Source organism: Chryseobacterium urinae (assembly GCF_030518295.1).
Taxonomy (GTDB): domain Bacteria; phylum Bacteroidota; class Bacteroidia; order Flavobacteriales; family Weeksellaceae; genus Chryseobacterium; species Chryseobacterium mucoviscidosis.
Genome location: NZ_JAULSJ010000007.1, coordinates 1 through 115,343 on the forward strand (window position 1 = coordinate 1; position 115,343 = coordinate 115,343).

General features: G+C 36.4%; 99 protein-coding genes and 1 tRNA gene (1 of these 100 running past the window's edge). 47 read left to right on the top strand and 53 right to left on the bottom strand.

Annotated features, from left to right (window positions below; all coding sequences use genetic code 11):
• Window positions 1–233: 233 nt before the first annotated feature.
• The 8 genes from QWT87_RS05725 to QWT87_RS05760 all read left to right on the top strand — a co-directional run bounded on the left by QWT87_RS05725 (window position 234) and on the right by QWT87_RS05760 (window position 7,448).
• Complete coding sequence (locus QWT87_RS05725) at window positions 234–2,189, top strand: leucine-rich repeat domain-containing protein (RefSeq protein WP_302714648.1); 1,956 nt, start codon at window positions 234–236, stop codon at window positions 2,187–2,189.
• 266 nt (window positions 2,190–2,455) lie between these two features.
• Window positions 2,456–2,974: a hypothetical protein gene (locus tag QWT87_RS05730; protein ID WP_302714650.1), complete on the top strand. Its 519-nt coding sequence runs from the start codon at window positions 2,456–2,458 to the stop codon at window positions 2,972–2,974.
• Between the two features lie 5 nt (window positions 2,975–2,979).
• Complete coding sequence (locus QWT87_RS05735) at window positions 2,980–4,476, top strand: hypothetical protein (protein WP_302714652.1); 1,497 nt, start codon at window positions 2,980–2,982, stop codon at window positions 4,474–4,476.
• Between the two features lie 77 nt (window positions 4,477–4,553).
• The gene (locus tag QWT87_RS05740; RefSeq protein WP_302714654.1) at window positions 4,554–5,159 is read left to right on the top strand and encodes a hypothetical protein; all 606 of its coding nucleotides are present in this window, start codon (window positions 4,554–4,556) and stop codon (window positions 5,157–5,159) included.
• Window positions 5,160–5,316: 157 nt separating this feature from the next.
• Entirely contained in the window at window positions 5,317–5,958 is a 642-nt protein-coding gene (locus tag QWT87_RS05745; RefSeq protein WP_185205671.1) for an immunity protein Tsi6 family protein, read from the top strand.
• 45 nt (window positions 5,959–6,003) lie between these two features.
• Window positions 6,004–6,642 (top strand): hypothetical protein, encoded by a 639-nt coding sequence (locus QWT87_RS05750; protein ID WP_302714658.1) that lies wholly within the window; start codon window positions 6,004–6,006, stop codon window positions 6,640–6,642.
• Between the two features lie 60 nt (window positions 6,643–6,702).
• Entirely contained in the window at window positions 6,703–6,933 is a 231-nt protein-coding gene (locus QWT87_RS05755) for a hypothetical protein (protein WP_087709710.1), read from the top strand.
• 104 nt (window positions 6,934–7,037) lie between these two features.
• Entirely contained in the window at window positions 7,038–7,448 is a 411-nt protein-coding gene (locus QWT87_RS05760) for a 5-fold beta-flower protein (protein ID WP_087709721.1), read from the top strand.
• A 135-nt stretch (window positions 7,449–7,583) separates the two neighbouring features.
• Here the strand turns inward: QWT87_RS05760 and QWT87_RS05765 are convergent, their stop codons facing one another.
• The 16 genes from QWT87_RS05765 to QWT87_RS05840 form a co-directional block, all read right to left on the bottom strand.
• The gene (locus QWT87_RS05765) at window positions 7,584–8,651 is read right to left on the bottom strand and encodes a glycosyltransferase family 4 protein (RefSeq protein ID WP_302714662.1); all 1,068 of its coding nucleotides are present in this window, start codon (window positions 8,649–8,651) and stop codon (window positions 7,584–7,586) included.
• A gap of 19 nt (window positions 8,652–8,670) precedes the next feature.
• The gene (locus QWT87_RS05770) at window positions 8,671–9,882 is read right to left on the bottom strand and encodes a DUF1972 domain-containing protein (protein ID WP_302714664.1); all 1,212 of its coding nucleotides are present in this window, start codon (window positions 9,880–9,882) and stop codon (window positions 8,671–8,673) included.
• A 127-nt stretch (window positions 9,883–10,009) separates the two neighbouring features.
• A complete protein-coding gene (locus QWT87_RS05775; protein ID WP_302714666.1) occupies window positions 10,010–11,086 on the bottom strand; it encodes a glycosyltransferase family 4 protein in 1,077 nt (358 codons plus the stop codon).
• Between the two features lie 2 nt (window positions 11,087–11,088).
• Window positions 11,089–12,321 carry a glycosyltransferase gene (locus QWT87_RS05780; RefSeq protein WP_302714668.1) on the bottom strand — a complete coding sequence of 411 codons (1,233 nt, stop codon included), beginning with the start codon at window positions 12,319–12,321 and terminating at the stop codon, window positions 11,089–11,091.
• Window positions 12,269–13,009, bottom strand: a complete 741-nt coding sequence (locus tag QWT87_RS05785; protein ID WP_302714670.1) for an acyltransferase — start codon at window positions 13,007–13,009, stop codon at window positions 12,269–12,271. The genes QWT87_RS05780 and QWT87_RS05785 overlap by 53 nt, the downstream gene beginning before the upstream one ends.
• Window positions 13,006–15,315 (bottom strand): nucleoside/nucleotide kinase family protein, encoded by a 2,310-nt coding sequence (locus tag QWT87_RS05790; protein ID WP_302714672.1) that lies wholly within the window; start codon window positions 15,313–15,315, stop codon window positions 13,006–13,008. The genes QWT87_RS05785 and QWT87_RS05790 overlap by 4 nt, the downstream gene beginning before the upstream one ends.
• 132 nt (window positions 15,316–15,447) lie before the next feature.
• On the bottom strand, window positions 15,448–16,740 hold the full coding sequence (locus QWT87_RS05795; protein ID WP_302714674.1) for an O-antigen ligase family protein: 1,293 nt from the start codon (window positions 16,738–16,740) through the stop codon (window positions 15,448–15,450).
• A 1-nt stretch (window position 16,741) separates the two neighbouring features.
• Window positions 16,742–17,857 carry a glycosyltransferase family 4 protein gene (locus tag QWT87_RS05800; RefSeq protein ID WP_302714676.1) on the bottom strand — a complete coding sequence of 372 codons (1,116 nt, stop codon included), beginning with the start codon at window positions 17,855–17,857 and terminating at the stop codon, window positions 16,742–16,744.
• Window positions 17,848–19,074, bottom strand: a complete 1,227-nt coding sequence (locus QWT87_RS05805; protein ID WP_302714679.1) for a lipopolysaccharide biosynthesis protein — start codon at window positions 19,072–19,074, stop codon at window positions 17,848–17,850. Before QWT87_RS05805 ends, QWT87_RS05800 begins: the two co-directional genes overlap by 10 nt.
• Window positions 19,071–21,215 (bottom strand): GumC family protein, encoded by a 2,145-nt coding sequence (locus tag QWT87_RS05810; RefSeq protein ID WP_302714681.1) that lies wholly within the window; start codon window positions 21,213–21,215, stop codon window positions 19,071–19,073. The genes QWT87_RS05805 and QWT87_RS05810 overlap by 4 nt, the downstream gene beginning before the upstream one ends.
• A gap of 12 nt (window positions 21,216–21,227) precedes the next feature.
• Window positions 21,228–21,959 (bottom strand): polysaccharide biosynthesis/export family protein, encoded by a 732-nt coding sequence (locus QWT87_RS05815; RefSeq protein ID WP_087709742.1) that lies wholly within the window; start codon window positions 21,957–21,959, stop codon window positions 21,228–21,230.
• 5 nt (window positions 21,960–21,964) lie between these two features.
• A complete protein-coding gene (locus QWT87_RS05820) occupies window positions 21,965–22,405 on the bottom strand; it encodes a response regulator (RefSeq protein WP_087709744.1) in 441 nt (146 codons plus the stop codon).
• A 119-nt stretch (window positions 22,406–22,524) separates the two neighbouring features.
• A complete protein-coding gene (locus QWT87_RS05825; protein ID WP_302714684.1) occupies window positions 22,525–24,783 on the bottom strand; it encodes a PAS domain-containing hybrid sensor histidine kinase/response regulator in 2,259 nt (752 codons plus the stop codon).
• A 2-nt stretch (window positions 24,784–24,785) separates the two neighbouring features.
• Window positions 24,786–25,925, bottom strand: a complete 1,140-nt coding sequence (locus QWT87_RS05830; protein ID WP_302714686.1) for an FIST signal transduction protein — start codon at window positions 25,923–25,925, stop codon at window positions 24,786–24,788.
• A gap of 3 nt (window positions 25,926–25,928) precedes the next feature.
• Window positions 25,929–27,281, bottom strand: coding sequence for a sigma-54-dependent transcriptional regulator (locus tag QWT87_RS05835; protein ID WP_185205643.1), 1,353 nt, complete (start codon window positions 27,279–27,281; stop codon window positions 25,929–25,931).
• 317 nt (window positions 27,282–27,598) lie between these two features.
• Window positions 27,599–29,020: a sugar MFS transporter gene (locus QWT87_RS05840; RefSeq protein ID WP_302714690.1), complete on the bottom strand. Its 1,422-nt coding sequence runs from the start codon at window positions 29,018–29,020 to the stop codon at window positions 27,599–27,601.
• A gap of 257 nt (window positions 29,021–29,277) precedes the next feature.
• Between QWT87_RS05840 and QWT87_RS05845 the strand changes: the two genes are divergently transcribed.
• Both QWT87_RS05845 and QWT87_RS05850 read left to right on the top strand, forming a co-directional pair.
• A complete protein-coding gene (locus QWT87_RS05845) occupies window positions 29,278–29,493 on the top strand; it encodes a hypothetical protein (RefSeq protein WP_076390494.1) in 216 nt (71 codons plus the stop codon).
• A gap of 385 nt (window positions 29,494–29,878) precedes the next feature.
• Window positions 29,879–30,877: an SDR family oxidoreductase gene (locus tag QWT87_RS05850; RefSeq protein WP_302714695.1), complete on the top strand. Its 999-nt coding sequence runs from the start codon at window positions 29,879–29,881 to the stop codon at window positions 30,875–30,877.
• A gap of 39 nt (window positions 30,878–30,916) precedes the next feature.
• Here the strand turns inward: QWT87_RS05850 and QWT87_RS05855 are convergent.
• A tRNA-Ser gene (locus QWT87_RS05855) sits at window positions 30,917–31,001 on the bottom strand.
• A 240-nt stretch (window positions 31,002–31,241) separates the two neighbouring features.
• Entirely contained in the window at window positions 31,242–31,838 is a 597-nt protein-coding gene (locus tag QWT87_RS05860; protein ID WP_302714697.1) for a hypothetical protein, read from the bottom strand.
• A 160-nt stretch (window positions 31,839–31,998) separates the two neighbouring features.
• Here QWT87_RS05860 and QWT87_RS05865 point away from each other — a divergent pair, with 160 nt between their 5' ends.
• The gene (locus QWT87_RS05865) at window positions 31,999–32,871 is read left to right on the top strand and encodes an AraC family transcriptional regulator (RefSeq protein WP_302714700.1); all 873 of its coding nucleotides are present in this window, start codon (window positions 31,999–32,001) and stop codon (window positions 32,869–32,871) included.
• A 98-nt stretch (window positions 32,872–32,969) separates the two neighbouring features.
• On the opposite strand, the gene QWT87_RS05870 is transcribed toward QWT87_RS05865, so the two are convergent.
• Complete coding sequence (locus QWT87_RS05870) at window positions 32,970–33,401, bottom strand: hypothetical protein (protein ID WP_302714702.1); 432 nt, start codon at window positions 33,399–33,401, stop codon at window positions 32,970–32,972.
• Between the two features lie 574 nt (window positions 33,402–33,975).
• On the opposite strand from QWT87_RS05870, the gene QWT87_RS05875 reads away from it, so the two are divergent.
• Genes QWT87_RS05875 through QWT87_RS05900 form a run of 6 tightly spaced genes read left to right on the top strand, consistent with a single transcriptional unit; the run spans window position 33,976 to window position 41,254 of the window.
• The gene (locus QWT87_RS05875) at window positions 33,976–35,448 is read left to right on the top strand and encodes a hybrid sensor histidine kinase/response regulator (protein WP_302714704.1); all 1,473 of its coding nucleotides are present in this window, start codon (window positions 33,976–33,978) and stop codon (window positions 35,446–35,448) included.
• A gap of 6 nt (window positions 35,449–35,454) precedes the next feature.
• Complete coding sequence (locus QWT87_RS05880; RefSeq protein WP_302714706.1) at window positions 35,455–39,066, top strand: response regulator; 3,612 nt, start codon at window positions 35,455–35,457, stop codon at window positions 39,064–39,066.
• Between the two features lie 15 nt (window positions 39,067–39,081).
• Entirely contained in the window at window positions 39,082–39,447 is a 366-nt protein-coding gene (locus QWT87_RS05885; RefSeq protein ID WP_185205636.1) for a response regulator, read from the top strand.
• Entirely contained in the window at window positions 39,448–40,278 is an 831-nt protein-coding gene (locus QWT87_RS05890; RefSeq protein ID WP_302714710.1) for a CheR family methyltransferase, read from the top strand. It abuts the gene before it with no gap.
• A gap of 12 nt (window positions 40,279–40,290) precedes the next feature.
• Window positions 40,291–40,860 carry a chemotaxis protein CheB gene (locus QWT87_RS05895; protein ID WP_302714713.1) on the top strand — a complete coding sequence of 190 codons (570 nt, stop codon included), beginning with the start codon at window positions 40,291–40,293 and terminating at the stop codon, window positions 40,858–40,860.
• Window positions 40,861–40,891: 31 nt separating this feature from the next.
• Window positions 40,892–41,254, top strand: coding sequence for a response regulator (locus tag QWT87_RS05900; protein ID WP_185205633.1), 363 nt, complete (start codon window positions 40,892–40,894; stop codon window positions 41,252–41,254).
• Between the two features lie 73 nt (window positions 41,255–41,327).
• Here the strand turns inward: QWT87_RS05900 and QWT87_RS05905 are convergent, their stop codons facing one another.
• Window positions 41,328–41,630, bottom strand: a complete 303-nt coding sequence (locus QWT87_RS05905; RefSeq protein ID WP_302714718.1) for a hypothetical protein — start codon at window positions 41,628–41,630, stop codon at window positions 41,328–41,330.
• 213 nt (window positions 41,631–41,843) lie between these two features.
• Between QWT87_RS05905 and QWT87_RS05910 the strand changes: the two genes are divergently transcribed.
• Window positions 41,844–43,073 (top strand): PQQ-dependent sugar dehydrogenase, encoded by a 1,230-nt coding sequence (locus QWT87_RS05910; RefSeq protein ID WP_302714721.1) that lies wholly within the window; start codon window positions 41,844–41,846, stop codon window positions 43,071–43,073.
• Between the two features lie 1,072 nt (window positions 43,074–44,145).
• Here QWT87_RS05910 and QWT87_RS05915 read toward each other — a convergent pair.
• The 3 genes from QWT87_RS05915 to QWT87_RS05925 all read right to left on the bottom strand — a co-directional run bounded on the left by QWT87_RS05915 (window position 44,146) and on the right by QWT87_RS05925 (window position 49,640).
• Window positions 44,146–46,329 carry an outer membrane beta-barrel protein gene (locus QWT87_RS05915; RefSeq protein WP_302714723.1) on the bottom strand — a complete coding sequence of 728 codons (2,184 nt, stop codon included), beginning with the start codon at window positions 46,327–46,329 and terminating at the stop codon, window positions 44,146–44,148.
• Between the two features lie 158 nt (window positions 46,330–46,487).
• Window positions 46,488–47,294: a DUF4249 domain-containing protein gene (locus tag QWT87_RS05920; RefSeq protein ID WP_302714725.1), complete on the bottom strand. Its 807-nt coding sequence runs from the start codon at window positions 47,292–47,294 to the stop codon at window positions 46,488–46,490.
• 3 nt (window positions 47,295–47,297) lie between these two features.
• Window positions 47,298–49,640 carry a TonB-dependent receptor gene (locus QWT87_RS05925; protein ID WP_302714727.1) on the bottom strand — a complete coding sequence of 781 codons (2,343 nt, stop codon included), beginning with the start codon at window positions 49,638–49,640 and terminating at the stop codon, window positions 47,298–47,300.
• Window positions 49,641–50,244: 604 nt separating this feature from the next.
• On the opposite strand from QWT87_RS05925, the gene QWT87_RS05930 reads away from it, so the two are divergent.
• Both QWT87_RS05930 and QWT87_RS05935 read left to right on the top strand, forming a co-directional pair.
• A complete protein-coding gene (locus tag QWT87_RS05930) occupies window positions 50,245–51,348 on the top strand; it encodes a cytochrome-c peroxidase (RefSeq protein WP_337250571.1) in 1,104 nt (367 codons plus the stop codon).
• A 209-nt stretch (window positions 51,349–51,557) separates the two neighbouring features.
• Window positions 51,558–51,776, top strand: a complete 219-nt coding sequence (locus tag QWT87_RS05935) for a hypothetical protein (protein WP_139326077.1) — start codon at window positions 51,558–51,560, stop codon at window positions 51,774–51,776.
• Between the two features lie 398 nt (window positions 51,777–52,174).
• On the opposite strand, the gene QWT87_RS05940 is transcribed toward QWT87_RS05935, so the two are convergent.
• The gene (locus QWT87_RS05940) at window positions 52,175–54,760 is read right to left on the bottom strand and encodes a fibronectin type III domain-containing protein (RefSeq protein WP_302714732.1); all 2,586 of its coding nucleotides are present in this window, start codon (window positions 54,758–54,760) and stop codon (window positions 52,175–52,177) included.
• A gap of 38 nt (window positions 54,761–54,798) precedes the next feature.
• Entirely contained in the window at window positions 54,799–56,784 is a 1,986-nt protein-coding gene (locus QWT87_RS05945; RefSeq protein ID WP_302714734.1) for a T9SS type B sorting domain-containing protein, read from the bottom strand.
• A gap of 759 nt (window positions 56,785–57,543) precedes the next feature.
• On the opposite strand from QWT87_RS05945, the gene QWT87_RS05950 reads away from it, so the two are divergent.
• Window positions 57,544–58,005, top strand: a complete 462-nt coding sequence (locus QWT87_RS05950; RefSeq protein ID WP_087709790.1) for an Lrp/AsnC family transcriptional regulator — start codon at window positions 57,544–57,546, stop codon at window positions 58,003–58,005.
• A 72-nt stretch (window positions 58,006–58,077) separates the two neighbouring features.
• Here QWT87_RS05950 and QWT87_RS05955 read toward each other — a convergent pair whose 3' ends face one another.
• The 5 genes from QWT87_RS05955 to QWT87_RS05975 form a co-directional block, all read right to left on the bottom strand.
• Window positions 58,078–59,115: a heme-binding protein gene (locus QWT87_RS05955; RefSeq protein ID WP_302714736.1), complete on the bottom strand. Its 1,038-nt coding sequence runs from the start codon at window positions 59,113–59,115 to the stop codon at window positions 58,078–58,080.
• A 37-nt stretch (window positions 59,116–59,152) separates the two neighbouring features.
• Window positions 59,153–59,959: a hypothetical protein gene (locus QWT87_RS05960; RefSeq protein ID WP_302714738.1), complete on the bottom strand. Its 807-nt coding sequence runs from the start codon at window positions 59,957–59,959 to the stop codon at window positions 59,153–59,155.
• Window positions 59,960–60,028: 69 nt separating this feature from the next.
• Entirely contained in the window at window positions 60,029–61,519 is a 1,491-nt protein-coding gene (locus QWT87_RS05965; RefSeq protein ID WP_302714741.1) for a ferritin-like domain-containing protein, read from the bottom strand.
• Window positions 61,520–61,524: 5 nt separating this feature from the next.
• Window positions 61,525–63,588 (bottom strand): GMC oxidoreductase, encoded by a 2,064-nt coding sequence (locus QWT87_RS05970; protein WP_302714744.1) that lies wholly within the window; start codon window positions 63,586–63,588, stop codon window positions 61,525–61,527.
• Window positions 63,585–64,028 carry a hypothetical protein gene (locus QWT87_RS05975; RefSeq protein WP_302714746.1) on the bottom strand — a complete coding sequence of 148 codons (444 nt, stop codon included), beginning with the start codon at window positions 64,026–64,028 and terminating at the stop codon, window positions 63,585–63,587. Before QWT87_RS05975 ends, QWT87_RS05970 begins: the two co-directional genes overlap by 4 nt.
• A gap of 297 nt (window positions 64,029–64,325) precedes the next feature.
• Here QWT87_RS05975 and QWT87_RS05980 point away from each other — a divergent pair, with 297 nt between their 5' ends.
• The 5 genes from QWT87_RS05980 (at window position 64,326) to QWT87_RS06000 (ending at window position 69,800) form a co-directional block, all read left to right on the top strand.
• Window positions 64,326–65,126: a Cof-type HAD-IIB family hydrolase gene (locus QWT87_RS05980; RefSeq protein WP_302714749.1), complete on the top strand. Its 801-nt coding sequence runs from the start codon at window positions 64,326–64,328 to the stop codon at window positions 65,124–65,126.
• 285 nt (window positions 65,127–65,411) lie between these two features.
• Entirely contained in the window at window positions 65,412–67,454 is a 2,043-nt protein-coding gene (lodA, locus tag QWT87_RS05985) for a CTQ-dependent lysine 6-oxidase LodA (protein ID WP_302714751.1), read from the top strand.
• A gap of 1 nt (window position 67,455) precedes the next feature.
• The gene (gene lodB, locus QWT87_RS05990; protein WP_302714753.1) at window positions 67,456–68,559 is read left to right on the top strand and encodes a lysine-epsilon-oxidase maturase LodB; all 1,104 of its coding nucleotides are present in this window, start codon (window positions 67,456–67,458) and stop codon (window positions 68,557–68,559) included.
• Between the two features lie 101 nt (window positions 68,560–68,660).
• Complete coding sequence (locus tag QWT87_RS05995) at window positions 68,661–69,371, top strand: glycohydrolase toxin TNT-related protein (RefSeq protein ID WP_185204376.1); 711 nt, start codon at window positions 68,661–68,663, stop codon at window positions 69,369–69,371.
• A 12-nt stretch (window positions 69,372–69,383) separates the two neighbouring features.
• Window positions 69,384–69,800, top strand: coding sequence for a hypothetical protein (locus QWT87_RS06000; RefSeq protein ID WP_302714757.1), 417 nt, complete (start codon window positions 69,384–69,386; stop codon window positions 69,798–69,800).
• A 129-nt stretch (window positions 69,801–69,929) separates the two neighbouring features.
• Here QWT87_RS06000 and QWT87_RS06005 read toward each other — a convergent pair whose 3' ends face one another.
• Complete coding sequence (locus QWT87_RS06005) at window positions 69,930–70,346, bottom strand: hypothetical protein (RefSeq protein ID WP_076390434.1); 417 nt, start codon at window positions 70,344–70,346, stop codon at window positions 69,930–69,932.
• Between the two features lie 242 nt (window positions 70,347–70,588).
• Window positions 70,589–71,782, bottom strand: a complete 1,194-nt coding sequence (locus QWT87_RS06010; RefSeq protein ID WP_302714761.1) for an MFS transporter — start codon at window positions 71,780–71,782, stop codon at window positions 70,589–70,591.
• 197 nt (window positions 71,783–71,979) lie between these two features.
• Between QWT87_RS06010 and QWT87_RS06015 the strand changes: the two genes are divergently transcribed.
• A complete protein-coding gene (locus tag QWT87_RS06015; RefSeq protein WP_302714763.1) occupies window positions 71,980–73,563 on the top strand; it encodes a Na+/H+ antiporter in 1,584 nt (527 codons plus the stop codon).
• On the opposite strand, the gene QWT87_RS06020 is transcribed toward QWT87_RS06015, so the two are convergent.
• Window positions 73,549–73,881 (bottom strand): hypothetical protein, encoded by a 333-nt coding sequence (locus QWT87_RS06020; RefSeq protein WP_302714766.1) that lies wholly within the window; start codon window positions 73,879–73,881, stop codon window positions 73,549–73,551. The two genes, QWT87_RS06015 and QWT87_RS06020, sit on opposite strands and share 15 nt — an antisense overlap.
• An 842-nt stretch (window positions 73,882–74,723) precedes the next feature.
• Here QWT87_RS06020 and QWT87_RS06025 point away from each other — a divergent pair.
• The 3 genes from QWT87_RS06025 (at window position 74,724) to dnaX (ending at window position 77,804) form a co-directional block, all read left to right on the top strand.
• On the top strand, window positions 74,724–75,983 hold the full coding sequence (locus tag QWT87_RS06025) for an aminotransferase class I/II-fold pyridoxal phosphate-dependent enzyme (RefSeq protein ID WP_087709819.1): 1,260 nt from the start codon (window positions 74,724–74,726) through the stop codon (window positions 75,981–75,983).
• Between the two features lie 7 nt (window positions 75,984–75,990).
• Window positions 75,991–76,620, top strand: a complete 630-nt coding sequence (locus QWT87_RS06030; RefSeq protein ID WP_087709820.1) for a TetR/AcrR family transcriptional regulator — start codon at window positions 75,991–75,993, stop codon at window positions 76,618–76,620.
• A 98-nt stretch (window positions 76,621–76,718) separates the two neighbouring features.
• Window positions 76,719–77,804 carry a DNA polymerase III subunit gamma/tau gene (gene dnaX, locus QWT87_RS06035; RefSeq protein ID WP_087709822.1) on the top strand — a complete coding sequence of 362 codons (1,086 nt, stop codon included), beginning with the start codon at window positions 76,719–76,721 and terminating at the stop codon, window positions 77,802–77,804.
• A 61-nt stretch (window positions 77,805–77,865) separates the two neighbouring features.
• Here dnaX and QWT87_RS06040 read toward each other — a convergent pair whose 3' ends face one another.
• Window positions 77,866–78,042, bottom strand: coding sequence for a hypothetical protein (locus QWT87_RS06040; protein WP_302714771.1), 177 nt, complete (start codon window positions 78,040–78,042; stop codon window positions 77,866–77,868).
• Between the two features lie 121 nt (window positions 78,043–78,163).
• Here QWT87_RS06040 and QWT87_RS06045 point away from each other — a divergent pair, with 121 nt between their 5' ends.
• The 4 genes from QWT87_RS06045 (at window position 78,164) to QWT87_RS06060 (ending at window position 81,912) form a co-directional block, all read left to right on the top strand.
• Window positions 78,164–78,424 carry a hypothetical protein gene (locus QWT87_RS06045; protein ID WP_087709824.1) on the top strand — a complete coding sequence of 87 codons (261 nt, stop codon included), beginning with the start codon at window positions 78,164–78,166 and terminating at the stop codon, window positions 78,422–78,424.
• A gap of 488 nt (window positions 78,425–78,912) precedes the next feature.
• The gene (locus tag QWT87_RS06050; RefSeq protein WP_076390562.1) at window positions 78,913–79,992 is read left to right on the top strand and encodes a chorismate mutase; all 1,080 of its coding nucleotides are present in this window, start codon (window positions 78,913–78,915) and stop codon (window positions 79,990–79,992) included.
• 149 nt (window positions 79,993–80,141) lie between these two features.
• Window positions 80,142–81,068 carry a ribosome small subunit-dependent GTPase A gene (rsgA, locus tag QWT87_RS06055; protein WP_087709826.1) on the top strand — a complete coding sequence of 309 codons (927 nt, stop codon included), beginning with the start codon at window positions 80,142–80,144 and terminating at the stop codon, window positions 81,066–81,068.
• Window positions 81,069–81,495: 427 nt separating this feature from the next.
• Window positions 81,496–81,912, top strand: a complete 417-nt coding sequence (locus QWT87_RS06060) for a nucleoside-diphosphate kinase (RefSeq protein WP_271161156.1) — start codon at window positions 81,496–81,498, stop codon at window positions 81,910–81,912.
• 55 nt (window positions 81,913–81,967) lie between these two features.
• Here the strand turns inward: QWT87_RS06060 and QWT87_RS06065 are convergent, their stop codons facing one another.
• The 3 genes from QWT87_RS06065 to chrP form a co-directional block, all read right to left on the bottom strand.
• Window positions 81,968–83,809 carry an alpha-L-fucosidase gene (locus tag QWT87_RS06065; protein ID WP_302714776.1) on the bottom strand — a complete coding sequence of 614 codons (1,842 nt, stop codon included), beginning with the start codon at window positions 83,807–83,809 and terminating at the stop codon, window positions 81,968–81,970.
• A 293-nt stretch (window positions 83,810–84,102) separates the two neighbouring features.
• Entirely contained in the window at window positions 84,103–84,753 is a 651-nt protein-coding gene (gene rpe, locus QWT87_RS06070) for a ribulose-phosphate 3-epimerase (protein ID WP_076390423.1), read from the bottom strand.
• Window positions 84,754–84,792: 39 nt separating this feature from the next.
• Window positions 84,793–85,866 carry a chryseobasin maturation metalloprotease ChrP gene (gene chrP, locus QWT87_RS06075; protein ID WP_302714779.1) on the bottom strand — a complete coding sequence of 358 codons (1,074 nt, stop codon included), beginning with the start codon at window positions 85,864–85,866 and terminating at the stop codon, window positions 84,793–84,795.
• Between the two features lie 51 nt (window positions 85,867–85,917).
• On the opposite strand from chrP, the gene QWT87_RS06080 reads away from it, so the two are divergent.
• Window positions 85,918–86,622 carry a DUF4294 domain-containing protein gene (locus QWT87_RS06080; RefSeq protein WP_302714781.1) on the top strand — a complete coding sequence of 235 codons (705 nt, stop codon included), beginning with the start codon at window positions 85,918–85,920 and terminating at the stop codon, window positions 86,620–86,622.
• A 30-nt stretch (window positions 86,623–86,652) separates the two neighbouring features.
• On the opposite strand, the gene QWT87_RS06085 is transcribed toward QWT87_RS06080, so the two are convergent.
• Both QWT87_RS06085 and mnmD read right to left on the bottom strand, forming a co-directional pair.
• Window positions 86,653–87,069, bottom strand: coding sequence for an NUDIX domain-containing protein (locus QWT87_RS06085; protein WP_087709834.1), 417 nt, complete (start codon window positions 87,067–87,069; stop codon window positions 86,653–86,655).
• A 712-nt stretch (window positions 87,070–87,781) separates the two neighbouring features.
• Window positions 87,782–88,456, bottom strand: coding sequence for a tRNA (5-methylaminomethyl-2-thiouridine)(34)-methyltransferase MnmD (gene mnmD, locus QWT87_RS06090; RefSeq protein WP_302714784.1), 675 nt, complete (start codon window positions 88,454–88,456; stop codon window positions 87,782–87,784).
• Window positions 88,457–88,540: 84 nt separating this feature from the next.
• Here mnmD and QWT87_RS06095 point away from each other — a divergent pair, with 84 nt between their 5' ends.
• The 5 genes from QWT87_RS06095 (at window position 88,541) to QWT87_RS06115 (ending at window position 94,347) form a co-directional block, all read left to right on the top strand.
• Complete coding sequence (locus tag QWT87_RS06095) at window positions 88,541–89,611, top strand: branched-chain amino acid aminotransferase (RefSeq protein WP_302714787.1); 1,071 nt, start codon at window positions 88,541–88,543, stop codon at window positions 89,609–89,611.
• 1,222 nt (window positions 89,612–90,833) lie between these two features.
• Window positions 90,834–91,343: an FKBP-type peptidyl-prolyl cis-trans isomerase gene (locus QWT87_RS06100; protein WP_302714789.1), complete on the top strand. Its 510-nt coding sequence runs from the start codon at window positions 90,834–90,836 to the stop codon at window positions 91,341–91,343.
• 81 nt (window positions 91,344–91,424) lie between these two features.
• A complete protein-coding gene (locus tag QWT87_RS06105) occupies window positions 91,425–92,462 on the top strand; it encodes a peptidylprolyl isomerase (protein WP_228423085.1) in 1,038 nt (345 codons plus the stop codon).
• A 153-nt stretch (window positions 92,463–92,615) separates the two neighbouring features.
• Window positions 92,616–93,191, top strand: a complete 576-nt coding sequence (locus QWT87_RS06110; protein ID WP_302714791.1) for a hypothetical protein — start codon at window positions 92,616–92,618, stop codon at window positions 93,189–93,191.
• 145 nt (window positions 93,192–93,336) lie between these two features.
• A complete protein-coding gene (locus QWT87_RS06115) occupies window positions 93,337–94,347 on the top strand; it encodes a beta family protein (RefSeq protein WP_302714793.1) in 1,011 nt (336 codons plus the stop codon).
• 1 nt (window position 94,348) lies between these two features.
• Here the strand turns inward: QWT87_RS06115 and QWT87_RS06120 are convergent, their stop codons facing one another.
• Window positions 94,349–94,897 (bottom strand): sce7726 family protein, encoded by a 549-nt coding sequence (locus tag QWT87_RS06120; protein ID WP_273079228.1) that lies wholly within the window; start codon window positions 94,895–94,897, stop codon window positions 94,349–94,351.
• Between the two features lie 186 nt (window positions 94,898–95,083).
• On the opposite strand from QWT87_RS06120, the gene QWT87_RS06125 reads away from it, so the two are divergent.
• The gene (locus tag QWT87_RS06125; RefSeq protein WP_302714796.1) at window positions 95,084–95,650 is read left to right on the top strand and encodes a hypothetical protein; all 567 of its coding nucleotides are present in this window, start codon (window positions 95,084–95,086) and stop codon (window positions 95,648–95,650) included.
• A gap of 781 nt (window positions 95,651–96,431) precedes the next feature.
• On the top strand, window positions 96,432–97,325 hold the full coding sequence (locus QWT87_RS06130) for a hypothetical protein (protein ID WP_185204392.1): 894 nt from the start codon (window positions 96,432–96,434) through the stop codon (window positions 97,323–97,325).
• Between the two features lie 97 nt (window positions 97,326–97,422).
• On the opposite strand, the gene QWT87_RS06135 is transcribed toward QWT87_RS06130, so the two are convergent.
• The 9 genes from QWT87_RS06135 to QWT87_RS06175 all read right to left on the bottom strand — a co-directional run bounded on the left by QWT87_RS06135 (window position 97,423) and on the right by QWT87_RS06175 (window position 108,078).
• Window positions 97,423–97,797, bottom strand: coding sequence for a hypothetical protein (locus QWT87_RS06135; RefSeq protein ID WP_123956621.1), 375 nt, complete (start codon window positions 97,795–97,797; stop codon window positions 97,423–97,425).
• A gap of 675 nt (window positions 97,798–98,472) precedes the next feature.
• Entirely contained in the window at window positions 98,473–99,213 is a 741-nt protein-coding gene (locus QWT87_RS06140) for a DUF6261 family protein (RefSeq protein ID WP_185204394.1), read from the bottom strand.
• 1,189 nt (window positions 99,214–100,402) lie between these two features.
• A complete protein-coding gene (locus QWT87_RS06145) occupies window positions 100,403–101,758 on the bottom strand; it encodes a M28 family peptidase (protein ID WP_302714801.1) in 1,356 nt (451 codons plus the stop codon).
• 45 nt (window positions 101,759–101,803) lie between these two features.
• Window positions 101,804–102,739: a hypothetical protein gene (locus QWT87_RS06150; RefSeq protein ID WP_302714803.1), complete on the bottom strand. Its 936-nt coding sequence runs from the start codon at window positions 102,737–102,739 to the stop codon at window positions 101,804–101,806.
• Between the two features lie 13 nt (window positions 102,740–102,752).
• Entirely contained in the window at window positions 102,753–104,159 is a 1,407-nt protein-coding gene (locus QWT87_RS06155) for a M20/M25/M40 family metallo-hydrolase (protein WP_302714805.1), read from the bottom strand.
• A 54-nt stretch (window positions 104,160–104,213) separates the two neighbouring features.
• Window positions 104,214–105,458, bottom strand: a complete 1,245-nt coding sequence (locus tag QWT87_RS06160) for a DUF1015 domain-containing protein (protein WP_271161170.1) — start codon at window positions 105,456–105,458, stop codon at window positions 104,214–104,216.
• Window positions 105,459–105,461: 3 nt separating this feature from the next.
• A complete protein-coding gene (locus QWT87_RS06165) occupies window positions 105,462–106,424 on the bottom strand; it encodes a D-2-hydroxyacid dehydrogenase (RefSeq protein ID WP_302714809.1) in 963 nt (320 codons plus the stop codon).
• Window positions 106,425–106,538: 114 nt separating this feature from the next.
• Window positions 106,539–107,603 (bottom strand): 3-phosphoserine/phosphohydroxythreonine transaminase, encoded by a 1,065-nt coding sequence (serC, locus tag QWT87_RS06170; protein ID WP_302714812.1) that lies wholly within the window; start codon window positions 107,601–107,603, stop codon window positions 106,539–106,541.
• A gap of 124 nt (window positions 107,604–107,727) precedes the next feature.
• Entirely contained in the window at window positions 107,728–108,078 is a 351-nt protein-coding gene (locus QWT87_RS06175; RefSeq protein ID WP_034682968.1) for a 4Fe-4S binding protein, read from the bottom strand.
• Window positions 108,079–108,137: 59 nt separating this feature from the next.
• On the opposite strand from QWT87_RS06175, the gene QWT87_RS06180 reads away from it, so the two are divergent.
• From QWT87_RS06180 to QWT87_RS06200, 5 genes are all read left to right on the top strand, one after another.
• Window positions 108,138–109,172 (top strand): acyl-CoA reductase, encoded by a 1,035-nt coding sequence (locus QWT87_RS06180; RefSeq protein ID WP_302714825.1) that lies wholly within the window; start codon window positions 108,138–108,140, stop codon window positions 109,170–109,172.
• A gap of 35 nt (window positions 109,173–109,207) precedes the next feature.
• Entirely contained in the window at window positions 109,208–109,654 is a 447-nt protein-coding gene (locus QWT87_RS06185; protein ID WP_302714828.1) for a peptidylprolyl isomerase, read from the top strand.
• A gap of 67 nt (window positions 109,655–109,721) precedes the next feature.
• Entirely contained in the window at window positions 109,722–110,198 is a 477-nt protein-coding gene (locus QWT87_RS06190; RefSeq protein ID WP_302714830.1) for a peptidylprolyl isomerase, read from the top strand.
• Window positions 110,199–110,223: 25 nt separating this feature from the next.
• Window positions 110,224–111,171, top strand: coding sequence for a hypothetical protein (locus QWT87_RS06195; protein ID WP_302714832.1), 948 nt, complete (start codon window positions 110,224–110,226; stop codon window positions 111,169–111,171).
• 20 nt (window positions 111,172–111,191) lie between these two features.
• Complete coding sequence (locus QWT87_RS06200; RefSeq protein WP_302714834.1) at window positions 111,192–111,878, top strand: Bax inhibitor-1/YccA family protein; 687 nt, start codon at window positions 111,192–111,194, stop codon at window positions 111,876–111,878.
• Between the two features lie 387 nt (window positions 111,879–112,265).
• On the opposite strand, the gene QWT87_RS06205 is transcribed toward QWT87_RS06200, so the two are convergent.
• From QWT87_RS06205 to QWT87_RS06220, 4 genes are all read right to left on the bottom strand, one after another.
• Window positions 112,266–112,514 carry a DUF6952 family protein gene (locus QWT87_RS06205; protein ID WP_302714837.1) on the bottom strand — a complete coding sequence of 83 codons (249 nt, stop codon included), beginning with the start codon at window positions 112,512–112,514 and terminating at the stop codon, window positions 112,266–112,268.
• Window positions 112,515–112,516: 2 nt separating this feature from the next.
• Window positions 112,517–112,822: a thioredoxin family protein gene (locus tag QWT87_RS06210; protein ID WP_087709873.1), complete on the bottom strand. Its 306-nt coding sequence runs from the start codon at window positions 112,820–112,822 to the stop codon at window positions 112,517–112,519.
• 118 nt (window positions 112,823–112,940) lie between these two features.
• Window positions 112,941–113,573, bottom strand: a complete 633-nt coding sequence (locus tag QWT87_RS06215) for a peroxiredoxin (RefSeq protein ID WP_076390398.1) — start codon at window positions 113,571–113,573, stop codon at window positions 112,941–112,943.
• A 148-nt stretch (window positions 113,574–113,721) separates the two neighbouring features.
• Window positions 113,722–115,343: the 3' portion of a M16 family metallopeptidase gene (locus tag QWT87_RS06220; RefSeq protein WP_302714840.1), read on the bottom strand. It continues 1,318 nt past the right edge of the window; the window shows 1,622 of its 2,940 coding nt (coding positions 1,319–2,940); its start codon lies beyond the right edge, outside the window — the gene reads right to left on this strand; the stop codon is at window positions 113,722–113,724.

Below are 115,343 nucleotides of genomic sequence, written 5' to 3' on the forward strand. Positions count from 1 at the left end.
AATCATAGTTGTTAAATTTTCTTTTTCCGTTTTGTTGGTACTCTCTTTTGTGCTTTATTTGCAGAATTCTATTGAGCTGGAAAGTTGTACATTAAATCCACCGGTGATCTTTTTATTGAAATTTGAGATTAATGTAATTGCTGAAGCAGATGTGTGAGACCATTATTAAAAACTTCTTAACCGCTGAATAGAAAATTTTTCATTTAAATAATAACCATAAAAACATGTAAACGATGAGTATTGAAAATGTAGAAAATCAAATAAATAGATCAACTGTTCTTGATGAAGAAACGCAGAAAATTGAGGAAATTTTAGGAATAAAACCGGAAGATTACTTAAAATATAACTTACTTCAATATTTACATCTCAAAGACATCGATATTGAGGATTTTTCAAAGTTTTTACCATACCTTGTTAAAGTAACAAAAGTAAAACTTACCAATTGTACTATTGCCAATTTTTCCGAATTGTTAAAAATAGAGCGTTGCTCCAGTTTCACTCTGGATAATGTGACTTTCAGAAACAATGAGTGTAATGTAACCAGAGGGTTTCCTTATGAAATCCGATTTTCAAATATGACCTTTGATGCAGGTTGTTTTAACAGTTTTCATATATCGTCATCCGATAAAGGATATAAACATCTTTTTATTAATAATTGTCATATTGATAATATTCAGGAAATCAATAATATAAAAGGGCTTTATTCATTGCATCTCGACAGCATAACTTTTACTTGTAACCTGACTAAAGTAAAAGAAAAATCAATCTACATGATCCATATTTTCAACTCGAAGTTTGAAGATATTTCTTTTATACCATTTAAAAAATCAGTAACAGACATTGAGTTTAAAAACTGTAAAATCGGAAGTTTTAAAGGAATTTCAGAGTTTGAAAAACTTGAAAAAATTAAAGTGAATACCGATACGGTTGTTGAGAACAGAGAAGAATTAGAAAACCCTTTCAATAAAGAAATTATCTGTCATTTCAGTAAGGCGGAAAAACCATTTCGTTTAAAAAATGCAGTCTCACTCAGAAATTATATTAATGAATTAAGCTTTACAGATTTTAAAGTGAAAAAAATAAAGGATATTGAAAAGTTTGAAATGGTGAAATCTCTTTCATTTAATAAATCTGAATTTTATGTCGATGCTTTTCTACCTATTGCCAATCAGATTCAAAAAGTGAAGATGAGAGATTCTGAGATTAAAAAAAATAACTATTTCAGATCTTTCGTTAATTTGAAAAGTTTTGAATCACTCTGTTTCTCAAGAGAGAGTAAAGAGATAAAAAATTTCTCAAAATTACTTCTGTTAAAAGATCAGCTGACGAGTCTGGATTTTTATGAAGACGAAGAAATGGATAAAAAAGCTCCAGATTATCATATCGGACAATTTACTTCACTGGAAACCTTAAAATTGGGTTATGAAATTTCTGCGAAAACGGGAAAATCTATTATGCAGTTGAAAAAATTGAAAAAGCTGGATATTAGCATAGCAAAAACAAAGCATATTTTCGATTTGGGACATCTGAAAAAGCTGGAGTTTTTAATTTTTAATTCGAGGACAAAGTTTATCGGATTTGAAAATTTAAAACGTTTAAAATCTCTCAAGATCATTAATGATAAAAAGTTCGATCTCAGAACACTTCCCAAAATAGAATCTTTAAAAAGGCTGAATTTGTATGGAAATCACTCTAAAATGAAAGGGTTTAGCCGTTTTCCCAATTTGGAATTTCTTAGCCTTCAAGGAGCCGGTAAGGTGAATTTAAAACCTTTGAAAAAGCTAAAGGTTCTGGATTTGTATAACAGTAACATCAAAGACTTTTCTTCCTTTGCAACCATGCCATTTCTGGAAAAATTAGATTTATCGCGTATTCAGAATAATATTGACTTGAAGGAAATGTATAAGTTCCCGAATTTGAAATGGCTAGGATTTTTAGAAAATGAAGAACTGGATGATATTTCCGGTTTGGAGCCTTTAAAAAAGCTGGAGCGTCTGGATTTATATAAAACCAACGTTACAGATGTGAAAGTTCTGAACACTTTACCGAATTTAAAAGAAGTGAATTTAGCAGTAAAAAATTACAAACTAAATCTCAAAGCACAATTGGATCGTCCCGAAATAGCAGCTTATTATGCATTGCCGAGTGTTATGTTTTTTATCTGGAAAGAAGATGAATTTGGGATTTAAAAAAAATAACAATTATTCCTAATTGTTGACTAATATAAAAGTTGTTTAAACTAATTTCAGAATTAACCACAAAAGGCACAAAAGACAATGTTAAAGCAAATTTCATTAATAATCAAAGCACTCAAAACAATAAAAATCAAAGATTTTTAAAAACTATTGTGAACTTTTTCATTGATAATGATCAACTTTAAATAAAAGTTTAGTCATCTTTTGTGACTTTTGTGGTTAAATAAAGTTTAAACAGACTCATATTTTAAAAACTAAAAATGCAAAAAAAATTCGAAAAAGATACCAGTGGTGTTTTGCTTATCTGTTCTAAAAAAGGTCTTAAAAAGTATTTTGCAGACAATATATTCAGTTATAATTATCCCGACGGAATTCTTCCGCTCATCAACAATGGCTCTGTTATCGCTTTAACCACAGAAAGCAGCGAAGATGTGAAGGGTGAAGTGATGGATCTTTCTATGAATGATTTTAAAGGCTACAGACTTTACAGAGAGCAAAACTTTTTTATTGAAGAAGAAGATGAAATCTACGTTCTTTCTCATACGGAATTTACCCAGATTTGCAGTAATCATTCAGGAGATATTGATGCCTTCAGTTTTTGTAACGAAAAAATAATGATCAATAATCTCAGGGCAGGATGGGCAATTGCCTTTACACACTGCAAAATGCGCAGCAACAGTATATATTTAAGAGCCATTATTCAGCTTATTTATACAAAAGACCGTTTTCCTTATCCGGAAATATTATCTATACCAACGTTTAAAAAAACTAATATTTAAGAAACATGAAAAACAACTATTTAAGTTCAGAAGAAGCTCAAAAATTGATTGCCAGACTTTCTGAAGAAATGAACGAATTGCTTATTGAAGGACGTACCTATCATTATGAAGCGTACAGAAATCAATACGGAAGTTCGTCCAATACCGGAATTTATTTTTATGAAAATGGAGTTTTTTACAATGATTTCCATGTAGGAGAATACGATAAGGAAGAGATGAATGAACATCTGGATAAATTTCGAGATTATGATTATTCTGATCTTATTTACTTTTTTCCGGTACATTCTAAGGTGAAATTCACTTTTAAAAAAGGAGAACCCGTTAAAGCTGAAAGATACAGCATCCCAATGTTTTTGGAAGATATTAAAAAGGAAACGGAGGACAGAGCTGGAAAATACAGCGAAAATGATAATGTTTTTCTGAAAGCGGAAGCTTTGATCCATTTTAAAAAAGAAGCGGACGAAATCGGGATGTTTATAGATTCCACATATCATTACAACGATAAAATGAGGTCTTTCGGGCATTTTGGCGGAAGTAAAGAAGTCCTTTCTATTTATCATCAGCTGGAAAATAAAATAGATAGTCTTTTTTTTAGCTGTGAAAACGGTAATCTCAGCGTACAGTCGGATCCTGCAGTTGAAGAATACGGATTTGAACCTTTAAGAGTTTCTCAAATAGAGTTTAGTCCGGAATACGAAAAGCAAAAAAAAGCGACAACAGACAGCATAGAAATGAGGCATGAATTTTTCAGATCTCTAGGGAAATTGGATGAACGGATTATTTATCTGCGAGTGGGCGGTTTTAGAGATCATTCATGGCCTGGAGGAAGCTCTTACCACAATTCATGCAAAATGAGGGTTATTTATGCACCGGAATCTACGATATTGATTACAGACGGGCTTTCAGATCCTTACGAAAACTTTTATTATGGTCAAAATTCTCAGTATAACGGAATCGGAGCCGAATTTTACATGGAATTTCACGGTAATATACCGTACGAAATCATTCATAAGCATTTTGCTGTTGCCCTCGTAAACAGTACTTCTCAAATTGCAATCGGGCATGGTGATTTTAAAGCATTAATGGAGAAATTCGGTGAAACATCTCTGGAATTTACCGAAGACAATATTGAACTCTGGGTAAACAGAGAAAATGAAGCCAATCATAATGCATTAAGCTTTATTACTTCAAAAGATTTTATGAAAAATGAAAGCTTTGGTGTTTTGCTGGGTATGCAGTCAAATACCGTTCCTCAGAAATTAAAGCTGAATTTAGAAGAGATTTTGTTGATTTCCGTAAAACCTTTTGAAAACAAATGGCTGAAAACAACAAAAATAAGAAGTAAAAACAATGAGGTTGCAAAGGCAGCAAGAGAAGAAATCATGCAGACGTGGAAAGAAAGCGGAGAAATGAATCTTGTGCCGCTAACGTATCAGAAAGAATACATCAAAACGTCGCCGGATTCGGAAGGAATGAAGCTGGTTCCTTTGTTTCCTTTTTAAAAAAACAATAAACCATTGTAAGCCCGCTCTGATTTTTTGGACGGGGCTTCCTTGTAATTTCAGATACATAATAAAATATGGCGAATCAAATTAACGAAGAACTTAATAAAAAGATTGATGAGGTTTTAGCTTCGGTAGAAGAACAGGATGAAAGAAAACTGTATGATATTTTTAAATACTTGTGTGATAGTAAGTTTGAAACAAAACTTTCTCCAAAGACCATCGGTCAGGTTATTAATACGGTTCAATATGGTTTGAGGCGTGATTACGGAATGTTCAGACCCTATAGATCCATCTATATTCTGATTGGTGAACTTGCTCCTTTTCATTCTGAAGAAATTGCTTCCATTCAGGATGATATTACAAATTACCTGAATGATGATATTTTTGATTACGAAGACTATACTTCTGTGCTGTACTTTTTCCGTGAAGCTTGGAAAGATTTGGAACCGGTATGGAGTGTAGAAAATAAAGCAGCCATTATTGAAAATCTTATTGATGTTATTGAAGATGAATATGAATCGGATGGTTATTTTGATGCTTTTATTGCCGATAATGTTTTACGTGCTCTAATAGTTATCGGAAAAGATGATCCAAAAGCGCAGAAAACGATAAAATGGGTTGAAAAAGTTTTGGAAGAAGATGATCGATTTGAGGATGAAGACGACGAAGAAAATGAATGAGAAACTTTCCATTTTGGTTCAAAATAATAAACGGAATAAAAGTCAATTGTATTTTATGAAAAGTATACTCTTGATCCCAAAAACCTGAATGCTTTTAGCTAAAGACACATAATTTTAGAAACATCACTCACATCACTGAATTAAAAAAACAAACAAAATGTACATCCGCCTGAACAGTGAAAAAATGAGAAAAGTGTACAGAGATACCCTTAATTTAGCAATACAGAAAACGGAGGAACTAATGAAGTTATTTCCTGAAATTTCCATGTATCATTCCATCTATAATCAATTACTTGATATCGATGAAAAAATAGTAAAGAATGACATTGTTTTTTCTGAAAACGAATTATACAAAAGGTATTCTTTAGGACATTTGGCGGTGAAAAACTTCGATTACGAAAATGATGAATATGCAAAATTGTTAATTGATATCTTCGGAGGAGCATTTGATTATCATGTATCATCCGAAAGTTTCAGGCAACTCCTGTTTGATGGAGATGAAAGAGAATGTGTAAACAAAGTATTTGAGGTTAATCATCAGAAAATCAGGCTTATTGATTTTTATGACCATCCGTTAAAAGAACTGAAAAAAGAAATAGATCATGAAAGTTTTGATCTGATGGTGGAAGAAAACAGCTTTAAACAGATCAATAATATTATTGAAAAATATATTTCTGAAAAAGGATTGGAAATATATTATCTGAAGAAAAATGATCTGATTTATTTATTTTCCTACGGCGAATATCAACCCGGAAGATATATGCTTTTTTTAGAAGACATCAGGATTTGGAACTCTTAAAATTACGGACATTTTAACTGAAGTAAATTATTTAATTAAAAAGAATTGGAAAACGAAATATATGATACGCTGTACTATTACAGCGAATATGGCGAAGAAGGTTATGATCTTACAGAAGTACAGCTCATCGGCAAAACCGACGAAAACCGTGTTGAAAAACTGAAATATTTGCTTCAACATAAAAATCCCTACATTTCTTATCAGGCAATGCTTATTTTGGTTGCTTGGGCAATTCCGGAAGGATTTGTACAGCTTGACCGTTTCATTTCTGAAAAATGGGATGAAAAACACAACTTTGAACCTCACAGAATTTATAATGAAGATAATGTGTATGATGTTATCGTGGATGCATTATACATTTCGACATTTAATGGAAAAGAAGAACAGAAGTTATATCCTTATGTAAAACATTTCTTAAGCATTTACGGGGATAGGTTTTTCGAATCCTGTCTGAAAGATTTTCTGTTGAAAAAAGACTGCAGACCACTGCTGAAAGAAATTGAAGAGGCGACGAAAAGTGCTTTGAAAAATGAAAAATACTATCAGGCAAGTCAGCTTTTTCCGGTTATCGTTCATTACGATAAACACAGGTTTGAGGAATATTTTGAGGTCTTCAGTTCCTTATTAAAAGATGATAAGAGAATTGGATACAATATTGAAGAGGCTGAAAAAATCAGATCATAAATAGTTATAGTTGATAGGAAAACTTGTATTTTAATGTTTTAAGCCCGATAAAAAATAATCATGAAAAACCTTTTAGAAAAAAAAGACTGGTATTATTATATTTATGAAAACGGCGACACCATTGAATTGTCTGTTCCGATTTCTGCTCCGGCACCGGGTTTTGATGCAATCCATACGCTGACTGATCCTGAAAAAAAGGAATATCTTACAAAAGGAATTACAGCTCTCGAAGACCGAATAAAAGACATGGAAATGAATTTTACTAAGTATGTTTTGAATTCTTGGAGGTAATTTTTAGGATTATATAATTTCAGTTTTTCTTCTGAAATTCCTGTGGTATTTCATTTTCAATAAAAACTTCCTATATTTCGAAGAATTTAAAAATTTAAAAAACCATGAAAAAAACACTATTCGTTTGTGCGGTTTTGTTTAACTTATCACTTTTAAGCGCACAAACCATAGAATCGGGAAGCCGCAGTACAGCAGGATACATCAAAAGCAACGGAACCATTGAAAACAGCAGCCATTCCACAGTAGGTTATATTACAAGCAACGGAACCATTGAAAACAGCAGCCATTCTACCATCGGGTATATTAAAAGTGACGGTACCATACAGAACAAAAGCGGTTCTACAGTAGGCTACGTAAAAAAGGACGGAACCGTGGAAAACAGCAGCCACTCAACCATTGGTTATATTAAAGATAATGGAACGGTAGAAAACGGCAGTCATTCCACCATCGGTTATGCAAGCGGAATTAAAAAAGAATGGGCGGCAGTTGCATTTTTCTTTTTCAAACTAAATTAATAAGCACAGTTCAGTTAAACTTTACATCAGTTTAAGCAGATAAAAACAAATACTCCGGACAATTACTGTTCGGAGTATTCTTTTTATTAAGGGTAAATAAGGGCGAAATAATAATTTTTACATCAAAATTTGGTTTTATGAATTTTCCATGTCTTTGATATTCTTTTTCCACGTAAGGAAAAGATTCAGCACTTTAATAATTTTAAAGATGAAAATAAAGACAAAGAATGAAATAAGCGTTGTATAAATAGAGTAGTTCGGGAAAAACACATACTGAACAATAAAGGTTACAATATTCAGTGCTACAAAAGTTAAGGTAATTCTTTTGTGAGACAGTCCCAACTGTAAAAGATGATGATGAATGTGCGATTTATCCGCCTTGAATGGCGATTTTCCCCGCGAAATTCTGTCAGCATACACTCTCACAGAATCAATTACAGGAATCGTGAATACAAAAAGAATAAAGAAAATACCGTAAGGAAACTCTTCCGAACCTCTGTCGAATTTCGTAATGTAAATTCCCAGACAGATCAACAAATATCCCAGAAATAAAGAACCCGAATTTCCCAGAAAAATTTTATTCTTCAAAGAAAAATTATACCGTAAAAAAGCAGCAATACTTCCCACGAAAAGCAGTCCTATTCTTGCCAGTCCGAAATGTCCTTCAATTAAAGCAATAACGAAAAACAAAGCAAAACCTACTCCTGCAACACTTCCTGCCAAACCGTCAATTCCGTCAATCAGATTAAAAGCATTTACAGCCGTTGTAATGATTAGTACCGTAAGAATATACTGAAAATAAACATTCATTTCATGGATTCCGAAAAGTCCGTAAAGAGACGTAATCCGGATGCCTGAAGTAGCAATAATCACGCTCACACAAATCTGGATTCCCAACTTGTAGATCGCTCTGATGTCTGTTTTATCATCCAGCGTTCCCACAAAAAGCATAATGTAGGAAGTAATGATGATCGGAAGAATATCTTTCCAGCTTTTGTCATCAGAAATCCATAAAAGCAAAAAAACAACAAGCCCGATCACAAGACCTCCGATCAGCGGAATAGCAGTCTGGTGCACTTTTCTTGCATTGGGAACATCTACCAGCTTAATTTTCTGGGCAATCATTCTCATGAGCGGAATGACGCACATCGAAAGGATGAATGCAAGAATTCCGTACATAGAAAGTTCTACAAAGTTTTTCATAGCCTCGTTTTTTAGCAGTTTATTTAGAGTTATTGAATAGTTTGATGTGCTTAAGATGCTCTACATTGTACTTTTTCAGAATTGCCTCATCAATTTCAGAGATTCTGGGCATAACATTGGTTTTCTTGCTGATAGTAAAGGTTTCTTCGATAAGCTGACTGTATTTTTTAGCGATTCTTTTCCAGGTATATCTTCTTTCCGCAATTTTCTTCATTGTTCCGGCGCAGACTTCAAGATCTTCTTTGCTTACCTTCTCCAGAATACTTTTAAGTTCATTTTCATCCGAAAAATAAAAAGCCTGATTCTCGGTTGTCGTTCTGTTGTAAGAAACACCGTTGCTGATGATTGGCAGGCCTAAAAACATAGCTTCCACAAGCGAAGGATTGGTTCCTCCCGCAGAATGCCCGTGAATGTAAAGAGAAGCATTTCCGCGGATCAGATCAATGGTTTCCTGTTCATAGATAGGATCAAGAAGAATAATGTTTTTAAATCCTGAATACTCTTCTTTCAGATTTGCTCCGTATTCGCTGTTGTTCCAGTTTCCTACCAAAACCAACTTGCGCTCAGGAAGCGTGCTGAATACTTTTAAAATCGTATGGACATGATTTTCAGGTTCAATTCTGCATACTTTTACCGCATATTCTTCATTTAGGAAAGGATATTTTTCAAGATTTTCGGCAGACGGGACACGGTTTATTTTCGTATGATCCGCTCCGTATTCAATAACGCGGCTTATTGTTTTATAGCGTACAGAAGTATAATCCTGAATAGATTCGTTATCCGAAATATCAATATGAGAAAACTTTACCGCCAGTTTTTCTGCCCACCAAAGATATAATTTTGCAGGAACAGACCATTTATCTCTTTTCCATTCAATTCCGTCGATGGAAATAATAATTCTTTTATTGGTGAATAATTTAACTAATGGTAAAAGCCACGCTCCGGCAACGCCTAAAATCAGAAGAACATCACTTCGGAATAATGCATGAAAAATAGACCATGTATCGTAAGGAATACTCTGGATTCCGTTGGCGTCTAAAGGAAGATACTTCAGTTTTGCCCCTTTCCAGCTTTCGATTCTCTCTTCCTTACTGTATTTTTTTGAAGAGCAATATACCGTAAAATCGTAGGTATCGGAAAGTTCTTCCACAAGATGAGCCGTTAAGGTTTCAAAGCCTCCGTATTTTGCAGGCAGACCTACCGTTCCTATAATTGCTACTTTTGTCTTCATAATTATTTTATTTTAACATATTATGACCATTTATGTTCCAAATTGTGTAAAATAATGTAACGTAATGAAAATGTGTTAATTATAATTTATTAGAAGTGTGCCGGATTTCCATAATCTGGAAAATGGATTATAAATTGGAAATTATATCCAGAGATTTTCTCTCAAAATACGCCTCGGAAAACAGAAGACTTTTCTCGTAAGAAGCCTCACTGAAGGATTTATAGACCGATGGATCCTTCAAAATGTAGTTTAATTTTTCAGAAAGTTCATTTGTGTGTTTAGAATCGATTAAAAAACCGTTTTTATTATCTTCAACCAGTTCTGTAACGCCTCCTACAGGCGCGACGATCGCAGGTAAGCCGTAACGCATTCCTTCCAGAATCGTAAGTCCGAATGTTTCCACCCAAAGATCAGGATGAGACAGATTAAGAATCACGCTGGCTTCCTGATAAAAAGGATGCGTATCCGTTTGGGTAGGATAAATAATAAGCTGTTTCGGAATTTCCTTCCCTTTAAAATATTCCTGAATTTCCTTTTCCGTCGCATTCACCACAAGTTTGAAAGTGTAAGAAGGATTTTTTTTGGCTAATTCCAGAAATTCGTCAACTCCTTTGTAAACTTTTAAAGAACAGATCATTAAAACCACAGGAATTTCTTTTTCCACATTTCGGAAACGGTCTGCTTTTTCGGCAAAATCGCTTTCCAGAACATTGTACAGCAATTCCTGATTGTTAATTAAAGATTCCTGTTTCAGAAGATATTCCGAAACAAAAACAATTTTATCGGCAGTCATTTTTGCTGTTCCGAAAAGAAAATTTTTAAATAGTTTCGGCTTTACCGAAGTTTCGTGAATATGATAAATAATTTTACAGCCTCTCAGTTTTCCTGCAATTGCCGCCCCGAAAGGCAAAACCGTGTTGATGTAAACAAGATCACTTTTTTTCAGGAAAAACAGCAATTTGATCATCAGAAAAAACTGACTCAGAAAGAAATTAACAATTCTTATCAGCGCATTGGATGAAAAGCGATACCAGAACAGATGATTTTTTACCTTGGGAATATCAGATAAAAATCCTTTTCTTCCGCCTGAAGTAAAAAGATGCGCATCCATCCCGTTTTTTGTCCAGGATTTCAGAAGCTGCATCAGAACTTTCGGGCTTCCGCTGTAATCATTCAGAAGATGAACAGAGACAATTCTTTTCATGGCTAAATTTGGTTATAGATTGTATTGAGATGATCGCCTCTTTTTTCCCAGGAAAATCGGTCAAGATAATGCTTTCTGGCTTCAATGCTCATTTTTTGCTGAAGATCTTTGTCTGAAAATAATTTCATCAAAGCATCGCTCAATTCCGTTACCGTTTGATCATATTCCTGCTGTGGAATAGTAAAACCGCATTTTTCGGTAATAAATTCTCCGGGACCTTCATTTTGAAGACAGACAACCGGAAGTCCGAAAGAAAGTGCTTCCGGAACTACCATTCCTGCTCCTTCATGAGACGGAAAAAGAAAAACTGAAGCTTGTTCATACATTTTCATCAGTTCTCTGCGGTCGATCCATTCAATGATTTCAATATAATTTTCAGTATTATTTTGCTGAATTATATCTTTGTAAAACTGCTTTTGTTCGCCGGTTCCCACCAAAATTAACTTGCATTTCGATTTTTCTTCTTCAGAAAGCCGACTGATAAACTGAATGAATGAACGAATCGTGAGATCAAAACCTTTTAACGGAACAAATCTTCCTACGCTGATCACGGCGAAATCCGATTTTACCGCCACTTCATCTTTTTGATAAAAATCTTCCGAAGCAACCGAAGGATAAAGCGAATACTGATCTTTTTTAACTTTAAGTTTATCCGGAACACCGCTGTTCATGCACCAGATGTGATTAGAATGCTTCACGGTTTTTTTCAAGGAAGGCGAAAGTTTCCAGAAAAAGTTTTTTACCATCCAAGTTAAACGGTCTTTAAGGAAATATTTTTGGGAATAATCTTTCAGATATTGTTTAGGAATGAGAGGGTGATGTCCTACAGGTCCCCAAACCAAAGGCTTTTTTAATTTCCATAAAAAACTTGGCGTCCAGTCGTTATGAAAATTCACATTGTGGGCAATGTCAAAATCCACCTTCTGTTTTTTTACAAATGAAACAATGCCTCGTTGCCATAGATAATAATACAGAAGCGCACCGCGACTTCCTTTTTTCCAGAAACGCATCCAGTAAGGAAGATCAAAATAAAGGAAATTCACGTTCTGATACAACGGATCTGGATTTTCCTTCATGTATTTTTCAATATGTGTTTTATTGTTTTCTCTCGTTACTACAAAAACTTTACGGAATCTGGCGATCTGATACACAAAATTCCATCCCATCGCATCTTCCGATCCTTTATACGGATTGATGGCGTAGCACGTTGCGAGTATCGTCTGATTGGTTTTCATGGGTTCTTGTTTTTAAAAGTTTAGCGGGAACTCCGCCGATGATGCTGTTGTCCGGAAAAGATTTCGTAATCACACTTCCTGCAGCCAGAATACATCCGTCTCCGATTTCCACACCGTCCAGAATCGTTACTTTACTTCCGATCCAGCAGTTTTTCCCGATTTTTATTCCTTTTCTGTTAACGCCCTGAAGCCGGATTGACGTTTCAGGATCTTCATAATTATGATTTTCGGGGTGACAGCTCAGATATTGTCCTACAATGCATTCGTCTCCGATTTCCAGACCTCCAGAACCGCCGAGATAAGCAAATTCTCCGATCCCTACATTGTTTCCTATTTTAATTTTTTCTCCGATATTGTTAAAAGAGGTGGAAACAATCACTCTGCTGAAAGCGCCTATCGATACATTGTCTCCAAATTCAATTCCGTGTTTTGCAAGGGCAGAAACATACACATCATTTCCCAGACGCAGAAACTTTCCCCATTTTATTTTAGAAACATTAAAGAAACTTACTCTTTTGCCTAAAAGCATTCCTTTGGGATTTCTGAAAGTGAGAAGCATCCTGAAACCTCTGATGATGCTCCAGAGCTGGATCCAGATAAACTGCAGAACCGCTCCGGAGTTCAGATCATCATCTATAGTAAAGTAGGGACTTCTTAGTTTTATGATTTTTACGACAAGCTTTTTCATCTCTCTGTGATTATTGTGTGCATGATCGTTCCTAATGTCACATCAAGATCATTGTTTTCGATTGCTAAGTACTTCACTCTCTGGTTCTTTCTTTCCAGTTTAGAGAAAAGGGAACTGTACTCTGAAGTAAGGTCGCAAATCGAATGATACGAAAGTTCTTTTTTTCTGCTAAGTATTTTTTCAGGCGCGGCGTACAGGAAGAAGTTGAACTCCGGCTTCATCAGGAAATGATATCCTGTCTCCGTTACGGATTTCGGAAGCTGAATGTTACTTCTTCTTGCATCGGCAATAAAATCGAAATAATACCTGTCGTATAAAACTATTTTTCCCCTCAAAACATATTTTGTGTAAATAACAAACTGTCCTAAAATATAATCTGTATAATAATATCCGAATCGTAATAAGGAAGAAAGGGAGTTTTTGTTGTTTCCCTGTCTGGGTAAAGAATTCACCGCGTCCTCATGTGCTTTTTCCTTTCCTTTGGTCCATACACTCAGGATCGGAAGTAGGGAAGGTCTGTGTCTCAGAACTTTTACAGGTCTTCTGTAACGTTTTTCAATAAGTTCGGAAACTTCCGAGATCACGGTAGATTTTCCGGCTCCGTCTACACCGCTGAATGTGATGATGAATCCTTTTTCTGCAAACGAATCTTTTAAATAATGAACAATATTTTTAAAATAACTGAATCCTCTGTTTTCGTTTTTCATTTTCAGGGTTTTAATGGTAAGTTCTCTGTCGGTTATTTTGTTTGATTTTAAATGTTCTGAAACAAATTTCTCATACGTTTCAGGAATTTCTGCATCGTTCAGGCTGTAAAACAGATCAATAAATCGGGCAGTGTCTTTTTCTGAAACTTTATAAACGCCAAATCTGTTTTTTCTTCTGTTTTCAATGATTTTTGAAACCTCCATGATTTGTATATGCTTCCATTTTACCTGATGAATAAGATCCAGATTAAGAATCTCGTTTTGAAGCGTAACGATTCTTACCGTCTGCATAAAAGATTTCTTCACCGTTGAAACTTTCTGTACGAGACTGTGTCCGGATAAATAATTGACTAATTTCTGCGCGTTTTCAGAGGAAATAATCAGATCAATATCAGAATTCAGTTTCAGCTTTTCCGGTTCTTCATTGTGAAATTTCAAAGCCGCATAATCGGTATGGTAAAGCGCATCAAAAGTATCTAAAATGACCAGTTCTCTTTCGGTAGAGTAGTCTTTAAGAATGACATTTAAAGCTTCATTCCATGTTTGTAACAGCCAGTGAATCTGAAGATGCCATTCTTCCTGTGCTGCATAAATGGTAAGGTAAGACAACGTGTTTGTCAGAAGATAGTATTTCAGATACTTCTGAAGGTCTTCTTTGCTGAACCGGAAGGTAATTTTATTTTTCTCTTCAATTTCTGTATAAATTTCTTTCCAGCTTTTTCTCTGGATTAAAATTCCGTTCTGAATGATAAAATGAAAGAAATCGAACGCTTTCGGTTTTTCTGTGGAAGACAGTTCCCAGTCGTAAACAGCAAGCTTTTCATTCTTTACGTAGCAGTTCCATGAGGTGAAATCTCCGTGTGAAAAGGCAACATCGATGTTTTCGTCTTCGTTGGTGTGTCTCAGGATTGCTTTTATCTTTCGGAGGATGTTTTTCGGAATTCTCTCATCTTCAATGTTTAAAAACTGTTCTTTTACACTTTGAAAATACTTCCATTCCGAGATTTTTACGCTTCTTTCATGGTGTACGGAAATCATTTTCAAAGCTTCCGCATGAATTTTCGTAAAAGAATTTTCACGCGTTCCGCCTTTTGAAATATCAGATAATTTAAGAATGTTTTCGTTAATCATGGAAGCTTCCGGAACCTGCAATACATTGCCTGAAATAATTTTTCTAAGGTTTTTACTTTCTGTGGCAATCAGTTTTTTGGCAGAATCTGTTTCTGCGATCTTGTAAAAACATCCTCCGCTGAACAGAAGTGCCTTATTGTTGGGACCAACAGTTCCTGTAAAAATAGCCCAGTCATTTTCGATATTAAAAACCGGCTCACTGTTTTTTACATAATAAAGAACCTCTTTCTTAAAAACAATTTTCTGTAAACGCAGCGCAAAAACCGTTTTTACCAACACCTCGAAAAGTTTTGCTTTCGGTGTGGCTGCATTGTAAAATTTTAGAAATAAAGGCTTTGAGGAATCTGAGTTCCAAAACCACCTTACTGTTCCGTCAGGATTTTTAATGTACGAAAAAGAGATTTTCTTGCTGTTCTCTTCCTGTTTTGTAAACAATTTGTACCCTGTATTTCTAAATAATGTTTTCATGATGATTATTGATATACCAAAATAGTATAAAAATATCTGCCAAAAAATTAAAATAATGATAACTAATTAGTTATGAATTTTTTAATTAAATTTAAATTCCAAAATATGGAAAAAATACTGTTGTGTGGAAATTTATTCCTGCATCAGCTCCGGTCTTTTTTTCTTAAGAATGATTTTCTGCAACCTTGTAAGATGATTGTTGTTGCGGAATGCAATGGAAAATATAATGATCTGATAGAACATGATTCCGTAGTTACTTTCCCCGAAAATTCCAAATTCTGTAAAGGAATTGATCACGATAGGAATAAGAATCCCGATGAGCATCAGTTTCAGTTCCTTCTGTTCAGACAATATGGATTTTACGGTAAAAAATACCTGAAAAAGCACAATGGTAAACCCGATAAATCCAAGATTCATGAGAACCTGCATAAAAGTATTGTGCGTCATTTTTCCCGGATACGTATGGGCGCTCTGGAAAAACTCTTTGTAATCGATCCTCATAAAGCCAAAGCCTAAAAGCGGTTCTCTGGGTAAACCTTCCGTAATTAAAGCCTGCCAAAACGGAAGTCTTCCCGTAAGACTCATGATTTCTTCCAGCCTTTCCTGATCGCCGCCTTTCAGGATAACGCTGTACACTGCGAAAGGTGCAACCATGGCAACAAGCGCAATAATGGCAAATTTCAGGGTTTTCTTTTTGGTCTGGTTGATGTGGAAGAACACGATCAGCAAAAATCCGATAAGAGAAGATCTCGATCCGGTCATGAATAAAGCATACAAAATGACAAGAATTTTTATGATCGTCCAGACTTTCTTTTTAAAGCGGTACAGATCAAAAATAAGACATGCAGAACCCACTCCGGCAAGCATTCCGAGTTCATTCGGGTTCATCATTGTTCCGCCCAGTCTAGCTTCTTCACCACCGTCTGTAAGCCGGAAAAATACATCGGGATTAATCCACATTCCGATGACAAAAACCAGTTGAAGAACGAAAACAGTGTTTCCCAGAAGATGGTAGAGTCTGATGTTGTGACCTTCGAAATAAACGTCTAAGATTTTCAGACTTTTTACGAAAAAATAAGCAAAAACAAAGCTTTGGAAGGTCATGAACCACTGCAAAGCACTGAATCCCGGATTGGTACTCCAGGAAAATGAGATAAAGCCTAAAATTAAATAGCAGATGTATAAAATCGGCGAAAATATGTTTTTGTATTCTAAGGAATTAATACTTCCGTACCTTATGATTTTAAAATAAATGAGAATAGAGGAGATCATCACGCCCATTCTTCCGACAACTTTGATGGCTCGTGTAATGTTTACATTTTCGCTCCACGTAAAAAAACACGCCACCATAAGCAGCAGAATGATAAATAGCTGATTGTTGAGCTTTTTAAGAAATTGCTGATGATGAAGAGGTAACGTTTCCATTTCAGCAGTTGTAGAGTTTGGTATTCATTTCATCAAGAATGTTGTTCCAGTCAAACGCTTCTTCTACCATTTTTACCGCATTTCCGCAGATCTTTTCATAGTTCTGCCGGTCTTTCCAGATTTTGGAAATGTCGAAAAATGCTTTGGTAAGGAGCGCTGTCTGAGGCGACGGAATATTGATTCCCGCATTGTATTGTTCAACAAGATAGCCAATGTTGGTGTTTTTGGTAACAATACAGGGTTTCCCGAAATTTGCCGCTTCGATTACGGAAACCGGCAATCCTTCGTTTCTTGAGGGATGCACAAAAACGTCCATCTTTTTCAGGAGATCGTTTTTTTCTTCGCCAAATTTGCTTCCGAAAAGTATTGTTTTATTCTCAATTCCCAATGATTTTATCTTTTGTTGCAGCTTCGCTTTCTCGTCGCTGTCGCCCACAATCCACAATTCAGAATAAGGATCCGCTTTAGAAAATTCAGCAAAACTTTCCACAAGCAGATCCAGACCTTTTGTGTACATATCCAGCCGTCCAACAAATCCGAAAATAAGACTTTCCTTTTGGGAACTGAAAGAAAAGTCTTCTTTTACTCTTTCAAAACCGTATGGAATTAAAGTGCCTTTTTGGGTTGGAAAAATCGACTGTAAACCCTCCATTTCGCTTTCGCCAATGCAATGAATTTTTACAGCATTTTTGATGACCGCTTTTTCAAATAACTCGAAGTAAAGCTTTTTGGTAATCATGCTTTTCTGCATTGCGACCGCGTTGTACGCTCCGTGTGGCGTAATAATATAATTGAATTTGTGTTTCCGCAAAAATCTGCTTAAAGACGAAAATACAGGAATCCATCCGCCGTGAAGATGAAAAACCGTAGATCCGCTGCTGTTTATAATTTCTTTCTGAAGATCTTCAGGAATGGAAAAAGGATTTTTTTTCCGTTTAAAAATCTTCGTTTTAAAGTTTCTTTCGGGGTAATTGATCTCCGTGTTTTCAGAGATTCCCCAGACTTCTACATCCTGCCTGTTTTCGGCCTGTTTGGTCGCGATGTTGTACACGACTTTATTCACGCCGTTCATTTTTTCAGGATTTGCTTTTCCCAATATCAAATGTACTATGCCCATACCGAAATCTGTTTTCTGTTAAGTAAAATTTTCCAGTACACGATCATTAGAATCTGGTTGATGACAAGACCAGCAACTGCGCCGTAAAGTGCTCCGTATTTCAGTAAAAAATGAAAACTGAGTAATGAAAACACAAACGAAATGCAGTATCCTGTAAAAAAAGCTTTATTCTGTTCTAAAACTCTGATGGAAAGTCGGGTAGGATAGCTGTACAAAATCACGATGTATAAAACTGAAACCAGTTTAATTACAAAACCATACTGTTGATATTGTTCTCCGCCCAATAACGTAATTAAAGGTTCTGAAAAAATGAAGAAGCCTATGATCAGAATTCCTAAAGCCATCATTCCTTTCGACATACTGAAAAGCAGGGATTTTTTTTCTTCTTTTTTATCCTGATAATGAAGCTGGGCTGTTTTCGGAAGGTAATAATTTTCAACGGTCTGAAGAATGACATTAATAACCCCGAAAAACGACTGAACCAGCCTTAACGCTCCCAAAGCATTAACTCCTAAATAGATTCCCGCAACGAGCGTGAAAAAATTACTGGAAAACCACTGAACCACCGAAGCGCTCAAAAGCCACTTTCCTTCTGTAACATGATAATGAAAAAGGGAAGCATTTTTCAAACTGAATTCTGCATTTTTCACACAATACCAAACTCCGGGAAGTGAAGCAATGGCGTTTACGATAGCAATGATCAGAAGACTTTTTCCTAAATCAAGACTGTTTTCAAACCAGATTAAAGGAAAAACAAGAAGGAAGATGCTGTCGATAAAAAGCACCAATTGTATGCGGTCTATCGTAAGCAGAACCTTTCTCAGGAAATCCTGAAAAACATATGCCGCTGCAAAAGCGATGATCGCCAATAGATTATCTTTAAAAAACGCCAGTGCAGAAACGGGCAGAAATTTAGCCATCAACAGTAAGGCAGAGAAAATCATTATTAAAACTACTGAAGCCTGAAAAACAAAGCCCAGCGATTTTTTAGTGAATTCTTTGGCTGCCAGAATCTGGAAAGGCTGTACCACAATGGCGTTGCAGATGCCTACCAAAAGATACGTCACCAAAAGCACAGACGAGAACAGGCCAAAATCTGAAATGTTTAGTTTTCGGGCAAGCAAAAACGTCAGAAGAAAATTTGTTCCGCTGAAAATCAGCTGGTCTGCGAAAACCAGAGATGTGGGTCTGCGAAATATTTCTGTAAGCTTTTTCACGATCTTTTTCTGTTTATAAAACTTTTAATGGAGGTCATTAAACTCGGGTTATAGCCTTCTTTATTCAGCACAAACCATAGATTGGTCAGTTTGTATTCATCCTTCAGAAGTTCTACGTTCATAATGGTTTTTTCGGCTGTTTTCCGGCTGTCTAAAACAAACAGATTTTCATCTGCCATTTTCAGGAATAATAGAGGAAGTTTGCCTTGTTTTATCGACTGATTGTTGATGATGCAGAGATCATTTCCTGTCATTTTTTCACGGATCAGATTTTCAATATCCGTGGAAGTTAATCTTAAGTTTTTTTCTTCTGAAAAATCGATATAATCGATGTTTTCAATATTTTCTAAATTTCCTGCCACATCAATAACCAATACTTTTCTGGATTGTGCCTGCAAAGCTTTTATGATGTTTTTAGAATGAAACATATGCTGTTTCGATTTATCATAAGACGTGATGCAGATGAGGTTTTTATCTTTAATGATTTCTTTAAGCTCCATTTCCAGCACGTTCTCGAGAAAGTGATGCATTATGTTTTCCCTGTTTTTAATATAAGGCGTTGTAAATGCAACGGGAATTGTGCTGTTTTTTTCGATGGTATATACATCATTCACTTTGGCTTTAGCAAAATGTACGGCGTAGATGAGTGCAATAGAACCGATCATGCTCATAATTGCTGCAACAATAATGATGATGGATCGCATCGGCGAAACCGGCTGTTTCGGAAGTTCTCCTCTTGTAATAATTTTATGAAAAGAAATTTTTGCCGCTTTGGCAATTTCTGCGTCTATTCTTTTTTCGTTCAGGAAGTTATAATTCTTTTCGTAAAGATTGAACTCACGATTCATGATGTTCAGCAGTTTTTCTTTCTCGGGAAGCCCGATAAAAGCCTGTTCTGCAACCTGAATATCGCGGTCGATGTCATTATATTTGATCTGCAGGTTTTTCTGGGTGTTTTTAATGCTTTCGGTTTGGTAATCGGTAAGATCTTTAATTTTAGCATCAATAATTTTTACTTTCTCATGTTCCGGAGTGTAGGTTAAGAGCAGTTCTTTTTTTTCTGCTTGAAGCAGTTTCATATTCTTTACCATTTCGGTTGAAAGGAGATCGTTGAATGCTTCAAAATTGGGCGCAAGTTCAAGATAGTTGTCTTTACCTTCAGAAATATAATTATTGAGATTTTTAATGGCATCCAGATTCATTTTCAGATTGCTTTTCTGAATTTTAAGCTGGGAAATTTTTCTCAGATCTGTTTCTGTTTCCTGCGGAATATTGATGATGTTTTCTTTGTTTCGGTAATTTTCTATACGGTTTTCTGCACCGGAAAGCTTATTGTTTGCCTGTCCGATTTCATTTTTCAGAAAGTCAACCGTTGTATTGGCAGCGCGGTATTTATTTTCAATATAATCCTGAATATAAGTCTCAGCAAGGGTATTTACGAGAAGACTTGCTTTTTCAGGAACATTGCTTTTGTAATTGATTCTGATAACGGGAACATCTTTGTCCACGGAAACAATATCCAGATTTTTATTTACTTTATCCAGAAGCTTTTCTCTGCTCAGGAATTCAACTTCATACTGATCGACAATTTTTGCACCGGGTTTGGACTGAAGGTAGCTGTCGTTTTTGGTGATCAGGATTTTTCCTCCTTTAATGGCTGTAGGAACTCCGAAAGTCCCTTTTATTTCTTTGGCAGAATCTGAATTTATTGTAAAATTCTGATTTGAATTTACATTAATAATAAATTTTTTATCGTAATTTTTTTCATCGTTTAGAATGCTTTCTACTTTTATCGGAGAATCGTTGAACAATTCTACGGAGCGTACTTTTCCTTTTCTGTAAATTTCGGTGGAAAAGGGGAGTTTTTCCAGTGTTTTTTCAATTAAAGATGTAGATTTCAGAACTTCTATTTCTGTGCTTATTTTGTTGGGCGTGGCAAAAACATCAAAATCTTTGAAGAGATTCGCGCTCGGAACGCCTTCCTGTGTATCCGCAAGCTTCAGTTTTGCGGTGCTTTCGTACATCGGCGTTACATAGTTGAGGTATTTTTTTGCTGCCAAAACCGCAATAATCATGGCAAGAACGACGATAGGAAATCCTCGTAACAGCGGTTTCAGAAATCTTACATTCTCGTTGTTCATGGTCATCAAATTTTATAATAATCCTATCAGAATCGCGGCTGCGGAAGTAACGGTTGCAAAAGGAATAATGGTGGAAATTCTCTTATCAAAATCTTTGCTTTTCTTGGAAGGAACAATGATGTAATCTCCCGGATGAAGAAGGATATTCTGGTTCGGGACATCTTTCATTTTGGTAAGATCGATATTGGTAACGCGAACGTTTTCGCCTTCCTGTCTCAGAATTTTAATGGATTTTAAATTGGCATACATTTCAAATCCTCCTGCTTTGGAAACCAGCTCCAGTAAAGTATTCTGGTCTTTATCCACCTGAATTACCGCAGGATTTCTCACTTCGCCCATCACTGCAATTTCTTTATTCAGCACTTTTACATCCACGATAGGATTTACCAGCCATTTTTTAAGCTTTGTTTTTATTTCTTCTTTCAGCTCGGGAAGAGTTTTTCCCACAACGGGAGTCGTTCCCAATTTTGGAATTTCTATATTTCCGTTGATGTCTACCAGAAGCCATTTTCCGTATACTTCATTGGAGTTGTAAATTCCGTACACAGAACCCACACTCAGATCATCCTGTCCCCAAACGGAAAGCGTAATTTTGTCGTCTTTACGGATTCTGTATTCGTAGTTGGGATCATAGCTGAAATCCTGCATATTTCGGCTTGCCTGTTCCTCTTCAAGTACGTTGTAGGTTTTACAGGATACCAGAAGCATCAGGAAAAAGAATGAGAGTATGAGTTTTTTTAACATAAGATTTAAAATAAAACGGAAAAGAATTTTCTAAAACCTTTTCGTTGGTTCTGAGACATTTCTTCTTTAATTTTTACTATTTTTTCTATGGTATCCGTCATTCTTTCGCAAACATTGGCATCTTTTACAATATAGTCGAAAGCTCCGTATTTCAGGGCATTTACCGCAGTATCTATATTTTCCTGTGCAGATACCATGATAACGTAAATGTTCGGATCGTATCTTTTTATCTTTTTTAAAACCTCGAAACCGTTAAGATCTTCCATATTGTGATCGAGGAAAATGATATCGGGTTTCTGGTGTAGTTCATCCAGACATTCTTCTCCGCTGCTGAATGAGATAATATTTTCATAATGATTGTTTTTCAGATACTGTTCATACACGGTGGCGCAAAATCTGTCGTCATCTACAATAAAAAACTTTAAATTTTTGTTATTTGTTTCCATCTTTTTTATTTGAATAGAATAACGCGATTACTGTGCCTTTATTTAATTATTTGAAAATCAATATATTAATTATTTTTTAAATTCCAAAATATGGAAAATCTCTTTATTTTGGAATGTTTTTATTTAATTTCCCTTTCCAGTTGGTTTATAGCGGTGAAGAGTGTTTCTTTTACTTCCAGAAACATAGTGTACAGTTCCGGAAAATCGGTCTGCTGCTCTTTGGATTTTACTTCCAGATCCTTTACGGTTTCTTTGATGGAGTAGATTCCCACACCTTCAATACTTGGTTTTATTCTGTGAATGAGGCGTGCTATTTCGGCATAATTTTTCTCTTCAAAAGCTTTTTCCACCATCGGAATGGTTTCCTGGGTCTGCGTGATGAATATGGAAAGCATTTTTTGAATAAAATCATCATTTCCACGGCTTAATGCCTGAATGTTTCTGAGGTCATAAAGAATTTTTTCTTCTTCTGAGTTGTTGATTTCCAGGTTACTTTGCATTTTAATGTTTTTATAAATAATTTTCAGCAGTTCGTCCTCGTCAAAAGGTTTGGTGATGTAGCTGTTCATTCCTGCAGCAATGCAGTTGTCTATTTCTGTTTTGAATGCATTGGCGGTAAGCGCAATGATAGGAGTGCCGAGTCTGAATTCCTGTCTTAAAATTTTAGTTGCTTCTATTCCGTCCAGTTCAGGCATCTGAATATCCATTAAAATAATATCAAACTGCTGTTTTGAAAGAATGTCTACTGCCATTTTGCCGTTGTCTGCCTTTGTGACTTCGCACCCGAAATGGGTAAGAGAATTTTCTGCAACCAACTGATTGAGCTCATTGTCTTCCACAAGTAAAACACGAGTTCCTTCGATGGAAATGTGCTCTTTAACTTCAATATTTTTGGATTCTGATTTTTCTATGCTTTTGCTCATATCCAGAAAGATACTGATCTCTGTTCCTACATTTTTTTTGCTTTTAATCTTTATTTCACCTTTCATGAGGTGGATCAGTTCGCGTGTAATTGCCATACCAAGACCTGTTCCGCCATATTTCCTTGAAATAGAGCTATCTTCCTGATTGAATTTTTTGAAGATATGCTTTACATATTCTTCGCTCATCCCGATTCCTGTATCGGTAATGCAGATTTCAAGTTTCTGATGATTGGAAAAATCTTTTATGACTTTACATTCTAAACATATTTCGCCAACGTTCGTAAATTTAAGAGAGTTTCCGATGATGTTGTACAAGATCTGTTTTATCTTGAGCGCATCGGCCTTAAATGCAGAGAAAAGATCATCTGAAAATCTGGCTTTCAACAGTATTTTTTTCTGCCTTGCTTTTGGCTGAAGAATACTGATGATGTCGCTGATGCATTCTTTAAGGGAGAAAACAGTGTTATCCAAAGACATTTCGCCGGATTCTATTTTGGAAATATCCAGAATATTATTGATGATTGATAAAAGATGCTGCGCCGCGTTAAAACTATTCTCCACAAACTGATTTTGTGTTGTTGTAAGATCCAGTCTTTTAAGTTCTCTGAGGAAACCTATGATCGCATTCAGCGGTGTTCGTATCTCATGACTCATATTGGCTAAAAAGACTTCTTTTGCTTTAGAGGCTTCAATAGCTTTGGATTTTTCCTGTTTAAGGTCTTCCTCCAGTCTTTTTTGGTCTGTAATATCGAGATGAATTCCTATGGAACCTAAAAGATTTCCGTGATCGTCATAGTTGGGCGCACCGCTGATTGCCCACCATCTCAGTTCGCCTCTTTTATTTTTTATCGGGAGCTGATAAACGCTGGAAATTCCTTTTTCTCTCAGTTTGATCTGTTCCTGGATAAATTCCTGATTGGCTTCTCCCTGTACGAAAAGCTGTGAAGGATTTTTACCAATGATTTCGTCCAGTTCAAAACCTGAAACGTTGCAGAAACTCTGATTGGCGTACCGTACAATCTCGTCATTATCTACCTCAATAAGTCCGAGATTCATATTCGCGATAATGTTACGGTATTTTTCTTCCTGCCGTTTTATATTGTCCTGCGCTCTTTTTCTTTCTTTAAGCTGTTCGGCGAGGTATAAGGAAAGTTCTTTAAGGTCTTTATTTTTTTTGGTATCAAAAGCAGAATCTAATAAACTTAATGATTCATAAAGGCTCGAAATAGATTCCTGCTTGAGTTCATTTTCTTTTTTCAGATCGTTAAACAACTCTTTGTATTCTTTTTCGCTCTGCCTGAAAGCATGATCGGTAAGTTCTTTATCTCTTTCAAAAGATTTGTAGGAATCGTTAACTGCGTTAATGAAATTATTAAATTGCGGATGTTTTTTACAATCTTCCGTAAGATATTTTTTGATCTGTCTGTTAAGGATGTTATGCAGTTCGGTTTCCATAGTTATTCGGTTTCATTTACAGTGGTAATGGTAATGGTTTGGTTATGCAGTGCGCAATCTCCAAAAGATTTGGCGGGCGAAATTTCTCCGTAGGAATAAAAACCGTTGATAAGTGCTTTTTTGCCAAAAATATCTCTTACGATTTCTACTTCTTCGGCAACTCTTTCTCCTAGAACCATTTTTCTTCCTACACAGCTCACAATAATTCCCAGTTTAGGATCGGGGCTCATTTCAAGGCAGGCATTTGCTGCATCATTTGCCGCATCTATAAGGCGGTCCAGGTTAGCTTTCATAAATCTTACATGGCTTCCTTCCGGCAGATCTCCCGCAAAGATCATCATGTTGTTTTTTTCATTAATTGAGAGAATGGTTCTTACTACGGGAGCAGAATCTTCATCAATTTTTAAGGATAGCGGAAAGAGCAGGGCAGAACTGGGAAGTTCTTCTGCGTATTTTCCCAGATAACTTTTGTAAAGATCTAAAGCATTTTTATTGTCTATTTCTACGAGAATATTATTCTGGGATTTGGTAACGGTTCTTTCCAGTCCGAAACTTTCCCATCCTCCGAATGAGGCATGAGCGAGTTCCAGTTTTTCACCATAAAAACCGATGGCAACGATTTTATTGCAGACAGGCGTTTCGTTAAGCCCTACAACTGTTTTCTCAAAACGATCTCCGTCTCCTGCCAATCCGCCGGAAATTAAAACTCCTTCGGGACGTCCTTCATTGAGTCCTTTTACCAGTTGACTTCCATTTACTTTACTTCCGTCCGAAAGTACAAATACCCACCTGAGATTTTCGTGACAAAGATTTTTAAAAAGTGCTTTTCCAGCTTCATAGCTGTTCTGAAAATCATTAATATCAATCTGCTGCGTTTTTATATAGGAAGAAGAGAATTCAATGGCGGTAACTGTTACGGTTTCATCAAAAACTTCATTGCAGAAAATTTCTCCTGATGATGAAGACAGGGCAATTTCCGCGTTGGGGAATTTTGTTTTAATTACCTCAAAAAAATCAGAGTTTTCAAGGATATTCCGGCTGCCATATCCTAAAACAAGCTGAGCTTTATTATAGTCCAGATTTTCATTGTTTCTTTCAGATTTCCATATCCCGTCAGCAAAAAGTAGTTTAGCGACTTTCATGTATTATTTAGTTTTTTTAAGGTCTGTACTGTTGATAAGATTATAGACGGTAGATTTTCCGATGTCTAATATTTTAGCTGTTTTAATGACGTCATTATTGTTCTCTTTCAGGAAGTGAAGGATAATATCTGTCGTGTATTGTTTAAGCGTTTTTTGCTCAGAAAGAAAATTTTCAGATTCTTTTTCAAGGCTGTAAAAGCTAATGTCATCCGCAGTTATTTCGTTGCTTTCTGCCATTACGCAGGCAAGATCGATAACGGATTTCAGCTCTCGTATATTTCCCGGAAAGCTGTATTTCATGAGTTTTTTTCGCGCATCGGAAGCCAAAACCAGAGGTTTTATTTTGTTTTCTTTGGCAAAAAGATCTATAAAATGTTTGGCAAGAATTAAAGTGTCCTGATCTCTTTCTCTGAGCGGAGGTAATTCTATAGGAAGACCGATAACCCTGTAATAGAGATCTTCTCTGAAGTTTCCTTTTTTTACTTCATTTGCCAGATTTTTGTGGGTCGCAATAATGAGTCTTACGTCCAGCTTTATTTTCTGGGTTCCGCCGACTCTTGTAATTTCTCTTTCCTGCAGCGCGCGGAGAAGCTTGCTTTGAAGGTTGAGATCCAGTTCTGCGATCTCATCCAGAAAAATAGTTCCTCCGTTTGCCTGTTCAAATTTCCCGACCGATTTATCTGTTGCTCCTGTAAATGCTCCTTTTTCATGACCAAAAAATTCACTTTCCACCAGATCTTTAGGGATTGCTGCCATGTTTACGGCAATAAAAGGCTTATTTTTTCTGGAAGAATGATAATGTATTGCTCTTGCAACTACTTCTTTCCCAGTTCCTGTTTCGCCGGTTACAGAGACGTTGATGTTGGATTTCAGAGCTTTATTGATTTTTGAGAATATGCTTTTGATGGAATCGCTCTGTCCGATGATTGTTTTCTCAAAACTGTATTTTTTTTCGAGTTCATCTTTCAGTTCTTCAACTTCCTGTTTTAGCGAGATGTTTTCTCTCAGACGGATAATGGAGTTCCACAGAAGTTCTTTGGTGTGTTCGTTTTTTACGATGTAATCTTTTGCGCCCTGCTTCAGAAAATCAATGGCAACGGAAATGTTTTCCTGACCGCTGATTACAATGATCGGCAGATCCGGATAGAGTGTTTTGATCTGTTTAAAAAGATCGTCTCCCTGAATGTCGGGCAAGCCGAAATCGATACAAATGATATCAGGATTCCGGTAAAGTTCAGAAAGGCATTGCTTGCCAGAACTGTAAAGAAAAACTTCATAATCAGGATTAAGCTGAAGATGATATTTAAGCATTTCTCCGATGAAGGGATCATCATCCACAAGGAAAATTCTGACCATTATAATATCTGTTAAAAATTCTGATTAAAAGTAAAATTTTTTCTTTACATAATGAAATATTTTAATTGATATATAATTTATAATGCTTTATTGATGGGTTTTTTTTGATTGTTTTGTGCTGGTTTGTTTGGGGTTATGTATTTTATGGGATAGTATTTAATAGATTATGAATGCTTGATAAATTTTAAATTTCTGATTAATAACAAGGATTGAATATTATTTATGCATTGTCTTTGTGGCTTGTTTATTGTGAAAAGTGATCATTTATAAAAAAAACCTGCTGTAAAAGCAGGTTTCTTTATTTTAAAACTGAAAATTTAATGTCCGGCTTTTGTGTCTTCCTCCTGCTTTACGTGACTCAAATACTTCGTACAATAAGCTCCGAAGATCAGGATGACAATATAACAGAATACAGGAATGATGAAAGAATGCTGAACCCCGAAAATATCGGCTAAATATCCCTGAAAAACAGGAACAATAGCGCCTCCCAGAATTGCCATAACCACCAGAGAAGAACCCTGACTTGTGTATTTTCCCAATCCTGAAATAGCGAGAGTGTAGATATTTGAGAACATGATTGAGTTAAAGATTCCTATTCCCAGAATGCTGTACATTGCAAGTTCGCCATGATTAAACATTGCAGAAATCAATAACAGGACATTAACTCCCGCAAATATAGATAAGGTTCTTGCCGGAGCCGATTTTCCGATAAAAAACGCGATAAAATTTAAGGCAATAAAAACTAAAAAGAAGCTGATCTGAGAAAAACTAAGATCTACAATGCTGAAAATAACCAAAAATACAGCGATAGCCGCTCCCAACATATATAAAGCTTTTTTTGCCTGACTGATTGACTTATTCAGGGAAATTGCGCCTAAAAATCTTCCGATCATCGCGCCTCCCCAATATAGGGAAAGATAATTTTTGCTTACCACTTCAGAAAGATTCATCACCTGTGGCTGCTCCAGAAAACTAATGATGAAACTTCCCACTGCAACTTCGCCTCCTACGTAACAGAACATGGTAAGAACTCCAAATTTCAGATGGTTGTGCTGCAAAGCTCCGAATCCTTTTACAATTTCTTCTCCTTTTACCTGAAAGTCCGGAAGTTTAACTCTTGAAATAAGCAAAGCTACCAAAAGCAGAATTGCTGCAAAAATGAGATAAGGAATTTTAGTTGCAGCTGCACTGAAAGATCCGTCCGGAGCGGAAAACAATTCAAAAATTAAATGTCCGCCTAAAACCGGAGCGATTGTTGTCCCGAAGGCATTGAACGCCTGCGTCATGTTCAGACGGCTGGATGCGGATTCTTCTGGACCCAAAAGCGAAACGTAAGCATTTGCCGTAATCTGTAAAACGGTAAATCCTAACCCTAAAATAAATAAGGCTCCCAAAAATAATCCGTAGGAAGAAAAACTTGCAGCAGGGTAGAAAAGTACACATCCTAAAGCGGCAAGAAAAATCCCGAAAATGATTCCTTTTTTGTAACCCACTTTGTCAATAGGATCTCCTTTTGTGGTGGAGATAAGAAAATAAATCAGTGAACCGATGAAGTAAGCTCCGAAAAAGCAGAACTGTACGAGCATGGATTCAAAGAAAGTAAGCTTAAAAAGCTGTTTCAGATAAGGGATCAGAATGTCGTTCATACAGGTGATGAATCCCCACATAAAAAACAATAGTGTAATGGTAATCAACGGAACAGTGTAGTTTCTGTTGCTTGTTTTAGCATTATTTATCATAAATTCATATATATTAAAGTTTAAAGATAGCAGGTTTATTCAATAAATTATCATTTCGAGACAATAAATTTAACCGTTTAAGCAAAGAATTTTTAATATGATGATTATTTATGACCATCAAAGATTGAATAGTATTTATTGTGAATATAATCACTGTATTGGTGTATTTTTATTTAAATTTTAAAAATTTAACTTTATTGAAGAAAATTGGCAAAGAAATTGTGTATCTCTATTTGAAACTCTTAAAAGACAAAGCTATGATATCTTACTACGATTTTAAAAATTTGCCAAATCAGGCACAGTGCAGTTTCGTGATGAATGAAGGACGTATCATGAGCGAAAGAACTATGGATACAGTAAAATATGTACTTTATGAAGTTTCTTATTTTACTGTTGAGGTTATATACAATACCATTAACAACAAAACAGAAGTCATTAATGTTTTTCAGAACAAAGGAGCTTATGCTATGTAAACATATTTAAAGAGACATATTATTTATTAATGAACAGATCTGTAAAGGTCTGTTTTTTTATTGTTTTTATCTGAAAGTTCCGAAAATAGAAACACAAAAAATCCTCAGAGAGAATCTGAGGATAAAAACTAATAACCATGAAAACTCAAATTAAACATGAGTAATTATTAGTATTAAAAAATTGTGCCAAGAAAGTAGTAAAAAGCCAGTATTTAAGATTAATTAAGAATATTAACGAAAATTTATAGTATAGAAATTTTAAATCATCCTGCATCTAATTTTTTATCTCGGAATTAGATAAATACAGAAAAATTTAAATGATATTTATACTCGCTATGGCATAATAATAGGTTGATTAGTGGTAATTAACCAACACCATCACAAAATGAATTCTAATAATGAACAAAAAAGTATCAGAGGAAAAACCGTAGTAATTACCGGAGGAAGCAGTGGAGTAGGAAGAGCTACTGCGGAAGCATTTGCTTTGGAGGGATGTAATATTGTAGTTGCGGCAAGAGGCAAAGAAGCTTTGGACGAAACGGTAGCTTTATGCAGGGATTTGGGTGTTTCCGCCATGGCTGTTCCTACAGATGTTTCTATTGCGGGTGACGTTCAGAATTTAGCTAATAAAGCATTGCAGTTTAACGGCAGAATAGATATTTGGGTAAATAATGCAGGAGTAATGTCCAGTGGGAAATTTGAAGAAATTCCGATGGATGTAAATGAACAGGTGATTAAAACCAATCTTTTCGGATATATGCATGGAGCTTACAGTGTTTTGCCGGTCTTTAAAAAACAGAATGAAGGAATTTTAATCAATAACGTTTCTATAGGCGGATTTATGCCGGCTCCTTACAGTGCGGTTTACTCTTCCACAAAATTCGGAATCAGGGGAATGATGGAGTGTCTTCATGGAGAAATTTCAGATTTTCCGCAGATCCATATCTGTAATCTTTATCCACAGATTCAGCGTTCTACAGGAAATATGCACTCTGCAAAATATTCAGGGCTGGATTTTAAAGTTCCTCCTTTTGCTGCAGACCCGCGAGATACAGCTGCTAAAATGGTGGAATTGGCAAAACATCCAAAAAAAGATTTATTTCCGGATTTTACTTCAGCATTCCTGAAAAACGTTTACGGGTTATTTCCAAAACCTGTTATTAATACCGCTTCAGCAGTCATGAGACTGATGATGAAAGTGAAAAATGCCCCATCCGATTCCGGAAATATTCTAGAGCCTTCCTCAGAGCCTCACCGAATTTATGGCGAGACGATGCTTCCTGTTCCATCAAGAAAAACAAAAATTGCAGTTTTAGCAGGTTTGGGATTAGGTCTGGCTTATATGTTCCTAAAATTGAAATCCAATTCTTCAGAAAACAGTTAAATAAAAAATCCTTCAAATTGAATTTGAAGGATTTTTTTGCGGAGAGTGAGGGATTCGAACCCCCGGACCTGTTACAGTCAACAGTTTTCAAGACTGCCGCAATCGACCACTCTGCCAACTCTCCAGAAACTCCGATTATATCGTTGTTTTCAGTGGTGCAAATATAGAACTATTTTTATTTTCTGCAAAATAATTTTTAAGGTTTTTGGTGTAAAATTCAAAAACGGCTTTGTATCAGGAAGATAATTTTAAAAAAAATTAAGGCAGCCATTTCTCCGTGATTTAAAAAAGAAAAGCTGCCTTAATAAACTAATTGTACGTAAAATTTTAATTCCGATATAAATACGGGAATGTATAGAATCTCTTATCTCAAAGCGATTGTTCTGTTGAAGGTATTGCCGTTTTCCTCAATACTGATGATATAGTGATCGGCGGTATTAGGATCAAGATCAAAAGTCATATCCAATTCACCATTTTCTGCTTCTTTTGTAGAAGAATAATAAGTAGTCCCAGCATAATCTGCCACGGAAACTCTTACCTTGTTCTTCAGATTTCCAATATGAAGTTTAACAATATGATCTGATACGCTGAATTCCGGTTTGGTGATGACGGCAAAAGGAATTTTTTCAATTTCAGCCTTGTTATCATCGCTAATCTTTATCTTATATTTTTCAATCTTTTGCTCAGATTCTGCAATAAGGTAATAAGTTCCCTCTGTTAAATCCTCCAGATTATAAGTCTTTATCACTGAATCTTCATTTTCAAGCCTTTCGGAATAAAGTTCGCCATAAGAATCATTGTAAATAACCAACGAAATATTTTTTGCGTTGTTCACTTCAAAACGTATCGTTTTAGAAGTAGACGATGCGAAAGAAAGAGAAAAATCTTTGTCTTTAGCCATTACATTTGCAGAAACAAATAAAAAAGCTGCTGTAAAAACGGATTGAAATACTTTTTTCATATTGATAAGATTTTTATTATCAGTTATTTATATTGCAAATTTAGCTGCTCTTTCAAGATTGTACTACCACATGATTTTCATATTTGTGTATTATTTTAACTTTAAATGTGTTTATTGATCTAATATTTGTTAATTTTGTATATGAATTTTATTATTGCTTATGAAACATTCGCATCCCGCCTTTGAAGCTGTAAAACCTAATATAGGAAGCAGTTTTACAAGTCTTAAATTTCTTCGCAACGAAAATATAAAGTCTCATGTATGGCATTATCACCCTGAAATTGAACTGATTTTCGTTTGTGGAGGTTCCGGAAAAAGACAGATCGGAAGTAATATTTCTTACTTTTCCGACGGAGATCTTGTGCTTATGGGAAGTAATCTGCCGCACTGCGGAATGACGAATGAAAATACCAATAACGATTACGAGATGGTAATTCAGTTCAAGCCTGATTTTTTGGGAGAAAATTTCTTTGAACTTCCTGAAATGCAGAAAATTTCTGCTCTGCTGGAAAAATCAAAAGCAGGAATTGTTTTTTCGGAAAACATCAAAAAACAGATAGGACAGAAAATTGTAGCAATGCACGAATCTTCATCTTTAGAAAAACTGGTGAAATTTCTGGAGATTCTGGATGCTTTGGCTTCAACATCAGATTACAGAATTCTGAATGCCGGAAAATATTACCTTCAGACTCAGGTGGAGGATAATGAAAGAATCAATCTTATTTTTAATTATGTGAAAGATCATTTTAGAGAACAGATCACTTTAGAGCAGGTTGCAGATCTTGCCAATATGCGAGTGCCTTCTTTTTGCCGCTACTTTAAAAAAATCACCAATAAAACCTTCACACAGTTTGTCAACGAGTACAGAATTACCCATTCCTTAAAGCTTCTTGCAGAACAACCCTTAAGCATTACGGAAGTCTGTTTTGAATCCGGCTTTAACAATTTCAGTTATTTCAATAAGACTTTCAAAGAATACATTCAGAAAAGTCCGTCACAATACAGAAAAGAATTTAATTTTTTAATTGAATGATGCTGAATCTCTATAAAAACAAAAGAAGTACTTAAGAACATAAGCCTTTAACTTACTGTCTTAAATACTTCTTTAAATATGAAGAGATTAAAATTATTTTAGCGGAATTTTCTGCCGGAATTTCCATACTGTTGAGAAGAACTTACACCGTGAAAATTATTGTAAGTATAATACAGATCCTTAAAATAAATCTCGTTATCCATTTCGCTTTTTTCTGCTGCAAAAGGATTTTTTGGCATACTGAAAACTTCTTTTTGAGCAGATAATGCTTTTTGAACAGGTTTTTTCACGCACTTACAATGTTGATGATCGTTTTTTTCATGATCATGAAGCTCAACAATCTCTATCGCAGTGTTTTCTAAATTTCTGAACTTTTCAAAAGTTTTCAGATCTAGCGTAAATGCAGGTTCTCCGTGATAAAAATAATGATCAATAATATCAGGATGGTTATTATATTTCTGTTCAAGCGGGGCAGCGGAAGTATAGCCTTTGCATTGTGTGCATCGGGCAACTTGTATTTGTATCGACATATCTATGATTTTAAGTGTGTGCGTAGTCTATATCACAAGTTGTGCCATCATCTTTATTTTTTTTAACAAAATAATCACTTTTAAGAATAATATTCAGAAAATAAGCGATTTAAAAAAGTGAAATATCTTGAATAAAATACATAAAAAAAATCCCCGACTTTCGGCGGGGATAAAAACTAATAACCATGAAAACTCAAATTAAACATGAGAAATTCGATGCAAATATAAGAACAATAAAACAAACCCACGCAATAAAACGTGGGTTAATTTTGAAAAATATATTTAAGTGAAAAAGTGTTACTATCTTGTATTCAAACACTGTGCCGTGAATAATTTTTATAAATTAAAATTTTAACTAAAAATGTGGTATGTGGTTAAAATTTTACTCTTAAATCGCTGAATTGAAGAAAGAAAAATTTTCAAAAATTTTTTGTAAAAAATTTTAGATCATAAAATTTTTTTCTGCTATTGTGGTATGTGTTTTGATAATAGGTAAAAAATTCCTGTTTTTCGAAATATTGTGAGTATTTTTGAAGCTGAAGTAAATATAATTAATTATTGATTTTAAGTTTATATGATCTTAATTGTTGATGACAACCAAAGTAATCTCTATTCACTCAAAAAACTACTCGAATCCAAAAGTTTTCAGGTAGACACTGCAGAGTCTGGTGAAGAAGCGCTGATGAAGGCATTAAAAAATGATTACGCACTGATTATTTTGGATGTTCAAATGCCGGATATGGATGGCTTTGAAGTGGCGGAAACTTTAGCAGGATACAGCAAAACAAAGGAAGTACCTATTATTTTCCTTTCGGCTGTAAATACCGAGAAAAGATTTATCACACGCGGCTACGCTTCGGGAGGTAAAGATTATGTAACAAAACCGGTGGATCCGGAAATTCTGATGCTGAAAGTGAAAACTTTCTACAACCTGCAGGAACAGAATATTGCAATGAAAAAAACGCAGCAAAGTCTGGAGCTCGAAGTAAAAGGAAGAAGAGAATCTCAGGTAACCATGAAGTCGCAGATCGACCATTTTCACCTAATGCTCGAATCTCTTCCGCAGATTGCTTTTACCCTTAATGAAGACGGAATTGTAGATTTTGTAAATGGCAAATGGTACGATTATTCGCACTCTGAGAAAAATTTTCCAGAAACCCATCCCGATGATGAAAATATTCAGGAAGAATTTCAGCGATGCAGGAAAAAAGGAAAATCTCTGGAACTTGAAATCAGGATAAAAAATATTGAATCCGGCAATTTCCGATACCATCTCTTACGTGTAACTCCCGTATACGAGGAAGATACAATTAAAAACTGGGTAGGAACATTTACAGATATAGACGATCAGAAAAAAGTAGAGAAAGAAAAGGATGAATTCCTGAGTATTGCAAGCCACGAACTCAAAACTCCTTTAACGAGTATTAAAGCTTACGTACAGTTACTGGAAAGAAAACTGAAGCTTGATAAAGAAAGCGCAGAAGCCGGCTTTCTGACCAAAGTACAGGATCAGATCGAAAAACTGAACACTTTAATTACAGATCTTCTTGACGTTTCCAAAATTGAAAACGGAAAACTGAAAATCACTAAAAAACCTGTAAATCTTGAAAACGTGATCAGCAACGCGATCGATACAATCGTACAGACACACGAAAGCAGAGTAAAAATTAAACGCGACGGAACTAAACCTGATATTCTTATTCCGCTGGACGCAATCCGTATTGAGCAGGTTCTCATTAACTTTTTAACCAATGCCATAAAATATTCACCTCAAAACAATCAGGTGATTGTAACCACTTTTGTAGACGAAGAAGAGCAGGAAGTAAGAGTAAGTGTTACAGACTTCGGAATAGGAATTCCGGATTTCAAGCAGGAAGCTGTTTTCAATAAATTTTACCGTGTGGAAGAATCTTCACTTCAGTTTCAGGGAATGGGGATCGGTCTCTTTATCTGTTCCGAAATCATAAAGCAGCACCACGGAAATATAGGCGTTTCCAGCAAAGTAGATGAGGGATCTACATTTTATTTCACTTTACCTTTAAATTAATTTTCCATGCCGAAAAAAATTATAAGAAATCTTCAGTTCGGGATAGGATTTTCCATCCTCATCCTGATTGCAAGTTCACTGGCTTCTTACTTCAGCATTCAGAACCAGATGAACCACCGTGAAAGCGTTGGAAAAAGCAGACGCGTTGTAACGGCGGTAAAAGATATTCTGGTTGCGGTTCTTGATGCGGAAACCGGAAACAGAGGATATCAGCTTACCGGTCAGGAAGTTTTTCTGGAACCTTTTAAAAGAAGCATTTCAGAATATTCAAAGACATTTGAATATGCAAGAAGCCTGGAGATTACAGATCCAAACCAGAAAAGACTTCTGGATCTTCTGGAAAAAAATGTAGAGACCAATCTTGCCAATATGAAACTCTTTGTGGAAAACCGCAGAAGAGGTATCGTAATGACGCAGGAACAGATGGAAGACAGTAAGCAGTATATGGATCGATGCAGACAGATTGTAAAAGATTTCTCCGAATACGAAGAAAATCAGCTTGCTGTAAAAACCAAAGATCTTAATAAATCTTCACGCACAACCGTTTTCTTCATTATATTTTCTTCCATTGCCGCCATCATCGTTACCGCATTTTTCTATGTAAAACTAAGAGCAGATCTTATCCGAAGAGACAAACTTGAAAAAATGCTGAAAGCAAAAGATGAGGAAATGTCCAGAAGAGTAATCGCAATCAAGCAGATTGCCAACAGAATTGCCAACGGAGATTATAACCAGAGAGTCGTAGATACGGCTGAAGATGATCTCGGCGACTTGGTAGATTCTTTAAATAACATGACGGAATCTTTGAAATTGTCTTTTGATACTATTAATAAAAGTGACTGGAGACAGAAAGGTCTTGCCATTCTTAATGAATCTCTCGTAGGAAACAAATCGGTAAAAGACGTTGCCAAAGCATCTCTTCATCAGCTTATTGAATATGGAAACTGCATCAACGGATCAATTTATCTGTATGATGAAGGTTTACTTAAACTGAACATCGCTTTCGGACTGGAAAACAACATGAAAAAAGTTTTCGAACCGGGAGAAGGAATGATAGGTCAGACTTTCATCAGCGAAAAAACTCAGGTGTACAATAATCTTCATGAAGATGATTTTGTGGTAACCTTTGCAAGCAGCACCATCCAGATTTACGGGATTATGCTGATCCCTATTTTTGCAGACGGTTTCATTATCGGAGTTCTGGAATTAGGTTCAACTACCAACTTTGAAAAAGACAGAGTCGATTATTTCGTAGAGTGCAGCAGAAATATAGGAATTGCTTTAAGCGCGGCAAAAGGCCGTGAAAAAGAACAGCAGTTGCTTGAAGAAACACAGGCACAGTCGGAAGAATTGCAGGTTCAGCATTCTGAGCTGGAAAATCTGAATACCGAACTGGAAGCTCAGACCCAGAAACTTCAGGCTTCAGAAGAAGAGCTGAAAGTTCAGCAGGAAGAACTGATGCAGGCAAATGCAGAGCTGGAAGAACGTTCAAGACTGTTGGAAGAAAAAAATCATTTGATTGCAGAGCGCAACACAGAAATCCAGAAAAAAGTGGAAGAACTGGCTTTAAGTACAAAATACAAGTCGGAATTCCTCGCAAATATGTCCCACGAATTGCGTACACCGCTGAATTCAATCCTTCTTCTTTCAAGACTGATGGCGGAAAATCCGGATGAAAATCTTAACGAAGATCAGATAGAATCAGCTAAAGTAATACAAAGCTCAGGAAGCAGTTTATTAACCCTAATTGATGAAATTCTGGATCTCGCTAAAATTGAATCCGGAAAAATGACTCTGGAATATCAGGATGTTGTTATCAATGATGTGGTAAAAGACTTAAAAGATCTTTTCAATCCTGTATTTCAGGAGAAAAATCTTCAGTTTAACATCAATATCGATGAATCTCTTGAGAAAAATATTGAAACCGACCGTTTAAGAGTAGATCAGGTTCTGAGAAACCTATTATCGAATGCGTTGAAATTTACCACAAAAGGAAGCATCGATTTAAACATTAAAAAAGATCCTAAAAAAGCAGATTTTATTATATTTTCCGTAAAAGATACCGGAATCGGGATTGCAGAAGACAAACAGAAAATTATTTTTGAAGCCTTTCAGCAGGCAGACGGTTCCACAAGAAGAAAATTCGGAGGAACAGGTCTCGGATTGTCTATCAGCCGTGAAATTGCAAGATTATTAGGCGGAGAGCTTACCCTGAAAAGTAAAGTAGACGAAGGAAGCGAATTCAGTTTAAGCATTCCTGTAAAGGCAATTACTGAAGCTCCTCAGGTTGAAAAAGATCAGAATCTCGTAGAAATCATCCGTGAAGATGTTGAAGAAATTCAGAATATTCTTGATGAAAAACAAACGGAAGAAAAAGAAAGGGTAAATACCCTTCAGATTCCTGAAAATGTAGACGACGACAGAAATACCATTCAGGAAGGCGATAAAACCATTCTCATTATTGAAGATGATACCAATTTTGCCAAAGCATTGCTGAAATATGCTCATTTGCAGAACTATAAAGCTGTGATTGAAGTAAGAGGAGACCGTGGTCTGTCTGCAGCATTGGAATATCGTCCGCAGGCAATTCTGCTGGATGTTCAGCTTCCTGTAAAAGACGGATGGCAGGTAATGGACGATTTAAAATCCAATCCCGAAACAAAACACATTCCGGTACACATGATGTCTGCGCTTCATGTAAAGAATGAAAGCCTCATGAAAGGGGCGATTGATTTCATTAGCAAACCTGTTGCACTCGATCAGATGACCGATGTTTTCAGAAAGATTGAAGAAGCCCTTAAAAAAGGTCCGCAGAAAGTATTAATTGTAGAAGAAAACGCAAAACACGCAAGTGCATTGTCTTATTTCCTCAGCAACTTCAATATTTCGTTGTCAGTAGAAAATAATGTAGAAGACAGTGTGAAAGCTTTAACGGCAAATCATGTAGACTGTGTCATTCTGGACATCGGAGCTTCAAGAGGAAACGAATACGAAATTATAGAATCCATAAAAAGTTATGAAGGACTGGAGAATCTTCCGATCATCATCTTTACCGAAAGAAATCTATCCAAATCCGAAGAACTGAAAATAAAGCAGTATGCAGACTCCATCGTTGTAAAAACAGCACACTCTTACCAGAGAATTTTGGATGAAGTGGGATTGTTCCTGCATCTGGTGGAAGAGAAAAATAATTCCATTGAAAATGTAAGAAGCAAAACAATGGGATCACTTACGGAAGTTTTAAGCGGTAAAAAAATACTCATTACCGATGATGATGTCCGAAATATTTTTTCCCTTACCAAAGCGCTTGAAAAATACAAAGTAGAAGTTGTTGTTGCAATGGACGGAAACCATGCGATACAGCAGATTAAAGAAAATCCTGATGTGGATGTGATCCTGATGGATATGATGATGCCTGAACTCGACGGTTATGAGGCGATCAAGGAAATCAGAAAAATGCCTAAGTTCAAGAGACTGCCGATTATTGCCATTACCGCAAAATCCATGATCGGAGAGCGTGAAAAGTGCATCACGGCAGGAGCGTCAGATTATATCTCCAAACCGGTGGATATCGATCAGTTACTATCCTTACTTCGTGTTTGGTTATATGAAAGTTAAACAGCTAAAATTCTGATGAATAAAAAAATTCTTATCGTGGACGATGATCCGCGCAATATATTTGCTTTAAAACTCACCCTGAAAGCCAGAGGATACCACATTGAAAGCAGTACAATGGCTCAGGAAGCCATTGAAGTTTTAAATAATGACAACCATTTTGATGTGGTTTTAATGGACATGATGATGCCGGAAATGGATGGGTATGAAGCCATAAAGATGATAAAAAATACACCTTCTATCAGCAATATTCCCGTAATTGCAGTTACCGCACAGGCTATGCCTGAAGACCGCCAGAAATGTCTGGATGCAGGAGCGGCAGATTATGTTTCCAAGCCGATAGATGTAGACCTTTTAATGAACGCTATAGAAAAATTATCGTAAATGCTGGAACCAAGTATTGTAAAAGATGAAGAAGTAGAATATCTTATTAAAGATGTCTACGATATGTACGGCTACGATTTCTCACAATACAGCCGCGCTTCCTTCAAGCGCAGGGTGAACCGTATATGCCTGATCGACAGATTTACAAGCTTTGCAGAGTTAAGATATACAATACTTAATGATCCGGAATACCTGAAAAGATTCATCGAAGAAATTACCGTGAATGTAACGGAAATGTTCCGCGATCCTCAGTTTTTTAAGGCATTACGGGAGAAAATTCTTCCGCAGTTGGGAACTTATCCGCTCATCAGAATCTGGGTAGCGGGATGTTCTACCGGAGAAGAAGCCTACTCAATGGCTATTTTGCTTAAAGAGGCAAATCTTTACCATAAATCTTTAATTTACGGCACAGATCTTAATCCTTCCGTTCTGGAAACAGCAAGAGCCGGGGTTTTTCCTTTACAGCAGATGAAGCTGTATTCCGAAAACTACATTTTATCGGGCGGTAAAAAAGATTTTTCAGATTATTATACAGCCAATTATGACAGTGTGAAATTTGATAAAAGCCTTCAGGAAAAACTGATCCTTTCTACCCATAATCTGGTTTCCGACAGTTCTTTCAACAGTTTTCAGCTCATTATATGCCGGAATGTTCTTATCTATTTCGATCGCGGTCTTCAGGAAAGAGTATTCCAACTTTTCGACAGCAGTCTGGAAAATTTAGGTTTTTTAGCTTTAGGTGCAAAAGAAACCCTTAGATTTTCTAAATTAGACAAAAATTATAATCAGGTGGATGATCAGAAGATATGGAAAAAAATAGATCACCAGTAAGTTGTTTTTATCATGAAGAAGAGTACAAATATCGAACTGATTGTTATCGGAGGTTCCGCAGGAAGCTTGCAGGTGATTCTGGAAATGATTAAAAAAATAAACGAAAAGCTGGATTTTGCCATTTTGCTGGTAGTTCACAGAAAAGCACATTCCAACAACATTCTGCAGACCTTACTGCAGCAGTTTTCGCCTGTGGAAGTTATTGAGATTGAAGACAAGACCGAAATTCAGAATAATAAAATTTACATTGCTCCGGCAGATTACCATTTATTATTCGAAAATAAAAATATCATGTCTCTGGACAGCTCGGAAAAGATGAACTATTCCCGTCCTTCCATAGATGTAACCTTTAAATCTGCGGCGGAGATTTATGGCGACCGGATGATTGGTGTACTGCTTTCCGGAGCCAATGCAGATGGGGTGGAAGGTTTGGCATACATCAAAAAAAACAACGGAAAAGTCTGGATTCAGGATCCAGAAACCGCAGAAGTAGATTATATGCCGAAACATGCAATGGAAGAAATTAATTTTGATCTGATTATAAAGCCCGGTAATCTCGCAGAGTACATCAATCAGTTATAAAAATATAACCCCTAACTAAAGTTAAATAGATATGAGCAAGAAGAAAATTTTGATTTTTGATGATGATAAAACTATTTTAGAAGTCATCACCATCATTTTTGAAGAAAATGGTTATCAGGTCGAAATTTCGGAAACTTCACATGACATTTTGGAGAAAGTAGAGCAGTTCCAGCCGGATGTTATTCTTATGGACAACTGGATCCCGAAAATCGGTGGAGTGGAAGCAACAAGGCTTCTGAAAAATCATCAGGAATTTAAAAACATTCCCGTGATTTATGTAACGGCAAACAACGATATCATTGCCTTGGCGAAAGAAGCTCAGGCGGATGATTATGTTGCCAAACCTTTTAATCTTGAAGATTTAGAAGATAAAGTTGCACAGTATCTGCAGTAATATTCGAAAAATTTAAAGTAATTTTCTCTCAAAAAATAAAACTCCCTGTACAAAGCTGTACAGGGAGTTTTATTTAAACAATTTCCTGCATTTCCCTAGAATCGGTTTCAGGATAAATTTCAACTGCTTTCTGCATCTGTTCTGTTGTACAGACTCCGATATTTATTTCTGTGATTACAGATGTCAAAACCATTTTTATATCGGGCTGCGAAAGAATTTTTTCCGAGAAAGCAGTGGCAATAATCGGTTTTTTGGAAACCAGATTTTCGGTAAATGTATATTCTCCTCTCAAATCAATTTCTGTATTGAATTGCTGCTTAATGACTAATCTTAAATACTTGTTTATTAAATCTTTATTGGCTAACAGGTTTTCCATCTTCAACGTGTTTGTAATACTATAATAATATTCATGCCATACTTTCATTTTAAATCTTAAAATTTTCTTAATCATCATTTAAAATATAAGAAATACCATAAAATAGTGCAACCGATTGAATCGTATTTATATCTGATAACTGATTCTGTATTTACGGCAAGTAATTTGTTGCACAAAATAAAATTTGCATAAGAAACACCAAACATTTGAAATATGAAAGTAAGAACCTATCATGTACTGGTTGCTGCTTCGCTGGTAGTGGCAAGCTGTTCGGAAACCATCGAAGAAAATGGAGGAAATAACGGTCCCTCGCTTCCTCCGGTAGAATCCAATGCAGCCAATACGAATTATCAGCCGGCTTTTGCAGGACAGACGAGAGCGAATGGTGCAAAAACTTCTACCCCTTACGTAAGTGAAGTCGTTACCTCATCACTAACTTCGCCGTGGGGAATTACATCTCTGCCGGACGGAAGACTTCTCGTAACCGAGAAAGCAGGAACCATGAGGATTATAAGCAGTAACGGAACCGTAAGCAATGCCATTACAGGACTGCCTTCCGTAAATTCCGGAGGACAGGGTGGTCTGCTTGGCGTTTGTGTAGATCCGCAGTTTACTTCCAACAGAATGGTATATTGGGTATTCTCTGAAAATGTTTCAGGCGGAAATATAACTTCTGTAGCAAAAGGAAGACTCTCCAATTCAGAGACAACAATAGAAAATCCGACCGTTATTTACAGGGCAAATCCTTCTGCCAATGTCGGAAATCTTCATTACGGAGGAAGAATTGTTTTTGATAACACAGGAAATCTGTTTGTGAGTACGGGAGAACGTTCTGATCTTTCCACAAGACCTCTTGCACAGTCGGTAACCGCAGCTTTAGGTAAGATCCTGAGAATTACAACCAGCGGTCAGCCCGCAGCCGGAAATCCTTCATTTTCACAATCCGGAGCTTTGCCGGAATTATACAGCATCGGGCACAGAAACCCTCAGGGAATTGCCATCCATCCTCTAACCGGAGAATTATGGCAGAGTGAGCACGGACCGAGAGGAGGGGATGAGATCAACAGGGTTTTAGGCGGCAAAAATTACGGCTGGCCTACCATCACTTACGGAATTGAATACAGCGGAGCCACCATTGGCGCAGGAATTCAGCAGCAGACAGGAATGGAACAGCCGGTTTATTACTGGGATCCTGTAATTTCGCCAAGCGGAATCACTTTTTATAAAGGAAACACCATTCCGGAGTGGCAAAACAATCTTTTCGTAGCTTCCCTAAGCGGAATGCACATCGCGAGACTGGTTCTGGAAAACAACAAAGTAATAGGCGAAGAAAGGCTTCTTTCATCCGAAAACCAGCGTTTCAGAGATATTACACAGGGAACAGATAGCAATTTATATGCAGTGACGGACGGAGGCAGACTCTATCGAATCCGTAAACAGTAATTTCAAAAGATTTTTTAAGAATCAACGCCGGAAAAAGATATTTCATCTTTTTCCGGCTTTTTTATTATAAAACTTGTCTAAACTTTTTTCCGGCAAAAGAAGCAAAAGATTTTAACTTTAAGTTTAATACTTAAATCGAAAAAAAGATAATATAAAAGACTAAAATTAACGTGAGTTCAATTCAAAATCAATACAAATTATCAGTAGGAATGGGCTTTAGCCCATTCAAATAGTTTTGCGAAATAAAATGGCTTTAGCCAAAACTTAAAGTGAAATAAAAATTTCAGAGATTTAAAACCGTCATTATCATTAGCTGAGTTTCACGCCGTTGCGCTCGAAAAATATTTACATAAAAATTTCAAAACAGCCTCAGCGAACTTAGCGTTTTCAAAAAAGAACGTTAAGTGTGATGATGAAAATTAACGTGAGTTCAATTCAAAATAAATACAAATTATCAATAGGAATGGACTTTAGCCAAAACTTAAAGTGAAATAAAAATTTCATAGATTTAAAAACCATGATTATCATTAGCTGAGTTTCACGCCCTTGCGCTCGGAAAAATATTCTCATAAATTTCAAAGCAACCTCAGCGAGCTTAGCGTTTTCAAAAAAGCACCATAACAATCTCTGCTCAACATCTATTAAACCTCAATGAACACGTCTTTTAATATTCCAATGAAGTTATCCATCGATCCCGATACGTTATTCAATCATCTGGATAGGTTACGGAAAGATTCGTAGACGTATTTTACTCTTCCGGAATGGTCTTTCACCTCTTCGTATCGATGTAAAACGTATCGCGAGATCTACATGACATATCACGAGGATTTCAAGACCTCAGCGGACGCATTAACAACCTCAACGGACATGTTGAATAAAGTATCCTAACCATTATTTAACGTCTTCGAAAGAGTAGAGAACGTATCCGAAACCATACACAACGTATCCCGATAGGTTCAGAACGTATAATTTGAGGTTTAGAACGTGAAAATTAGGATAAATTAAAGGTGTATGAAAAAAAAACGGACAATGAAAATTAATCCATCGTCCGTACTAAAATTTAACATTAAAATTATTTTCCGCCGCCGCCGTTTTTCTCAACATCGGTTTTGGTATTTTCTTTTACTTTCTGGTTTCCGAAACGTTTTACAAATGAAATAGATGCTCCGTACCAGTCCCATTTTGAAGCATTTTGGAAAGTTCCTCCCTGCACAAAAGTGGTGGCATCGTAATTCGGTCTCTGGAAAATATTCATGAGCTGAAGGCTGACTTCCATCTGGGTTTTCGGGAATATCTTCGTGGCAGAAATATTATGGAAGACATTCGCTTTGTTCGTTGTGGAATTTCCGTTGTTCTGGTTAGAAACTTCCACCCATGCGCTCAGGTTGATATTTTTATTAAACAGATTCGTGTACGTAAGGTTCGTAGAAGCACTCAGATAGCTGATGTAGTTATTCGCATTTTCCAAACCGTTTTTCCTGTTAAAATCGCTGTTGTCAATATAATACCATCCTAGACCAAGATTCACTGTAAATTTATTTTTGAAGAAAGTCTGATTCGTATTGGCAAAGACGTAATACTTATGCACTTTCCCGAAAAAGTTGGATGGTTGGGTAATGGTGATGTTTTGAGGATTTCCGTTGATGTCATTAATGGTTCCCGTTACATAATTGGTCCAGTAATCCTGATCGGTAAACATATATCTCGCAGAGATAAAGTATTTTTTATGAATGCCTAACTTCATATAAACCCTGTCGCTTGGGTTGGGTTCCAGATCGATGCTTCCACGGCTGTAGAATCCGTCGCTGTTCGGGATCATGAACGGATTGAATTCCGCATACCACGGTCTCCAGATATTTTTGTTATACGTTAAGCTTAAATCATAATTGTCTGAAAAAGAATATTTCAATAAAATATTGGGCAGCAGTTTTCCGTAAGAGTCTCTTCTCGAAGTTCCTGCATTATCCTGACGTATTTTATAATCGATGTATTCATAACGGAGTCCGATTCTGGTTTCCAGTTTTTTAAAGAATGTTTTGCTGTAGTTGGCGTACAGGGAACTGATGTTGTCTTCATAGTGGAAAATATCTCCGGAACTTAGTCCTGTAAGCATATTTCCGTATAAGCTGTTTGGGATCACATTATTATTGAAATCGATCTTTCCGCCGACTTCAAAATTTCCGCCTTCTTTTCCGATAGGCTGCGTGTAATCTACTTTCAGGTAATAATTTCTGTTTTCGGTATCTGTAAGAACTCCGATTTCCTGTTTTTCATCCGGTTTGGATTTGTACACCATATTTTTTACAAAATAATCGTCGCTCGACTGTCCGTAATAATTGGAACCTAAATTAATGTCAAGGATTTTATTCTTTTCCTTATCATACCATTTATAAAAAATATTGGAGCCGAAGTTTCTGTTAAGTCCCGTAGAATTTTGGTGCTGAAGATAAGAATTTTCGAAGAGTCCGTTAACATTTCTCAATCCGTCTGCGTCGGTATTGGAAGAAGAGTTACTTTGGTAGTATTCAAGAATTACACCTACTGTATTTTTATTATTCAGTTCAAATTCTGAAGTGGAAGAAAGGGAAGGACTTTTGTATCTTCCTATGGTTTTAGAATTTCTGTAAGTTTCAGAATTTTCAGCATCCACTTTATAAAGACTGGAATTGCTCTGCACGTTGGTATTGTCGCTGTAGCTTCCGATGAAGGTCTGTGTAAAGCTTTTACGGTGATAATTTAAATTCAGGTTGGTATACTGAGAGTTTTTGGTGTTCTGCCTGTTGTTTAAGGTAACACTTCCTTTAATTCCTTCATCATCACGCTTTTTCAATACAATATTGATGACAGAACCTGTTGCTTCATATCGCGAAGACGGACTTGTAATCACCTCAATTTTCATCAGGTTGTCTGCCGGAATGGTTTTCAGGTATTCTTTCAGTTCCTTTCCTGTAAAAACAGACTTCCTGTCGTTGATATAAACGGTTACGGTTTCTCCTTCAGCTTTTATGGCATCATTGTTATCAATACTTACCAGCGGAGTCATTCTCAAGACGTCCCAAGTCGTGTTTCCTGCGAGAATAGAGCTGTTGGAAACATTAAAAACGGTTCTGTCTACTTTGGATTCAATGGTTGGTTTTCTTACCGTTACGGTAACTCCTTCAATAGCCTTCTCCTTAGATTTTAGAGTATCCTTTTCAGTCTGTGCAAATGTAAATATGCCCGCTAAAAAGGCAATCGGTATCAAAATATTTTTCATGTAAAAAAACTATGTTTCCTACATAAGACACTTAAAAGGGAATATTTGTTACATCACATCGTATTAATTCTATAATAAATTTTTAAAGGCTGAAACGTCAGTTGTTTACAGGAAACAAAAAAGCTATCCGGAAAGTACAGATAGCTTTTATTTAATTTTTACTGAATAACAGTGGTTCTTGTTCTTACAGTATGTGCTGAAAAATAGCCCAAAGCACCATTGCTGATGTTGCTTGGCGGATTGGCGGGAGTAATTCCTCCGCCGGGACCGCTTCCTGAAAGCTGTAGAAGTGCAGAATAATAGGTATACACTTTATCATCAATACACTGCATTTCTACATGGATCACATCTCCTGCAACCACTTTAATATCATTCGCGTTGCTGTCATCGTTGGGAAGCAGAATAGGTCTCTGGTTCGGTAATCCGTTGTTCACATTATCGGAAAATTCGGAGAAGAATTTTTTCGGATTGCTGTTTACGGTATACACAAACAGATAACGATTTCCTAAAGTTGCCGGATCTGTGAAAAGCGGCAGAAGCGTATAGCTCGTCTGTCCTGCCACAAGGAAAGAATCCTGCTCCAGACCGTCAAAAGAAACAGCCTGCGGCATTGTACTTTGTGCGGTATACTGTTTTCCTTCTGCGTTAATGGTTAACGTGTAAATTCTTCCGGGCTGTCCCACAAAGGTGGACGTTTTGTAATTTCCGTTTCCTGCATACTGAAGTGTTTCCGTCTGTCCTGCATTGTCACTCAGGATCACCTGTGCATTCGTCACGGCAGGATATTGGTTCGCCTGTGTAAAGGCTACGGATTTGGTAATCTTCACAAAATAAGGTCCTGTCTGATCGGTAATGTTTCCTTCAATAACAATCTGTCCACTCTGATCTTCGAGATCCAGATCTATTTCTTTTTCGCAGGAAGTGACTAAAAATAAAGACAGTATGATTAAAAATATATTTTTCATGAATTAAAATTTGAAATTATACGTAATGTTTGGAACCCATCTGAACAGGGCAGTCTGCATTGCGCGCGTTGTTCCCGGCTTATCCGGATTGTCTTCAAAAGTGATGGTGTAAGCATTTTCTCTGCCGTAAATATTATAAATTCCGAAAGACCATGATCCTTTAAAGCGTTTGTTGTTTACAGGTTCGTACGTTGCATTAAAATCCAGCCTGTGATAAGCAGGCATTCTATCTGCATTTCTGCTGCTGTACTGGAAAACCGTCTGTCCGTTCAGTTCATACTTTCCGGTTGGGAACGTAACCGCATTTCCGGTGCTGTATACAAAAAGTCCCGAGAACGTCCATTTCGGATTAAGCTGATAAGTGGCAACAACTGAAAGATCGTGCGTTTTGTCCTGTCTCGCGTTGTACCATTCATTATTATTGATTCCGTCGATTTTTCTCTCCGTTTTAGATAAGGTATAGGAAATCCATCCGGTTAATCTTCCGCTTTTCTTTTTGGCGATAATTTCAAATCCGTAGGCTCTTCCTTTTCCGAACAGCAGTTCGCTTTCCACGTCTGCTGCAGTGTCGAAAGTAATCTGGGCTCCGTTTTTATAATCGATCTGGTTCTGAAGAGACTTATAATAGATTTCAGCATTGATTTCATAATTATTGTTGCTGAAATTTCTGCTGTAGCCTAAGCTTACCTGATCTGCAATTTCAGGTTTTACCGTAAAGCTGCTTCCAATCCACTGATCCGTAGGATTTCCGCTTCCGCTGTTGCTTAAAAGGTGTAAATTCTGAGTATTTCTGGAATAGCCTCCTTTAATACTGCTTACTTCGTTAATTCTGTAGTTTGCCGTAATTCTCGGTTCTACATTAACGTATGTTTTCCCGAATTTTCCTTTTTCAACAAATTCAGAATCTGTAAGAACTCCGTTTTCATAGGTGTTAAACACATCTCCTCCCAAAACGCTGAACAGGGAAAGTCTGGCTCCGTAGTTGATCGTCAGTTTTTCGGTAGCTTTAAAATCATCATTAATATAGAAAGCATTTTCCCAGGAATATCTCGGATTTCTTGGATAGCTGCTCACACTTGTTCCGGAAGCACTGCTTGGTGTAATCGTATGATAAATAGACTGCAAACCAAACTTCACCGAATGCTTATTCCCAGCAAACCATGAAAAATCCTGCTTCAGGTTCCAGTCTTCAATTTTGGAACTCAGTCCAAAGGTGTTGTTATTGCTGCTTAAGCTTACATTATAATTGTAGTTGCTGTAAATTAATGAAGTATTGGAGAATAATTTGCTGCTGATAATGCTGTTCCATCGCAGGGTAGCCGTCGTATTTCCCCAATCACTTGAAAAAGTGTCGCCCAATCCCAAAACATCACGCCCGAAATAACCGGATAAATACAAACGGTTGTTTTCATTGATCTGATAGTTGGCTTTTAAGTTCAGATCATAAAAATATAATTTGCTGTCTTTGAAATCGTCCGTTGCTTTTAGAAATACATCGGCATACGTTCTTCTTCCCGAAACAATAAAAGAAGATTTCTCTTTCTGAATGGGACCTTCCACGCTCAGTCGGCTGCTGATTAATCCCAATCCTCCGTTTACATTGTATTCTTTGTTATTTCCGTCTTTCATTTTTACATCCAGAACCGAAGAAAGCCTTCCTCCGTATTGGGCAGGACTGTTTCCCTTGATAATGCTTGCATCCTTCAGCGCATCGCTGTTAAACGTACTGAAAAATCCAAGCAAATGGGACGCGTTATAAACGGCTGCTTCATCCAGCAAAATAAGGTTTTGATCTGTCGCACCGCCTCTTACACTGAATCCGCTGTTTCCTTCGCCGTTGCTTTTGATTCCCGGAAGGAGCTGTATGGTTTTCAGAACATCTTTTTCTCCAAACAGAACCGGAAGTTTTTCAATATTTTTAATGCTTAAGGTTTCGGTTCCCATCTGTGCAGAAGTAAGGTTTTTATCTTTTTTTACCCCTGAAATTACCACCTCATCTATTTTTCCGGTTCTTTCTTCCGCTTCGTTTTCTCCAGAACTCATTTCGAGATCCTGCTTGATGTTATCTTCTACGGTAATACTTTTCGTAAAATCTTTAAAACCGGGATTAGAGATCATCAAAGTATAATTTCCTTTGGGAAGAGAAAGCGAGTAGAAGCCGTAATCATTGGCTACCACAGCAATGGTAGGATCTTCGGCAACTTTCACCGTAACGCCAATCAGAAGCTCTCCGTTTTTCTTATCTTTCACAGTACCGCTCACAGAATATTTCTGCTGGGCAAAAACTGCCGTACTGAAACAAATTGCTGCTGCGGTAGTGGCAATTTTAAATGATAATGTCTGCATGTAAGTTTGTTTATTATTTGAATAATTCGTTAAACATAAATTATTACATCTCCTGTATGTGAAGAGAGTATAAAATTAATGCTTTAATCTGAACTTTGGCAACGTTCGGGAAAAGTTCATGTGAAAAACAGATTTTAAAGATTTTTATTGGCTTAAAATTTTTAAGAATACATGAAATTTTTTAAAATTTAAATAAAATGGTTTAGACTTTTAAGTTGTTAAAGTAAAAATTTTAAATGTTGAGTTTGCTTAAACTTTTTAAAATAAGAATAGTCTTATTGGAAAACGCAAAGGCGCAGGATTTTTATTCATCTCAAATCTTTAAGGCGCAAGAAAATCAAAGATTTTCAATAAGAATTGATGCTTAATTTTTATCGCAGATAAAATCTTTGCGCCTTAAAAAAAGACCATATTTAATAAATATTTTTCGTCGTTGCGATGATTATTGCTATTAAGGTAAACAAGTTTGTTTTTTAGATGAATTTAAAGTATTCCTAAAAAACAATTAAATATCCTATTTTTGCTAAAACTCCGGATAATCGTGAAGAATAGTTTAAGTTGGATTTTGATCTTATTTCTTTTGGTTTCGCTTTTAAACAATTGCTTGAGCAGCAAAGTTCAAAAAGAAATCAATCAGAAAAACACGTTCTTGGATAATCTGAGAAAACTGTATTCTTCAGGCGATTCTTCGCAATGGCCAAAACCTGTTCTTGATCCCGAATCTGCCCCGACTTTTGTGGAAATCGGACATTTACCGGAGGTAGAATTTCCAAAAGATAATCCCTATTCTTCCGAAAAAGAACTCTTGGGAAAAACGCTTTTTTTCGATCCCAGACTTTCAAAATCCAACCAGATTGCGTGTGCTTCCTGTCACGATCCGGAATTGGGATGGGGCGACAGCAGAACGGTTTCTTTCGGGCACGACAGACAGCTCGGAACCCGAAATGCAATGACCATTCTGAATGCCGCCTTTGCAAAATCTCTATTTTGGGACGGAAGAGCAACATCTCTGGAAGAACAGTCGCAGATGCCGATTCAGGATCAGAGAGAAATGAGTGAACATATTGATATTGCGGCAGGAAAAATTGCAAAGATAAAAGGCTATGAGATTTTATTTGAAAAAGCTTTTGGCGATAAAACTGTTACCAAAGACCGCATTTCCAAAGCCATTGCCACGTTTGAAAGAACGATAAAAAGTTCTCCAAGTAAGTTTGATGCGTTTATCGACGGAAAACCGGAAGTGTATACCAATGATGAATTGATGGGACTGCATCTTTTCAGAACAAAAGCGCAGTGTATCAACTGCCACAATTCGGGATATTTTTCGAATAACAGGTTTGAAAATGTTGGAACTTCTTTACTGGGCGAAAAAGGAGAGGATCTTGGAAGGTATGCAGTGACAAAAGTTGCGGATGATGCAGGGAAATTCAGGGTTCCGGGTTTAAGAGAGGTTTCCAAAACTGCACCTTATTTGCACAACGGTTATATGACAAGTTTAAAAGAAGTGATTGAATTTTACAGCAAGGGAAATCCTGAATATTCCCAGAAAAGATCTACTATATATGAAGGAATTACTTTGCATTCTCAAAAATCGGGTATGGTGAGAATGCTTGAGTTGTCGGATGAAGAAATTTCTCAGTTGGAAGCATTTTTAAGAACTTTATCCTCCAAAACGAAAAAAATAACACTGCCTGAACTTCCAAAATAAAACCTCCGGAAATTCCGAAGGTTCTGGAAGCAGATGCATTTTTACATACCTCTGCGAAAGTAAATATTAATAATTAATTTTTTGTAATTTAAGTTACTATATGAACATATTTAAAAACTAACGCTTCCTTTTGGTTGATAAATATTTCTCTAGATATACAAAATGTAAATGGTTTATTTGTATATTTGATGACTAAAAAACATAAAATTATGACTAAATTTATCGAGCTTGATGGCTTTAATGGAAAAGCTATCATTAATACAGCCAGTGTTTCATCAGTACACGAAGAATCTCGTGGCAGAGCAAACTATATTACTGTAAAACTTACAGATGGTTCTACAATATCTGTTGAAATGAAAATTGAAGACTTTCATAAATTGTTAACCGAAGGGGAGACTTCTGAGCCTCTCAATGACTGCTTCAAGTAGGATCTCTAAAGTTTTTAAGTCCTCTATCTTTTAAAATATTTATAATTTGTTCAACATCTTTATCGAACTTCTCTTAAAAATAGTTCTGTTTTGATTTTTCATTTTGTAAAATTTTAAATTAATAAAAAATACCAACTGTCATCGTTGGTATTTATATTAAACTTGTCTAAACTTTTTTACCGCAAAAGATGCAAAAGATTGTAAAACTTTAGTTGTTTAAGCTTAATACTTAAATGGAAAAAGAGCACATAAGTTTAAAAATCAAAGATTTTTTCTCTTTGCAGACTTTTGAAATACTTTAAATAAATCCCATAAAGTCTTTTGTCTCTTTTGCGGTTAAATTTAAAATGAGTTTAAACAAATTATTTTTAGGTTTGTGTAAAGCAGCGTATAGTTGCCTAATTTTTTATTGCTTTTACAGTATACTGAGAACCGTCTTTCATTCGGATAATCAACAAGTATAACCCTGAATTTAATGTACTTACATTAATTTCTTTTGAAGGATTTTCAATAGTTTTAATCATTCTTCCCGAAACATCGCTGATGCTCACAGATTTTACTTTTTCAATATCTGAAATGCTTACGGTATCTTTGAAAGGATTCGGATATACTTTAACTGTATTTTTAGCCGCTGAAACTTCGCCTGTAGCCAAAACAGGATTCTGTTTTACCTCAACATTGTCCAGTAAAACATCATCATAAAAATAACCGTTGCCGTTTACATTTTTATCTACCGTAAATCTCACCTGAATGGTTGTCCCGATGTAAGATGAAGGCAAAGGAATTCCTACAGGTCTCCATTGGTTGGAATTAGAAGTGTCGCTCCACAGAGAAACCCATCCGCTTCCGCTGTTTACTTCTACTGTAAGTTTGTTGTTGTCATAGGTTGAAGGACTCACTGTAGTACTTGTAGAGGTAGAGTGGTTTTTAAACCATTCAAACGAAATATAAGGAGACGTTAATCCTGCTAAACTTATGAAAGGAGTAATAAGTTGTACCGTATTAACTCCCGCTCCGCTGTACGGAGAACTCGCGTCTACCCAAGCGTAAGTTCCTGCTGCTCTTCCGTTATTGGCAAGGTTGGCTCCATAATCGGCACTTCCTGAAAATTTCCATAAAAGATTCGCGGTTGTACTTCCCGGATTGGTATTCGTCCAGCAATTCGGTACAGTTGCATTATCAAAAGTCTGGGTAAATGGCGCAGATAATGTGGCGCATGCTGTTGTAACCGAAACAGGTCCCCACCAGGTACTTTTATCTGAACTGCTGCATGCAGATCTTATCCAGAAGTTGTATGTTGTAGCCGGAGCAAGCCCGTTGATGGTTGTTGAAGTTGCAGTACTGCTTCCTGAAGCTGTGGTTGCAGCAGTTGGTGCTGTGGTGTTTGTAGAATAATAATATTCATATCCTCCTGCCGGAGCAGAAGCCGGAGCCGTCCAGGAAATTCCTGCACTGTTTGCCAAAACATTAGACGAAGTTAATGCAGAAGGAGCAAAACATGACGGAAGAGGTTCCCAGTAGACATCATCGTAATAATAAGATTTTCCGTCTGCTGTATTTCTGATCGCCAGTCTTGCGTTGGAAGGAACAGAAGAAGGAACGATCACTGAATATTCGCTTGTTGAACCATAGCTGGTGTTGCTGATGCTTAAAGCCTGTAACAATACAAATGTTGAGCTGTTTACCGGATTCGTAACGTATCCTACATTCAGTGTTCCTGTCGCTGTGCTTACTCTTGCTTTTAATCTTAACCAATGTGTTCCTGCATTGATATTGCTGAACTGAGGAAGAACAACGGTTGTTGGATTTTGAGTCGTTGAGCTGTACTGGTAAATATTTCTTACGCCCGAAGCCGGTGTTGTAGAGGTGATTGTCTGGCTTCCGTTCGTATCAATAATTCTTGCCCAGCAATCCGGTACGATATTTCCTGTGGCATAAGACTCAAAATCTTCAAACATGGAAGTCATGGCTCCGCATAATGTTTTGAATGTGCCTGAAAAAGACCACGCGCTCTGACTTGCTGCACCGCTGCAGTTTGCTCTTACCCAATAATAATAGGTGGTATTAGGATTTAAACCCGGAATTGTAGTTGAGGTTCCCGAAACTCCCGGAAGATTAGGCGTTGCTGCCGCAGCCGGAGGTGTATTGGTTGTGCTGTAATAAATATCATACGTGGTAGCAGTCGTTCCCGTTGCAGGTGTCCATGAAACCGCTGCAGAATTTGCCGTAAGAGTTCCTACCGCATTCAATGTAGGAGGTGCACAAGTGGAATAAGCATCTGCTGAAAATGCAAAAACATTGGTGTAGCCCTGTGTGGTTGATGTTTTGGTAATCGTAATGCTTTGGATGGGCTTTGTCTGATTGGCTGCATCTAACGTCAGCAATGTCTGGTACAATCTCGGATTGGTTCCGCTCCCTGATTCCAGAGTGTCGTTTGTTCTGTTGATTCTTCCGAATCCCTGTATTGCGAATCCGGTTCCGTTATACCAGTCTGAAACCGCAACTCCCATAAAGGTCTGGGAAGTGTTGTCGGTAAAATTGACGGTTACCGTAACGGTAGAAGCACCGCTTCCGCTGGTTGCAAGCATATATAATTTAAATGCTGCCATCGGCGTTGAGAAAGTTATTGTGCCGGAGTCATTTTGGTTAGCCAGCTTCAGGGAATTGTTTGCACTGTAATTGGCTAATTTATAAGATAATCCCGGAGTTGTGGAAACTACACTGTTTACAATGCCGTCATTCGGTAAACCGTAAGTAAGGGGAGTACTGGAAGAAGTCAGTTGAAAATCTCTCGATACAAAAGCGAATGAAACGCCGTCTACATCGGTGGAGGTAGTTACTGCGGAAGATCCGACTCCGTTTGCAATAACATCGGAATTAAGTCCGGATGAAATGAGCATTGGCTGGAAATTTTGAGCTGCTGCCGTAGAAGCTGCCAAGACGGCTCCCGCATACATTGCTCTTGAAAGTAATTTTAAATTCATGCTAAAAAAATTATAAGGTAATGTTTGTTTTAAATTATTTAGTCTCGGTTTTTTACAAGAATCCATCCTGAATATTTTACAGGAGTGTTTTTCTTGTCATTTTCATTCCATGATACGGAGTACCAGTAGTTTCCGGTAGATATTTTTCTTCCGTTTGCGGTTCCGTCCCATTTGTATTTATTAGACTTGTCGGCTTTATGAATCTGCGCACCGTATCTGTCGAAAATATTGAAAACAAGATTTTGTTTTCCGGCGAGTTCAGAATAATCAATAAAATCATTTATTCCGTCTCCGTTAGGCGTAATAACATTAATCAGATTTGGAACCAATATATTTACAGCAATAGGATCGCAGTCATAAGCATCTTTTACAAAAATTTTAATATCACCTCTTGGTATATTTTTAAACTGATTAGAATCCTGCCATTTGATTCCGTCCAATGAATACTGATAAGGAATCGTACCGCCGATTGCATGAACAGTCACTTCATTATTACTGATATCAATACTTGCAATCACAGGCTGTTCCGATGCATATACTTTTACTTGCTGCAAAGCAACGCATTGTCCTGTTTTAAGTTTTACCCAATATGTTCCCACGCCCACATTACTGATGGACTGGGTAGTTGCTCCAGTACTCCATAAATAGCCTGTAAATCCGGGTCCTGCATCCAAGTTTGTTTTATCTTCCATACAGATGATTTTATCTTCCAGAACATTGGAAAATATAGGCGGAATGACTTCAAGAGTAACCTTTGCGATGTCATAACAGCCGAAAGAATTGCTTACTCTGATGAAAACAACTCCGTTTGGCGCAATATAATTTACAGGATCTGAAATTTCATTGGTCTGATTTTCAGCGTCGGTTAACGACGGATAGTAATTTTTAACAACACCCGATGTACTGATTACCGAAGCGGTTGTTAAATTGAATAACCCTGTTGCCGGATTGTTTTCCAGAAAGCAGGTTCTTAAAGATGCATCGTTGGTGGTAACGGTAGGAGCAACTTTTAAAGTAATCGTAGCATCGTTGTTATCGCAAAGAACCTGTGAAGGATCTTTAATTACCACCGATACATTAGTATCTGCACTGTATTGAAAATTGGTAGGATTGGTGATAGGAGAGCCACCTGTATAATAGGCAAAAGTATAGTTATTCGGATTGGTAGTAAGCTGAGAATTTAAAGAAGTTAAATCCACGGTTGCCATTCCGGTAACATCCGGACATATATTTTTTGTAATGGCTCCCTGTAATAAAGGGATTTTGTCTACATACACCTTTACATTTTTAATGGAATGTCTGGATCTGTTTCCTCCTGTGGAAGCCGAAAAACCAAAATATCCGACCGTCATTGCAGCAGCAGTTCCGGAAGGAGCAAAAGACTGGTTACAGATGAGGTTTCCGTTGATGGTAATTTTCACAATCCAGTTTGCCGGAGCTGCCGGATCTACCTGTGCGGTCACTTCTACGTGTTTGTAAGCCGTTCCCTGAAACGGAAGCGTGGTATTCATATCCGGAGAATGAAAAGAGCTTCCCGGAACATTGAAAAACTCAACATTGTTGGTGTCTGTTGTGTTGACGATCTGTCCGTAACCAACGTGAACTTTGCTCATTACGGCAGTGGTGGTATTATTATAGGTATCAAATCCTACCACAAATCCTATCGCGTTCAATGAAACACCAAGACCTGAACCCAGTACACTTGCACTAGGAGGATTGGCAAGATACCAGAAAGCAATACCGTCTCCGTTTGAGTTCTGATTAGAATCCATTCTGAAATCGAATTCTATCCTCCATTTATCGCAGTATTTCAGGTTAATAGGTTGATTTAATCTGATAGAGCCTGATTGATGATTAATATCTTGAGTTAACTGGATAAAATCTGTATTCACAGAAGTAGGCGCTACCATTGTCCATCCGGTAGTATTAACAGGATTTCCTGTAAGCTGATAAGTCTGTGAAAAGAGAAGATTAGAGAAAGAAGATAAAATAGTAATTAACAAAAATGAGTAGCTTTGTTTCATGCGTTAAAAGTTTATATAATCTGTGAATAATCATTACAGAGATAACCTTAGTTCATTTTTGTGTACAGTTTCCGAAGATAATTTTAATATATGATTAAAAATAAATATAAAATAAAATTATAATTTTCGCATAAATTTATATATAAAGGGTGTGTTTTTGATATTTTTAAGATAAATAAGTAAATTAATCTTTAATTTTATTTATAAAAGTGAAAATTTCTTTAATTTTAATGAAAATTAATTATTCATAGAATAATATTCTTTTTAATAGTTTATTTTTAGTCTTTTTTAAGTATAATAATGGTTTTGATAATCTTCGTAAACAACAGTGGAGGGCTATACCATACCTGAAATTTATTAAAAGAGCAAAAAAAACAGTTGCACAACCTGTGCAACTGTAGTCCCTAAGATTATTTAAACTAAAAATGTGTATTTTTAATTGAAATATTTTTTTTAATATTATCAGATAAATGTATATTTATTGATTTAAACTATAAAAAGTAAGGGTTACAAAACAAGACCACCCCATAATTAGAGTGATCTTGCTATAAAATATTCCCTTTTACTTGTATGTCGTTGTCATTATATTTTGTAACAGTATCTTCATTCTTGGTGTTTGGTTTGAGTAAAAATAGATATTAAGAATAAAATAACAATCAATATCGTATAATTAAGTAAAATAAACTTTAAAATTGTAATTATGTAGAATATAATTCTTTATATTTGGAGAAATAATAACCTCTAAAAGAATAATATTCTATGGAACATCTCGATAGTAAAGATTTACAGTTACTCAGATTACTCCAAAGTGATGCAAAACTAACCGTAAAAGAACTGGCAAAAGAAGTTAACCTTTCTCCTTCTCCTGTTTTTGAACGGGTAAAGCGACTGGAACAGGAAGGGTATGTAAAAAAATATGCCGCCGTTTTGGATGCTGAAAAACTTAATTTGGGATTCACTGTATATTGCCAGTTAAAACTAAAAAGCAACGACAGTTATCTGGCGGTAGAATTTGAAAGAGAAATTATGGAAATCGAAGAAGTGGCAGAATGTTACAGTATTTCCGGAGATTTTGACTTTCTGCTTAAAGTATACGTGAAAGATATGAAGCAATACCAGAATTTTGTTTTTAATATTCTCGGAGCCGTTCCGTCCATCGGAAGCACGCACAGTACTTTTGTGATGGCTCAGGTGAAAAACACCCATGGATTAACCATTTAATTCTTAAGCTGTTTCAGTGTAAAAATAAAACCTCCGGATTTCTCCGAAGGTTTTTTTATGAAATCGCAAAATTTAAATTTCACTTGGGGTAAGACCTGCGGTAGGATCAAAAGCTTCATTTTCGTCCATGCTTCTAAACTGCATCTCTGTTTCCTGTCTTTTTCTCATCGTATTAACCGTTACGTGAGGCCAGTTAATCGGCTGTGCAGAACCTGTTGCCGGAAAAACAAGATTGATGGTTTGCGAATACTGAAGAATCTGATCTGCGTTTCCGTCACTGTCCGTAATATCTTCAATCCAGAAAGTTGCATCCATTTTGGTCGCATTTACATTCGTCTGGATAAAAGGAATATTTAAAATTCCGCCATTCGCATCAGGAGTGTTTGTAGACATCTCAATCACTGTCATGTTGGTTACTCCTCCTTTAGAACCTACTAAACTTTCCAGAGTAGACTGAAGAAAAGCGTTTGGATTTACCTGGTTAAATTCCGCAAATTGAGGATTTCCAATGATGGGATCCGAATATCCAAGTTGAGTAATTGGTCCTCCGTTCAGCATCGTAGGAATGGATGAAGCGGGATCGAAAAAGCTTGTTCCCGGATTTTCTGCATCAAAAGAACTTCCAAGAGCCAATAAAGAGTTTCCGTGAGGAATCGTCGACATTCTTGCAATAGTGTAACCTCCGTTCGGCTGTCCTATATTAAGAAACAAACCTGTTTCTACGTGTATGGTTGAACCTTTAGGAAAACCTCTGTCGTTACAAAAGCTTGTTTCGCACGCGCTTACGATCTGCTGTTCGTACAATAATCCGAAAATTAGCTGCTCGACCTGCTGTCCTTTTACAATAGGGCCTCTGTTTCCTGCCTGTACGACAACAGGATTAAAAGTTAGTGTTTCTGTATAAGGAATGACCTCAAAAACAAAGCCTGTGTTCTGTCCTGGTACGGAAATCGTGTTCCAGCCCGAAGAAGCCTCACTTCCCGGAATCTGTACATTTTCCCAGACACCGACAAGAGGAGCCAGAGCTCCCAAATCTGATGATGCGACTTTGTGTAACGGAAGAACCTGTGCTCCCAAAGTTAAGCCTCTTACTTTACTTTCTAAATTCATAATAATGGGTTTTTTATGGTTAAAGTTTTTAATTTCATTAAATATAATATGCTCTTGTCTGAATGGCTGCCGGAGCCGACATGCTGGTTCTTACCGCGAAAGCCGGAGTATCTCCAATCAGGATTTCCATATCTTTTTTCATCGGATGTTCGGAGTTTCCGTATTCCATGCTTACACGTTTGCTGCTTTCTTCGGCATTTAAGAAATATAAATTGGTAGGCTGCAGAATATTCCAACGGCAGCCAATCAGTTTTCCTTCATTCTGCCCATATTCTGTGATGGGCGAAAAAGCCGACATTTCAGGAATAAGATCTGCGACATCTGCTTTACAGGTGAAAATGGTTTCTTCGCTGTTTTCAGGATCGTTGCAGGTTACTGTCCATGTATTTTGTCCCGGAACGTTAAGGGAAGGAATATTGATGGTAAAAGTTGTTTTGAATTTCGGCTCTCCGAACAGTTCTATTCCGGCCTGTATCGCCATATCTGCATCGCAGGGAACATGAACGCGTTTATGTCCCATTAATTTTGTCTGTTCTTCCCCTCTCAGATATTCTTCTGCAGTAACAAAAGCAACCGTATCTTTTTGAGATTCAGGATAACAGACAATATTCAATTCTATTTCCTGAGTTGTGCTTGCTCCGTTGGGAAACTGTCCTGTATAGTTCTGAAAATTAAAACTCACAATGGCTTTTCCGTCAAAATTCGAAGCGGTAAGTCCTGTATTTTCAAGGTATTTTAAAACTTTTTCGCGGTCAACAAGAAAGGCAATTTCGAAATTAAAAAGTGTCGCGTAATAGAAGGGAAGTCCGAATCCTTTCGGAATTGGAGGTAATTGATTGCTCATGGTAAATTAGTTGTTAAAGTTTTATTGTAAAGCCCATTAATTAAAAAAAACGAGCTTTAGTTTTATTTTTTAGTTAGAAGGATACTCAAAAGTTGGTCCTGCGTTGTATTGGGAAGTCAATGGCTGGCTCATCAATCCGATTGCCTGCTCTTTCAATGCATACATATACATGATGGATTTTGCCAGTTCTTCAGAATGTCCTTCTACGGCAGCCTGAATTGCATCCAATAACTTTTTATATGTAATATTAAATTGTTTTCCCTGTTCAAATAACTGCGGATTCGACTGGTAATCTGACATTTTAGGGTTCGGTTTCATCGGATACGCTGCGTTCCAGTCAACAGGAAGCGGTTTCCCAACCGGTGGAGTGGTTACAGGCATCATTCCGTTTTCATCGGTGAACGGTCTGTAATCTCCCCCTAAATAAAAATGTTCATGGAAAATTTCCTTAAATCTGAAATAATGTGCTAATTCTGCACCTTCCTCAAACTGTGAAGGATCTACATCGAAAATAGAATCATCCGCGCCTTCTCCTTGTCCTTTAATTTCCTGAAAAACAAGAATAACACCTTCTAATGCATCAACAGGATACAGTTTTCCGCCGCTTCCGTAGTATTGTTCCGGACGGATCTGTTTCGCGGGATCTCCGGTAAAAATTCCGCCTTTGTTAAGTTCTTCAAAAGTCTGCGGTAGTTTTCCGTTTGCTTTATAATAGGCAATAATCTGGAATACAACAATGTAAAAGAACACCACATCATAATATTCTCCAATCGTATGAACATTTTTCATGATGAAATCCTTCATGTTTTCCAAGGTCCACAAATTATTTTCCTGAACGGCGCCTCTTGAAAGCATGGCTTCCGGTTGTGCATCGTAATCGTATTTCGGTGCTTTTACCAAAGGATTACTCGGACTTTCGATGGCAATAAAGGTTGCAATACTGTTGGATGAGAACGTTTCCAGACCTACGTAAAAATCCACATTCAATGGCAGTTTCATCGGGTAATTAGGATAATTCTGCGGTCTGTTTACCGAAGGCTGAATGCTTACTGCGTTCATTACGTTGCAAACCATAATCATGTGAAGCATTTCTTCAACCGCTACACTTCGGATGATCTGTGAAGGAAGAATATTCGTTCCGTCTTTAATAGAATATAAAGCCGTTAAATACGGAGGAATTGTGGAATGCTCGATTAAAATCGCAGTCTGAAGCAAATCCTGTAAAATCGGACGGTAATCCAGATTCTCTAATCCTTTTTTTACCTGAAACGCCTTTTCTCCGGAGAAATCTGCGGTCGGATTAATTTCCGGAACTTCACCGCCAAATTGTGATCTAAGATATTCGTTAAACGCATCAATCTGGTTGTTAAGCAAAAGATTGGTTACATTTTTACTGTGGTATTTTATTCCTTCAATCCAGTTTTCTTTACTGTTTGTGTTGTCAAATAATAACGACTGTAAAGAAATGGCTTCGTCTAAGATGGTATTTTTATCTGAAGAACTTCTTAGAAGGCTGCTGTTTTCCTGAGGTTCTGTTTTATTGATTAGTCTTTGTCTCATGTTTTCTATTTTAATATGTTTTCCAGATCTTTCAGAATAGATTCTACGGAACGGATGGTGAATGCGGATAAGGTAAGAGTAGGGTTGGAAGTTCCCAAAGTTGTCATATTTCCGGCTCCTACAATGTATAGATTCGGATGATCCCACGATTTGCAATAGCTGTTTGTTACAGAGTCATCCGGATTGTTGCCCATTCTGTGGGTTCCTACAATATGTCCGGCTCCGTTATAAGAATATCTTACATTATTATATACAAAAGTATTATTGTCTGTCGCATTGTATTTGGTGAAATCTTCAATACCCAGTCTTGCAAACATTTGGTCTGAAGCTAATTTTGCCTGCTCCATTGCTCTCATTTCGTATTCTGTAAGCCCGTAATTGATAACAGGACGCGGAATTCCCAATACATCCAGATACTGGTCGTTAATAGTTACTCTGTTATCCGGATTCGGAAGCTGCTCGATCTCAAAATGGAAAAGCACCTGTCTGGAAAGTCTGTGCGTTAATGCATCTTTCAGTTCTTCTCCAAAAAGCCCGTCATTTAAAAATTCTGAAAGGTCTGATCCCGGAGAAAAAGCCGGCCAGCTCCATCCCCAGTTGTCAAGAGGAGAGATCCAGGCAGAAAATTCGCTTCTGAAATTTCCGTCACGGAAGGACGAAATATTGGTTGTGGAACCGGGACCTCTGTAAGAATAAACAGGATCCGGAAATAATCCCCAAGTAAGCATTACCATGTGATCCATCAGGTTTCTTCCCACCTGATCGCTTCTGTTGGCAACCGTTTTTTCAACATTTTGTCCGTTTTCGAAAACAGTGTATTTTGAATTTAAAAGAATTTTCGGATTTTCAAAAGCATTGGCAGCAAGAATAACGATTGTTTCGTTTGTATCAATAACCTCTTCTACAAATTCTGTTTTTTCTCTTGAAATATATCTTCTGATATGAACTTTAGAGATTTTTTCCTGATCTGCTACATCTACACTCAGTTTGTACACTACGCTTTGTGCCTGAACCTGAATATTATGATTTCTCTGAAGATTCTGGTTTTTATTAACTTTATATAAAGCTTTTTTCAGCGTTTTCAGAGCGTTGTATTTTGCCTGAACCGGACAGATCGGAACACAAGATGCATTTCCTTCACAACGTTCTCCCATATAAGGATTCCATACTGCTCCTAAAGCTTTGTATTCTTCGCTTTCAATATTTTTTAAAGTTAAAGTATATCCGGATTCTGATGCTTCAGCTTTCACTATTTTGGATGTTCCGTAAGCAATATTCGGGGTAGAATTTCTTCCCTGCGGAGACGGAACAAGCATTATCGGATATTCTTCAAAGTTGAGCTGAACCGAAGTTCCTGCCAATCCGTTAATAATCTGATGATCCATATAACTCTGCGGAATTTCTTCCATCGGAAAAACATAATTTTTACCGTAATATTCTTCCATACTTTCCTTAATAGGATATTCCTGCGCAGCAACGTTTCCGGAAACACCGATCTCAAATTCCGCCATTTCATAATAAGGCTTTAACGTCTCATAATCAATCGGCCAGTCCATCGCTCTGCCGTATTGTTCCTTCAGTCTGAAATCGTTCGGAAGCATTCTTGGGGTGGTTCCGAGCCAGTGAAGTGTGGTTCCGCCTCCTACACGAATGGCATCACTTGCAAAAGGCATCGGACCGAACTGTACCAGATAACCTTTTTTATCCGGAAACGGTGGAACTATGGGCTCTATATCCAGAACATTCGGAGAGGGAGCCTGTTTCAGATTCGGATACGGTGAATTCGGAACTTTGGCTTCTTCTATGTAAAACTTACGGATGTAATCGTTGTAAGTAACCATTGAAGTGGCAGAATCGAGTTCTATTCCGGCTTCAAGCCCCGCTTCATACATTAGAATCGATAGTTCTTTATACGTTTTGGAGTCGTCCGTTTCGGAACGATGGATCATTTTTTTGGCATCGGCATCAAAAACGTGATCTGTTAAAAGTTTGGCAATCAAAGAACCGGCGATTCCTGTTCCTACGATGATTACATTTTTCTTTTGCTGAGGTTTTTCTGTCTGATTCATGAGTTGCTGTTTACGGGGTTTGTTTCCCAAGATTTAAAGCCCGGCTGTTTTGCTCCCGGCGGATGCGCATGCATTACCGTCCATACGAGACCTTCTTTGTAAGATCTGTCATTTACGTAAGCGCCTTCCCAGGTTCCCATATACCAAAGCGTTATTACACTCTGGGCGATTTCCTGAGTTGCGGGATTGGCAATAATTTCTGCGGTGATCGCAATTTTCAGCTGATCCTGACTTGCCGAATTTTCCAGAACATTTTTAGAAATATTCAGAAATTCAATAAAAGTGGCAGTTTCAATCTGGTTGAGAATGTACTTGTAATAAATCTCGGCTAAACCTGTAGATTGGAGCTCGTTCACGGAAAATCCGGTGAGGGATTCTGAAATCGCCATGAACACGTCGTAATAGTAATCGTCGACGTTGAGGATTTTGTTGATAATCATCTCGTTGAATTATGGTTAAAGTTTTAGTTTTAGATAATTTTTTTCCGGTAAATTGGTTTATCTAATTTCTGATGATAAAGTTATATATTTTTCACATTAGTTAGAATAAATGATATTTATTTAGAATCTTTCAAAAGTAAATGTTTTGTTTTGATAATTGTTTTAAAATAATCGTTTTTATCCGTCATATTTTATTAATATCATTTTCTCTTAACTATTTATTAAAATTGAGATCCTCCGAATTAAAACAATAGCAATATCTTTGTAAAATAAATTAGAATTACCATAAAATATTTTATGAAAGATATTAAAATGATTGTAACGGATATGGACGGAACGTTCCTGAATTCTTCCCATGAGGTAAGTCCGGAATTTCCGAAAATATATGAAGAACTGAAAAAGAGAAATATTTTATTTGTTCCTGCAAGCGGAAGGCAGATGTTCGGGATTACCAAATATTTTGGTGAGATAGAAAGTGAAATGGCGTTCATCGCTGAAAACGGAGGGTACGTTATTTACAAAAATGAAGAGCTTTTTGCAGATCAGCTTGATCCAAAATATATCACGGAAATTATTGCAGCAATCAGAACAATTCCCGGAGCAATAGCTGTTTTGTCCGGCAAGAAAAAAGCATATTTTGAAACCGAGAATCAGGATTTTATAGATTACGTTTCCCAGTTTTATACAGATAATGAAAGAAAGGAAGATCTTACGCAGGAAATTGATGACAGTATTTTTAAAGTTGCGGTATATCATTCCGGCGGTTCGGAATTAAACGTTTATCCTGTATTAAAAGATTTTGAAAAATATGATTTGGAGGTAGTGGTTTCCGGTCAGTATTGGCTGGATATCATGAACAAGAATATCAATAAAGGAATGGCACTGGAAAAACTGCAGAAAGCTTTGGATATTACTCCACAGCAGACTATGGCTTTTGGAGATTATATGAATGATATTCAGATGCTTGAAAATTCAAAATATTCTTATGCGATGCAGAATGCGCATCCTCTGGTAAAAAAAGCGGCAAGTTTTGAAGCCGGATCTAATGATCATTTTGGAGTTCTTAAAGTAATTAAAGACTATTTAAACATCAATTAAAACTTTCATTTATAATAATTTAAACCTTAAGATTTTATATCCGAAGGTTTTTTGCTTATTAAACGTTTAATTAATAATATTAAACTGTTTATGATTGCTGTTAATTTAAAATTTTCAATTTATTTATAATAATTTCACCAACATATGAGAAAATTATTTTAAATTTATCATCTGAATAATTGCTGCTTTTTGCGAGTGATATTTATAAAACAAACTAAACAACCATTTATAAAAGGCGGAACCGAAAAGCCAATAAAAGAGTAGGGAAAACTAAATAATTAAACCATGAATCTATCAATTCACCCATCAGTAGGTGTTGCCCGATTAGGGAATAGCACAACTGAAATCTGCCTGTCTCCGGACACCATCGGTGGTCTGCCGTTTGATGCCGACAACAATGGAAATTCCTTAGGACCGATTACCTCCTTTAAAGATGCTTCAGGCCTTATTAAAAGACAGGGACAGCCTTTTAAGATCCTTTCAGACACAGGAGAAGAAATCACATTAGACACTCCGAACGTAGCTTCTATCGAATGGACGGTGCATTTGGCAAACAAAAAAGCAGCGTGGTATCAGTACAGCGAGCTTCAGGGGAATCTTTTGTACGGTCAGGAAAACAGCTACGAAAATCAGAAAATTCCTTTCAGAAATCCTGATGTGCCGCAGAATGACAGGCAAACTTTAATCGTCGATCCGGGACCCAGAACAATTTCCGGTAAACAAAGTTCGATAGGATTCGATCAGAACAATGTTCCGGCGGGTTATCCTGCGCAATATCCTCCACAGAAAGTTTTATACGGAGTTCCGGTGGTTACGTTGGGAGATCTTCTCACGGATAATTCGGGAAGACTGGTTGTTTTGGGAGGTTTTGGTCATGCGGGCGGAAATTTACCCTTAACAAGTTATGGTGGTTCCAGTACATGGCACGACGATATTTCGGACGGACCTGTTTACTGTACGGTAAACTTTAACGACGGAACGCCTTCGATTTCTCTCACGGCATGGGTTGTGATCGGATCACCGGATTTCGCACCGGAAATTGTGAATATTTCAAATTTAAGCGACACGATGTTCGATGTTGGGGTAAGAAATTTCAATCTGGTTCCTGAGATGTACAGCAACGGAAATTATAATCCAGGCTTTCAGGCAAATTTTCAGAGAGATATTTTACCAATTATCAACAGAATTAGCAAATATCAATGGGTTGCCAATGTACAGTCAATGATGGCTTTTACCAGCAATATTTTTGATTTTACAGACAATTCTGAGGCAAACCGCCAAAACAGGCAGAATTATTTTTCATACTTCAGACAAAATGATGCTCAGCCGCCGGTTCCTCCTTACTTACCTCAGGAACAGCTTCTGAAAGAAAACGGAACTGATATTTTCCCGATGATGCCTTTAAATTCAGGAAGCAACTCGGTGAGTAATACGAATATCATGAAATTCATGGCACTGGATGAAACACAGCTTTTTCTGATGCAGCAGTGGGCGGACGGAAATTTTGTAAGCGATCCGAATTACGAACAATATCCTGTAAATGCAATGGATGCAGCAAGTGTAGGAAATTGTGTAGGACTTCCGATGTGTCCTGGAATTGAAGTAACATGGAATTTGCAGAATCCTATTATTTATGCAAATCCTTATAGAATTTTACAATACGGAAACGAACAGCAATATGAAGCACAAGGTTTAACACCATCTCGCGACGAATGTGAAGGCGGAGGCTGCGAACCGGGAGATCTAACGAAAAGAATGGCTTGTCCTTGGCAGGCAGATTTCTTCCAGTGTACCATTCAGTTAATTAACTTTACAGATCCGTCTGTAAACAAGGCGGGTTCTCCACCTGCACCGCTTCCTCCAACATATTATTCTTACTGGTGGCCGCCTCAAAGTCCATGGGATGTTCTGGTTGGCGAATTTACGGCTGAAGGTCAGTCGGCTACCAATGTTCCTGCAGGACAGCAGATGAATTATGCACGCGGAATCAACAGTTTTACGCAGATGGTTCAGTACTGGTACGCGCTAGGATTTATCAGAGATAAAAATTCTCACAGTACAGGTTTCCCATTCTTTGTGGAAACTGAAAGAAATAACGAAATATTTACATATGACAATGTTCCTGTAAGCCAGATCAGTGGAAATGAGGAAGATGATGAAACCACAATTCCGGTTTTCTACATCGAAAAGAAAACACAGGTGGTTACCGAAAGAAGTGAAAAAGGCAGAATGATGATGGAACATCTGGAAGAGGTAGGATTTAAAGAAATTGCTGTTGCAGCAGACCGCATGCCGTTACCTCGTTCCGGAACGCGAAACAGAAGATAAAATGCAAAACTTGTTAGAAACTAATGTATTAATTGTCGGTGGAGGTCCAGCAGGGACTTCCGCCGCTTTAAGTCTGCTTAAATATTCTGACCTGAAAGTAGTTATTGTAGAAGAAACCAATCTGGAATCTGTAAAAATCGGGGAACAGGTGAACTCAAGCATTTTTGATCTTCTCAGCTATATGGGAATCGAAAAAACAGCTTTCGATCAGAATAATTTTATTCAGGGACACAGCAGCACGGCAGCTTGGGGAAGCGAAAGACTGATGGTTCGTGATTCTATCTTTAATACCGAAACCGAAAGTTTTCAGCTGAACCGGGAGAAATTCGATTATCTGCTTCTGAAAAATGTTTCTGAAAAAGGAGGAATTATTTTTCCGAGAACGAAATGTCTGTCTTTTGATCAGGATGAAAACCATCATTGGACGGTAGATGTAAAACACGAAACCAAAGGAAACTTCACGATAAAAGCAGATTATCTGATCGATGCAACAGGAAGAATGGGAAGTGTCTGCCGGAAAATAGGAGTTCAGTCAAAACGGTATGACGAACTTGCTGCGATCGGAAGATTTTTTTATTTTGATGAATCTCAGACCATTGAGCAGACCATCATGATAGAATCTATTGAAGACGGGTGGTGGTACTGTGCTTCTCTTCCGAATCATAAGATGACGCTTACTTTTTTTTCCGATGCACAGATTATTAAAGAAAAAAAGCTTGAAAATACCGAAAACTGGAGCAGGTTATTATCAAAAACAAAACACATTCAGCATAAAATATCAAAAGCGACTTCCGAAGGAAAACCCTGGGTAAAAAATGCATTTTCTCAGATTGTAGACATCAGTTCTTGCAAAAATTTTCTGGCGGTGGGAGATGCAGCCGCTTCATTTGATCCTATTTCATCCATGGGGATCGGTTTTGCCATAAGTTCTGCCTGTCACGCTGCAAAAGCAATTATTGATGCAGATTCAGGACACGAAAATACTTTTGTTAACTATCAGGAAAACATTAATAAAATTTATCATAATTATCTCACAACGAAGACATTTTTTTATCAGAAAGAACAACGCTGGAGCGATGCTGTGTTTTGGAAAAAAAGGATTTAAGAGGTTGGGATATGAAATTAAATTAGTAATGGCAGCCTCATAACGATCTGTGAGGCTGTTTTTTGCTTTTACATTTTTAAAATTAATAATTATTGAAATATATGAAAAAACTACTCAATTACATTTCGTTTCTGTCGGTTGTACTGTTTTCCGTAGCATGTACTTCTTCCACCATAGAAGATGAAAATGCACCCAGTGAAGTAACCACGGTATTTTATAAAAACGCCGATGAACTCGCTGCAACTTATGATCCTTCGAATACGGTAAATCAGACGTTAAGAAATCAGATTTACGATTTATACAAACAAGGGAAATGGAGCGAACTGGAATCTGTTTTTAAAGTGAATAACCTGAACGGAGGTTGGCCGCCTGCAAACGGAGGGTATAATATTGTAGATAATACAGATTTCACCGCCGGACAAAAATACGACCGCTACAGCGGCGCAATAGGAACGTACAGCGGAACCGGAGCACCCACTCTGGGAGGAAATTTCACCAGTCCGATCATCAATGGCTACGTTTACACTTTTGCTCAACGCGCTCTTAACAAACCGGAAAATGCCTATGATTTTTATTACGAAATAGAAGTTTTGAATAATTTGCTACCTTTCAAGGGACAATCGGCAGACATTATTCCGTGGTTCGGGCAGGTTGGAAAAGGAAAACAGACGATGTGGAAAATTCCTCTGGATCCTTCTACCGGATATACAAAAACATGGAATAAACTTGCGCAGGAAGGTTATATTAAAGTAACGATAAAAAGAAGTCCGAGCGGAAATTATCCTTCAGCGGTTGGAATGGTGATTCAATAAATTTAACTGAAAATGTACGCAATAACGAAGAAAATACAGATCGTAAAGAAAGCAACTGTTTCGAAAAATACGTTTATCAATGATGAAATCAGTCCGTCTGCGGAACTGAAATTCATCTGCTGTAACTGTACTCATGAAAATCTGGTGAACATTACTCCTTACGAATCAGGGTTTCCGGTTTTTCAACTCTATCATGAAAATAAAATTCTATCTATCAATGATTTACTTAAGAATTCAATGATAAAAGAGACACAACAGAATATGCTTCATGTCGGAGAATTTACATTTAATGATTTACCGACGTTGTATTTTGGGACAGACTGCGAATCCTGCGTTGCAAAATACATCGTAATTTTCAGTTATGGCGAAAAACAACCGGGACTGGAAATACTTTCTGTTTCCGGAATATGGGAATATGCAGAGGCATAATATTTTTTTAGAAGGTGTGTTTCGGCTTCAAATCTTCGATTTGAAGCCGAATTTTTTGGATTAGCTTATTCGCACTTAAGACAAAACCACAACCCGAAAGTTGTGGTTTTTAAATGAAAGTATATATTATTAAGATTCGGTGTGCATCAGTCCATAACTTATGGAAGTGGGTTCTTTTCCAAACAGACAGGAGAAAATGTTCTGAAATTCATGGATGTACTTACATTTGATAGAATTTCCATAGATTTTCAGTCCTTCAACAATTTTTCTGGAACTCAGATCAAAATCATATTTAATGAAGGTTTCCGGTCTTTCGTAACGAATACGCTGCTCAGAGCTGTAAGTTCTTGAAAATCCGAATTTTTCCAGCCATTCTTCAGTAATCTGAATGGGTTTGATTGATTTTGCCGGAACAGAAAAACTGTGAAAATCATTTTCAATCTGTACAAAATAATCTTTTTCATCATTCTGGAATATTTCAGTAATCGTATAGATCTGATTTTTATATTCCACTAGATTTTTAATTTTTAAATCTGCAACGTTCATAATATTTTGTGGGTGTTTATGTTATTATTCTAAGGTTAGTGAATGCCTTGTGTAAGAAGTTTTGCAAATACTATGCCTTATGTTTAGAATAATAATTAAACTATTGTTAAGAATTATTTTCTATTTTAATTTAGTTTGTTGATAATCATTATCTTATGATTAATAATGAATTTTAAACAATTTTGCAAGAGATTGAATTTGTGGTACTTGTGTGGTATATTATGTTAAGTTGAAAAATTTAATTATTCAGTTTTCAGAGATTTATGTTCAATAGTTAATGCGAATGCGATCATTATGATTGAAATTAATGCACCAATAAAAACATTCCATGAGGTAGAGTGGAGCAGATATCCTGTACCGCTTCCTAAAAAACTGGATCCGAAATAATAGAAAAGCCAGTAGATGGAAGTTGCTGAAGATTTTCCTTCTTTAGCATGCAACGCGGTCATTTGGCTTGCCATAGTATGAGCCGCAAAAAAACATAGCGTAAACAATCCCAGTCCGAAAACAACGATATAAATGTTTTCAGAAAGAAGAAGAACAAGTCCCGCTAATAAAAAGAAAATCGAACCCTTCAGAATGTATTTCTTTTCAAATCTTGCAGACAGTCTGCTGGTTATCATGGTTCCCAAAACTCCGAAAGTATACATCAGGAAAATAAAAGCAATAAAAACATGACTTAAAGAAAACGGTTCAGATTCTAAACGGAACGTCATATAATTATAGACACTCACAAAAGTTCCCATTAATAAAGCGGCAATGAAATACAAACGCAACATGTAAGAATCACGGATCAGCCTTTTCATCTGCTTCATTTTCAAGTGATAATCTGTTTTTTGAGGCTTGAAAAATTTTGAATCCGGAAAAAGCCTCCAAAACATCAGTCCCAAAATCAGACTTTGAAGACCGATCATCAAAACAGCATTTCTCCAACCGAATTCTCCAGCGAGAAGAGTTGCTAAAATCCTTCCGCTCATTCCTCCAATCGTGTTTCCACTGACATACATACTGATTGCCAAAGCTACCACAGAAATTTCAACTTCCTCTGTAAGATAAGCCAGAGCCACCGAAGAAACTCCTGAAATGACAAAGCCTTTCACAATTCCAACTATAATAAGCAGTATTAAACTCGGAACCCATGTAGAAATAATGGTTAAAACTGCCGAAGCAATCAAAGAAAAAACCATCAGTTTCTTTCGCGAAAAACTGTCTGCGCGGAATGCAAAAAAGAAAAGCCCCAAAGCCATCCCGATTGTGGAGGAAGAAACAAGCAGGGAACTGTCGCCTACCGTTTTGTGAAAATGTTCCGCAACCATTGGTAATAACGGCTGAAAAAGATAAAGCTGCGCAAATACCGAAAGTCCCGATAAAAATATACACAGTTTGATGTAGTAAAACCGTCTGCTTTTCCTGTCTGCTTTTTCTGAAATATTCATGATGTGCTTAAAAAATCAAGCAAAAAAATTATGGAGTTATTTTCATCTGCTAAATTGATGAAATTTTTTAAATCCTTAAAATGTCTTTTTTTAATTGATTTTCTATTGAATTTTTAAATTAACTCAACATTTTCCGGTTAAATTTTTACGGCAGTTTTTCACTTTAATACGTATCTTTAATTCAGAAAAAATTAAAAATGATCGAAAACTTTCCTTTTTATCTCTCACTGATTCTTGCCATTGTCTTTATCATTATGATCGCCAACAAAATAAGGGTTGCCTATCCTGTATTGTTGGTTGTAGCAGGATTGTTAATCAGTTTTATTCCCAACGTTCCGGTCATCAGAATAGATCCCGAACTTATCTTTATTATCTTTCTTCCACCCTTGCTGTATGAAGCAGCGTGGGCAATTTCATGGAAGGAGCTCTGGAAATGGAGGCGGATTATAGGAAGTTTTGCCTTTGTTGTTGTATTTCTTACCGCAACGACGGTTGCTTTTGTGGCCAATCATTTTATTTCCGGATTTTCACTGGCTTTAGGATTTTTACTCGGAGGAATTGTGTCCCCGCCCGATGCGGTAAGCGCAGGAGCGATTCTGAAATTTGTAAAAGTTCAGAAAAGGCTGTCTTCTATTCTGGAAGGAGAAAGTCTGCTGAATGACGCGTCTTCCTTAATTATTTTCCGTTTTGCAATGATTGCCGTTGCAACCGGTCAGTTTATTTGGCAGGATGCGGTTTTCAGCTTTTCATGGATGCTGATTGGCGGAATCGGAATCGGATTAATCATTGGATGGCTGTTCATGAAAGGACATAAACTGCTTCCTACAGATGCCAATATGGACACAATTCTTACCATTGTTGCACCTTATTTAATGTATATTGCGGCAGAAGAAGCGCACAGTTCAGGAGTTTTGGCTGTGGTAAGCGGCGGGTTGCTGCTTTCCAATAACCGCCATAATTTTCTCAGTACTTCATCACGTTTGCGCGGACTGAATGTCTGGGAAAGTCTGTCTTTTGTACTTAATGGTCTGGTTTTTATCCTCATTGGTCTGGACCTTCCGGAAATTACTTCAGGTTTGGGAGAAGTAAGTATTTACGCTGCGGTAGGATACGGTTTGCTTGTAACGGCTGTTTTAATCGTGGTAAGAATTCTGTCGGCTTACGGAGCGGTAGTAGTTACTTTAATTGCCCGAAACTTCATCACGGTTGCAGACAACAGAAGTCCCGGATTTAAAGCTCCGATTCTGTTGGGCTGGACCGGAATGAGGGGGGTAGTGTCTTTGGCAGCAGCACTTTCAATTCCCGTAAAACTCTATCCCGATGGTCCGGATTTTCCTCAGCGGAATTTAATTTTATTCATCACGTTTATTGTGATTTTAACGACATTGCTGGTTCAGGGACTCACGCTTCCTTATCTCATCAGAAAAATGGAAATCCCTTCCTACAACGATCATTTGCCTGAAGATGAAGCGGAAGAGCTTATCCGTCGGGAAATGGCGAAAATGACTTTAGAGCATCTCAGAAAAAATCACAGCGGATTATTGGAAAAAAGTATCTTTTTGCAGCAGATCCATGAAAAATGGAAAGGAAAAGTGGAAAAAGACTCCGATATTAAACTATCCTCAGAAATTAAAGAGGCTTATCTTGATATTCTCAATGCCCAAAGAGCATGGCTGATTGAACAAAACTACGACAAAAAGCAGCATTTTGATGAAGATCTTATCCGAAGACATCTTGTGAAAATCGATCTGGAGGAAGAGAGACTCTCACTGATTCATTAAAAAAGTTAAAACTTTCTGCAGGTATTCATCCTCTTTTAACACTTTTTCATACGACTGTCTTGCGTACACAGGCGAAAGCTCGTAATTCTCCGGTTTAGAATCAATGTCATCATTCTCAATATATTGGTTAAGATGATGCGTATATTCTTTAATCAGCTTATTAATGGTTTTTCTTTTTATTTTGCAAATCGTATTGTTTTTAATCTTCTGCAAAGAATTAAGAATAAAAGATTTATCTCCGTGAAAATTGATCACATTTTTTACATAGGAAAGATTGTGGCTATCCTGCAATACAGAATGGTTTTCTTCAAAAATCATGATAGTGGAAGTTTTTTTAATTGAAAATAGTTTCAGAACACCTGATGATAATTGCAGATCAATTGACGGGTATGGTAAAAGACTTTCTCATCATACCGATGATATAGTCTGTAAGAAAAGAATATTGAATGATCATAATAATTACTTTAAGTGAGTGATTGAACGATAAGAGTAGCTGTTATTTTTACACTTCAAATATCCAACCAATTTTTATCATTTTGTTAAATGTATTGAAAATTTGTAACAAAACACTGAATATGTATGATATTTTGTTGAGTTTATTGTTTATCATTGATATTATTGTGGTATGTTTAAATTATTTTTCTTAAAATAATATTTAAAAATCTTAAATTATGTTAAAAAAAATATTTATATTTGCTATAATTCCATTAAGAGTGATTTTAATTGAAATGTTGAAATTTTTCTCTTAACGGGACTTTTTAAAGACTGAATTAAGTGATTTGGCTTTAAAAAATGTGGACGGTACATTCTAAAAGGACAAATGTTAAGAAAGGCTGATTCTGAAGTTCCCAAAAAATAGATTTCAGCCTTTTTTTATTTCTGATTTTCAATGATATTTTGCAGCAAAAGTTGTAAATTTTCTCTACCAAATCATTACCAAACACATATCCTATTAATTGCTTAATTTTTAAGCGATTGAGGAAATTTTTGTTTTATTCTTTTTTTGTTAATATTTAAATTATTTTAAATATATAAAGGTTTTTTAAGATTATTTAATATAAATATTTTATGCATAATAAATTTTAATAGAAAATAAATTTATATATTTTTAAAATAATACTATATTTGTTTTAACATTAAACAGCTAACAAAAATTAAGGATGGACATTAACTTTTCAACAGCAACTTTCAAGGATTTCGAAAATATTCCCGGCTTCGATATGATGGAGCGTGCAGACATTTATTATGACTTTCTGGAATACATGAAATCAAACGGACGTCATCACTACAGATTGCAGAATAATACAGGTTGCAGTTCTGTAATGAATGTGGGAACTCACAACGTAACCAGAGAATTTGTAAGCTTTGTTACAAGTGATTATTTAGGGTTTACACAACACCCGAAAGTAAAGCAGGCAGCAATTGAAGGAGTAGAGAAATACGGAACCGGAACGGCGGCAACACCACTTATTGGAGGATATTATTCTTACCACAACGATTTAGAAGCTAAAATTGCTTCCTTTTTCGGGCGTTCTCAGGATGAAGCTGTGATTTTTACAACAGGATACACAACAAACAGTGCGACATTGCAGATCCTGTTGCAGAAAGAAGACATCGCAATTGTAGACATGGCAGTACATGCAAGTGTATATGAAGGATGTATTCTTACCAACAGAAAAACATTTCCGCACAACAATCTGGAGGCTTTGGAACAGATTTTGAAAACATCGGAAAAGCAGTTTCGTACAAAGCTTGTAGTAATAGACGGTGTCTATTCTCAGGATGGAGATACCGCTCCTATTGAAGAAATTTATAAATTAGTAAAAAAATATAACGCCTATCTCATGGTTGATGATGTTCACGGAGTAGGTATTTTAGGGAAAACAGGAAGAGGGACAATTGAAGATACAGGATTGCTGGATAAAATAGATATTATTACGGGAACTTTCAGTAAAACATTCGGTAACCTTGGAGGATATGTAATCGCCAATAAAAGCCTTACCAATTTTATAAGATTCCAGTCCAGACAGCAGATATTTTCAGCAACAACGCCTCCTTCCACGGCTACAGGAATTATAAAAGCCATTGAACTGATAGATGAAGAACCACAATGGAGAGAAAAACTCTGGGAAAACATCAATTACTTTAAAAAAGGACTGAATGATCTGGGGCTGGATACCGGGACTACTTGTTCCGCAGTTGTTCCCGTAAAGATCGGAGATCCGCATATAACGGGCGATGTAGGGAGAATGCTTCTGGAACACGGAGTATATACAAACCCCATTATTTATCCGGCTGTAGCCAGAAAAGATGCCCGAATCAGGATGAGTGTTACCGCAACACATGATAAAGAACATCTTGATAAAACCCTCAATGCCTTTGAGGATATCAATAAAAAGTTGCATATTGCAAAAAAATAAATAACAAATGCCAAGAAAAGTTGTACAGGGCCCTATACGGGACAAAGAAAAAACAAAACAAAAATTGCTTGCTGCTGTTGGAAAAATCCTTAGAACCAAGGGGTACTCAGGATTGAAAGTGAGTAAAATAGCAGCAGTGGCAGGCTTTGATAAAAAATTAATTTACGAATATTTCGGAAGCACCGAAAAGCTTATCGACGAATACATCAGATCTCAGGATTACTGGAGCAAAATGAACCAGGATAATATCCATGTGGATTTTTCAGACGGAGGTAAAGAGCTTTCTAAAGTTGCCATTCTTAACCAGTTTGAGCACATCAAGAAAAACAAAGAACTTCAGAAGATTATTCTTTGGGGATTATCAGAAAGCAAACCGATTCTGAAAAAAGTAGCCGATGAGAGAGAAGAAATGGGAGAAATGCTTTTCACGAATATTGTAGATCCGCATTTTAAGGATAAATCTACAAGATATCGTGCCATTGCAGCACTTCTGGTTTCCGGAGCTTATTATCTTAACCTTTACACAGCTCACAATGCAAGCATATTCTGCGGAATAGACCTGAAAAGTGATGAAGGAAGAAAAGAAATAGAAAAGGCGATTACCGAAATCATCGATTTTGCTTACGAAGAAAGATAATATGAGAAAAGTTTACTATTGTCAGAATATAGTTATTTTAAAAGTAATTTAAAAGAATTTCATTTTTAAGTTACAACAATATTTCTTATTTTTGACCAATGGAAAATTTTATCGTATCTGCACGAAAATATCGCCCGCAGCAGTTTGATACTGTTGTTGGGCAGTCTCATATTACGGATACTTTAGAACACGCTATTGAAGAAAATCAATTGGCTCAGGCACTGCTGTTCTGTGGTCCGAGAGGAGTAGGGAAAACTACCTGTGCCAGAATTCTGGCAAGAAAGATCAATGAAAAAGACGGCTCGGTTTCGGAAGACGGTTTTGCCTACAACATTTATGAGCTGGATGCCGCATCAAACAACTCTGTAGATGATATCAGAGAATTGATCGATCAGGTACGTTTTGCACCTCAGGTTGGTAAATATAAAGTGTATATTATCGACGAGGTTCATATGTTGTCTTCTGCAGCCTTCAATGCTTTCCTTAAAACACTTGAGGAACCGCCTGCTCATGCGATTTTTATCTTAGCGACTACCGAAAAGCATAAAATTATTCCTACCATTTTATCCCGCTGTCAGATCTATGATTTCAAAAGAATCGTAATTGAAGACATTCAGGGACATCTTAGGAATATCGCTCAGAAAGAGAATATTCAATACGAAGATGATGCATTGTATCTTATTGCCCAGAAAGCAGACGGAGCTTTAAGAGATGCACTTTCCATCTTCGACAGGCTTTCTACATTTTCCCAGAAGAACATTACTTTAGCAAAAGCCGCAGAAGTTTTAAATATTCTGGATTACGATCAGTACTTAAAAATTGTAGATTTAGCCAAAGAAAATAAAATTCCCGAAGTTCTTTCCGCATTTAACGAAATTGTGAAAAAAGGATTTGATCCTCATATTTTCATTGCAGGATTGGGAAGTCATTTCAGAGATCTGATGATGGCTCAGAATACTTCAACCATTGATCTGATAGAAGTAGGAGAACAGACCAAGACAAAGTTTGTTGAACAGGCTCAAAAATGGAATCCGCAACAGCTCATTGATGCTATTGAGATTTGCAATCATGCAGACATCAATTATAAAAATTCCAAAAATCCAAGACTTACGGTAGAAATTGCTTTAATGCAATTGGCTTCTTTGACGGCTAATTCAGACGTTGCTAAAAAAAAAAGTTTATAATTCTGGCTCCGTTTCTCAGTGAGAAGCAGGAAGTAAAAATCCCCGTAAAACCTACAAAAACTCAGGAACAGAAGCCTAAACAGGAGCAACCCTCTGAAAGTCCGGAACTTCCCATTGTCACAGAGATCAAAAAAACCTCGAAACCTTTATCGAGACCCGGAATTTCTTCAGGTTTCAGCATCAGTTCTTTTTTAAACAAAGAAGAAACAACTGTTGTAGAAGAAAAAGTTGTAGCCAAAACAGAACAGCTTCCCCAAAATCACTTTACCGAAACAGATCTTCAGTCAGAGTGGAATTTACTGCTCAAGCAGCTCCAGAGAAAAGATGCCATTATTTTCAATGCCATTAAATCTTTCAAAATGATAAAATCCGGAGAAAATGAAATTACCGTTTTGTTTCCTTCCGATTCTGCAAAAGCTGAGTTTGATAAAGTAAGCCGTGAATTTTTTAATCATTTTAAAACGAAAGTTCACAATCATTCCATTCAGGTTGCATATAAAAGAGATGCCGAAAATCTGAAAGTAGAAGTAATGACTCCAAGAAAGAAGTTTGAAAAGTTTGTTAAATTAAATCCTTTGTTGAAAGATCTTGATGATCTGATGAAATTCGATTTAACATAATTATTGTTCGTTAATAATTTTTACTGCGGAAAAATCTTTAAGAAAAAGTTTCACAATTTTTATTTTAAAAAAATAGGGTACATGAAACTCTTTTTTAAATAAAATTTATATATTTGTCAGATAATTGAAAAACAAAACGCAGCTTTTTCAGTTAAAATGTAAACAGAAAATCTAGAAATAGATAGTTTATTTTGGAAAAATTAATAAAGTCATATCAATCTGTATTTGCTCCTGCTGAATTCTTTAGCGGACAATTTGGCTTTTCTTTTCCGTATTTTAGAAATTTCAGAACGTATTATCGATTTTATTATTGGTACTGCTAGTATAAATTTCTTTCAAAAAAATCTACAGGAATTATAGATTTCTTCTTATTTCCTGATTCCTTTAAAAAATTTTAACGGCATTTTTTAGAAAGAATTATAAAGTAATTTTATAATGCTTTTTTGTGTTTGAATATGAACAATAACGATAATAGTAAAATTAAAAATATGAATTTAAAAGACTTAAAAAACGAATGGATTAATGAATTCCAGCAGCCCATGATGATTGCAGGACCATGCAGTGCAGAAAGTGAAGCACAGATGCTGGAAATTGCAAAAAGAATCAGGGAAACCAATGCCAATGTTCCGGTTTTCCGTGCAGGAATCTGGAAGCCGCGTACAAAACCGAACGGATTTGAAGGAGTAGGAGTAATCGGTCTGAACTGGCTGAAAAAAGTGAAGGAAGAATACGGTTTTAAAACAGCGACAGAAGTTGCCAATGCACACCACGTTTTTGCAGCTTTGGAAGCAGATGTAGACATTCTTTGGATCGGGGCGCGTTCTACGGTAAATCCTTTTACCGTTCAGGAAATTGCACAGGCATTGAGAGGAACAGACAAAACCGTGTTGGTGAAAAATCCTGTAAATCCGGATCTTGCTTTGTGGATCGGAGCTTTGGAAAGACTTTTAGGTCAGGGAATTACCAACTTGGGAGTTATTCACAGAGGATTTTCTACGTACCAGAAAACAAAATACAGAAACAATCCAAACTGGCAAATTGCTTTGGATTTTAAAAGCCAGTTCCCAAATATCCCGATGCTGATCGACCCTTCACACATCTGCGGAAACAGAACTGGTTTGGCAGACATTACGCAGGAAGCTTTAAACGTAGGTTACCAAGGTGCCATTATAGAAACACACAGCAATCCGGATGAAGCCTGGAGTGATGCTGCACAACAGATTACACCGGAAGTTCTGGCAGAATTAATCGGGAACTTAAAGGTGAGAAATTCAGGATTGGCAGGATTTGAAGGAGAAATGGGAAGACACAGAACGTTAATTTCTGATATTGATTTTCAACTGATTGAAATGCTTGCGCAAAGAATGAAAATTTCTGAGAAAATTGGAAAGCTTAAAAAAGAAAATGATATTGCCATCTTCCAGCCGGAACGTTGGAAAGAAATTACAGAATACGCAACTCAAAAAGCTGTTGAGACCGGAATGACGAAAGAATTCATAGAAAAAGTATTCAAAGCGATCCACGAAGAGTCTATCGAGGTTCAGAACAGCATTATGATTAACAGATAATCTGGTTTTAGAGTCAGAGAGTTTTAGAGTGGGAGAGTATTAGAGTTGGAGAGTGAAAAAGTAATTAGATGACTTTTATAAAAGCTCTCCGGCTCTAAAACTTTAAAAACACTCAAACTAAATTTCCTATATTTGTAGCATCTTACAGTATGAAAGGAAAAATCATTAAATCTACAGGAAGCTGGTATCAGGTTTTGGAAATGGAAACCGGGAAAATCTTCGAAGCAAGAATTCGCGGAAAATTTAAATTGATTAAAACACGACTTACCAATCCGCTTGCTGTTGGAGATTTTGTAGAATTTCAACTGGAACAGGATGATATTGCGTGGATTACAAAGATCGAGCCCCGCAGGAATTATCTCATCCGAAAATCTGTAAACCTTTCAAAAGAAGCACACATCATTGCTTCAAATATCGATCTTGCATGCTTTATTTTCACATTAAAACATCCTGAAACTTCCCTTGGATTTCTAGACCGTTTTCTGGCGTGTTGCGAAGCCTACAATATTACTCCCTTGATTTTATTCAACAAAATTGATGTTCTTCATGAAGAAGAAATTGAGATCGTAAAAGATATTGAGTTTCTTTACAATGAAATCGGCTATGATGCTCTGGAAATTTCTTCCTATTCAAAATTAAATCTGGAACAGCTTCAGGAATTGCTGAAAGATAAAACATCTGTTTTCTTCGGACATTCAGGTTGTGGAAAGTCTACTTTGGTGAATGCTTTGCAGCCGGGACTTAACCTGAAAACTTCTGAAATTTCCGATACGCATTTAAAAGGTAAACACACCACAACTTTTGCACAGATGCATTTCTGGGATTTTGGCGGTAACGTAATCGATACACCCGGAGTTCGTGAATTTGCCATGATCGACATCGAAAAAGAAGAGGTTCAGCATTATTTTCCTGAAATTTTCAAAAAAAGGGAAGAATGCAAATACCACAACTGTCTTCATATCAATGAACCGAAATGCGCGGTAATCGATGGTCTGGAAACCGGAGAAATTCAGCATTCAAGATATTCTACCTATATTAAATTAATGGAAGAGGCGGAAGAAGCTTCTCAAAAATAATTTTAACCTTCTACGATCATTTCTTCATCATTATATGGTTTTGATGAATATTTTTTGTGCCAAAAATTCTTGCTTTGGTAAAACGTTTCTTGTCATTTTAATTCAGTATTAAATCTGAATTTAAGATGAATAAACCTTAATATTCAGCCTGTAAAAATTTAAACATAAGTTTAATTATTTAAAAATCTTGAAGTTAGGCGTAGTTTTTGGGGAATTACGGGCAATAAAAAACCCAGCCGAAGCTGGGTAAAAACTAATAACCATGAAAACTCAAATTAAACATGAGAATCATAATAAAATAAACAATTACTGTGCCAAAGTTTTGTTCATGAAACCTTAACAAATGTTATTTTTATGTTAAAAATATTTTAAAATTAAAATCAAAAGAATTTTTTGTATTTTTGCGCCATTAAAAAAATATACATTTATGTCTAACATTACATTCACTATGATTAAGCCAGATGCAGTTGCAGACGGACATATCGGTGCTATATTAGGAAAGATCGCAGAAGGTGGTTTCAAAATCAAAGCTATGAAATTGACTCAACTTACTGTTGCAGATGCAAAAAAATTCTATGAAGTTCACGCTGAAAGACCATTCTACGGAGAATTGGTAGATTTCATGAGCTCTGGACCTATCGTTGCTGCTGTTCTTGAAAAAGAGAATGCAGTAGAAGATTTCAGAACTTTAATCGGTTCTACTAATCCTGCTGAAGCTGCAGAAGGGACAATCAGAAAAATGTTTGCAAGAAGCATCGGAGAAAACGCTGTTCACGGTTCTGACTCTGACGAAAACGCTCTTATCGAAGCAAAATTCCATTTTTCAGGAAGAGAAATTTTCTAAGAAAAATCATTTCAAAATAAAAAATCCGGAGAAACTTCTTCGGATTTTGTTTTTTTTACAGATTGCTTTCAATTGCGCCAACTTTTTCACGGTATAATTCGAGCGGTTTATCAAGAAGAACGGTAATAACAGTTAGATTTTTATCCAGTTTCTCTTTGGGTACGTCAATATAAATAATTCCCGGAACCTCACTCCAGTAAAGCTTATTGTACATTTCATGGCTTAATAAAGTTCCTTCACCCACAATACGGATTCGGGCAATTTCGTTTTTAATACCTTTCAGAGCAATCGGTCCGGTCGGAATTCCTTCCACAAAAAGATAAAGGGTCTGTCTGTCTTTGGAAAGTACGGAGTTTCCTGAAAAATGACCTTCTGGAAGACCTTTTCCGGTTTCATAAAGTGCTTCTGCGTGTTTGCTGATCCAGTTTAGAATTTCGGGATTGGTTTTGCCGGTTTTGGGAAGTTTCATTTCCATTCCGTCCTCTGTTAAACCTGAATTTTTGAAGATGTTATTTCCCGAATGAAGCTGTTCTGCAATTTCATAGACTGCCGGTTTCGTATTTTTATTTTCTAAAGCTTCAGAAAGAGATAAATTAGGCTTATCATTTTGTACTCTGATCATAGGTTCGTCAATCGATATTTCAACAACGGTGACGTCCTGATCAAATTTTACATGGGAAAAATTGAAAGTGAAATCTCCATTACCGTTACTTTTAATATCAATCTTCGCTTTATCGTCTCCAAGAATTCTGGCAGAAATAATATTGGTCATTAAACCGTATATTTTTACAAAGTCTTTGGCTTCTTCAAGATAGAGAAATAATTTTTTCCGGTCTTTTGAAAATGCAGATTTTCCTTTATAATTGTCGAATGGCAAACCTCTTGTTGTTCCATAAATGGCTTCGGAATTTTTTGTTGTCCATCTTGCCAAATTCTTTAAAATTTCAACCTGCTGTTCCGGAATGGTTCCGTCTTCTTTCGGAGCGATATCCAACAGTAGATTTCCGCCCATATTAATTACATCCGCCAAAGTTCTTACGATCATATTCGGAGTTTTGTAGTGGTTATCGAAGGGCTGAAATCCCCATGAATCATTCATGGTGTAGCAAAGTTCCCAGTAATTGCTTTGAGGTTTTACCACAGGAATTCCCTGTTCCGGAGTTTCGTAGTCCCCATGATTTTTCAGTCTTGAATTAACGATAATGTCCGGATTGAATTTTTTCAGATTTTCCAAAGTTTTTGGAGCGCGCCATTCTTCTGATGAGTGTTCCCAATCTCCGTCGAACCACAGAAGATCAGGTTTCAATTGTGAAGAAAGTTCATTTAATTGATTCTGATAATAGGTGACAAAATTTTCCCAGCGTTTCGGATCATTTTTAATTTCGTAACGTTTTTTTGTCCGGGTATTGATGTCGTAATAAGGATGGCTCCAGTCGGGAAGAGAATAGTAAAGTCCGGTTTTCAGTCCGCAATTTTTTAATGCAGAGATAAACGGAGAAAGAACATCTTTTTTGGCTAAAGAATTTTTAGGAATGGTGGTCGATTTTTCAGCTTTTGAATCCCAAAGCGCAACACCATCATGATGTTTTGTAGTAATCACGGCGTATTTTGCGCCGGAATTTTTAATCAGCTTTACCCATTCATCAGGATTATATTTTGAAGCTGAAAAACCTTTGAGCTGTTTCATATAATTTTCATGGCTGATGTAATTATTGAAAAAAGCCCATGATTCCGGAATTCCGTTCACAGAATAAATTCCCCAGTGAATAAATATTCCGAGTTTGGCATCCTGAAACCATTCCATTTTTTGATTTTCCTGAGGCTGATTTTGTGCAAAATATTTTCCTGAAGATAAAACCAGACCTAAAGACAATATGCCGATTAATTTCCCTTTCATTTTTTTCTTTTTGTGATCTAAAAATACTTAAAAGAACTTTAAAAAGCTGCTGTATTTATTATTGGATGATTAAAACCTTGCTGTTCTTCGGGGTTAAGTAGAAATACCGAGATTAAAATTCCGTGTTTTTACGGATGTTTTTGTCCTCATTTATTGCCATCTTTACATCAGCATTAGAGAAGGAAAATTTAAGCATTAAACTCTTCAAAACTAATAACCATTAAAGGCTCAGATTTTCATTAAGAAGAAAGGCAACTCAACGGAGTTGCCTTTTTGTTTGTATTTAAATGAAATTAAATTTTCAGTAATTCGATCGTTCTTTCCGGATTTTCTGCTGAGAAAACTGCATTTCCTGCAACCAGAACATCGGCTCCTGCTTCGAAAAGTTTAGAGGCGTTGTCGATATTTACACCACCGTCGATTTCAATTAAAGCGGTAGAATTGTTGCTTAAAATTAAGTCTTTCGTTTCCGCAATCTTCTTGTAGGTATTTTCGATGAATTTCTGTCCTCCGAATCCCGGATTTACACTCATCAGCAAAACAAGATCTACGTCTGCAATAATATCTTCCAGCATCAGAACCGGAGTGGAAGGATTTAGCACAACACCGGCTTTTGCACCCAGACTCTGAATATGATGAATCGTTCTGTGAAGGTGAGTACACGCTTCGTAATGCACCGATACAAGATCTGCTCCGTGATTGATGAATTCTTCCACATATTTTTCAGGCTCTACAATCATCAGATGCACATCTACAAATTTTTTGGCGTGCTGCTGAACGGTTTTCATTACCGGAAATCCGAACGAAATATTCGGAACAAATCTTCCGTCCATTACATCTACGTGAAACCAGTCTGCCTGAGAATTGTTCAGCATTTCGATGTCTCTTTGCAGGTTCCCGAAGTCTGCGGATAAAAGGGATGGAGCAATAAGCTTCGTTTTCATTTTTACTTTTTACTTTTAACTTGTCTCTTTTAACTTCTGTTAATGATACTTCAGTTTCATTTCCGGCTGAATTCTCAGAAGTGTTTCGTAGATCAGTTGGATTACATTTCCTACGTCTTCTTTGGAAACCATTTCCACTGTGGTATGCATATAACGCAAAGGTAAAGAAATTAATGCACTCGGAACGCCGCCGTTAGAATGCGCGAAAGCGTCGGTGTCTGTTCCCGTAGCGCGGCTCGCTGCTGCTCTCTGGAAAGGAATTTTCTTTGTTTTTGCGGTGTCGATAATTAATTCTCTAATGGTGTGATGAATGCTTGGTGCGAAGAAAACCACCGGTCCGTCTCCGCATTTCTGGTCGCCTTCTTTTTTCTTTTCGATCATCGGAGTGGTGGTATCGTGCGTAACGTCTGTCACGATCGCAATATTAGGTTTGATAGTATCTGCAATCATATCTGCTCCATACAAACCTACTTCTTCCTGAACGGAATTGGTAATGTATAATCCGAACGGAATTGTTTTTTTATTTTCCTTTAAAAGTCTTGCCACTTCAGCAATCATAAAACCACCGATTCTGTTGTCTAACGCCCTGCAAACGAAATAACGGTCATTCATTTCGAAGAATTCATCGGGGTAGGTAATCATGCATCCTACATAAATTCCCATTTCTTCCACTTCTTTTTTGGAAGTTGCACCACAATCGATGAAGATATTTTCAATTTTCGGAGTAGGCTCATTCTGGTTGGCTCTTGTGTGGATTGCAGGCCATCCGAAAACGCCTTTTACAATTCCGTTTTCACCGTGGATATGAACCACTTTAGACGGAGCAATTGTCTGATCAGAACCTCCGTTTCGGATCACGTAGATTAATCCGTCGTCTGTAATATAATTTACATACCAAGAAATTTCATCAGCATGCGCTTCAATCACCACTTTAAATTCTGCTTCAGGATTAATGATTCCGTAGCAGGTTCCGTAATGATCCACTTCAATTTTGTCTACATAAGGCTTAATGTAGTCCATCCAGATCTTCTGTCCCTCGTATTCGTAACCAGTCGGAGATGAAGTGTTTAAATATTTTTCTAAAAATTTTAAAGATTTCTTTTCAAATTTCATAAAAAGGAATGATTTTTGCGTTCAATTTTTGTTCTAATACGCGTAAAAATAATGAATTTTAGTAAGATTATTTGTCTTTTTCTCTTCTTTTTTGGAGTCAGTATTTCGGCTCAGAGGGATTCCGTCATTGCGAAACCTTTAAGTCAGTACCCTGCAGAACTGTTGAAAACAGATGAATTCGGCAATAAATATTTCTATGATGAAAGGCAGAAAGCAAGGATCTATGAAATTAACGGGGAAACCGTCGTGGTAATGGATGAGCTGGTTTTGCTGAATAAACCGAAATTCAATAATCAGCTGGATAGGAACTATTATTATTTCTTAAATAAAAAACTTTACAGAGTATATCCGTTGTTTTTAACTGCTTTACAGCAATACAGAGATATTCAGGGGGAAATGACGAATATGGACAGTAAGGCAAAACGAAAATACATCAGAGACCGACAGAATATTCTAGCCGACCAGTATGAAAAACAGCTCAGAGATCTTACGACAACAGAAGGACAGGTCTTTGCCAAACTGATGAACAGAGCAACCGGAAAAAATGTTTACGAAATCATTAAAGAATTAAGAGGAGGATGGAGTGCATTCTGGTGGAATGTAAAAGGAAAAATGGCAGATATTGATCTTAAAGATCCCTACGATCCGCACAAAAACAGAACCGACGAATATCTGGAATCCCTGCTTCAGTCTAATTGGGATTCAGGTTATCTTCAGCCTTATTCCGGAGCGAGCAGCTTTAAAGTCTACAAATAATATCAATCATAAAAAATTCCTGTAACGATCTTACAGGAATTTTTCTTTTAATTTATCAAAAACAATTTTGTCGATGGGCAACGGAAACGGATTGTCCGGTCTGTCGATCTCAATCCATTCTGTTTTTTCAATGCAGGGATCGAGAATCAGGAAATCGCCTTCGTCAATAATGTTTACAATATAATATATGGTAAGAAGCTGTTCATTTTCTCTGAAACGCGAAACCAGAAAATCTTCCTGCGTATAAAAATGTTCCACAACTTCTATTTTTACATTCAGCTCTTCATCGAATTCACGATGCAGACAATCTATTAATCCTTCTCCAAACTCCAGTCCGCCACCCGGAAATTTCATTAAAGGTTCACCTGCATATTCTTCAAATAAAGTAAGAACTTTTTTATCCTTTACTGCACAGGCGTAAACTCTAATGTTGATCTTATCTATCATATATAATAATTTGTATAGCTAATTTAAGGAAATTTGTCGGATGCCGGAAGACAGAATCTGGAAGTTTACGACTGATTATAATTTTTTTTTAAACCTTAGATTTACATACTCAAATGCATCAGGAAGCAAATTTTTCCGGTTTTTTACCGAATGTGATGTTTAGATTCCTCTGGAATGACAAACTTTTAGAATGAATTAAAAAAACTTCAATATATAAATGAATGTCCGTTTATTTGCCTAATGAGTGTTTTTTTGAAAAATTGAAAAGTTTTGTAAATTTTAAAATCACAAAAATCAACAAGTTACACTTTGATGAAGTTCTCAATTTCATCTCAAAAGTGGTTTAAATATTGGTTTAGGTCATTAAGCGGACATTCAAAAATAATTTTATTTTTAAATAAATAAAAAATAATCATTAAATAAAAAAAGATATATATAAAGAATTGATTGTCCGTTTATTAACCTAAAGCTTCGACAGGCTCAGCTTGACATCGCTAGAAATCAAGCGTTTAGTATTAGAGGTGTCACACTGAGCTTGTCGAAGTGCCTGTTATAAATAATTGATTTTCATATCAGTGCAAAGTAATAGGTTGTTTAACGGATATTCAATATATATAATAAGGTATACATTCAAAACTTTAAAGAATATAAAACATCAAGTAGTAAAACCTCCATCTTCCAGCCTCAAGCTTCCATCTTCTTTCTCCCTTCCTTACAACTTCACCGCGTTAATCATCTCTCTTTTTCCCGGAGGTCCCTGTTTTTTTTCAACGTTAAAATTCAGTTCCTGAAGAATTCTTCTCACGCTTCCTTTCGAAGAGTAGGTTGTTAATAATCCGTTAACAGCCATTTTATCAGCAACCATTTCAAAAAGAGGCTTTTCCCAGAGATCGGGCTGTACTCTTGCTCCGAAACAATCGTAATATACCAGATTTATTGCGGGTAAATCGATATTCTTCAGATCAAAAAAATCACATTCTATCTTTTTTAAGTTGAAACCACTAATGATTTCTTCTGACTTTTCCCATTCTGCCAGATGAATTTTTTGATAAATATTTTTGAATTCGGGGTTATCGAAAAGCTCAAAATAGGCTAAATCGTTAATTTCCGATTCATTTATGGGGTATTTTTCAAGGGTAAAATAGTTGATGATATGATTTTTGTCAGTTTTTAAATATTCATTAATTGTTACCAAAACATTCAAACCTGTTCCAAAACCGAGTTCTAAAATATTAATTTCGTAATCATTTATCAGATTTAATCCATTTTTGATAAACACATGTTCAGCTTCCTGTAATGCACCATGGTGTGAATGATAGTTTTCATTTAAATCATTGATAAACAAAGTTTTACTTCCGTCGTTTGTGGTCTTAATTTCTCTTTTCAAGCTATTTTTTTACAAATTTACTCTAAAATTTTTATATTTAGAAAATTATGTTAAATTTGTAGAACCTCATAAAAAATTTTAGAAATGATAATTCAAAAAACTGAAAACTCAAGAATTTCTACATTCGACCCAAACAATTTTTCATTCGGAAATACTTTTATCGATCATATGATCATCTGTGAGTACGAAAACGGAAAATGGGGTGATGTAAAATTGGTTCCTTATGGTCCTTTGGCATTTACACCGGCAATGATGGGTGTAAATTACGGACAGGCTTGTTTTGAAGGCATGAAAGCCTATAAAGACAAAGACGGACAGGTTTTCCTTTTCAGGCCCGAAAAGAATTTTGAACGTATCAATAAGTCGGCAAAACGTCTTGCCATGCCGGAAATAACGGAAGAAATGTTTTTGGACGGACTAAAAGCATTGGTGGATATCGACAGAGAATGGATTCCTTCCGGAGAAGGTATGTCTTTGTACATCAGACCATTGATTTTCGCTACTGAAGAAGCATTGAAGGCGAGAGTTGCCAATAAATATATGTTCGCGATCGTTGCAACTCCTGCAAAGATGTATTATACAGAACCTGTTTCTGTAAAAATTTCAGACCATTATTCAAGAGCGGCAAGCGGTGGAGTAGGTTCTGCGAAAGCTGCCGGAAACTATGCGGCTTCTTTCTATCCGACTCAGTTGGCAATTGAAGAAGGATATGAGCAAATTATCTGGACAGATGATGCCACTCACGAATATTTCGAAGAGAGCGGTACGATGAACGTTTTTGTAAGAATCAACGATACTATTTTTACGCCTCCGACTTCAGAAAAAATCCTTGATGGAGTTACCAGAGACAGCTTTATTCAGTTAGCAAAGAAAAGAGGAATTGAAGTAAAAGTAGAACCTATTAAAGTGCTGGACGTTATAGAAGCTCAGAAAAACGGAACTTTAAAAGAAGTTTGGGGAGTAGGAACAGCGGTGGTAACTACCGTTTTCCAGGCTTTAGGTTACAAAGGAGAAAAGCTTGAATTGTCAAGATTATCAGACGAAGAAAGCTTCGCCGTTACTTTGAAAAACGATCTTGTGAATCTTCAGACAAACCTTTCAGACGATCCTTTCGGATGGAGAGTTTTAGTAGACCACGTATTGGAAACAGTTTAATTTTTTTAAACGTTAGATATTGTAAAGCCGGAAATTTTTTCCGGCTTTTTGTTTTAAATTTTTATCAGTTAAGTAGTTTGAAGTGAAGATGGTTGCTCCTTTAGGAGCAGAATCTGTGTAGAAATAAGAATAAGTTTATCAATCAATCCATAGGATTGATATCTATAATTCTCAATTAATTTTCTAAAGATAGCGTTCCTACGGAACGCCGAACGTAAGCCTAAATATGATTTCTACACAGATAAAACTCCACAGAGTTTTTTATTCCGAATGTCTTATTTATCGCTGTTTTTAAAATTCATAGATTATACTTTGCTTAGATCCTTTCAGGATGACAATCTGCATGATTATCATCTCCCGCAGATTTTGCAAATTTAGCAGATGATTAAGTAGAAAAAATCCGCACAATCTGCCAGAAACCAAAAAGTAAAATAACTTTCTGAACAATTGAAGGGTGATTTATTTGCAGTATGTTTGTCATGCTGAAAGCATCTGAACAAAGTTGTCAATGTATCGTTGAAAGCCTTTCAGGATGACAAAAACGCAGTTAAAACATTTAAAAAAGGATAAACAATTTTATATTGAAAAAAAATCTGCGTAATCTGCACAATCTGCGGGAGATAATTCAAAAGATTCTTCATTCCATAATGCTTCGCAAAATTTCATCCAGAATGAGATGGGATTGTTAAAGATTTTGGGAGATAAAAAGAATTGTTAACAATTATTCATTGTTTTGTCTTTCGTTTAGTATTCGCAGTGTCACTCTGAGCCTGTCGAAGAGCTCGTTTCTGAATGTTTTATTTATTGATCTTTCGTTGCTTAGATCCTTTCAGGATGACAAGCTGCATGATTATTATCTCTCGCAGATTTTGCAAATTTAGCAGATGATTAAGTAGAAAAATCTGCACATAACAAGCTGTGCTTGTTTGCCTATTGTAAGAAATGTCTGCAATTCTAGCCGGGATTGGAGCAATTGTCTGAGCTCATTTTTTTTAGTTTACGGCGCGGCGAAGCCGCGCCGTAAACTAAAAAAATAGCGAGTGCGGAAAGCGCGATAAAGCTCCTTAAAAATAAAAATCCTTTCAAAAGCAGTGGAAATTTACATCATAATCCTTCGACGGTTTCACACTTAGGAAGACAGGGAAATTGTCACAGTTTTTAATTCAATAAGTTCCTGAAGTTTTGTAATTGATTCCCGAAATGTGTATTTTCGCAAAAGTTTATGAAAAAAATACTCTTCATATCGATATTGGGTTTACTGAGCTGCAGCAAAAATACGCAGACTCATCCTCCCGTTGGCGGTGTTCTCAGCAAGAACGATCTGGATGTTTCCAAAAACAGGATGAAAAATCTGAATGCACAGGAAAGATACCATATTCAGGAATGGATTGGCAATCAGCCGGTAAAATTTTATCCTACACAGCTTAATTACTGGACGAATACGGAAGGTTTTGACCAAAGGCAGAGAAGACAGGACAATACACTGATCTCTTATTCTTATGACCTGTACGACTTTGATCAGACGAAAATCTACGATCAGCCGATCGCAAGAAGAGATGCCAAATTCGGTCATTTTGATGAGCTGAAGGCAGTAGAAGATGCTTTGCGTTTTATACACGACGGTGAGGAAGTTACGCTTCTGGTTCCGTCTGCACTGGCGTATGGAACGTACGGAGATGAGAAGAAAATAGATAACGACATCCCATTAATCATAAAATTAAAAGCATTATAATCCATGAAATTGTTTAACAAGAATATAATTCTGGCGGCGGCAAGTGTTTCGCTGATGAGTTGTACACCAATTTATAAAAAAATGAACGTAGACAAAGAAACTTACGAAGGTCTTAATGACGGACTTTATGCGAATCTTCAGACGACAAAAGGTAATTTGATCGTAAAATTCGAGGATAAAAAAGCACCGGTAACTGTGGCTAATTTTATTGGTCTTGCAGAAGGAAAAATCGATAACAAAGCGAAGGCAAAAGGGGTTCCTTATTATGACGGAACGATTTTCCACAGAGTGATTAAAGATTTCATGATTCAGGGGGGAGATCCTCAGGGAACAGGAATGGGAGATCCGGGATATAAATTCGAGGACGAAAGAAACGATCTTAAGCATACCGGAAAAGGAGTGCTTTCTATGGCGAATTCGGGTCCGAATACGAATGGTTCCCAGTTCTTCATCACAGAAGTGGCTACACCTTGGTTAGACGGAAGACACACGATTTTCGGGAAAGTGGTAAAAGGAGAAGATGTAATCGATGCGATTGCGAATGTAGAAAAAGGAGCGCAGGATAAGCCTAAAACTGACATCGTTTTGGAAAAAGTTTCCGTTTTCAGCAAAGGAGACGAGTACAAAAACTACGATGCAGCAAAAACCTTCACAGAAGGAAAAGCTAAAATTGCAGAAAACAACAAAGCGTTTTTAGCAAAAGAAGAGGCTGAAAAAGCTAAAAAGGAAGCCGAATTCAAAGCCAATCAGGAGAAAATGGTTGAAGATCTGAAAGCCGGAATGCAGAAAACAGAATCCGGTCTTTACTATAAAATCACGAAAACAACAGAAGGAAAGGCTCCGAAAGCAGGGGATAACGTTTCTGTACACTATGCAGGAAAGTTGGTAGACGGATCGGAATTCGATTCTTCTTTCAAAAGAAATGAACCTATTGAAATTCCTATCGGAATGGGAAGAGTAATTAAAGGCTGGGACGAAGGAATCCTTTTGTTAAAAGAAGGTGAAACGGCTACTTTACTGATTCCGCCGGCAATGGGCTACGGAGAAAGAGGAGCAGGAGGAGTGATTCCGCCAAACGCGTGGTTAATCTTCGATGTTGAGCTTGTAAAAGTAAAATAATCTGAATCTTACAATATTCTGAAAGCCGTTCGAAAGGATGGCTTTTTTCGTTACCGTTTGTTTGTAACGATTCGTCGGACTTCTGCGACAGATTTCAGGAAGAACGAAAGAATCGTCTTCTTTAAAAATCGTAACAACTGTCTATTTAAAATTATGAAAACCAAATTATTCCTGTTTCTGTTTATGTTCCTATCGTTGATGTCTTTTGCTCAGACGAAGGCAAATCCGGAAGATGCAGCCATTAAACAATCACTGTCGTATTTCGTGAATACCATTAAAACAAAGAAAATCGATCAGTCGGTGAACTGCATTTATCCGAAATTTTTCACGGTGATTCCGAAAGATCAGATGACGCAGATCCTGAACATTACCTACAACAATCCTTTTATGAAGATTGAAGTTCAGGATTTTAAGTTTGGGAATATTGCAAAGCCGGAACAGATTGACAAAGAATATTTCTCCATCGTCAATTACTTTCTCAAGCTGAAATGCAATGTCGGTTCCCTGAATGAAGACATGAAAAAGAAGATTCATGCGATGCTGATTCAAAAGTATGGGAAAAACAATGTACAGTATGCTGCAAAGGAAAATTCTTACGTCATCAACGCCAATATGAAAGCCTGTGCGGTTTCCAAAGACAAAAAATACTGGAAGTTTGTGATCCTCGAAAATGAATACAAGTCTCAGTTGGTAAAAGTGCTGCCGAAGAAGATTTTAGATAAAATTTAAAATTTTGAATTTATTTATTGAAAACCATCCGAAAGGGTGGTTTTTTTGTTGAAAATTCGGGGAAAATACGGTTTTCCGTAAGGAATTTATATTTTACATTTATACTTTTAACAAATAAAAAAATAATAATTTAAAATAAAATTTTATGAAGAAGTATTTTCCAATTTTATTATCAAAAGCAGGTGAATTGACTGCTCTATCTAAATTATCTGAACCTGTGAAAAATCAACTTACTCCAATAATACAAGTATTGCCGGATAGTCTTGAAAGTATTATTACTTTTGCGTCAAATTGGGACTTTGAAGGGAATGAAATATTCTTAGATTTTTCATTGTTTGGTAATAATAATTTACCTTTAAGAAGTTTTATTAGTGATTTAGTTAATTTAAATGTTAATATTGTTCCTGTTATTAATCATAATGCAAATCCAGAATATATTGACTTGTTAGAAAGATTATTCTTAGATGGAGAGATTGAAAAAGTTAGTTTTAGATTCTCAAATAGTATTGGAGGTTTTATTAATTTTAATAGGATGCTTGCAGAAATGCTTAATTATTTAAATATATCTGAAAGTCAAGTTTCTATTTTATTGGATTTTGGTTTGGTGGATGAGAATAATTATAACAACTCCGCAGCTTTAGCAATAAATATAATTCAATCCATTCCTAATTCGGAGGATTTTGATAATATAGTGGTAGCTTCTGGATCTTTTTTAGAAAATTTAGGATCTCTTAATCCACCAGATAGAGTTTACAGATTGCAGCGTTACGAATGGAATATTTGGAATTTAATAATTACTCAGATACAACAGAACAATATAAAATATTCTGATTATGGTATAAAATATCCTTACTATACAGAAGCTAACTTTCAAGGAAGTTGCAGTATTAAGTATACTGTTGAGTCAGAGTATGTTATTTATAGGGGTGAGGTATCAAGCAACCATAGAGATGGAAATGGGCAATACATAACTTTTTCTGGAAGACTAATCAATAGTAATGATTATATGGGAGAAAACTTTTCTTGGGGTGACGAAAAAATTAATTTTTATGCCTCACAGGATTTAAAAGATCCAAAAAAGAAAACTGGAAATGCAACAAGCTGGGTTGAAATTAGTCAAAATCATCATTTGACTTTAATTCATAGCCTTTTATAGTTTAATTCTTCCATTCAACTCTATTTTTTAATTTTTCTCTAACGTTATTAGATAGAATTTTAATATCTAAGTTGGATGAAAGAATTTCGCAGAGTATCCAATTTCTATCTTTTTTTTTGAAAGGAATTTGATACTCTGTTAAAATATCTATAATTTCATTTCTCCATAAAAGTTTTGCAATGAAAAAACCATCTTTGTTTTTATTAAGTTTAGGTTTTCTAATGATTGTAATATCATTTTCGCAACATTCAATAAGTCCAATGAATTTAGGAATAAACTCTAAAATTTTTTTACTATATTTTTTTTCCGTTACTATAGATAAATAGTCAAAAACCTTTGTATAAGCCTCGATTTGTGAAGGTAATCTCTGTAAAGTATCTGAAGCACTTTTTATTTCATATCCATGAAATGCTCCATTTATAACAGCAATATCGATCCTAGCTTTAGCGACTGGAAGATTAAGTTCATCAACAACTTTAGATTTATTATCATTAATATAAGATACTAATTCTTTTTCTTTCAGAAGCTTACGTATACATAAATCTTTCATAGTTGAAGAATTCAAAGTGTAGTTGCAAATGTACGTTGTTTTTATGAGTGAAAATTACGGTTTACCGTAATTTTTCGTTTTGCAAATTTAAAGGTTATGGCTACTTCTCCCAAATAAAAACCTTATTTTTATATAAAATAACTCATGAAAAACTCACTCCCCAATTTCCGCTCAATCTAAAAAACCATGTTAGAAAGAAACCATCTTGAACCTTGCGGAAGCAGTTCGAGCCATAGAAGTCTCGGCAGCTTTGTGAAAATCATGAATGCACTCATGGGAGACGTGTATGCAGAACTGTATTTTCTGGAAATTCCCTCTTTCGATACCGAAAGAATTCTGTTTGTAGAAAGGAAAAAAGGAATAGAAAACTACCGCATCGTTTATAAAATTGCAGAACGTGCGATCCGCCTTTCGGAAGGTAACGAAGAAGAAAGAATTTTAGAATATCAAAGAAAACTGTCACCGGATTCTTATAAAATATTGCAACAATTGTTTGAAAGCGCGCTTTACCAGACGAGATATCCTAAAGAGCGTCGTATTGTTCTCGACGGAGTGCAATATTATTTCTCCAACATTTTGAAAATGGGAAAAATCTCATCGCCCGAAGAGAATTCTTTAATCGGAAAACTCATAGATATCTGCGAAAAAATAAAAAATATGATTCAGTCAGACAACAGACCATTGGTTTTTGAAGATGATTTCAGAGGTGAAATGGAAGATTTAATCAGGGAAATTAATGGTGATTTAGAATAGTAATGAATGGTTTTCTTTTCATTCTGAGGAAGAATTCCAGAAAGGCATTGTCTGATTTTTTATAAAGACTCTTCGACAGGCTCAGAGTGACATCTCGAATACTAAACGAAAGACAAAACAATGAATGATTGTCAACAATTCTTTTGTCTGCCAACATCTTTAACGGTCGCTTGTCATTCTGATTGAAATTTTGCGAAGCATTATGGAAAGAAGAATCTTTTTGAATGATCTCCCGCGGATTGCGCAGATTTTTTTTTCAATGTAAAATTGTTTGTACTCTTTCAATGTCTTACAGCATTTTTGTCATCCTGAAAGGATCTCAGCATAGTACAATTAATTTTAAAATATCAATGACTAAAACATTCAGAAAAAGAGACTCTTCGACAGGCTCAGAGTGACACCGCGAATACTAACTGTAATATCTTAACAATGAATAATTGATAAAGGTAGTTTTAAGGTATAAAATTATAAACAATCCTATGTCATTCTGACGAAGGAAGAATCTGAAAATACACAGTTGTACTCAATGATGATAGAGACTCTTCGGCAGGATCAGAGTGACACCGCGAATACTAATTGTAATATCTTAACAATGAAAGATTGTTTTTAGTAAAACCTTTAACGCTACATTGTCATCCTGAAAGGATCTCAACGATACATTAAAAACTTTGTTTAGATGCTTTCAGCATGACATACTGTAAATAAATCACCCGAAATAAGTATTCCATAAATAAAAGGGAAATCTTACCTTAGCAGTACACTAAATTTAAAACTTTTAACTATGGCTTACGATTTTAAAATCCGTTCCGCAGTTACTTCCACAGGAAAAACCGCGTATTATGCAAAAGTAACCGGTCTTACAGATCCGGAATTTTTCGTGGCTTACAAGACGAAATATGAACAGAGATTCGGACTTTACAATGTTTCGGTTTCTAATAATCTCGTGTACAATGCCGCCGATTATGTGAACGAATTCGGTTTTTGGGCATACTTTATCGAGGCTACCGCGAAAGTGGAAAGTCAGGGCTCTTTTCTCTGCCTGAATACCTATGACAGAGCTTACTTTACGTTCGGTTTCATGCAGTTTGCGGCACACGTTCCGAATGGAGATTTTGTAAGATTTTTCAGAAAACTGCTTACCTTACCAAATGCTTTGGAATACTTCCCGAGACTTCGCCTGATTAATGACCGCATTTTCTATAAAAATGATGCAGGAGCCACTTCTCAGCTTGAAAACGACAGCAGTTCTCAAAAGCTGATGGAATATCTGAATCCTACCACCAATGAAGTGGAACAGCAGGAACTCATCTGCTCGGCAAGATTTATCCATTGGGCTTCCAACGACCCGAAACACAGAAGGGTACAGGTAGAGCATTCCATCAGTCTGTATAAAGAAAATATGAAAAAATACAGCAAAAGGCTGAATCTGAACGGTTATCCTGCAAAAGTGTGTTTTATGATCTGCGATATTCTGCATCAGGGAAGAGGAACGTATGACAGGATCAGTTATGCGCTGGATACCGACAGTCACGAAAAAGCATTCCAGAATTTGTGTACGATAGGAAACACCCACTATCCGACAAGAATCAACGGACTGAAAGCCCATTTGAAGAAGCTGGAACAGGCAGGATTGTTCAACAAAAAATATAAAGCTGACACGAATGAGTTTGTGTAGAAATCAGCTTAAAGAAATATAAAAACAGACGGTACAAATGAATGTACCGTCTGTTTTTTTAGTGAATAAGAATTTTACAGATTGTTGGGAATTGTCACTATTTCAGGATCGATCCACAGTTAACACCCACGGTTTCCATTTTCTTTCTGATCCCCATTTTTTCTGCTTTTTTCGCAAGTTCTTCCTTTTCTTTTTTGTCTTTCATCGCATTCAGCTTGTCCAGCATTTTAAGCTCGTCAGTGGTTAATTTTGCTCCAAGATCTTTGGTAAGACAGTCTGCAAATTTTTCAGCCTTTTCTTTAGGGGTTCCTTCTTTTACCATGCTTTCAGAAATGTCTTTATACATTGCTTTTAAGATGGATTCTTTGGAACTATTCGTAGTCTGTACTTTTGTTTTGGCTTTAGACTGCGCCATTACGATCTGGCTGCTGCATACAAGGATCATGCAGAATGCAAAAATGAGTTTCTTCATGTTTATTATTTTAGGGGCTAAAAGTAGGATAATTTTTTGAGAGTTGAGATACGGAATAAAATTTATTTTAAAGTGCTTCAGTGGATGAAAAATGTTTAACAATTTTTCATTGTTTTAAATATTGCATATAGTATTCGCGGTGTCACTCTGAGCCTGCCGAAGAGTCTCTTTTTCTGAAGGATTTGGATTATTATCTCCCGCAGATTCTGCAAATTTAACAGATGATTAAGTTAAAAATCTGCATAATCTGCTCAATCAGCGAGAAACCAAAAAATAAAATAACTTTTAAAACATTTGGAGGATGATTTATTTACGGTATGTCATGCTGAAAGCATCTAAACAAAGTTTTCAATGTATCGTTGAGATCCTTTCAGGATGACAAAATGATGGGAATACATTTGAGAAAGTACAAACAATTTTAAATTGAAAAAAATCTGCGCAATCTGCAAAATCCGCGTGAGATCATTCAAAAAGATTCTTCTTTCCATCATGCTTCGCAAAATTTCAATCAGAATGACATAATTGTGTTAATGATGTTACCAAAGAAAATAACGAAACAATTTTCATTGTTTAAATATCGTAATAAGTATTCACGGTGTCACTATGAGCCTGTCGAAGAGTCTCTTCATCAGAATTTTAAACAAAAAAACCGCCCTTAAAAGAGCGGTTTTAAGATTAATCTGTTTTAGGATCATTATTCTTTTTTCCCTGTCTTCTTGCCAGAACAATATTGGCAAAATAATTCCTGCCGTTATTAATGATCGCCAGAACATTCTGATAAAAAATATCCTGCTTCACATCGGCTAACGTTGCGATGTAATTGCACATCTGTTTGTAATCTGTGGTCAGCGTCTGTCTCAGCATCTTGACATCATAGGTCTGTTTCTGGGAAGTCTTAAAAGAACGGTGCGAAAAAAGATCATTAAAATCCGTATTGGATTCTGCCAGATGATTGATGAATTTTACCAGCCCCAAAGCTGAAACCGCTGCGCTGTATTCTGAAGAAAGCAGCTTTTCCAGCATTGTATTCAGGCGGATGGTTTCTTCTTCGTAAGAATCGTCCTGCACATTTTTATACTGATCCAGAAGAATTTTTACGAAAGCATAGGCATTCTTTTCGGTTTCTGTTTTAGCGTTTCTGTACGGTTTTATGGCATCTCTCAGCGCCTGCATGTCGGCATCACGAATATCGTCCAGTTCAGCGATTTTTTTAGATTCTTCACTGGCACGTATCTGATCGAGTGCGCTGTTATACGTGGGAATCTGTGCCTGTATGGCATCGTACATTCTTTTAAAATCCGGGTCTGTTTCTGCATTCAGGGCAGAAGCTGCAAAATCTTCATAGAAACGGATGATAAGCTGCCCGAATTCGGCATGATGCAGTTTTGTGGCATCCATCGAAATTAGTTTTTTCATGTGCGTTATATTTTATTATTATATCTGCCACAGAGGATCAGGGTCTTACTGAGTCTGCGGATATTTTTTTTCTCTATCTTCAGAAATTTCCGACGGCAAACTGTAAGAGGTTCTTATCGTCGGAAATTCCGGCAGGGCAAACCACTATCAAAGTAAGCTTTCGGAGATCTCCGGCGGCGCAAACCAAAACAGTTTCGGGTCGTCGGAAATTCCGACGGAGAGAACCCGAAGAGGATGAGACTTTCGGAAGTTTCCGATAATGCAATCCTGAATTTTATGTTTTTTCTGTAAACTTTCCGGCAGCTTTTTTTATTCTCCTGTGCTGTTTTATTTTTTGTTGCCATGCTCTCTTTCAAAGAGTTTCATCAAAAATATAAAAATTCTTATAATGCCTGTACAAAACAGAGAACAGTTATTATTCTGTACATATATAGATTGATTTTTTTATGTATGTCATGCTGATAGCATTAAAACAAAATTTTCAATTGATCGTTGAGATCCTTTCAGGATGATAATGTAACGTTAAAGGTTTTACTAAAAACAATTCTTCATTGTTAAGATATTACAGTTAGTATTCGCAGTGTCACTCTGAGCCTGTCGAAGAGTCTCTGTCATCATTTAGTAAGATCGTATATTTTCAGATTCTTCCTTCGTCAGAATGACATAGGATTGTTAATCATTTTATATGTTAAAATAGCCTTTAACAATTACTTATTGCTAAGATAACACAGTTAGTATTCGCGTTGTCATTCTGAGCTTGTCGAAGAGTCTCTTTTTCTGAATGTTTTATTTATTGATCTCTGTTATTTTAAATCATTGTTTAGATCCTTTCAGGATGACAAAAAAGCTGTAAAAACATTTGAGAAAGCACAAACAATTTTACATTGAAAAAAATCTGCGCAATCTGCACAATCTGCGAGAAACCAAAAAATAAAATAACTTTTAGAACAATTGGCGATGATTTATTTACAGTATGTCATGCTGAAAGCATCTAAACAAAGTTTTCAATGTATCGTTGAGATCCTTTCAGGATGATAATGTAACGTTAAAGGTTTTACTAAAAACAATCTTTCATTGTTTAAATAACACAGTTAGTATTCGCAGTGTCACTCTGAGCTTGTCGAAGAGTCTCTTCTTCAAAATTTGAAACAAAAAAACCGCCCTTAAAAGAGCGGTTGTGTATGATATTTTACCAGTTCTTATCAATCATATAAATAATCTGCGTCAGAGTACTTGCTCCGAGCAGAAGTTCTCTTCGGTTTACCTTTTCAAAAGTATCTTCCTCAGTGTGGTGGATGTCGAAATACCGCTGAGAATCGGGAACCAGTTCCGCGGTCGGAATTCCCAGATCATGAAGCGGATAAAGATCTGTCCCGGAATAGGTATTTTTAAAATCATAAATTCCGTAAGGTAAAAACAGGTCTGCCCAACTCTGGATCTGCTTTCTTTTTTCGTTATCCATATCAAGGGAAATTCCTCTTGGGGTAAATCCTCCGGCATCCGTTTCTATGGCAAAAAGATGCTTTTCGTTATTTTCTTTCACCGTTTTACCGTACATAACGCCGCCTTTTACGCCGTTTTCTTCATTGGCAAAACAAACGACACGGATGGTGTGATTATTCTGGATGCCTAAATTTTTAAAAGTTCTCAGAACTTCAATGCTCTGTACGATTCCGGAACCGTCGTCATGGGCGCCTTCACCCACGTCCCACGAATCCAGATGTCCGCCGACAACGATTACGCTTTTATCTTTCTTTCCGGTAATTTCTCCGATCACAGAGTGGGAGAGTTTTTCGCCCTTCATGCCACAGTTGGAGTTGAGTTTAGCGGTAATTTTCTGTGATTTTAAAAGTTCTGCCAGTTCGTCCGCCGTTGTGCTTCCAACCGCAACAGCAGGAATTTTTTTACCATCCTGATAACGCATGGAACCTGTATGCGGAACATCATCAAAGGCAGAGGAAAGAGAACGGATAATCGCAAACTTCCCACCTTTTTTAGCCGTTAATGAAGCAGCGGTAGATCTGTATTTTGCGGCATCACCATATCCTCTGAAAGTTTCTATATACGTCTGGCTGAAAGGATAATTGAAGAACACAATTTTATCCTTCACCTGCTCCGGCGAAAGTTTATCGTATTCTTCCATGGATCTCACCATGATAATTTCTCCTGAAACATCTTTTCCTCCTGTTCCTTCAGAATTTCCCAGAGAAAGCATTTTTAAGCTTTTCCATTTTCCGCCGGAGGTTTTGATGTGTAAAGATTCTTTTCCGCGAACCCACACCGGAACCATTACTTCCTGTAGCCAGACTTTATCGGCTCCTGCATCACGAAGCTTCTGTTCTGCCCATATTACGGCTTTTTCGTAGGATGCTGAACCGCTGAGACGATGACCGATATTTTTGGTTAATTCTCTCAGTTCGTTGTATGCTTTTCCTTTATTTAGTATTTCCGTAGAAATTTTTGCAAACTGTATGGAGTCTTCTTTTGCCTGACCAAAAACCGTCAAGCCCAGAAGTGTTAAAGTTGTTCCTAATATCTTTTTCATTTTAAATATCCAATGATTAATTAAATGTAGGTTATTGAATTCGTTTTAAAATTCAATATAATTCAGCTTTGTATCTTTTATGTACAACAGAATATTCTTTGCCAATTTATATGAAGATTCACGGTCAATCGGAATGCTTTTTAAAAGACAGTTTTCATTTCTTTCCCAGATCTCAATTTTTTCATCAAAAAGCAGTATGAATTTTTCATCATTAAAAAAGATAAGCTCCGAAAAGTCCTCAATTTTAATGCTTTTAGAATGGTTAAAGCTCCCGTTGGATAATTTCCGGATGCAGAGATTCTTATCATCCGCTAAATAGTTTTCAAAAGCAAGCTCCTGCAGATTTTCATTGATAACGTAATGATGTCCCAACTGATCTATTTTTTCAGAATATAAAATATCAATATGATCATGCGAATGTATATTTAAAACAACATGCAGAAATTTTGGGTCGTCACGGTCTTTACAATAGAGCGTTACTGTGAGAATATTGCTGTCGGATGAAGAAAAAAATTCAGACCTACCCTCATAGTAAAAATACATAAATTCATATTCATCAAAATTTTCATCAAAAAATTTCGTTAAATCATATTCCTTAAAATCTTTCAGGTCTGTGAGGGTTAAATCTTCCCGAAAAATATAATTTTTTAAAATGTGTACACTTTCGAACTGCTTTGGCTTTCTTAAAGCAATTTTTCCGTCAGAATTTATTTTTAAATGCCAAGAACCAGCACTCAGATAAAAATTATCTTCATCAACCGGATGAAACTCTATTCTGCTGTACGGTGTAAAAGAGATTTTTTCATCCAGTAAAATTTCCCTTATAATAAGATTCTTCAGATCTAATACCTCAAAAAACAATTCAGAATTTTGTTTTATCTTGAGCTGTATAATCTGCTGTTTTTCCGGAATGTAATCTGTTTTTATGATTTTAAAACCATTGAGGTTACTTCTTGATATCAAGTCGTCGAAAATATTCATTCCCCAAAAGTATTTACCAGTTTTTATCAATCATAAAAATCATTTGCGTCATCGCCACCGCCCCGAGAAGAAGCTCTCTTTTGTTCACCTTATCAAATGTATCCTGTTCGGAATGATGATAATCGAAATATCTTTGCGTGTCTACCACAAGCTCAGCCAAAGGAATATCCATTTTCTTTAAAGGAGAAATATCCTGAATGGCTTCTGTCTGGTCAAAATCGTAAACGCCGTAAGGAAGAAAATAATTTTTCCATTCGAAAATCTGTTTTCTTCTCTGCGGAGACATATCCAGAGAAAATCCTCTCGGAGAATAGCCTCCTGCATCGGTTCCCAGTGCAAAAATGTGCTTTTCATCTTTCTTCTTCACGTACGCTGCATACATTTCGCGCCCCTGTCCGCCGTTTTCGCTGTTCGCGTAGAAAACAACGCGTATCGTGTGGTTATTTTCAAGACCTAAAGCTTTGAATGTTCTTAAAACTTCAATACACTGCGCGACTCCGGTTCCGTCATCAATTGCTCCTTCTCCGAAATCCCATGAGTCGAGCTGCGCACCCAAAACAATTACCTTAGAATCTTTTTTACCCTGAATTTCAGCAATGATATTCGGATTGGTGGTGTCGCCTTTGGATTGGGCTGTCATATTCAGTTTAGCGGTAACTTTCTGGTTTTTTAATAATTTTTCCAGTTCATCAGCCGATTTTACTCCGATGGATAAAGCGGGAATTCTTATTTTATCATCCGGTTCGTAATACACCATTTTTGCGTGTGGCGTATCGTCTGAAGCCGTGGTTAATGATCTTATAATTAATGCTTTCGCTCCGGTTTTAGCAATGACGGAAGCGGAAATAAGTTTGGATTTTGCAGTGATTAAATAAGAATCGCTTGTATTGATGATCTTTGGATCCATCGGAAGATTCACAAAAACGATTTTATCTTTCAGTTGTCCCACCGACATGGCGTTAAGCTCTGAGGTAGAATTGATGAGTACAATTTCACCGGTAAGATCTTTTCCGCCCGTTCCTTCAGAATTTCCGAAAGAAAGCATTCTGATGTTTTTCCAGTCTCCATTGGCGGTTTTTATCTGCAGAGATTCTTTTCCTCTGATCCAGACCGGAGCTTTGGCTTCCATTCTCCAGATCATATCGATCCCGATTTCTTTAAGTTTTTTTTCTGCCCAGTCTACAGCCCTCATGTAACCCGGCGTTGCACTGAAACGCGGCCCGATTCCTTTGGTAAGCTGTCCCAGATTTTCGTACGCCGTTCCGTTGGTCATGATCTCGTCGGAAATCTTTTTAAATTCATCGTGGTAATTGAATTTTTCGCCGACAGCAGTTTTCTTAACCGGCTTTTTAAGAGGTTTTTTTTGAGAAAATAAAAATCCACCCAAAAAGAGTGGAATGATAATGAATATTTTTTTCATTTTTTATTTACCTTTTCTTTTCCGCAGATAAAAGTAGGGAAAAAATAGTAATTTTTAAGGTTTCATATCGTACATTAATAGTGCGGTAACCAATTTAGGCTCAATGAAAGTACATTTCGGAGGCATGCTGAGTTTCAGGTCTGAAATTTTAATCATATCATTAAAACTTACAGGGTAGATTCCGAATCCTGCTTTACCTTCTCCGTTGTCTACTTTTTCTTTAAGATGATTGATTCCCTCAATATTGGAAGTTCCTTTTACGTAAGAAATTTTCTCCGAGCTGTCCGGATCTTCAATTTTTAAAATATCTTTAAAGATGTATTTGTCTAAAAGATGATGATCCAGATTATCCAGAGACATTTCCTGAGAACGAAGGTCGTGCTTTACGTGAAGGGAGTAAAATTTACCGTCCATATACATCGAAATGTGGAATTTCTGGGAAGGAAAATATGCCGTTTCTCCTTTTTCGTGGATCAGGAAATATTTTTCCAGTTCCTTTAAAAATTCTTCGTTCGAAAGACCGTTAAGATCGGTTAAGATTCTGTTGTAATCGTGGATTTTTATCGACTGGTTGGAAACGATAAAGCTGTACACGAAATTGTAATGTTCCGTTCCGTTATGTCTTTTGTTTTTTTCTTTCTGATGTTTGGCGTTCAGTGCAGTGGAACCAATTCTGTGGTGTCCGTCTGCAATGTAAAAAGAATCGATCTGATCGATCACTTCCTTAAACTGCTGCAATTTTAAACGGTTATCGATTCTCCAGATTTTATGACGGATTCCTTTGGTATCCACATGATTGAAGATCGGAACGTTTTTCTCCTCATGGTTCATCAGCAGTTCGATTTTCGAATTCGCCGGATAGGTAAGAAGTACAGGTTCTGCCTGAAGATTTACTTTTTCAAGATAATGAGCCAGTTTTTCCTTTTTCTGGGGAATGGTACTTTCGTGTCTCTTGATTTTTCCGTTCCAGAAATCTTCGATGCTCGCCAAACCGAGAAGCCCTCTGAAAACCTGTTTGTTGGGATAAATCTGTTCATAAAGATAGTACGCAGAATTGTCCTGAACGAGTTTTTTCTCTTCCATCAATTCTTCAAAAGTCGACCGGATCTTCCTTAAATTCCTGTCGATATCTTTGGATTTACTTACGACATAAGGCTTTATCATGTTGATGTAAGTGTCTTCCACCTGAGCTTTTTCCGCGATCTCTTCCTGCGTAAAATTGTCCAGAGGATGAGTAGGGAAGGTGCTCTCATAGTCTTTATGAGGTCTTATTCCACGAAAAGGTTTAAAAATAGGCATATTTTAGTTTATAGTTTCTTTAATCTTAATAATCTGTTCTGCAAGCTCGAGTCCGATTTTTTCCTGTGCATCCACGGTATTTCCGCCTACATGCGGAGAAAGGGAAAGCGAAGGATTCATCAGCAGAAGCACTTCCGGAGTGGGTTCTTTTTCAAAAACATCCAGTGCAGCTCCGGCAACTTTTCCGGATTCGATGAAGTCTATCAGGGAAACTTCATTCATCACACCTCCTCTTGCAGTATTTACAATGTAGACTCCGTCTTTCATTTTTTCAAACTGTGGCGTGTCTATGATATATTCGTTTGTTTTCGGCGTATTGAGACTGATGAAGTCTGTATCTTTTAAGAATTTATCCATATTATTGGTGGAAGTAATTTCGAAACTAACAGTTTGTCCGTCGAAAAATTCCAGTGTAAGAACTTTTGTTTTAGGCTTTCTGGTAAGCACTTTCACTTTCATACCCAGAGAAATTCCCATTTTTACAACTTCCTGTCCGATACTTCCAAAGCCGATAACACCCAATGTTTTTCCTGAAAGTTCGTATGCTTTCGAAAAGGATTTTTTCATAGCGTTGAAGTGGGTTTCTCCTTCCAAAGGCATTAACCTGTTGGATTCATGAAGAAATCTTGCCAGTGAAAAGAAATGTGCAAACACCAATTCTGCAACCGATTTTGAGGATGCAGTCGGCGTATTGATGATGTAGATTCCTTTATCAATAGCGTATTCCACGTCGATATTATCCATCCCGATTCCGCCTCTTCCGATAATTTTAAGACTAGGACAGGCATCAATGAGATCCTGTCTTACTTTGGTAGCGCTTCTTACCAAAAGAACATCCACGTTATTCTCGTTGATGAAATTAATGACGTGATCCTGTGCAACTCTGTTGTCCAGAACCTCAATTCCGGCATCTTTAAGTGCCTGTTCTCCTGCTTTCGAAATTCCGTCGTTGGCTAAAACTTTCATGGTTTTATTTTGACTTAAATATTTAATGGTTCAAAATTTAAACAGTCACGCAAATTAAGAAAATTTAAAATAACATTAAATATTTGTTAAGTATTTGAAATTTAATAATTTATATTATTTTATGGATTTCATAACATCTACTAAAACCTGTACGCTTTCAATCGGCAAAGCATTGTACAAACTAGCTCTGTAACCTCCCAGACTTCTGTGTCCGTTCAGTCCGCTGATTCCCGCAGCTTTCCATGCCGCATCAAATTCTTCTTTTTTGCTCTCGTCTGTAATTTTGAAAGATACATTCATTAAAGAACGGTCTTCTTTTACGCAGAATGTTTCAAATAAAGGATTGCTGTCGATCTCATCGTATAACAGTTTTGCTTTTGCTTCGTTTCTGCCTTCCGCAGCGGCAATTCCACCATTGTTTTCCAGATGCTGTAACGTTAACAGAGAAGCGTAAACAGGGAAAACCGGCGGTGTGTTGTACATAGATTCTTTAGAAATATGCTGAGCATAATCCAGAATAGAGAACATATTTTCTCTTCCTGTTTTTCCTAAAATTTCTTTTTTAATGACCACCAAAGTTACTCCTGCAGGTCCCATATTTTTCTGAGCTCCGGCATAGATCAAATCAAATTTTGAAAAATCTAATTGTCTTGAGAAAATATCAGAACTCATGTCACAAACCATTAAAGTATCTACTTCAGGGAAAGATTTCATCTGAGTTCCGTAGATGGTGTTATTGGAAGTGCAGTGGAAATAATCATATTCTGAACCTACGGTGTAATCTTTCGGAATGAAAGAATAATTTTCTTCTTTTGAAGAACCTACAACGTCTACGGTTCCTACTTTTTTAGCTTCTTTAATAGCTCCTGCAGCCCACGTTCCGGTATCCAGATAAGCTGCTTTTCCGCCTACTTTCATCAGGTTGTAAGGAACCATGGCAAACTGCAGACTTGCGCCGCCTCCTAAATATAAAACTTCGTAATCATCTCCTAAATTCATCAGTCTTTTTACGATAGCGCGTGCTTCATCCATTACCGCTACGAAATCTTTGCTTCTGTGCGAAATTTCAAGAAGAGAAAGTCCGATTCCGTTGAAATCTAAAATTGCCTGTGCAGATTTTTCGAAAACTTCCTGTGGTAAAATACATGGTCCTGCGCTAAAGTTGTGCTTTTTGCTCATATTATTATTTTTTGGGATTTTCTGTAAAAATTTCTTCTTACAGATTCATTTATAGTTTCTTATTGAATTATTCTGAGTTTTTGTATATAAAAAACCGCCTCATGATTGATGAGACGGCAGTTTTTTATTCTCCGTGTAAGAATGCTTTCTTATTAAGCAGTGCTTCTTCAGATTCTACATGATCTTCATCCGGAACACAGCAGTCTACCGGACAAACGGCTGCACACTGTGGTTCCTCATGGAATCCTTTACATTCTGTACATTTATCTGTTACAATGAAATAAACATCATCACTTACAGGTTCCTGCGGCGCATCTGCATCCACTGTAAGACCTGATGGTAATGTTACGGTACCTTTCAGTTCTGTACCTTCTGAAGCTTTCCAGTCTACTGCTCCTTCATAAATTGCATTGTTTGGACATTCCGGTTCACAGGCTCCGCAGTTAATGCATTCATCAGTTATTTTAATAGCCATCGCTAATTTTTTTTAAATTTGCACAAAATTACAAAATATTCCCCAATTTTAAAGCAATTATGAATACCGAAAATCAAGTTTTAGGACTTACGACACTAAGCCAATATATAAAAGACTTTTTAAATAAAAATCAGGAGGATTATAATGATAACGATTCAGACTTTGAATTGTTACTGAAACGATCTGAAATTGAAAATCCATGGTTTACCATTGAAAACCAGAAGTTTGCTTTGAAACAGTGGACGGATCTTCTTACGGAAGAAAATATTGCCGACTGGCTGAAAGAATATCAGATTTCAAAGACTACAAGAAGAGTAGGGCTTATTCTTGCAGGAAATATTCCTTTGGTGGGATTTCATGATGTAATTTCTGTGGTGCTGAGCAATCATATTCCGGTGATCAAGCTTTCTTCAAAAGATAAATATATGATTCCGTTTTTATTAAAGAAATGGAATGAATTTTCGGAAGGAAATGTCTCGTTTGAATTTGTAGAGAAACTGGAGAATTTTGATGCGGTAATTGCTACAGGAAGCAACAATACAGCAAGATATCTGGAATATTATTTTAAAAATCATCTGAATATCATCAGAAAAAACAGGACTTCCATCGCTGTTTTAAAAGGGGATGAAACTGAGGGGGAGCTTAAGCTTCTGGCGGAAGATATTTTCCGTTATTTCGGTTTGGGATGCAGAAATGTAACCCGGCTTTTTATTCCTCAGGATTTTGTTATCGACAGATTATTTGAAAGTTTTCTGGATTTTCAGGAGATCATCAATCATAATAAATATGCCAATAATTATGATTACAACAGGGCGGTTTATCTTTTAAATCAGGATAAATTCTGGGATAATAATTTTGTGATGCTGAAGGAAGATGAAAAATTATTCAGTCCGCTTTCCGTGATCAATTTCAGCAGATATTCTTCTCTGGATGAAGTGAAAAGTTTTATTTCGGAAAACGAAGAAAACATTCAGTGTGTGGTGGCGAAAGATGAGCTTGGTTTGGATTCCATTAAATTGGGAGAAGCCCAAAATCCGGGGTTGAATACGTATGCGGATAATGTAGATACGATGAAATTTTTATCCGTAATATAATTCTTTGTATCTTGCTGTCAGCAAATCATTTTATTATGAAAAAAATACTTCTGATTGTTGCGGCTTTGGCTTTTCAGGCGGGTTTTTCGCAGGAAAGCAAAATTAAAGTTGTTGAAAGCAAGAAAATAGAACTTACTTCGGAATTGAGTAAAGATAAAATCGACTTTTATCATCCGTATTTTCTGAAATTTGTGGATGCATTGAAAAAATCGGATAAAGAAGCCGTCAATACTCTGATTTCAGATAAGGTGAAAAGCATTGTTTCAGATAATGTCATTCAGAAATTATCGGGCGGAATAAGCTTTGAACGTACATTTGAAGTGTATAAATCCGGCTACCAGAAACTGCTGGATAACGAAACTTATCCGACGATTCAGTATAAATATAAAGACGATACGCTTTCTCCTCCAAGAGATCTGGTTACTGTGGTTTTCGAAAATGACGGTAAAATCTTAGGAGTAATGCCGGATTACAGCAGGTAATTTACAAAAGATAAGCAATACGGAATCGTGTATTCCGTTTATTGTTTATTGAAAAAGTTTAAGCATAATGAAAAAAATACTTTTAGTTCTTTCCGTTTTGTCGGCGCCGTTTTTTCTTTCACAAAAGACGAAAAATGTGAAACCGGAAACAAAAAAGAACACAAACACAAATGTAGCCACCGATGCAAAACCCTCTTTAAGTCTTAGCAAGGAGGAGATTGAACTCTACAACGGAAAATTTCTGAAATTTATCGCAGCCCTGAAGGTTTCTGACCGAAAAGCCATGGATGAACTTTTATCCGAAAAAGCCAAAACTATGGTAACAGATGTTGTCTACCAGAAGCTTGCCGCAGATATAAAGACGAACAAAACGTTTCAGATTATCAAAGCCAGTTATAAACCCTTAATTGACGGAAGTAGCCTGCCAATGATTCAGTATAAATATTCTGATGATAAAGCCGCTGAACCCAAAGAGGTGATTACGACAGTTTTTGAAACAGACGGAAAGATTATGGGAATAAAACCGTATAAGATTGTGAAGTAATTCAGAAAATTTTTGATAAAACACGATGAAAATTAAAATGTTAGGGATTCTCCTGATCAGCCAGTTTTGTTATTCTCAAAATATAATTCAGACTGATATTCAAGGCAAAAAGCTCAATGATTTTGTTCAGTTGGAGAATAAATTAGGAAGCAAAATTGTTAAGACAGATGAAGAGTATATTTCTTTCGAGCCCGTTCTTCAGCCTGTTATTTTTGAAAGAAAAGAAAAGGAAATCCCAAATCTTCGGGTATTTTATAAAGCCTATAAAACCGATTCTGTTATTGCGGAAATTCTTTATGAATGGGATGTTTACAATTTTAATAAAGGCGAAAATGTGAAGAAACCTGTGAGCTTTAATAAAGCCATGATAAAGAAATATGAAGAGCTTATCAGCGAGGTTTCGAAAAAATATGGCAAAAGCCATCAGAAAGGAAATTTGAATAATCTCAATCTCCTTAATTCCAAAGAAGGACTCCACCGAAGTGATGAATGGAAGATTAAAGACAGTATAAATATCTTTGCCTATATTGATCTTTCGGAATATTATGAAAGACAAGGAATGATGGCTACAGTTCCCGGACATAAAATTAGATTGTATGTAAAAAATGAGCGAAAAGAAGATGATGGAAATGCGTTAGGAAAAGAGAAGGTAAGTTTATATACTATTGAATTTCTAAAATTTATTGAAAAGCTTAAAACTTCTGATTTTGCCGGAGCAAGAGATTTACTTTCAGAAAAAATTGCCGGTTCCACAACGGATGATATGCTTAAAACTTTAGCTGAAAACATTCATTTTGATAAGCAGATTGATGTTTTTATGACGGGGTTTCAGTTGGTTAATGACGGAAGCCAATATCCGATGGTTCAGTTTAAATATAAAGAAGACGTTTCTCCTCCCAAAGAAATGATCACCGTTCTTTTTGAGGATAGCGGAAAAATTATAGGAATAAAACCTATGAAAAGATTAGAGTAACATATTAAAAAATAAAAACTATGATGACAGATGTTTTAGTGGCATATGCCAAAGAAGTTGAAAAGGCAGAATTTTATAAAAAAACGTATTTGCACGTTGCTTTGGCGATTCTTGCTTTTATTGGAGTGGAAACCGTATTGTTAAAAACCGTTCCGCCTGAAGTTATTGGGTTAATGTTTGGTGGAAGATATGTCTGGTTATTAATTATCGGAGTATTTTGGCTGGCTTCTGTATTGGCGAATAAATGGTCTCTTTCGCAAAGCAGATCAGTCCAGTATATGGGATTGGGATTTTATATTTTGCTTGAAGCGTTAATTTTTATGCCGATGATCTACATTGCAGTAGCGAATGTTGGCGGATCAATCATTTATCAGGCAGCAATGTTAACCATCGCGATGTTTGCAGGGATTTCTTTTGTAGCGTTTACTTCGAAAAGAGATTTTTCTTTCCTTAGAAATATTATTGTAATCGGAGGATTTATTTCTCTGGGATTAATCGTTGGCGGAATGATTTTCGGATTCGATCTTGGACTTTGGTTTTCGGTAGGAATGGTAATTCTGGCTTCTGCAACGATTTTGTATCAGACAAGCAAACTGAAAGATTCTTACACGACAGATCAGTATGTTGGAGCTTCTTTACAGCTTTTTGCTTCTATTATGCTTTTGTTCTGGTATATTTTGAGAATTTTAATGAGCAGAAGAAGCTAATTCAATAAGAGAAATTTTATAAACCCAAAAAATCCTGATGTCTTTTCATCGGGATTTTATTTTTGGTTTGTTTCTAAACACAAATGGCACTAATTTGAGCACTAATGACACTGTTTTTAAAAATATTTGTGCTTATTCGTGAAAACACATTTGTGAAATTCGTGTTTGAACTAAAACACAAACGGCACTAATTTTATCGCAAATGCCACAATTTTTAAAAATATTAGTGCTTATTCGTGGAAGAATATTTGTGAAATTCGTGTTTGAACTAAAACACAAATGGCACTAATTTGAGCACTAATGACACAATTTTTAAAAATATTCGTGTTTATTCGTGAAAGAATATTTGTGAAATTCGTGTTTAAATAAAAGCAATCGTGTTTAAAATTATCTGTCAATCGATCCTAAAACCTTCTGAGCAAAAGAATTTAAAGCATCTTTTTCGCTCATTCCGTTTTGTACGTTGGCGTGAACTTCCAGAGCTCCGCAGATATTCGTAATCAATTCTCCTGCAACGTTCATATCTTCTTCGGTAGTTCCTCGGAATTCTGTGAAGCTTTCTAAAACTTCTAACGTTTTTTCAAGATTTTCAGGAGTCTGGCTCTGATAAAACTGTCTGATGATCGGTAACTTCATGATTACAATTCGTTGAATAAATTAATTAAACTTTCTGCCTGATTAGACTGTACCTGATTCACCAATTCACCGTTTCTGAAGATTGCAAAAGTCGGAAGATTATCCACCGTTGCCAATTTTCTGCTTTCCGGTAATTTTTCTGCATCTACGTAAAGGAAAGGAATGTTTTCGTTTTCAGACGCCAGTTTTTTGAATTTCGGCTTCATGATTCTGCAGTTTCCGCACCATGTTGCACCGTACTGTACTACAACCTTTTCATTTTCGCTTACAATATTCTGAAGCGTATCTTCTGTTAATTCTGTATACATAATTTTAATTTGAAAATTTATTAATTTGAAAATGCTGAAAAATAGAAAATGAGATAATTCTTAAATAATCAATGTGATCAATTTTCAAATTATCTCATTTTCAAATTAGCACATTATCTTAGTTTTTCGCTAAATACTCTGCAGTAGAAGTTCTGTCTGCTTTCATCGCTTCTTTTCCTTCTTCCCAGTTTGCAGGGCAAACTTCACCGTGCTTCTGTACGTGCGTATAAGCGTCGATTAATCTTAAATATTCTTTTACATTTCTACCAAGAGGCATATCGTTTACAGACTCGTGGAAAATTTTCCCGGTCTCGTCGATAAGGTAAGTTGCTCTGTACGTAACATTAGAACCTGTGAAAACTTCTTCACCTTCGTCATTGTATTCGAAATCCTGATCTACAATTCCTAAAATGTTAGCCAACTGTCTGTGAGTATCTGCTAAAAGCGGGTAAGTAACGCCTTCAATACCTCCGTTGTCTTTTGAAACATTTAACCATGCGAAGTGTACTTCGTTGGTATCGCAAGAAGCACCGATTACTTTAGTGTTTCTTTTTTCAAATTCAGGTAAAGCTTCCTGAAAAGCGTGAAGCTCAGTCGGGCAAACAAAAGTGAAATCTTTCGGGTACCAGAATAAAAGAACTTTCTGTTGGTTTTCTGTAGCTTCCTGGAAGATGTTGATTCTAAGATCATCACCCATTTCAGACATTGCATCTACTGTTACATTCGGGAATTTTTTTCCTACTAAAGACATAATTTTCCTGTTTTTTTATTTTAAATTTTCAGGTGCAAATATAGAAATATTTCGTCTATCGAACAATTTGATTTCGATAAATAAAATCTATAATTATTTTTGATCTGATAGAAATAAAAAAGCCCTGAATTTCAAGGCTTTTTCATTATTAATAACCAAAAATCTCAGTCAAATTCAATTTCTTCACTTCACCGAGTTTCTGCATATCGGCTTCACTTACTTTATCCTGCGAAGCAACGAGACAGTAGGTGTAGCTTTTACCTTTCATTTCCTTGTCGTGGAAACTGTTGATATCTGCAAACGTCAGTTTTGGAGCCTGTTCGTAAGTATTCTTTCGGATATCCGTATTATTTCCAAGCTTCTGGGCTCTTAGATACGTAAAGATAATTCCGTCCTGCGTAATTCTTTCGGAGGCAATCGTTTTCTTCAGTCCGCTTTTTGCCGTTTCAAATAACTGATCAGATTTCGGAAGCGTTGTCAGAAGCTCATTCATCGCTGTGGTAGATTCATTGAATTTATCTGCCTGAGTTCCCACATAAGCCATAATCATATCTTTATCCTCTTTTTTGCCCGGAAGCGAGAAGTAAGAATAGGTAGAATAAGCCAAAGCTTTAGATTCCCTGATCGTCTGGAAAACTACAGAACCCATTCCGCCGCCGAAATAATTATTGAACAAATTCACGGTCGGAGTAATGCTTACATTATAAGGATCGCTGTTTCTTACCCAGAAAATTTCTGCCTGTACCATATCGTAATGGGCAAACAATACTTTATTCTTATCCGTAGGAATCTGGGTAAATGTTTTAGACTTCGGCATATCTTTCAGCGAAGCCGGAACTTTATGAATCAGCGTTAAAGAAGAAGCAACTTCGTTGGCTGATTTCGGACCGTAATGAAGAATTTTATGCTTGAAGTTGAATAAATCATGCAATACATTCACTAAATCTTCTGCTTTTAAGGCATCCAGTTCGGCATCGCTCAATACATTATTGAATGGGTTTTGAGGACCGTATTGTGCATAGCTTCTCAATCCGCTCATGATAGAACCTTTGTTCTGTTTCGCATTGGCTCTTGATTTTTTCAGCCTCACTTTATAAGAATCCAAAGCTTTCTGATCTGCCACACAGTTTTTAATTAAATCTTCAAACAGAGCCGCCGTTTTATCAAAATTTTCATTTAGACCTTCCAGTGTAACGTAGGTTTCTTCATTTCCTGCGCTTACATTGAAACTTGAAGCCAGTTTGTAAAATTCTTTACTGATGTCTTCCGAAGATTTATTTTTTGTTCCTAAATATTGCAGATATTCTGCTGCTAAAGGAAGAATTTTGTTATTCCATTTTCCGGCATCGAAATAATAATATAATCTGAAAAGATCATTGTCTGTATTTTTTACAGAAAGTACATCCACCGATTTTACTTTGCTTTTGGCAATATCTTTTTCAAAATTCAGCCATACCGGAGAAATCGGAGCTTCCGGCATTTCGTCGATCTTTTTCAGGAACGGCGACTGGTCTTCTCTGTTTACGGAAACCGGAGTAATCGTAGGTTTGTCTACTTTTACGATGTTTTTGTCTTCTCCTTTTCTTTTGTAAACCGCAACATAATTATTGTCTTTAAGATATTTAGATGCGAAATCCATAATATCTTTTTTAGTAAGCTTTGAAATTTCTTCAATATACTGAAGCTGGGTTTTATGGTCTACTTCGGAAGTGAATTCATCCATCAGAGATTCTGCTCTTGAGGTATATTTTTCATACTTCTGGATTACAT

Excerpts from the sequence above, each read along its gene's own strand:
- QWT87_RS05825 (WP_302714684.1), bottom strand. The coding sequence starts at position 24,783 with ATGGAAACCGAACTGCATAACATCCTTAACAGACAGATCAAAAAATAT.
- QWT87_RS05965 (WP_302714741.1), bottom strand. The coding sequence starts at position 61,519 with ATGAGACAAAGACTAATCAATAAAACAGAACCTCAGGAAAACAGCAGC.
- QWT87_RS06050 (WP_076390562.1), top strand. The coding sequence starts at position 78,913 with ATGAATTTAAAAGACTTAAAAAACGAATGGATTAATGAATTCCAGCAG.
- QWT87_RS05840 (WP_302714690.1), bottom strand. The coding sequence starts at position 29,020 with ATGATAAATAATGCTAAAACAAGCAACAGAAACTACACTGTTCCGTTG.
- QWT87_RS05730 (WP_302714650.1), top strand. The coding sequence starts at position 2,456 with ATGCAAAAAAAATTCGAAAAAGATACCAGTGGTGTTTTGCTTATCTGT.
- QWT87_RS06180 (WP_302714825.1), top strand. The coding sequence starts at position 108,138 with ATGAATACCGAAAATCAAGTTTTAGGACTTACGACACTAAGCCAATAT.
- QWT87_RS05890 (WP_302714710.1), top strand. The coding sequence starts at position 39,448 with ATGCTGGAACCAAGTATTGTAAAAGATGAAGAAGTAGAATATCTTATT.
- chrP (WP_302714779.1), bottom strand. The coding sequence starts at position 85,866 with ATGAAATTTGAAAAGAAATCTTTAAAATTTTTAGAAAAATATTTAAAC.
- QWT87_RS05790 (WP_302714672.1), bottom strand. The coding sequence starts at position 15,315 with ATGAAAACATTATTTAGAAATACAGGGTACAAATTGTTTACAAAACAG.
- QWT87_RS05885 (WP_185205636.1), top strand. The coding sequence starts at position 39,082 with ATGAATAAAAAAATTCTTATCGTGGACGATGATCCGCGCAATATATTT.
- QWT87_RS06160 (WP_271161170.1), bottom strand. The coding sequence starts at position 105,458 with ATGCCTATTTTTAAACCTTTTCGTGGAATAAGACCTCATAAAGACTAT.
- QWT87_RS05865 (WP_302714700.1), top strand. The coding sequence starts at position 31,999 with ATGAAACATTCGCATCCCGCCTTTGAAGCTGTAAAACCTAATATAGGA.
- QWT87_RS05800 (WP_302714676.1), bottom strand. The coding sequence starts at position 17,857 with ATGGGCATAGTACATTTGATATTGGGAAAAGCAAATCCTGAAAAAATG.
- QWT87_RS06210 (WP_087709873.1), bottom strand. The coding sequence starts at position 112,822 with ATGTATACAGAATTAACAGAAGATACGCTTCAGAATATTGTAAGCGAA.
- QWT87_RS06130 (WP_185204392.1), top strand. The coding sequence starts at position 96,432 with ATGGCTTACGATTTTAAAATCCGTTCCGCAGTTACTTCCACAGGAAAA.
- QWT87_RS06085 (WP_087709834.1), bottom strand. The coding sequence starts at position 87,069 with ATGATAGATAAGATCAACATTAGAGTTTACGCCTGTGCAGTAAAGGAT.
- QWT87_RS06125 (WP_302714796.1), top strand. The coding sequence starts at position 95,084 with ATGTTAGAAAGAAACCATCTTGAACCTTGCGGAAGCAGTTCGAGCCAT.
- QWT87_RS05850 (WP_302714695.1), top strand. The coding sequence starts at position 29,879 with ATGAATTCTAATAATGAACAAAAAAGTATCAGAGGAAAAACCGTAGTA.
- QWT87_RS05760 (WP_087709721.1), top strand. The coding sequence starts at position 7,038 with ATGAAAAAAACACTATTCGTTTGTGCGGTTTTGTTTAACTTATCACTT.
- QWT87_RS05745 (WP_185205671.1), top strand. The coding sequence starts at position 5,317 with ATGTACATCCGCCTGAACAGTGAAAAAATGAGAAAAGTGTACAGAGAT.
- QWT87_RS06005 (WP_076390434.1), bottom strand. The coding sequence starts at position 70,346 with ATGAACGTTGCAGATTTAAAAATTAAAAATCTAGTGGAATATAAAAAT.
- QWT87_RS05795 (WP_302714674.1), bottom strand. The coding sequence starts at position 16,740 with ATGGAAACGTTACCTCTTCATCATCAGCAATTTCTTAAAAAGCTCAAC.
- QWT87_RS06205 (WP_302714837.1), bottom strand. The coding sequence starts at position 112,514 with ATGAAGTTACCGATCATCAGACAGTTTTATCAGAGCCAGACTCCTGAA.
- QWT87_RS05870 (WP_302714702.1), bottom strand. The coding sequence starts at position 33,401 with ATGTCGATACAAATACAAGTTGCCCGATGCACACAATGCAAAGGCTAT.
- QWT87_RS06100 (WP_302714789.1), top strand. The coding sequence starts at position 90,834 with ATGAAAAAAATACTCTTCATATCGATATTGGGTTTACTGAGCTGCAGC.
- lodB (WP_302714753.1), top strand. The coding sequence starts at position 67,456 with ATGCAAAACTTGTTAGAAACTAATGTATTAATTGTCGGTGGAGGTCCA.
- QWT87_RS06065 (WP_302714776.1), bottom strand. The coding sequence starts at position 83,809 with ATGAAAGGGAAATTAATCGGCATATTGTCTTTAGGTCTGGTTTTATCT.
- QWT87_RS06025 (WP_087709819.1), top strand. The coding sequence starts at position 74,724 with ATGGACATTAACTTTTCAACAGCAACTTTCAAGGATTTCGAAAATATT.
- QWT87_RS06190 (WP_302714830.1), top strand. The coding sequence starts at position 109,722 with ATGAAAAAAATACTTTTAGTTCTTTCCGTTTTGTCGGCGCCGTTTTTT.
- QWT87_RS06115 (WP_302714793.1), top strand. The coding sequence starts at position 93,337 with ATGAAGAAGTATTTTCCAATTTTATTATCAAAAGCAGGTGAATTGACT.
- QWT87_RS06000 (WP_302714757.1), top strand. The coding sequence starts at position 69,384 with ATGTACGCAATAACGAAGAAAATACAGATCGTAAAGAAAGCAACTGTT.
- QWT87_RS05755 (WP_087709710.1), top strand. The coding sequence starts at position 6,703 with ATGAAAAACCTTTTAGAAAAAAAAGACTGGTATTATTATATTTATGAA.
- QWT87_RS06110 (WP_302714791.1), top strand. The coding sequence starts at position 92,616 with ATGAAAACCAAATTATTCCTGTTTCTGTTTATGTTCCTATCGTTGATG.
- QWT87_RS05970 (WP_302714744.1), bottom strand. The coding sequence starts at position 63,588 with ATGAATCAGACAGAAAAACCTCAGCAAAAGAAAAATGTAATCATCGTA.
- QWT87_RS06015 (WP_302714763.1), top strand. The coding sequence starts at position 71,980 with ATGATCGAAAACTTTCCTTTTTATCTCTCACTGATTCTTGCCATTGTC.
- rsgA (WP_087709826.1), top strand. The coding sequence starts at position 80,142 with ATGAAAGGAAAAATCATTAAATCTACAGGAAGCTGGTATCAGGTTTTG.
- serC (WP_302714812.1), bottom strand. The coding sequence starts at position 107,603 with ATGAGCAAAAAGCACAACTTTAGCGCAGGACCATGTATTTTACCACAG.
- dnaX (WP_087709822.1), top strand. The coding sequence starts at position 76,719 with ATGGAAAATTTTATCGTATCTGCACGAAAATATCGCCCGCAGCAGTTT.
- QWT87_RS06165 (WP_302714809.1), bottom strand. The coding sequence starts at position 106,424 with ATGAAAGTTTTAGCCAACGACGGAATTTCGAAAGCAGGAGAACAGGCA.
- QWT87_RS06140 (WP_185204394.1), bottom strand. The coding sequence starts at position 99,213 with ATGAAAAAACTAATTTCGATGGATGCCACAAAACTGCATCATGCCGAA.
- QWT87_RS05900 (WP_185205633.1), top strand. The coding sequence starts at position 40,892 with ATGAGCAAGAAGAAAATTTTGATTTTTGATGATGATAAAACTATTTTA.
- QWT87_RS05740 (WP_302714654.1), top strand. The coding sequence starts at position 4,554 with ATGGCGAATCAAATTAACGAAGAACTTAATAAAAAGATTGATGAGGTT.
- QWT87_RS05735 (WP_302714652.1), top strand. The coding sequence starts at position 2,980 with ATGAAAAACAACTATTTAAGTTCAGAAGAAGCTCAAAAATTGATTGCC.
- QWT87_RS05725 (WP_302714648.1), top strand. The coding sequence starts at position 234 with ATGAGTATTGAAAATGTAGAAAATCAAATAAATAGATCAACTGTTCTT.
- QWT87_RS06080 (WP_302714781.1), top strand. The coding sequence starts at position 85,918 with ATGAATTTTAGTAAGATTATTTGTCTTTTTCTCTTCTTTTTTGGAGTC.
- QWT87_RS05940 (WP_302714732.1), bottom strand. The coding sequence starts at position 54,760 with ATGAATTTAAAATTACTTTCAAGAGCAATGTATGCGGGAGCCGTCTTG.
- QWT87_RS06020 (WP_302714766.1), bottom strand. The coding sequence starts at position 73,881 with ATGATTTTTGAAGAAAACCATTCTGTATTGCAGGATAGCCACAATCTT.
- QWT87_RS05780 (WP_302714668.1), bottom strand. The coding sequence starts at position 12,321 with ATGAAAACCAATCAGACGATACTCGCAACGTGCTACGCCATCAATCCG.
- QWT87_RS06155 (WP_302714805.1), bottom strand. The coding sequence starts at position 104,159 with ATGAAAAAAATATTCATTATCATTCCACTCTTTTTGGGTGGATTTTTA.
- QWT87_RS05770 (WP_302714664.1), bottom strand. The coding sequence starts at position 9,882 with ATGAAGACAAAAGTAGCAATTATAGGAACGGTAGGTCTGCCTGCAAAA.
- QWT87_RS05820 (WP_087709744.1), bottom strand. The coding sequence starts at position 22,405 with ATGGAAACAAATAACAAAAATTTAAAGTTTTTTATTGTAGATGACGAC.
- lodA (WP_302714751.1), top strand. The coding sequence starts at position 65,412 with ATGAATCTATCAATTCACCCATCAGTAGGTGTTGCCCGATTAGGGAAT.
- QWT87_RS06095 (WP_302714787.1), top strand. The coding sequence starts at position 88,541 with ATGATAATTCAAAAAACTGAAAACTCAAGAATTTCTACATTCGACCCA.
- QWT87_RS05830 (WP_302714686.1), bottom strand. The coding sequence starts at position 25,925 with ATGAAAGTCGCTAAACTACTTTTTGCTGACGGGATATGGAAATCTGAA.
- QWT87_RS06150 (WP_302714803.1), bottom strand. The coding sequence starts at position 102,739 with ATGAATATTTTCGACGACTTGATATCAAGAAGTAACCTCAATGGTTTT.
- QWT87_RS05975 (WP_302714746.1), bottom strand. The coding sequence starts at position 64,028 with ATGATTATCAACAAAATCCTCAACGTCGACGATTACTATTACGACGTG.
- QWT87_RS05995 (WP_185204376.1), top strand. The coding sequence starts at position 68,661 with ATGAAAAAACTACTCAATTACATTTCGTTTCTGTCGGTTGTACTGTTT.
- QWT87_RS06060 (WP_271161156.1), top strand. The coding sequence starts at position 81,496 with ATGTCTAACATTACATTCACTATGATTAAGCCAGATGCAGTTGCAGAC.
- QWT87_RS06010 (WP_302714761.1), bottom strand. The coding sequence starts at position 71,782 with ATGAATATTTCAGAAAAAGCAGACAGGAAAAGCAGACGGTTTTACTAC.
- QWT87_RS05935 (WP_139326077.1), top strand. The coding sequence starts at position 51,558 with ATGACTAAATTTATCGAGCTTGATGGCTTTAATGGAAAAGCTATCATT.
- QWT87_RS05925 (WP_302714727.1), bottom strand. The coding sequence starts at position 49,640 with ATGCAGACATTATCATTTAAAATTGCCACTACCGCAGCAGCAATTTGT.
- QWT87_RS05815 (WP_087709742.1), bottom strand. The coding sequence starts at position 21,959 with ATGTTAAAAAAACTCATACTCTCATTCTTTTTCCTGATGCTTCTGGTA.
- QWT87_RS05765 (WP_302714662.1), bottom strand. The coding sequence starts at position 8,651 with ATGAAAAACTTTGTAGAACTTTCTATGTACGGAATTCTTGCATTCATC.
- QWT87_RS05845 (WP_076390494.1), top strand. The coding sequence starts at position 29,278 with ATGATATCTTACTACGATTTTAAAAATTTGCCAAATCAGGCACAGTGC.
- QWT87_RS05960 (WP_302714738.1), bottom strand. The coding sequence starts at position 59,959 with ATGAGCAATCAATTACCTCCAATTCCGAAAGGATTCGGACTTCCCTTC.
- QWT87_RS05880 (WP_302714706.1), top strand. The coding sequence starts at position 35,455 with ATGCCGAAAAAAATTATAAGAAATCTTCAGTTCGGGATAGGATTTTCC.
- QWT87_RS05915 (WP_302714723.1), bottom strand. The coding sequence starts at position 46,329 with ATGAAAAATATTTTGATACCGATTGCCTTTTTAGCGGGCATATTTACA.
- QWT87_RS05980 (WP_302714749.1), top strand. The coding sequence starts at position 64,326 with ATGAAAGATATTAAAATGATTGTAACGGATATGGACGGAACGTTCCTG.
- QWT87_RS05835 (WP_185205643.1), bottom strand. The coding sequence starts at position 27,281 with ATGGTCAGAATTTTCCTTGTGGATGATGATCCCTTCATCGGAGAAATG.
- QWT87_RS05920 (WP_302714725.1), bottom strand. The coding sequence starts at position 47,294 with ATGAAAAATATATTTTTAATCATACTGTCTTTATTTTTAGTCACTTCC.
- QWT87_RS05775 (WP_302714666.1), bottom strand. The coding sequence starts at position 11,086 with ATGAAAAGAATTGTCTCTGTTCATCTTCTGAATGATTACAGCGGAAGC.
- QWT87_RS06135 (WP_123956621.1), bottom strand. The coding sequence starts at position 97,797 with ATGAAGAAACTCATTTTTGCATTCTGCATGATCCTTGTATGCAGCAGC.
- QWT87_RS06200 (WP_302714834.1), top strand. The coding sequence starts at position 111,192 with ATGATGACAGATGTTTTAGTGGCATATGCCAAAGAAGTTGAAAAGGCA.
- QWT87_RS06105 (WP_228423085.1), top strand. The coding sequence starts at position 91,425 with ATGAACGTAGACAAAGAAACTTACGAAGGTCTTAATGACGGACTTTAT.
- QWT87_RS05810 (WP_302714681.1), bottom strand. The coding sequence starts at position 21,215 with ATGAACAACGAGAATGTAAGATTTCTGAAACCGCTGTTACGAGGATTT.
- QWT87_RS06120 (WP_273079228.1), bottom strand. The coding sequence starts at position 94,897 with ATGAAAGATTTATGTATACGTAAGCTTCTGAAAGAAAAAGAATTAGTA.
- QWT87_RS06195 (WP_302714832.1), top strand. The coding sequence starts at position 110,224 with ATGAAAATTAAAATGTTAGGGATTCTCCTGATCAGCCAGTTTTGTTAT.
- QWT87_RS05785 (WP_302714670.1), bottom strand. The coding sequence starts at position 13,009 with ATGAAAAAGCTTGTCGTAAAAATCATAAAACTAAGAAGTCCCTACTTT.
- QWT87_RS06185 (WP_302714828.1), top strand. The coding sequence starts at position 109,208 with ATGAAAAAAATACTTCTGATTGTTGCGGCTTTGGCTTTTCAGGCGGGT.
- QWT87_RS06145 (WP_302714801.1), bottom strand. The coding sequence starts at position 101,758 with ATGAAAAAGATATTAGGAACAACTTTAACACTTCTGGGCTTGACGGTT.
- QWT87_RS05950 (WP_087709790.1), top strand. The coding sequence starts at position 57,544 with ATGGAACATCTCGATAGTAAAGATTTACAGTTACTCAGATTACTCCAA.
- QWT87_RS05905 (WP_302714718.1), bottom strand. The coding sequence starts at position 41,630 with ATGGAAAACCTGTTAGCCAATAAAGATTTAATAAACAAGTATTTAAGA.
- QWT87_RS05910 (WP_302714721.1), top strand. The coding sequence starts at position 41,844 with ATGAAAGTAAGAACCTATCATGTACTGGTTGCTGCTTCGCTGGTAGTG.
- QWT87_RS06045 (WP_087709824.1), top strand. The coding sequence starts at position 78,164 with ATGATAAAATCCGGAGAAAATGAAATTACCGTTTTGTTTCCTTCCGAT.
- QWT87_RS06030 (WP_087709820.1), top strand. The coding sequence starts at position 75,991 with ATGCCAAGAAAAGTTGTACAGGGCCCTATACGGGACAAAGAAAAAACA.
- QWT87_RS05895 (WP_302714713.1), top strand. The coding sequence starts at position 40,291 with ATGAAGAAGAGTACAAATATCGAACTGATTGTTATCGGAGGTTCCGCA.
- QWT87_RS05875 (WP_302714704.1), top strand. The coding sequence starts at position 33,976 with ATGATCTTAATTGTTGATGACAACCAAAGTAATCTCTATTCACTCAAA.
- rpe (WP_076390423.1), bottom strand. The coding sequence starts at position 84,753 with ATGAAAACGAAGCTTATTGCTCCATCCCTTTTATCCGCAGACTTCGGG.
- QWT87_RS06215 (WP_076390398.1), bottom strand. The coding sequence starts at position 113,573 with ATGTCTTTAGTAGGAAAAAAATTCCCGAATGTAACAGTAGATGCAATG.
- QWT87_RS05860 (WP_302714697.1), bottom strand. The coding sequence starts at position 31,838 with ATGAAAAAAGTATTTCAATCCGTTTTTACAGCAGCTTTTTTATTTGTT.
- QWT87_RS06175 (WP_034682968.1), bottom strand. The coding sequence starts at position 108,078 with ATGGCTATTAAAATAACTGATGAATGCATTAACTGCGGAGCCTGTGAA.
- QWT87_RS05945 (WP_302714734.1), bottom strand. The coding sequence starts at position 56,784 with ATGAAACAAAGCTACTCATTTTTGTTAATTACTATTTTATCTTCTTTC.
- QWT87_RS05955 (WP_302714736.1), bottom strand. The coding sequence starts at position 59,115 with ATGAATTTAGAAAGTAAAGTAAGAGGCTTAACTTTGGGAGCACAGGTT.